Genomic DNA, 115343 nt, shown 5'->3' on the forward strand with positions numbered 1-115343 from the left:
TATAAGTGAACTAATCTCCATAAATTAAGGATTACAATAATTACAATACATTGGGTCTTCATGTTCTTTAGAATACGGATACATTTTTGCTTCAGAAAAAGTACATTTTTTACAAGTATATAAATGGGATAATGTACTTTTAGTTGGTAAATTACATTGCGAACACCTTAATCCGGAAACAACTTCAACTACGTCAAAACCAGGAAAATTACAACTTGGACAGAATGATTTTAATTTCTGAATTACTTTTTCAGTTGTTTCTTGTATTACTTTCATACGAGTAGGATTAAACATAGCTCGCATATCAGTACTAACGAAAACAACAGGGTGCTTTTTCCTAATTATTTTAAAAAAAGAAACAAGTTCATTTTCATTTGAAATTCCTTTAAATAAAAATTCCGAATTCTTCAATGAAGATTGTAAAATAAGTCCGTGACTAGGAAATTCTGCCTGTTTTGAAAATGTTAACAGCTCTAATTCTGTAGTAATTTCAGCAGTATTAAAGTTCGTTTCCAAACTTAAAGTACGTGCAATAACCTCGATGTTATTCCCTTTATCCAACAGCATAACTAATTCATCATTAGCAGCTGCAAAAAAAAGAGAAGGATGCGCTCCAAAAGAACCTTCGCTTGCTATAACAACTTTAAAATCATTTTCCTTCATAGCAAAATTGCATTTTTTACGAAGGGTTTCTAGCGCATCATCTTCTCGTTCTATTTCTCCAGAAAAAGTTCCTAATGTATCTGTATCAAAAGATTGATTAACAAAACATTCAAAACCAAATTCTTGCTCCAATAAAGGTTGCATTACTTGTTCTTTGCCATGCTGAGTTGCAATTAAGATTTTTCTGTTTGAAAACATTTCAATTATTCTAAAATTTCAATTTCAATAGTTCCATTTAATCTAATTCTTTTCATCTTTGAAATAGCTTCGTTGATTTTTGAATCTATTACTATTTTTGAATTTTCTAATTCAGTAATTCTCTTTTCAGAGTAATCAATATCGCCAATGTTTCGCTCTCCATTACTAAAAACTTCTAGTTGATGGAAACGAATTTTACTCATTACTAATGAAAATAAGACTTCTTTAGCCTCATCTGGAGTAAACTCTCCTTTAACTAACTTAATTTCTGTTACATTTTCCATTTTTGTTGTGTATTTGATTTTTTAGAAATAAATGTTATTAATAATAAAATAAGTAATCCTATTACTGAGTGTTCTATAAAAACAGAAGGTTTCCCAATCAATAATAATTTTAGAATAATACCTAATAAACCTATAATGATTAAATTATGTTTCATGTGTTATTTTTTATTGTCCTTGACCCATTGAAAAAGCTTTTACTCCTTCAAACTCATAAAGGTTTTCTGTTTTAATAACTTCAACCTCATTTAAAATGGCATTGTTTAATAGACCTATAATCTCAGATGGAAGAATGCTTATATTTTGTTTGTTTGTGAATCTACATCTCCAATGATCTGTACAAAATGTTTCATCAAATCCATTAGGCCAAACCTTAATTCCCCTATTAGTTATCATTGAAAGTTGCAATTCATCCGTTTCAATACTTTTTAACTTATTACCTATCTCGTTAGCATCAAATCCGTTCCAGTGAACAAAAACATCTACACCTAAAAGTTTTTTCTCTTTTCGTGGCTTTCTATTGTAAACTGGCAATGTAATTATTGCATTTTTTGGAGGCAAAACGGCTTGTAATTGTCCTGGAAGTTGGCCTAAATTTTCAATAATTTTCTCCGCAAACTCTTTTGTACCTAACAACTCTTTACTGAATTCTTTGGAATAAATATCTGCAGTATGGTAACCATCTTCTATCGTTTTTAACCATGCATTTTGTATTTGAGTTGCTTTATCATTAATTCCCATATGATATAACATAGAAACCGCAGCTTGCAATAACCCTGAAGGATTTGCTTTATTTTGACCTGCAATATCAGGAGCAGAACCGTGAATTGCTTCAAACATTGAGCATTCTAAACCAATATTAACTGAACCAGCTAATCCTACAGAACCGGCTATTTGAGCAGCAACATCTGAAATTATATCTCCATACAAGTTTAAAGTTACAATTACATCAAATTGATCAGGATTATCTGCTAAAAAAGCAGTACCTATATCAATAATCATATGGTTAGATTCAATTTCAGGATATTCTTTTGCAATCTCTTTAAATACTTCATGAAACAAACCATCAGTTTGCTTCATAATATTGTCTTTAGAAAAGCAAGTGACTTTTTTTCGGCCATAATTTTTAGCATATTCAAAAGCATATCTAACAATTTTTTCACAGCCCGGTCTACTAATTAATTTTAAACATTGAACAACTTCATCTGTTTGTTGATGTTCGATTCCAGCATATAAATCTTCTTCATTTTCCCTAACAATAACAACATTCATATTTGGGAACTTAGTTGCTACATAAGGTGCATAAGAAACGCATGGTCTAATATTTGCAAATAAACCAAGAGCTTTTCTAGTTGTTACATTTAAACTTTTATAACCACCACCTTGAGGTGTAGTAATTGGAGCTTTAAGAAAAATTTTATTCTTTCGAATACTCTCCCATGAGGAAGCTTCAATTCCAGAAGTATTTCCAGATAAATAAACTTTTTCACCAATTTGAATTTCATCATACTCTAAAGGAACATTAGCTGAATTAAAAATTTCTAAAACAGCATCCATAATTTCCGGACCTATTCCATCTCCTTTTGCAATCGTGATTTTTTTCATATTACTAGTCTTTTTTATTAACGGGACAAAGTTTAGTTTTTTTTTATATAAATTTTTATTTATATTTGTAATGATTTACATAAAATATATTTATGAATTACACATTACATCAACTTCAGATATTTCTAAAAATAACTGAAACGAATAGTATTACGAAAGCAGCAGAAGAGCTACATCTTACTCAGCCTGCTGTATCAATTCAATTAAAAAATTTTCAAGATCAATTTGAAATTCCATTAACTGAAGTGGTAGGAAGACAATTGTATGTAACAGATTTTGGTCATGAAATTGCTGAAATAGCTCATAAAATAAACAATGAGGTTAAAGAAATTCAAAATAAGACATTGTCATTTAAAGGTCAATTAACAGGGAAACTAACCCTTTCTGTAGTATCTACAGGAAAATATATAATTCCTTATTTTTTGTCCGATTTTTTAAAACTACATCAAGGTGTTAAACTAAACTTAGACGTAACCAATAAATCAAAGGTTTTGAAAAGTTTAGAAAAAAATGAAGTTGATTTTTCTATGGTCTCTATTTTACCTGAAAAATTTTCAATTCATAATGAGGAATTAATGGATAACAAACTTTTTTTAATAGCAAATAAAGATTTTAAAATTACCCGAAAAATATACCAACCCAGTTTTTTAAATGAACTTACCATTATATACAGGGAAAATGGTTCGGGAACACGATGGAAAATGGAGCGATTTTTTGAAAAACACAATCTAAAAATTACAAATAAATTAGAACTAACTTCAAATGAAGCTGTAAAACAAGCAGTTCTAGCTGGCTTAGGCGTTTCGATAATGCCCTTAATAGGTTTAAAAAATGAACTTCTAAATAATGAACTTCAAATTATTCCATTGAAAGGTTTACCGCTAAAAACAAATTGGAACTTAATATGGCATAAACAAAAATCATTATCACCTGTTGCAAAAGCCTATTTAAACTTTATTAAAGAAAATAAAAACCAAATTATTGACACTAAATTTAAATGGTTTGAAAAATATTAATTTAAAAACACATCTTAGTAAAGAATAAATTTAATATTATAAAGAAAGGTTTGCTTATATTTGCGCCCCCTAAAAAATGAGGCATGTCGAAAAATATAATAGTAAAAGGAGTTTTTTTAGTCGCTTTAGGAGCAACGAGTTATGGGATGCTGGCTACGTTTGTAAAATTAGCTTACTTAGATGCTGAACAATTTACAACTGCAGAAGTTACTACTTCACAATTTGTGTATGGAATTCTAGGAATCCTTTTAATTAATTTATTCCAAAAATTTAAAAACAAAACAGAAGTTGTAAAAGCAACTCCAAAAAACATTTTCAATTTAATGTTGGCAGGAACTTCATTAGGCGCAACTAGTGTTTTTTACTATTTATGTGTAAAGTACATTGATGTTTCTATTGCAATTGTTCTATTAATGCAAACCGTCTGGATGGGAGTTTTACTAGAATGGATATTAGACAAAAAAGCACCGTCAAAACAAAAAACAATTGCCGTGATAATCGTTTTAACTGGAACTTTACTTGCTACTAATATTTTATTTAATACCGTAGAATTGAACCTTTTAGGTGTGCTTTGGGGAATGTTAGCGGCAGCATCATTTACAACTACTATGTTCACTGCAAACAAAGTAGCACTTGGAATTTCTTCGGCACAGCGAAGTTTATTCATGCTATTAGGTGGTGCAATTATTGTTTTAGTATTTAGTTTATATACACAAAACAGACCTTTTAATTTTGCTATTTTTGGTAAATACGGAATATTCTTAGCTCTTTTTGGAACTATTATTCCTCCTATGCTTTTAAATGCAGGTTTTCCAAAAACTGGAATTGGACTTGGTAGTATTGTATCATCTTTAGAATTACCTGTTTCAGTATTAATGGCCTACTTTTTATTAAACGAAACCGTTGTGTTTTCTCAATGGATCGGGATACTTTTAATTATTATGGCAATTGCGATAATGAATATTAATTTTAATAAAAAATAGTTCCTTATTTATATTTTAGATAAATTCGTTGCAAATCTTTTTGTATGACTTTACCTTGGCATCAATATCTAATGGGAATAATTTATGTTTTAGCGGGTCTAAATCATTTTAGACAACCTCGTTTATACCTAAAAATTATCCCTAATTATTTACCAAATCCTATTTTATTAAATAAATTAAGTGGGTTTGCCGAAATACTATTAGGTATTTTAGTTTGCTTGTCATTTACATCTAATTATGCAGCTTGGGGAATTATTGCATTATTAATAGCAGTTTTTCCGGCCAATATCTACAAGTTTCAAAATGATAAAGCAGCATTAGGTTTGCCAAAATGGTTACGCTTATTAAGACTTCCGTTACAACTAGCACTAATTTATTGGGCATTTTTATACACTTGTTAAAATGTTAGATTTATTTCCAAATGAAAAAACAGTCATAGATCTTCCAGATGCTGTTTTCGAATATTACCCAAATTTCTTCAACACAGAAAAAGCAGATGAATTATTCAAAATTCTTTTAGAGGAAACCCCTTGGCAGCAAGATGAAATCACTGTTTTTGGAAAAACGCATTTACAACCACGACTAACTGCATTATATGGAAATGAAGGTAAACCTTATTCCTATTCAAATATTACAATGCATCCAAATCATTGGAATTCGTTATTGACTTTTATTAAAGAAAAAGTGGAAGAAACCTGTAATTATTCTTTTACAACTGTTTTACTCAACCGATACAGAAGTGAAAAAGACTCAAACGGTTGGCATGCCGATAATGAAAAAGAATTAGGGAGTAATCCTATTATTGCTTCCTTAAGTTTAGGAGAAGAACGGATTTTTCATTTAAAACACAATACTAACAAGGAAGCAAAATTATCATTAACTTTAAAACATGGTAGCTTATTAGTAATGAAAAAGGGAAGCCAAGTTCATTACAAACATCAAGTTCCAAAAGCATCAAAGCCGAAAAAAGAAAGAATAAACTTAACCTTTAGAGCAATTTTGTAAAAAAATTATTTATACTCTTTTATTATTTTATTTTTTTTTATAATATTGAACTTTAAACTAAAAAAATAATTTTTTCATCTGATGGAAAAGAAAGCAAAAATAGAATTAGACAAGGAATCATTAGAAAGAGTTGTCATTTTAGCTCAAGAGGACAAAAAGCCTTTTGAAGCAATTAAAAAAGAATTTGGAATTTCTGAAAACGAAGTTGCTGAATTAATGCGAATGCGTTTAAGCAAAGATAATTTTGAACTTTGGAAAAAAAAGGTAGCTGCTAGTAAGCCAAAACCAAAACCTTTAAAATTCAATCCCATTGAAGATGATGATTTAGACAGTAAATATTATTTTAAAAATAAATTTGATTAAAAAAATGCTCTTGAGTTTCAAGAGCATTTTTTTTATTTTTTATGTAACAAATTTCCAAATTATTCTACTTATCATTAATCAATAGTTAAAAAATGAAAAAAATAATTTTAAGTCTTGCTGTTGCAACCTTCTTCTGGAGTTGTAAAACAGTACAAACTACTCCAAAAATGGATGTAGTAGATGTGTCAATCGATTTAGTAAATGTAAAAGATGACAAAGTAATGGTGTCTATTGCTACACCAAGTTTTACTTCTGAAACAACAACTTTTTATATTCCAAAAACAGTTCCTGGAACTTATTCTGAAGATGACTATGGTCGTTTTATAGAAGGTTTCAAAGCATTTGATGCGAAAGGAAATGGACTACGCGTTACGAAAATTGACGAAAACTCTTATACAATTTCAGATGCAAGCAAATTAACAAAAGTTACTTATTTAGTAAATGACACTTTTGATACTGAAGGTGGTGGTGGATTTGGAAACAGTGAAGATGTATTTTCTCCTGCAGGAACAAACATTAAAGCCGGTGAAAACTTCATGTTAAATACTCATGGGTTTGTTGGATATTTCTCTGGAAAAACTGAAACTCCATATAAAATGACAGTTTCTCACCCTGCAAACTTATTAGGTGTATCTGCAATGACAGATATGGATAATTCAGAAACTAACGACATTTTCAACAGTTCAAAATACGCAACTTTAGTTGAAATGCCATTAATGTATTCTAAGCCAGACTTTACTTCATTCATGGTTGACGATATGGAAATTATCATTAGTGTTTATTCTCCAACAGGAAAGTACACTGCTAAAGATATTACCGCTAATATGGAAACAATGATGAGAGCTCAAAAGAAATTCTTAGGAGCATTCGATTCAACTAAAAAATACGCCATCTTGTTATATCTTTCTGATATGCAAGCAAAAGACGCTAAAGGTTTTGGAGCTTTAGAGCACCCAACTTCAACTACAGTAGTAATGCCAGAGATGATGGGATTAGAAATGCTACAAGAACAATTAAAAGATGTTGTTTCTCATGAATTTTTCCACATTGTAACACCATTAACAGTTCATTCTAACGAAATTCAATATTTTGATTTCAACAATCCTCAAATGTCTGAACATTTATGGATGTATGAAGGTGTAACGGAATATTTCGCTAACTTATTCCAAGTAAACCAAGGTTTAATTGATGAAACTGAGTTCTTTGAAAGAATGGCTCAAAAGATTTCTCAAGCTAATCAAATGAATGATAAAATGAGTTTTACTAAAATGAGTAAAAACGTTTTAAACGCACCATATAAAGACCAATACGTTAATGTTTACCAAAAAGGTGCATTAATTGCAATGTGTATGGACATCATCATTAGAGAAGAAAGCAAAGGACAAAAAGGTATTTTAACTTTAATGCAAGATTTATCTAATGAATACGGAAGTAAAAAAGCATTTAAAGATGAAGAATTATTTGGTAAAATTACTGAGTTAACTTACCCAGCTGTTGGTGAATTCTTAAAAACATACGTTGCTGGAGAAACTCCAATTCCATATGCTGAGTATTTCGTAAAAATGGGTGTAACTGAAGCTAAAATTGAAGTTGCAGGAAATCCATTCTTAAAAGGTCAAACTCCATATATTACAGTTGATCCTACTACAAAAGAAATTATGATCTTACCAAACATTGAATTGAATGAATTCATGACATCAATGAAATTAAAAAACGGAGATAAAATTCTTGCTGTTAACGGAACTAACTATAATTTAGACAATATTTACGATTTAGTTTTAGGTTCTGCAAATTGGAAAGATGGTGAAGAAATGACTGTTAAAATTAAACGTGACGGCAAAGAACAAGAATTAAAAGGTAAAATAAAAATGCCTAAAGAAATTCGTGAAGGTTACCAATCTACAAATGAAGCAAAAAAAGCAATTAAAGATGCTTGGCTAAAAGGCTAATTAATTATAATTTATAAAGATTAAATCCTCAAGACTCATAGCAGTTTTGAGGATTTTTTCATTATTTTGCACCCAAATAAAAACACATGAGCAACGCACCATTTTTTACTGACGATACTATTGTATTTGGTCTTTTAATGTTACTATTAGGTTTTGTATTTCACACCTCTTCAAAAGAAGAAGGCTTTTGGAAAAAATTCTACGGAGTTGTTCCTGCTTTATTAATGTGCTATTTATTACCAGCTATTTTTAGTTCTTTAAATATTATTTCTCCAGAATGGGTTGAAACAGGTGCAAATGGAGAAGAAATCGCAAAAGAATCATCTGTATATTTTATTGCTAGTAGATATCTATTGCCAGCTGCATTAGTATTAATGACTATAAGTATCGACCTGAAAGCATTGTTTAATTTAGGACCAAAAGCATTAATTGTATTTTTGGCCGGAACAGTAGGAATTATTCTTGGTGGACCAATAGCCATTTTAATTGTTTCTATATTTTCTCCTGAAACAGTTGGTGGAAATGGTTTTGATGCGGTTTGGAGAGGACTTTCTACACTTGCCGGAAGTTGGATTGGTGGAGGAGCAAATCAGGCTGCTATGCTGGAAATATTCAAGTACAATCAAGAAAAATACGGCGCAATGGTATTAGTAGATATTGTTGTAGCTAACATAGGAATGGCTTTCTTATTATTTGGTATTGGTAAAAAAGAAGCCATCAACAAATGGCTAAAAGCAGACAATTCATCTGTACAAAAATTACAAGATAGAGTTTCAGATTATCAAGAAAGCGTAAAAAGAACACCTTCATTAAACGATTACATTATCATTGCAGCCATTGCATTTGGTTCGGTAGGATTATCGCATTGGGGTTCACAATTATGCGCTTCATTCTTTTCAAATACTTTCGAAGCTGTAAATGATCCTAAAAGTTTTGCTTCTACCTTTGGAGGAACCTTCTTTTGGATGGTAACTATTGCGACATTTTTAGGAATTGCTTTATCTTTTTCACCATTAAAAAAATACGAAGGCGCTGGAGCAAGTAAAATAGGAAGTGTTTTTATTTACATATTAGTTGCTTCAATAGGTATGAAAATGGATTTAGGATCTGTATTAGAAAATCCAGGCTTAATTGCAGTGGGAATAATTTGGATGCTTATTCATTTTATTATTATTTTTGGCGTTGCAAAATTAATAAGAGCTCCTTACTTTTTTATAGCCGTAGGAAGTCAGGCAAATGTTGGCGGAGCAGCTTCTGCACCTGTTGTAGCTTCAGCTTTTCATTCTTCATTAGCCAGTGTTGGAGTTTTATTGGCTATATTTGGTTATGTAGCTGGTACATATGGAGCAATTTTATGTACCTATTTAATGGAAACAGTATCACCTAAATAAATATATTTAAAATAAATAATGAAAAAGATATTAATCGCAGGAATAAGTTTAATTACATTAATTGCTTGTAATAAAAACGATGAAGGAAGTAATTTACACCTTACTGGAAACATAGAAGGTTTAAGTCAAGGAAAATTATACATTCAAAAAATACAAGACAATGCATTTGTTGTATTAGATAGTATTGAAATAAAAGGAGATTCAAATTTTGAATCTTTCATAACCCTTGAAGAGCCAGAAATGCTGTTTTTAACCCTAGATAGAGGTCAAAGCAACTCAATAGACAATAGTTTGCAGTTTTTTGCTGAGAGAGGAAAAATGAACATTACTTCAAAACTGAAAGCATTTTATAATGCTGCAAAAATAACAGGTTCTAAAAATCAAGAATTATTTGAAGAGTTTAATTCGTTTAATTCAAAATTTAATGATGAAAACTTAATCTTAACTGAAAAAAGAATTAAAAACCAAATTACCAAAAACATTACATCTGCTGACAGTATTAACACAGCATTTGATAGATTGAAAATTAGAAAATACAGGTATACCGCAAACTTTGCCTCAACACATGGTGAATATGAAATTGCACCTTATTTAGCTGTTTCTGAAATCGCTGATATTAATATTGCTTATTTAGATACTATTCAAAAGCATTTATCTCCTACAGTTGTAAAATCAAAGTATGGAAAAATGTTAGATGAACATATAAAGACAAGAAAAGCATCAGAATAGAAAAACATCAGAATAAAAAAAAGCGGTTAATTAAAATTAACCGCTTTTTTTATTCTCATACTTTGTAAAACGAAAAAACCATCACTGTTAAGTGATGGTTTTAATTTGAGCCGGCGGAGGGACTCGAACCCACGACCTGCTGATTACAAATCAGCTGCTCTAGCCAGCTGAGCTACGCTGGCAACTCAAATTTCGATTGCAAATATAAGGGTGAATTTTTAATTTCCAAATATTTTTTGCAATTTTTTTATTGATTTTTTTATTTTAATTCGTTTATTTTCGCAACTATTTGATTAGCAACAGTTTCATATTCTGCACGAATTTGCTTGTAATGAGCTTTTTTGTTTTCAACCTTTCTATCTCTAATTCTAGAAACAAAATTATCGTAGTTGTCATAGATTTCGTCAACTAATACATCAGTACCTTCAGTTGGTTTTCCTCCATTAGTCATTTCCCAGATGTAAACGATGTTTACTAAATCACCTAAAACGTAGTTGATTTCTTTTTTCAAGTTTTTAACGCTTGCCATTTTGTTCTTGTTTTAAAATTTATGCAAAATTACATAATATTTTGATAGTACAATTTTTTTAGATAGAAATTTCTAATATAGTAGCTTTTCCTTGTAGTTCAAAAGCATCTATTTCTGCAGGAATTAAAACAGTATCTCCTTTTTTATAACGATATACATCATTATCTAAATGAATTGAAAAATCGTCTTCGGTACACATTAAAACAGTAAAAGATGATTTTTTCCTCTTCCATTTAAAATGAGATACTAAAGAAATAATATTGGTAGTAAAATAAGTGTTATTTACACATGTATTTCTTTCATTCTCCTTTAAACTGTAATTAATTTTGGTGTCAACTACTTTATAGTTTATTGCTTCCAAAGCTAATTCTGTATGCAACTCTCTACTTTTTCCTTCTGCATCTACTCTATCCCAATCATAAATCCTATAAGTAATATCGCTAGTCTGTTGAATTTCAGCAATAACCACTCCGCTTCCAATTGCGTGAATAGCTCCAGTTTCTAGTAAAAAAACATCCCCTATTTTAACCGGAATTTCATTTAACAAAGAAACAACCGATTTATTCGCTAAATGAGATAAATATTCTTCTTGACTTGAATTTTCTTTGAAGCCCACAATAATCCTTGACCCTTTATCAGCTTGCATAACATACCACATTTCGGTTTTACCAAATGAATTATGTCTTGCCTTTGCCAATTCATCATTAGGATGCAATTGCACCGACAAATCTTTATTTGCGTCTAAAAACTTAAAAAGTAAAGGGAATTCAGTTCCGAATTTCTCAACAACTTCTTTTCCCAAAAGTGCTTCAGGGTTTATAGCAATGATTTCATTTAAGTTTTTACCACTTAATTCTCCATTATTCACGACACTAACATCATTAGGAACTGAAGACAATTCCCAACTTTCGCCAGCATTTTCTATTGAGACCTCTTTATTTAAAAAAGTATTTAATTTGGAACCGCCCCAAATTCTTTCTTTAATAATAGGTGTAAATGTTAATGGATATAATTTCATGCTTAATATTAGTGCTGCAAAGATGCAAAAAGTTTATCAAATATCTTTTAAAGAATTATTCTCCTTTATAAGTAACAAAATTTCGAGGCGTTTCGTATAAAGTGATCTCTAATTCATTTTCGTTTGAAATATGTTTTCTTAGTTTATTCCAAATGACTACGGATATGTTTTCAGCTGTTGGATTTAGATTTTTAAAATCAGGAACATCTAAATTTAAATTTTTATGATCAAAAGCATCTTCAATATGTAATTTTATTAAATCTGCTAAAATTTTAACATCAATAACAAAACCAGTTTCCTTATCTATTTTACCAGTTACGCTAACTATCAAATCATAATTATGACCATGGAAGTTTGGATTGTTGCATTTTCCAAAAACTAAGTCGTTTTTTTCATTTGTCCAATCTTTGCGGTACAATCTATGAGCAGAATTAAAATGCGCTTTTCTAGAAACTGTTACTTTCATTTTGATTTTTTTTAAACTTTATGGTCTTCTAAATAATGGTAAAACTTGTCGAAAATAATTTTGAACCAAACTGTATAAATTTCCGGATGGTTTTCAATGTCATTTTTCACCTCTTCAATCTTCATCCATTTCCAACTTTCAACTTCTTCAGAATTGATTTTTGGCTCGTCATTCGAATAACCAATCATTACATGATCTAACTCATGCTCAGTTAAACCATTATCAAATGGTGCTTTATAAATAAAAGAAAAAAGCTCTTTAAGCGAAACAACAAAACCCATTTCTTCTTCTAAACGCCTTGTGCCGGCTTGAAGATTTGTTTCACCTGCACGTTGATGACTACAACAAGTATTAGTCCACAATAAAGGTGAATGATATTTATGTGAAGCTCTTTGTTGCAACATTATTTCGTTATTGCTATTTAATACAAAAACTGAAAAGGCTCTATGAAGCAACGCTTTTTCATGCGCTTCCATTTTATTCATTAAACCAATTGGCTTATCATTTATATCAACTAAAATTACTTTTTCTTCTTCCATTATTTTTTATTCACTTCAAAAGTACAAAAAAAGTAGATTTAAAACTATTTGATTTATATAAGTAAAAGATATGTTTACATAACAAACTATACTATTTCTTAAAAGACATGTCTCAAAAACAAAATTAATTCACTTTCAATACATTACAAATATTTAATTGCTATTCAATTTTGTTGTATCTTTGTCAAAATGCTACAGGATTAACTAATTTTTAATTATTATTTCTTTAATTGATTTTAGTTTGACTCAACATTTTATCACTTTATTATTTTTAACTTAAATTATTATATTATTTAATGGCTAGACCTCAAGAAACTTTTAACAAAAAAGAAAAAGAAAAACTTAAATTAAAGAAAAAGCAAGAGAAGCAACTTAAAAAAGATGCTCGTAAAGCTAGTGGAAAAACTAGTGAAGAAGACATGTATGTATATGTTGACGAAAACGGACACTTAACAAGTACTCCTCCAGATCCTTCAAAGAAAATTGTTATTGAGGCTGAAGACATTGAAATAGGAATTCCTAAGAAAGAAGATATTGATGAAGTTCCAACAGATAGAAAAGGAACAATTGATTATTATGACACTTCAAAAGGTTTTGGTTTCATTAAAGAAGTAGATTCAAATGATAAATTCTTTTTCCACGTTAGTAGTTTAATTGACGAAGTAAAAGAAGGTAATTTAGTTACTTATGAACTTGAAAAAGGAACAAAAGGAATGAATGCTGTAAGAGTAAAGAAAATATAATTACACTATTATATATAAAAAAAGCCGCTATTAATAGCGGCTTTTTTATTTTATAAACTTTCTTTAATTTTCAAAGCACATTTCTCACCATCTATTGCGGCTGAAATAATTCCTCCCGCATAACCTGCACCCTCACCACAAGGATATAGTCCTTTTATTTGAACATGTTCTAATGTTTTATTGTCTCTTGGAATACGAACAGGAGAAGAAGTTCTACTTTCTGGAGCATGTAAGATGGCTTCATTGGTAAAATAACCTTTCATTGATTTTCCAAACTGCACAAAACCTTCACGCATAGTTTGTGTTAAAAAGCTAGGAAAAACTTCACCTAATTCTACCGAAGTTGTTCCTGGAACATAAGATGTTTTAGGAATTGAATCTGATATTTTTTTCTCCGTAAAATCGATCATTCTTTGGGCAGGAACTTTTTGACTTTGCTTCGCCTGTTCGCTGAAGCTCGAGCCACCTGCAACTTGCCATGCTTTTTGTTCAATTGATTTTTGAAATTCCATTCCTGCCAAAGCACCAAATTTTTCAAAAGGTTTAAAATCTTCTAATCGTAACTCCACCACAATCCCTGAATTTGCTGTTGCTTGATCTCGTTTTGAGGGAGACCAACCGTTTGTAACCACTTCACCTGGAGCAGTTGCACATGGTGCAATAACTCCACCCGGACACATACAAAAAGAGTACATCCCTCTACCTCCAACTTGTTTTACAATTGAATAAGGCGCAGGCGGTAAATGTTCGCCTCTAAAATCGCATGAATATTGAATACTATCAATTAAATCTTGCGGATGTTCTGCACGAACTCCTAAAGCAAATGGTTTTGCTTCTATAAAAACTTGTTTTTTATCTAATAATTCAAAAATATCACGAGCAGAATGACCTGTTGCTAAAATTAGTTTATTGGCATGTATAGTAGAGCCATCTTGTAACACAACACCATCAACTTCATTGTTTTTAATTAAAATATCTACAACTCTTTTTTCGAATAAAACTTCACCACCACATTCTATAATTTTTTCGCGTATATCCTGAATAATTTGTGGTAATTTATTGGTTCCAATATGCGGATGCGCTTCTACTAATATTTCCGCTGAAGCACCAAAACCAACTAAAAGCTCTAAAATTCTATCTACATCTCCACGTTTTTTTGAACGCGTATACAACTTCCCATCAGAATAGGTTCCCGCACCACCTTCTCCAAAACAATAATTAGAATCTTCGTTTACAATATGATCTACATTAATTGCTTTTAAGTCTCGTCTACGTCCTCTTACATCTTTTCCGCGCTCTAAAACTATAGGTTTTAACCCTAACTCAATTAGTTGAAGTGCAGCAAATAACCCTGCAGGTCCAGCACCTACAACAATTACTTCTTTTGCATGAGTAACATTAGGGTAATCAGGCAACTCCATTTTTGTTTCAACAAAATCTTCACCTACTAAAAAAACATTCGCTTTTATATTGATTTTAATTGCTTTTTGCCTTGCATCAATAGAGCGCTTAACAACAACTGTTTTTTGAATCTCTTTTGGAGAAACATTAAAAAGCTTTGCAACATACTGATTGAGCAATACTTCATTAGCTGCTACTTCTGGTGAGACTTGAAATTGAAATTCGCGTGGCATTTAAATAGATATTTAGAGTATTCGATTTCTAGATTATTAGAATTCTAAGTTGTTTAATTTTGTACAAAAGTAGTAATTTGACAACTGACTTTGTAACTTTGCTACTTTGAAACGTAAAAATATGAGAAAAATTAAATTGATTTGGGATTTTAGAGGTCAAGCGGCTGCAAAAACAGCAGAACATCATGAAATACATTTGAAGGAATTTTTAGAAACAGAAAAATACGCTTTGAAAATAACCGGTTTTGAAATTTTAAACGAAATGTATGCTATTGCCTTTTTAGTTGTGGAAGAAAAAGATATGATTACGTTTAGAGATGCTTTGAAACCGCATCGTGGAGAAGTTTATGAGTAAATTTAATTACCCATAAAAAAATCCCCAACTTACATTGAGGATTCATTTTTATTTAAAACTTTTTCAATAAATTAATTCGCAACTTCGCTGATGAATTTAATTCGCATTAAACGTAATTCTTCTGTATCATAGTCGCCATCAAATTCTAAAAGTGCATCTTTTATATTATCGGATTGTGATTCCATGAAATAATCGAAAATTTCTTCTTGTTGGTCTTCGTCTAAAATATCATCAACCCAATACTTAATGTTTAGTTTTGTTCCAGAATAAACAATTTGTTCCATTTCTTTAATAAAATCGTCCATAGACAATCCTTTTGCAGAAGCAATATCGTTTAAATCAAGTTTTCTATCCACATTTTGAATAATATATAGTTTTAAACCTGAATTTGCACCTGTAGATTTTACGACTAAATCATCTGGACGAGTAATATCATTTTCATCTACATAACGATTGATTAAATCTATAAAATCTTTTCCGTATTTTTTAGCTTTCCCTTCACTTATACCGTGTACATTTCCAAGTTCATCAATAGAGATAGGGTATTTAAGTGCCATGTCTTCTAACGATGGGTCTTGAAAAACCACAAAAGGAGGAACTGCTAGTTTTTTAGCTACTTTTTTTCTTAAATCTTTTAGCATTGACATTAAAACTTCGTCAGCTACTCCAGAAGATTTAGAAGATGTAACAATGCTATCATCATTAGAATCACTGTATTCATGATCTAAAGACATCATAAAAGACTCGGGAGATTTAATAAAATCATGTCCTTTACTAGAAAGCCTAATTACCCCATAACTTTCAATGTCTTTTTCAATAAATCCATTAACTAATACTTGACGAATTAATGCCATCCAATATTTATCGTCAAACTTATTTCCTTTTCCAAAGAATGCTTGTTGATCAATTTTATGTGCTTTTATAACAGCATTAACTTTTCCAACTAACGCTAATATAATTTCTTTTGCTTTGAATTGTTGTTTCGTTTCACGTATTACTTCAAGTAACAATTTCACTTGGTCTTTTGCTTCTTCTTTCTGCTTTGGATTGCGCATATTATCATCCATGTCAGCTCCATCACCAGTTTCTGAAGAAAATTCTTCACCAAAATAATGCAATAAGTATTTTCGTCTTGAAATTGAAGTTTCTGCATAAGCAACAACTTCTTGTAATAAAGCAAAACCAACTTCTTGTTCGGCAATTGGTTTACCCGACATGAATTTTTCTAGCTTTTCAATATCTTTATAAGCATAGTATGCTAAGCAATGACCTTCGCCACCATCTCTACCAGCACGACCTGTTTCTTGATAATAACTTTCTAATGATTTAGGAATATCATGATGAATTACAAAACGAACATCGGGCTTGTCAATTCCCATTCCAAATGCAATGGTTGCAACCACAACATCTACATCTTCCATTAGAAAATTGTCTTGATGCCTTGCTCGAGTTTTAGCATCTAAACCTGCATGATACGGAACAGCACTAATGCCATTTACTTGTAACAATTGTGCAATTTCTTCCACTTTTTTTCTACTCAAACAATAAATAATACCTGATTTGCCTTTATTTTGCTTGATAAACCGAATAATATCCGATTCTATATTTTTAGTTTTTGGTCTAATTTCATAATACAAATTAGCTCTATTAAAAGAAGCTTTAAATGTATTAGCACCAGGAATATCTAAATTCTTTAAGATATCTTCTTGAACTTTTGGTGTTGCCGTTGCAGTTAAACCAATAATAGGAATATCACCTAATTGTTTTATAATATTTCTTAAGTTTCTGTATTCTGGTCTAAAATCGTGTCCCCATTCAGAAATACAATGCGCCTCATCAATTGCTACAAATGACAACTCAACACCTTGTAAAAACTGAATATATTCGGCTTTTGTTAATGATTCTGGAGCAACATATAGCAATTTAGTAACACCCGAAGTAATATCGGCCTTTACTTGATTAATTTCTGTTTTTGTAAGTGAAGAATTCAAAACATGAGCAATTCCATATTCTGTACTTAAGCTTCTAAGTGCATCAACTTGATTCTTCATTAAAGCAATAAGCGGCGAAACAACAATCGCAGTTCCTCCTAATACCAAAGCTGGCAATTGGTAACATAATGATTTACCTCCACCCGTTGGCATAATAACAAATGTATTATTGCCGTATATGATACTATTAACTACTTGTTCCTGAAGTCCTTTGAATTGGTTAAAGCCAAAATATTTTTTTAACTCTTTGTGTAAATCAATTTCGTTTAGTTTCATTCTCTATTAATATGATTTTACCTAAATTTGCATTTATAAAGATACAATAATCTTTAAAAGCACAAAACAATTAAAACAACTACTTTGAATACTACAGCTACAATTTTAGAATCTGCCAAAAAAACCATTTTATCCGAAAGTGAAAGCATTGCAAATTTGGTTCATTATTTAACCGAAGATTTTGCAAAAAGTGTAGACGTCATTTTTAAATCTAAAGGAAGGCTAGTTATAACAGGGATTGGAAAAAGTGCAATTATTGCTCAAAAGATAGTGGCTACTTTAAACTCAACAGGAACACCTTCTATTTTCCTTCATGCATCTGAAGCAGTTCATGGAGATCTAGGAATGGTTCTTCCAGAAGATGTAATTATTTGTATTTCAAAAAGCGGTAATAGTCCGGAAATTAAAGTTCTAGTCCCTCTTTTAAAAAGATTTGGAAACACTTTAATAGGAATGACATCTGATTTGAATTCGTTTTTAGGAAAAGAATCACATTTTATTTTACATGCACATGTAGATAGAGAAGCATGCCCAAATAATTTAGCTCCTACAAATAGTACAACAGCTCAATTGGTTTTAGGAGATGCTTTAGCAGTTGCCTTAATGGAAGTTAGAAATTTTAAAAATGAAGACTTTGCCATATATCATCCTGGTGGAGCATTAGGGAAAAAATTATTATTGAAAGTAAAAGACATGTTGGACACAACTCATGCTCCACAAGTTTCTCCAAATGACAGCATTAAGAAAGTCATCATGGAAATTTCTGAAAAAAGACTAGGAGTTACTGCAGTTGTAGAAAACAATACAGTTATAGGTATCATTACTGATGGTGATATTAGAAGAATGCTTAATACTCGTGATACTTTTATAGATTTAGTAGCTCAAGATATTATGACAAAAAATCCTAAAAACATCGATTCTGCCATATTGGTTTCTGAAGCGTTAAATATTTTAGAGAATAATTCAATTACACAATTAGTTGTATTAGACGGCAACAAATATCTAGGTGTTTTACATTTACACGATATCTTAAAAGAAGGAATTGTATAATGGCAAAGAAAAATTTAAGCGAAATGTCGTTTTTAGATCATCTTGAAGAATTAAGATGGTTGTTGATAAGAAGTACAATTGCCATTCTTGCTTGTGCAACAATTGCTTTCTTTTTTAGCGACTTTATATTTGATGAAATTTTATTTGGACCAAAAAATATAGACTTTATAACGTATCGCTTTTTTTGTGATATTTCACAAGAGTTTGGTTTAGACAAAAGTCTTTGTGTTACCGAAATTCCAATGAGAATTCAAAGTAGAGAAATGGGAGGGCAATTTTCTGCTCACATGTGGACATCAATAACTGCAGGATTTATTTTAGGATTTCCTTTTATTCTTTGGGAATTTTGGAAATTCATAAGACCTGCTCTTTACGATACTGAAAAAAAATATGCAGTACTATTTATTGTAACTGCGTCGGTTTTATTTTTCGCAGGTGTATTATTTGGTTACTTCTTAATCGCTCCTTTATCTGTTAACTTTTTGGCAAATTACAATGTAAGTAAGGAAATTTTCAACGACATTGATCTAGATTCTTATATTAGTTTGCTTAGATCATCGACAGTTGCCTGCGGATTACTGTTTGAATTACCAATTGTCATTTATTTTTTAACCAAATTAGGATTAGTAACTCCAAATTCACTTAGAACTTATCGTAAATACACACTTGTAATTGTATTGATTCTTTCTGCTATTATAACACCGCCAGATATAATTAGCCAAATTATAGTAGCAATTCCTATTATGATTTTATATGAATTAAGTATTCTAATAAGTGTTATCGTTTATAAAAAACAACAAAACCTCCAATAATATGTCAAATATAGTACAAGAATTTAATGACTATCGTTCTAAGATGAATGATAAGCTTTTGGCTGATAATAACAAAATTGTAAAGAGAATCTTCAATTTAGACACTAATGCTTATGCTGAAGGTGCTTTAGACGTTAAGACTAAAGAACTTTTAGGATTAGTTGCTTCTGCTGTTTTAAGATGTGACGATTGTATTAAATACCATTTAGAAACTGCTTTTAAGAATGGTATAACTAAAGAAGAAATGATGGAAGCAATGGGAATAGCAACTTTAGTTGGCGGAACTATTGTAGTTCCTCACTTAAGAAGAGCTTATGAATTTTGGGAAGCTTTAGAAGAAAGTGTTCAGTAAACAGAATAAAATATTGTTAAATCGCTTAACTGTTAAATTGTTTATTCGTTTATTTGTGACTAAATGTTCCCTTTTAAACCCATAAACTTTTAAACTCATAACCATAATATGAAACTAAGAGCAGAAAATTTAGTTAAAACGTATAAAAAAAGAAGTGTTGTAAAAGGTATTTCTGTTGAAGTAAATCAAGGAGAAATCGTTGGTCTTTTGGGTCCAAATGGTGCCGGAAAAACTACTTCATTTTATATGATTGTTGGCCTAGTTCAACCAAATAGCGGTAACATTTATTTAGATGACATGGACATTACCAATTTCCCAATGTACAAACGTGCACAAAATGGAATTGGCTATCTAGCTCAAGAAGCTTCTGTTTTTAGAAAATTAAGTATTGAAGACAATATTTTAAGCGTGCTTCAGCTTACCAATAAAACAAAGGAAGAACAAGAAGCTAAAATGGAAGAATTAATTTCAGAATTTTCGCTTGAACACATTAGAACAAACAGAGGAGATTTACTATCTGGAGGAGAGCGAAGAAGAACAGAAATTGCACGTTGTTTAGCAACTGACCCAAAGTTTATTCTATTAGACGAACCTTTTGCGGGAGTTGACCCAGTTGCAGTAGAAGATATTCAAAGAATTGTAGCTCAACTGAAAAACAAAAACATTGGTATTTTAATTACCGATCATAATGTTCAAGAAACACTTGCTATTACTGACAAAACGTACTTAATGTTTGAAGGTGGAATTTTAAAAGCCGGTAAACCTGAAGAATTAGTTGAAGATGAAATGGTAAGAAGAGTCTATCTAGGTCAGAATTTCGAATTGAGAAAAAAGAAAATAGAATTTTAAATTATATAAAGCTTTACATTTTGTAAAGCTTTTATTTTATACACTTATTTTGAAGCGATAAAACAGAACCATTATATACGTTCAAGTCTAGTCTGCCTTTTACCCCTTCCACTTCTCCGTTTTCAGTAAATTGCCAAAAATCCCATTCATCTTTAATTTCTTTAGTCCAAAAATTATAATTCGCAATCCAAAAAGGATAATCTGAAAACTCTTTTTTTAAAAAATCATTATAATAACTTTCTCCAGAATAAATAATTGGCTTCACTTTATAATGCTTTTCTACAGTTTCCAACCATCTTCTTAAACCTAATTTCAGGTTGGCTATTGATTGTGTCTTAGGTAGTTTTTCAATATCTAAAACAGGCGGTAAATCTCCTTTTCTTAGCTTTACTGTTTTAATAAAGTTATTAGCTTGTTCAATAGAATTTTCATTTGGACGATAATAATGATAAGCACCGCAAATTAAATTTCTACGTTTAGCATTTTTCCAATTTTCTTTAAACCTACTATCAACTTTATTATTTCCAGCAGTTGCTCGAATGAAAACAAAAGACAATTCAAAAGATTCATCAATATTATATGTTTTTTCCCAATCGATTACACTTTGGTATTCAGAAACATCGAAACCTAACGCTTTTTCATCATGATGCAATAAAACTTTTTCAATATGTTCATTAGAAAGTTTCCTTTCTTCTTTCGACAGTTCACTGTATGGCTTTTCAGGTATAAAACCTAAATAGGAAAGAAATCTGGTTTTATAAGCAAATCCAATAATGATAACCATCAGCAATAAAATTCCTGATGCTATTATTTTATATTTATAATTAGTAGTTTTCTTTTTTGTAGTTTTTTTCAAAACCACCCTTTTTCTAGTAGCCAAATTTGGTTATTTTTTAGATAACGAATTTAACACCAACGAAAGTATTATGTATGAAATAATAATTAGAGGAATTGCTACAAACTTTAATAAAATAAGCATAATTAGAGCAAAAATTGCGAAACAAATTTGAAGTTTTGCTTCAGCCCAATTTAGTTTTTTAAATTTTAAAGAAAATAAAGGAATTTCAGCATTTAATAAAAAAGCACTTACTAAAGTAATCACTAATAATATATAAGGATTGTCTAAAGCAACATTAATCCACTCGTATCTACCAAAATACTGAATCATTGGGATACTTATAATCAACATAGCGTTTGCTGGTGTTGGTAGCCCAATAAAAGAATTGGTTTGTCGGGTATCAATATTAAAATTTGCCAATCGATAACATGATGCTAAAGTTATTAAAAAACCGAAATAAGGAATAACACCCATGTAAAAAGTGTCTTCTGTAAGCATGTATTCTGGTTGGTTTTGCTGAATTGTATCAAATAATTTATACATTAATAAACCAGGAACAACACCACTAGTAACCATATCTGCCAATGAATCCAACTGAACTCCTAATGGTCCAGCAACTCCAAACTTACGTGCCAAGAAGCCGTCCCAAAAATCAAAAAATATTCCTAATGACACAAAAATAAAAGCATGATCGTAGAAACCATTAAAAATTGCTATTAACGCTAATAAACCAGACAGTAAGTTTAATAAAGTAAGTGCGTTTGGAATGTGTTTTTTAATATTCATAGGAAGTGTTTAAAAAAAGCTTAAAAGTGTTTTAATAACCCTGACAAAAGCGACATATTCTTGCTTTGCAAGAAATATAACGAATAGCAGGAATTACAAATATAAGAAACCAAATGTGATGCTTCAAATTATTTAAAGCAAATGTAATACAATAAGTTAATAGAAATTGAGTTTAGTAATTAAGAATTTTATTGGATATTTGTAAAAATTAAAACGGCTTTGAAAAAGACCTTTATATTAATTATTTTTTTACAATCATTATTATCTTTTAGTCAATCAGTTAGAAAGTATTCTAATGAGTTTTTGAGCATAGGTGTTGATGCAGCTGCTTTAGGAATGAGTAATGCTGTTACTGCTCAAACTGGCGATGTTAACTCAGGATATTGGAATCCTGCAGGATTAATAAAATTAGAAGATAATCAGATTGCCTTAATGCATGCCAACTATTTTGCTAACATTGCTCAATATGACTATGTAGGCTTTGCTATGCCATTAGATTCTGAAAGTGCAGTAGGAATTTCGTTAATTCGTTTTGGCGTAGATGATATTTTAAACACTACACAATTAATAGACAGCCAAGGAAACATTGATTACAATAGAATTTCCCTTTTTTCTACAGCAGATTATGCTTTAACCGTTTCCTACGCAAGAAGTTTACCAATAGATGGATTAAACATAGGGGTTAACGGAAAAGTAATCCATAGAGTAATTGGAGATTTTGCAAGCTCATGGGGATTTGGATTTGATTTAGGCTTACAATACATCAGCGATGAAGAAGATTGGAAATTTGGCTTAATGCTAAGAGACATTACAACTACTTATAATACTTGGATTATAGACGAAGACAAGTACAATGAAATTAAAGATGCCGTTCCCGGGGAAAATCAAGAATTGCCTGAAACTTCTGAAATCACACTTCCTAAAGCACAACTGGGAATTTCAAAAAAATACATTATTCGATACGACTATAGTCTAACTGCAGCTGCAAACTTAAACATGCAGTTTACTCAAACTAACGATATTATCTCTACAAGTCTAGTAAGCATTGATCCTGCTGTAGGGTTTGAATTTGGCTATGTAGATTTAGTTTTCTTAAGAGGTGGAGTTGGAAATTTCCAACAAATTACACAAATAGACAATTCAAATAAATTAAGTTTTCAACCCAATATTGGTCTAGGATTTAAATACAAAGGCATTCAGGTTGACTATGCACTAACTGATTTAGGCGATCAAAGTGCTGCACTATATTCAAACATTTTCTCTTTAAAAATTGATTTCGATATTTTTAGACGTTAAAATTTCTTCATGAAAAAACTTTTCACATTCTTCTTTATCCTTTTTTCTATAAACAGTTATTGTCAAAGCAACACTTTGTCTGAAGCTTCAAAGGTGAGCATAATTACATGTGGCACTGGTAATGAATCTTATTCGCTTTATGGACACACAGGAATAAGAATTAAAGATTCTTTAAGAGGAATTGACATTGTTTACAATTATGGCGCATTTGACTTTGAGACACCTAATTTTATATTGAGATTTGTAAAAGGTGATTTGCAATATTTCGTTACTACTAATAGTTTTCAAGATTTTGAATACAGTTATAGATATGAAAATCGCTCTATTTATGAGCAAGAACTAAACCTTTCGTTAACGCAAAAACAACAATTATTTCAAAACTTAAACAGTTCATTATTTAGTGACGAACGATTTTATACGTACAAATTCATTGACCGTAATTGCACCACAATGGTTATTGACAAAATCAATGGAATTTTAGGTGAAAAAATTATCACAACTATTAAACCTGTGAATATTTCATACAGAGATATTCTTTACCCTTATGCAAAAAATCATTATTTTGAGAGACTAGGCATTAATCTCATATTTGGAGAAAAAGTAGATAGAGCTGCTGAAACACTTTTTTTACCTCTAGAACTGTATACTGTTTTAAAAACTTCCCAATATAAAGAAAAGCCTTTGGTTGTAAACAATAAAACTATTTTTGAAGCTGAAGAAGTAACATTTGAATCTTCTTTATTGAATTCGCCTTATCTTATTATTTTACTTTTAGCTTTAATTGTGTTCATCAATAATAAAAAGGTAATTTCTATTTATTTTTCAATTGTAGCCTTATTAGGTGTTTTTCTTTGTTTAGTAGGCTTCTACTCTTTTCACGAAGAAGTCCTTTGGAACTATAATGCACTACTATTTAACCCATTATTACTTGTGTTTGTATATACCATACACAAGCGAAATGCAAAAACTATAATTACTTGGGGAAAAATAAATTTGATTTGTATTATTACTCACTTGCTTTTAATTATTGACAAAGTAGACTTAATGCTGTTATTACCTTTTACAGTAGCACATTTTATCATTATCAGTAGAATTATTATGAGCTGCAAAAAGGAAACTAAATTTTCAAACACTATTGTCCTTTAAAGAAAAGAACAGTATTTAATGTCTTAACTACAATATTTAAATCCAAGAACAAACTACGGTGTTTGATGTAGTACAAATCATATCTTAGCTTCATAAGACTATCTTCTATACTTTCCCCATAAGAATAGTTCACCTGAGCCCAACCTGTTAATCCTGGCTTAATGACATGTCTTGTTTGATATAAAGGTATTCTTTTAGCAATTTCATCGACAAAAACTGGACGTTCTGGCCTAGGGCCAATAAGAGCCATTTTTCCTAATAATACATTTATGAATTGAGGAATTTCGTCTAAACGAGATTTTCTTATAAACCTTCCAAAAGTTGTGATTCTTGTGTCATTTGTTGTTGCAAAAACAGCCCCTTCTTTTTCAGCATTTACAATCATGCTTCTCAGCTTATAAATTTTAAAAGGGATTCCATTTTGCCCTACTCTTTCTTGAGCATAAAACATTGGACCTCTATTCCAAACTAAATTAAAAATAAAAAGAATCGGCAAAATAAACAACAAAAACAAAAGGCCAATTAGCGCAAATACAATGTCAAAAAAACGACTAAAAAACAAGTATAATTTATTTTGATTACTTCTGCTAAAAGGGAAAAATTTAAACAATTCTTTATCGTCAGACTGTAGTGGAAGTCTATTTGTAATTTGCTCATAGACATCAGAATATTGCCTAATTATGATTCCGCTTTCCAAAATTTGAAGCAATATTTCGTATTGTTCAAAATTAATAGATTTATTAGTTTCATCTGCCACAATAATTTCCGAAACATAATTAAGCCTAACTGCATCTTTTAAATCTGCTAAATTTATTTGCGGCACTTTAGTATCAATTTCCTTATTATCAGTGGCTACGAATCCTATAACTTGAAAATGCGGATTTACTTCAGACAACTTATTAATTAGCTTTTCTATTTTCTTTGCACTTCCAATAAAAACAACTCTTTTTACAAATCGATTTGTAGCTAAAAATGTAATGTATAGATTTCTCCAAATCAATAAAGACATTAAAATTGCTAAATAAAACAATATAATTTGCAATCTATTTGATGGTAAAACTGGCGTAAAAAAAGGTGTTAAGAGGTAAAGTAACGTTGTAACTGAAGTTGTTAAAATAATACTCTTTAAAATTTGATATTTATTACTTGCGGTTTGAAGGTTATACATATCAAAAACAGTCCCAATTATTGTAATGTAAGCAGCTAAAAGTATGGTCCAATAATAGCTGTCTTCTTTAATTGAAAAATAATCAAATTTAAAGTAATGACTGATTAAATGCAAAGAGCCTAAAACAAAAAAAACATCAAAAACTCTTAAAAGAATTTTTCTTTCAGAGATTTCAAAATGTATTTTATTATTTTTAGACATATTGTTTTTATATTATATCGCAAAGTAACAAAAATCAATTTATAAAAAAATTATAAATGTATTAAATCAACTCAGTAACACTCTCCACTTTTTCTTTATATTATCCCAATCCATTTGCTCCACAAATGCCCTTGCATTTTCAGACATTAAAACTGTTTTCTTCTCATTTTTAATTAAGTCAACTATAGCATTTGTCATTGCTTCGCTATCATTATCATTTACTAAAACAGCATTTTCATCATGCGTTAATAAAAATGGAATTCCTCCAACATTTGTTGAAACGACAGGCAAACCTAATGCCATTGCTTCCATCACACTAATTGGAGTATTATCAAAATGAGTGGTATTGATGAAAAAGTCGCATTCTTGAGATAGATTTATCCACTCTTCTTTACTCAAACGATTTGTAAAACACACTTCAATTCCTAACTCTTTAGCGTATTGTTTGGTAACCTCCATGCTTCCATCTTTATCAGGACCAACCATTGTAAGTGTTGCATTTGGATAATGAGCTTGTAATTTATTTAAAACAGCCACAGCCATTTTAGGATTGTAAATTGTTGCAAATGCCCTTACCCACAATAACTTAGGTTCAAATACATTTCGCCTTTTAAATGCATAATTCTTTATTTCAATCGTATTTGGAATATACACTACATTTTGATAACCTTTATTAGCAAACTCAGACAACAAGTAACTTGAAGGAGCTACATTCTTAAATGCATTATTGAACAGCATTCTAGACAATTTAGAGTTTGCATCTAAACGCTTTGGCAAATCACCACCATGTAAAATGGGAATGTATTTTGTTTTAAAAACTCTTGCAATTTGACTACAAAAAAAAGCATACCAAAAACTTGAAGTACTATACGTATCTATAAGAATAAAATCTACCTTTTTTGCATTCCAAAAAGTGGTGAAAATCATATCAAACAATCTTACTATTTGATTCTTTTTTGAAGAAGAATAAGAAACAACATATCCTTCATTCTCAAATGAGCTCCCTAAAGTTTCAATAGTAGTTTTATTAAAACCGTGTTTAGACAATTGATTACCAATATAGAGTATTCTTTTACTCATCGGTAATTGAAATTTTCAAAAGAGATAATGCATAAATAAATGCTGGAGCTGCTATGCGCATGGCTGCATGATTTATAGTTAAAAGCCAAAAAACAATAAAGCAGAAAACAAAAATGTTTTGTTTATTATTTATATATAATAATACCGGAGTAATTAAAAGAATAATTAAAGCGATTAAACCTAATGAACCGTGTTCAGCTAACATTCTTGAAATTTCATTATGTGACGCTGCTTCAATTCCTGATTCTGCTTCCCTATACTCTTTATTCTTACCAACCCCTATGCCGAATATTGGATTATCTAAAAACATATCTAGTTCTGACTCAATCAACGTCTCTCTACCTGTTAATTTACTTTCTTTTTCTCTACCTCTTGCATCTTGATTAGCATATCTCTTTTCAATTAATCCTCCAGTTTGAATTGAGCTGTATAGCCAAACTCCACTTAAAGAGAGGGAACCAACTAACAATAACATATAAATCTTGCCTTTTGATGTTGATTTTGTATGCATTTGCAAAAAAGCTATTAAAATTAATATCATTAAAAAACCTGTTATGATACCACCTCTTGAAAATGTAACTAACCCTCGAAATGTCACAAACAAAAATAAAATTACATTTATAATTAATATTTTTTTGTTTTTAGAGTTGAGAATTATTTTAGTAAAAAACAAAAAAATACCTAAGCCCAGAATAGTAGAAACCTGATTTGGCCCAAAACCTCCAGATGTTTGAAAATTTGATTGCGTATTTGTTACAACATCTTTAATACTAGGTGCGTAAAAATACATATAGATTATTGTTGGAATTAATGGATAAGCTAATAAGTCTATTATATTTTTTATCTGTCTAAAAGAAATTTTTCTTTGATAACAATAAACTGAAGACACTAATAAAGTTACTGGCCCTACAATGTTAAAAGTAATAGCTTTTCGAATATCAGTATCAAAATTCAAACTAAAAAAAGACATAACAACCCCTGGAAAAAGCAACAAACCGTATATTATGTATGGGAAAGAATTTTTAGAAAAACTTTTATAAAACATCCCTATAAACAAAACACCCATTACTCCATACTTAGCATATTGCTCAAAAAAGTTACCTTGAGTCATTCTCAAAAAAACTTCAGCCCCCACAATATAAGATGCTACATAAAGCGCTTCATTGTCTTCATTTTTATTTAAAACAACATACCTAACTCCAACAACAATTATAAGTATTGCATATAACTTCGAAACTATTGGAAGTACAAAAATTAATCCACCAAGAACTATGTGGAATAGAATATACTTAATATAAAGGTTTGTATTGTGTTTTTCTAAATCCATTTTTGGTAATATACTATTAATTGGCGCAATATTATTTTGGCTGTATAGTTCTCTGTTACAAATGTATTGAAATTATCTCCTAATCTTTTATTTTCCAAATCTGAATTTGGTAAAGAATTAAAAAGAATGAGTAAAGAAGATGGTTCATTTGTATCGAATAAAAAACCTGTTGACCCGGAAGTAATAATTTTTGAACAATAACCCACATCAGTTGATAAAACAATTAAGTTAGACATTCCATATTCTAACAAAGTAACTGGAAACCCTTCGTAAGTTGAGGCTAAAACGCCATATCTTGCTTGAGATAAAATATGATTTGTATCTAAACAACTGCCGTATAAATAAACTGTGTTTTCAAGCTTATTCACAAGAATAAACTCATGTAAGGCTTTTGAATAGTCATCATTAAAGTCTTTACCTACAAAATGCAATGTCCAACCCAATTTAGGCAATTCACTTAAAGTAAAACTTTTTAACAAAAACAAATGATTTTTAGGTGATTTTAAATTTGCTAAACAAACAATTCTCTTTTCAACATCGCCTTTTAAATATGTTGTTTTTTTCTCAATATTTTTAAGTTCGCAAAAGTTAGGAATAAAAGCAATGTTAGTTGTAAAAAGATTTTTATTTGCCCATAATTTCAACTCTTCATTTACAGCAAAAACACCAGAAAAAAAAATAGAAAAAAAACGCAATAAAAAATCAAAACTATTTTGATTTGCTCTATTTCCGAAATGGTCATGCCAAATAATTTTAACTTTTGGATAAACTAATTTTAATAAAACAGCAAAAAAATAGGAGCTACCATGAGCATGTATAATTTTAATTTTATTGAGTTTTATGAAATTTTTAAATTTCATAAGCGCCTTGAAATCAATACTTTTTTTCTTATTTAAAAAATCATACTTAACCTCAGGGTTTATACTCTTTTTTAAACCTCCTTCTTGCCTAGTAACAACAAGACATGACAATTCAATTTCACCAACCAAACTATTTGCTAAAGTGACTGCCATTCGTTCAGCACCTCCAGGTTCAAGACTGTCAATTAGCTGAACAACTTTAATGTTTTCTTTATTTTTTATTTGATTATTCAAAATAAGTAATGCTATAGTGTTTTGAAATTATTTTAAAAGAAGTTTTTGTATTTCATTTTCAAATTTATCCATTGTAAATTTTCTTGACCAATTCATACCCAATGTTGCCATTTCAAAATATTGATCTTCATTTGAAATAAGAGCATTTAATTTATCAATATCTTTCTCTAAATCTTCAGTTAACAAGACGCCTCTTTCATTGTCCTTCAACATATACGACACACATGAAACACTTGAAACAAGTGGTACACAACCCCAAAACATAGCTTCAGCAACAACTTTTGGCCAACCTTCGCTTTTAGACGGTAAAACTAAAAAATGACTTTCTTGATAGGCTTTTTCTACTACTTCCTTTGGTTGATTTCCTTCTAAAAAAATAAAACTTTGCAGTTTATTCTTATTAACAAAGCGTAAAATATCATCCTTTAAAACTCCCTCTCCAAAATACCTCAATCTAACATTAATTTTCTTTGAGATTAATACTTTTATTAATTCCGCTACATATAACGGTTGTTTACCTACTGAAAGCATTCCTACAAATACAAACTCAATTCTTTCATTAAAACTCCTCAAAGGAATGGGCTTCATATCATTAGAAGTATAGGTAGCTGTAAAAAAAGGTTTTATGTTTTTTGAACTATTTTTCCATTTACCGTATACTAAAACTTTTGTGTTTTTAGTAAAAAAAGTATTGGATAAAATCCATTTTTGAATACGATAACTTAACGGTTGTTTAGATTTCGGATCCCAATTACCCGCATATTTTACTGTTTTCTTTTTATTTGGAAAAAATATTTGAACAAAACACGCCAATAAGCCAATATTACCAGGGCAACGTATATGAATATGATCGGCTTGCTGCATTGCACTATATATAACAAATAGATTGTTTAAAATTTTTGAAATTGCTGAGAATGCATTTTTTAAAGAAAGTACATCAAACTCTTTTAGTTCAATTATAGGAAGTATTGGAAAAGACACTTTAGTGATTAATAGTTTTTTATCATCTTTCCATACTGGGCAACAAAACTGAGATTCGTTTGCATATTTCACCCATAACTGCATTTCTTTTTCATAAGGTGCATAAAGAAATTTCTCGTTTTCTTGAATGACTACAGGCGCGGAGGAAATAACAACTAATCTCATATTAAATATATCCTTCAGAACTTTTATCCGAAATTTTTATTGCAGGTACACCCATCATTACACTGTTAGACTCAACATTTGTATTTACTAAACTACATGCACCAATTAATACCTTATCCCCTATATGGATTTTACCTGCCAAAACTGAGTTTGCTCCTATATACACATCGTTACCAATTATGGGAACTCCTCTTTTTTCTTTTAAACCTGAAACTCCTATGGTAACACCTTGAGCAATATTACAATTGGTTCCAATGCGCGTATTACCATTTAAAATAATTCCTCCAAAATGACCAATGTAAAAAGAATGTCCAATTTGTGCCGAAGCTGGTATAGAAATTCCCGTTGTTATTTCTACCCCCTTTTGCCATAGCATACAAAAGAGTTGTAGTACTTGCTTCACTATGGGTATTTTCATCTTATATACGCTATTGGCCACACGATATTGAAAAACGGCCCAAAACCCTTGTGTAAAGAACAAAATGGTTATGAAGTTTCCACCGTATTTTTTATACTTTTTATAATCGGACGAAATGAAATGGAATATTGACATACTCTAAATTAAATTTTTATAAAACTGTATATTCTTTTCCACTAAAATAGCACTTTCAAAACTATTTAAGACAGCAATTCTTGCTTTTTTACCCAATTGATTTGCAAAATCAGGGTCGCTCAAAATTCGATTAATTTTACAAGCAATATCTATAGGATCATGTGGATTACATAATAAGCCCGTTATTCCGTCTTCAATTACTTCTGGTCCTGGCCCTAATTGTGTAAAAACAACTGCTTTTTCCATAGCCATAGCTTCTGGAGCTACAAGTCCTAATGTTTCCATGTGAGATGGGAATACACAAACGGCTGCCTTTGCATAAGCTTCTGGAATTTGATCATAATCTATACTTCCGTGGAAAACAACATCCTTATCAAAAGGACTTATTTTAGGCAACTCTACTTCTTGTAGCATTCTCATATAAGAACTGCCATCCGAAAAAAACCAATCTCTTCCGTAAAGATTCAAAATAACATTTGGAAATTTTTCTTTTACCAATGGAAAAGCTTGAATCAAATCACGAACACCTTTCTTCTCGCAAATAGTTCCGGCAAAGGTGATATTGTTTATTTCAATTGCTATGTCTTGAGGTTGAAATAATTGGCTGTTAATTGGATTAAAAATTACTTCTATAACCTTATCATTATAGCTTAAATATTTTGCTGTATGCTCTTTTACATAATTGGATACTGCTATAAAAGCATCTGCTTTTTTAAACGAGCGTTTTTCTTGAAATCCTTTCCACCAATTAATACCTCTATTTTCACCCTCTGCAAAAAAATGATGTCCACCATGTAATCTTATGATATATTTTATGCCTTTAATTTTAGGTAAAAAAGCAAAACTTAATTCGGCTCCTTCTACTATATTAATTGGGTTTTTTTTATGAATTTCAGCAATGGTTTTTCCTATGTTTTTTGAATTAAAAAACCAAGCCAATCCTTTTACTTTACTCTTTTTTAAACGAATAATGGTAATTCCATTTTCTATTACTCTTTCTGAATGCTTTGTGTAATTTAATCCAATAACCGTTACTTGAATTTCTTTTTCTACCAAGGCCTGAGCAATAGTCTTGACAAAACTACCAAGGCCTCCGTGCGGAAACCCTTCTTTAGGATATTCATTGGTTAGGAAACAAATGTGCATTATTTCTTATTTATACTATTTATAATTCTTTTAGATGCATTCTCATAATCTCCTAAAATTGTATTCGTCCAGTCTGACATGGATTTATTAAAATTGGATTTTTCTAAAAGCTCTATTATTTCTTCTTTCTGAGACCACCAATATACCGCTGCAGTATTTGGCATACTCCTAAAATGTTGTAATTGATAGATTTTTTCCACAGACCAATTTGGATCAACTTGATTCTCTTGATCGTAATTTATAAACACACAAGGTTTATTGAACATGCCAAAATCAAAAGCCATAGTAGAACCTACATTAACCACTATATCACAATAAAAGGCTGTAGAGACAAGTAATTTCACATCTTCTCTAAGTGGATATATAGTAGTCCAGTTATTACTTTTATTGAAGTTCCATAAGGGTGGTGCCATTTTTATTAAATCAGAATATTTATTCACTACACTATCATAACGACCCGAAAGATCAACTGGACACCTGCGCAATAATATTTGATATTTATCTTGTAAATTGGCCTTGGCAATCTCAAAAGCTAAGTCGTCTAAATATTTTGGATCATCGGGAGAGGTAAGGGCATCATCACCTGAAAAACAGATGATTTTCTTATTGACATCCATATTGTATTTTTCAAAAAAAACAGCTTTAGGAATAATATTTTTTTGATTTTGATAACATTCAAACTGGGGTGTTCCCGATACCACTAAAGAGTTTTTGTCTATTTCTGGATAATACAACTCCATTTCGTTTTTCATATAAGTAGACCACACTAAATACTGGTCCGCCCTTAAGGCTAAACGAGCTTTTGGCAAATTATCCCATGAATAAATAACCGTAGTTGTTTTAATGCCTAAATCTTTAGCCGCTGCAAAAACAGTAGCGCATTGCACTCCACGTTGGTGTGAACAAAACAAAACATCTGGCTCAACATTTTTCAAAATAGCCTTTACTTCTTTATAAAAGGAAGTATTTCTTATTGTTTCTTGGTATTTATTTTCTAATGCTACTATGTGAGCGTACTTAGAACTGAATTTGGCACAAAATTCAATTGTCTTATAAAATATTTTATTTTTGAAGCTACTATGGTTTTTTTTCCAGTTCGAAAGAATAGTTGGATTTTGGGTTTTAGTCGCATTGTTTTTCAATCTAAGCAAACAAATAAGTTCTCTTAAAAATTTTTCCATTATAGATTCACTATACCTTGGGATTTTTAAGAGTGTTTTAATGTTTGTGATTTTAGAAATTTCTTTTTCTGTATTAGCATCAAAATTATGAAACAGTACTAATTCCTCTTTTGAAGTATCAAAAACATCTGTATAGAGATAATTTTTAATTCCTACTCCGTCTGGAAATAATAAAAGTATTTTGTTTCTAGTATTCATTCTTTAAATGCTTTTCAAAAATTAAATGGGTAAAAATCTTAGCTCCGTTATTATTTAAGTGACTACAATTACTAAAATCAGTATCCTTTATACTTGTTGAATAATCATTTAGCAACGGGAATTTTATTTTTAATTTATGAATATAAGTAAAATCTTTAGTGTACGAGCAAAATGGTGCACAAAATAGAATTAATTTAATCTTCCTTTCCATACACAAATCGATTATTTCCTCCACAAAAACATTTTTTTCTGTTACAGTATTAGGAAACCTTTCATAGACAGTTAGGTCACTTTTTTCAAATTTTGGAATGTAGCCATAATTCATGTCAATTCTTGGCTTTTTATTAATCGCAGACATAAAAAATTCTCTAAACCCAATTTTAAAGTCTGCCGATTGGTATCTATAAAAAGGGTAGTAATAATATGCATTAAATTGCGTATCGTATTTTTTAAAATGTTCTTTTACAATAGTATTCCGAATAAAAGGCAATGCATCTGAATTTGCAATAGCCGCCATTTCATTTTGTTCGTAAAAATGATCTAATTGCAAAAAAATACGATCCATTTTGTTTCCATTTTCAATAAACAATTTCAACATTAAAAGGTTATCGCCGTAAGTAGCACCCTCTACTCCTAAATTTAAATTTTTCCCTCCCGAAATAGAATCTAAATATTTAACATCAATATGATTTGCAACTCTAGATGATCCTACAAATACATTTGTATACTTTTTGTTGTTTGTTTTTAGAGTAAATTGCAATTTATTTCTTGGGATGCAATTTTCAAATGCAAAAGTGTATACAATATCTAAAACAGCTAGCATTAAAATACAAACAAGTATGATTTTTATTATATATGTAAAAAAATTCTTCATTAAAATTGAAAATAAATAAAATCTGTTGCTTGTGAATACACCCCAAATACAAATAATGCTAATAAAACTATTCCTAATTTAAAAATTTTATGCTTTCCAAAAAAAGGATGTGTATTTCGTCTAGACAACCACTCTAAAACAACAAACCCAAATATAAGTAGCCCGTTTTCTATTGCATATCGTTCAATTGAAAGGTAATTTACACCTCCTTTAAAATTAAAACTAAAAATATTAACGAGATAATCTATTGCTATAGCAACAGACTTTGCTCTAAAAAAAATCCAAGCAAGTGTTACGATGCTAAAAGTATAGACCATTTTAAACAAGTCTAGTCCACTTGGCCATTTACTCTTTTCAGCCACTATATCTATATTGGCTCTATTCTTTTTTGTTATTAGCAATGGAATAAAAAACAGTGCATTAATTGCTCCCCAAATTATAAAAGTCCAGTTTGCACCATGCCAAAAACCACTTACTAAGAAAATGATGAATACATTTTTAATTTGCTTCCACTTACTTCCTTTTGACCCTCCTAAAGGTATATAAACATAGTCTCTAAACCAAGTAGACAAAGATATGTGCCAACGGCGCCAAAATTCTGCAATGTCTCTTGAAAAATATGGGAAGTTAAAGTTTTGCATTAAGTTAAAACCAAAAAATTTAGACAATCCAATTGCCATATCTGAATACCCTGAAAAATCGCAATAAATTTGGAATGCAAAATAAAAAGCGCCAAGCAATAAACTCAATGAATTTAATGATTCATAATTTTCAAAAATTGTATTTACATACATTGCACAACTATCTGCAATAACTACTTTTTTAAACAAACCCCATAAAAAAAGATGTATCCCATCTATTGCTTGGTTATTATCAAACTTTCTTTTTTTATAAAACTGAGGTAATAGGTTTGTTGCTCTTTCTATAGGCCCTGCAACTAGTTGTGGAAAAAAACATACAAATGCTGAAAATGCAATAAAATCTTTAGTTGGTTCTAATTTCTTCTTATAAACGTCAATAGAATAACTTAAAGTTTGAAAAGTGTAAAAACTTATGCCTACTGGCAATACAATATTTAAGCTACTGCTTGAAATGGATTGTCCGAAAAATGAAAACGCAGTTATAAAATTATCTAAGAAAAAATTATAGTATTTAAAGAAGCCTAAAAAACCAAGATTTACGACGATGCTTATTCCTAAATAGAGTTTTCTTTTTGTGAGGTTTTCTTCTTTTGAAAGCAATACTCCAATAACATAATCTACTAAGGTACTAAATATGATTAGTGATAAAAAACGCCAATCCCACCAACCGTAAAACACATAACTTGCTATTACAATTAATGCATTTTGTAGTTTTAAACTCTTTTGGGTTACAAACCAATAGAGTACAAAAACTAGGGGTAAAAATATAGCGAAATCAATAGAATTAAATAGCATTATACATCTCTAAATTATAAAATAGTATTATCATTTTTTCGAAAATAAAATAATTACTTAAGGTTTACATTTTTTAATTGAATAAATTGTTTCGCAAAAATTTCTGAGCAATATACTCTTCCCTTTTTATTTACATGCAAATTATCATAAAATAGCGTATTGTCTTTTATTAAATTTGAGTGATTTATAATCGTATAGTTTCCTGAAGTTAAAATATTTTTTTTATATAATGGCGATTGATATAAAATTAATTTAATATTCTTTTTTTTGCAAAAATCTACAATTTTAAAAAAATATGGGTTTTGAAAATCTAAATGTATTGCATCTTCATTTTCCTTTGAAGGGGCACCTAAATTAGGGTAGCTATAATTCCCTTTATCATCGAAACGATTTCTTTTTTCTGGCTTCACAAAAGTAAAAAAAGAAGGATAAAACAGTTCATTATTATAATAACTCACACCTAAAATTGGTAAAAATTTAGAATACTGTAAAATTGGAAAATCAGCTGACTCTATTTCCGAATAGTAATCAAAAACGACATTCTGCTGAATTTCACTTAAGAATCGGTAATCATTATTATTTAATTTGGGTGCTTTATTTGTTACATCCCATGGAGTTATAGCTAAAACTAAAGTTTCAGTTTTTTTTCCTAATGCATAAAAGTATTGCAGCATTAAATAATGGGAATTTAATGATGAATCGTCCATGCTTATATTTAAACCCGTTGTATTAAGTGTTGAGTCAATTAATTTTGAGTTTAAAGTTGTTAATCCCGTACTAGAACCCAGAATCACATAATCAAAATATTTTTCCTTTACCCCATTTTTCAAAAACTGCGGTTTATACAAATTAGACTTACCTAAAGAGTATAGTGAGACCCAAGCTATTCCATTTCCTAAAATTAAAATAAGGAAAAAATAAAAAAATATTTTTTGTATAAATTTTTTCATTAAAATTGAAAATAAATAAAATCCATTTGATTTTTAAAACTGCCCATGAAGAAAATAAGAATGATTAAAGTTACTGCTTCAAATGTAGAAATATTTGGGGTTTCTTTTCTTTTAAAATTCCAATAAAACTCCCTTACTGTTAAAATAAAAACGGAAAAAATACTAATTGCAAAAATTAAAACGTGAGCATTTGATTTATAAAAAAATTGAAAACCAAACGTCTTAAATGACAACATATTATACAAATACAACAATGCTTCTGCAATTGAATTTGCTCTAAAAAAAACCCAACCAATACTTACTAATAGAAAAGTATAGATCATTTTTAATACATCTGAAAAATTTATTTTTTTTGTTGCAAGATTTGTTCTATTTCTACTAAGGAGTAACAAAGGCAAAAACAATAAAGCATGAAACAATCCCCAAACTAAAAATGTCCAATTCGCTCCATGCCAAAAACCGCTTACCAAAAAGATTATCAAAACATTTCTAATTTGTATTCGTTTACTCCCCTTAGACCCTCCAAGAGGGATATATAAGTAATCTCGGAACCACGTAGATAAAGAAATATGCCATTTTCGCCAAAATTCCGCAATATCCCTTGAAAAATAGGGAAATTTAAAATTTATCATTAAATCAAAACCAAATAATTTAGATATTCCAATTGCAATATCTGAATAACCTGAGAAATCCCCATATATTTGAAAAGAGAAAAAGATCATTCCTATGAAAAGTTCTCCTGAAGAAAATAATTCGGGATTATCAAATATTTTATTTGCAAAAAAGGCACAATTATCTGCAACGACTATTTTTTTAAAAAGCCCCCAAACTATTAACTTAACTCCTTCAACCGCATTTAAATAATTAAAAGTTCTTTTTTTATAAAATTGAGGCAATAAATGGGATGCTCTTTCAATTGGCCCTGCAACTAATTGTGGAAAAAAAGCAACAAAGGCTGCGAAATCAATAAAATTTTTAGTTGATTTTAATTCTTTTCGATACACATCTATAGAATAACTAAGCGTTTGAAAGGTATAAAAACTTATTCCTACGGGTAATATAATATTTAAACTGCTGCTTGAAATGGATTGCCCGAAAAAAGAAAACGCTGACACAAAATTATCTAAGAAAAAATTATAGTATTTGAAAAAGCCTAAAAAACCAAGATTTACTACAATACTTATTCCTAGATAAAATTTCCTTTTTGCTGCATTTTCTTCTTCTGAAAGTAATATACCAATAATATAATCTAATATAGTACTGAAGATGATTAAGAATAAAAAACGCCAATCCCACCAACCGTAAAATAGATAACTAGCAATAAGAATTAAAAGATTTTGCCTTTTTAAATTATTATTTGTTACAAACCAATACAGTATAAAAATGATTGGTAAAAATATTGCAAAGTCTATTGAATTGAATAACATTAAATATCTCTAAATTATTTTTGATGGTTTAGCTTCCAAATATCGGGAATTTCTTTGAAATGAGAAATTATTTAAGAAATTAGCACACCTCTATTTAATTGCATTATGTTTTAAAATTTCATCTTGTACCATTTGTTCCGGATTCGAATTTTCAATTAACCCTTTCTTAAGTAAAGAATCAAAAAACAATGAAAATTTTCCAGCACCTTTATAATTTAAATGCTCTAAATCTGCGAAATCATTATTTGATAAATAAAAACTATTAAAATCAAGAAATGGAATTGAAGAATATCTAGTAGCAATTATTTTTTTTAATTCATTTTCATTTCCATAAAATGGATATTTTATATGTTGAGGACATCTGGTTAAATACAATTTAACCTCATTTTTTTTACATAACTTAATTATTTTATCAATAAAAACAAGGTTTATGTCATCTGTTTGAACCGTAAATGAGGGCTTTTTTTCTTTATCATTTTCAATGCTTTTAATTATAGAATCTGCTTTTTCTCTAGGATTTGCATAGAAACTACCCCAATCTCTCTGTTTAAAAATATCTTTTTTTTCTAAAAAAGTAAAATTTAAATTCTTTTTTATTACAATTTCTTGTGCCTTAATATAAGCTAACGGGTTTTTTTGAAATACAAATAAATGATCCTTAAAATCCATTACTGGTGAGTAATTAGGAATATTAACAACATTCTTTTGAAAATCCTCAATCCATACACGCATCTCTGGAGATAGCTGATTATTAGTCAATTCTAAAAACACAACTTTTATGTTAGGATTTGATTCTATTAACTTTTTAGCCTTTAAATAAGTGTAAAAATATTGCTCCCCTCCTCTAGCAAAATTTTGTGCCTTTTGAATTAATGAGTCATTAAATGCTTCTTCAGGGTGAGAATGGCCTAAGATAATATTTTCAACACCCTGATTTATAATGAAATTAGATTCGTTACTAATTAACAAATTAGACGAAAAAATAATAGCACCGAAAAACATCAGTGTTAAAGTCAAGAAAAAAAATGTTTTTATTATAAATTGTTTCATTCTTTAAAATTGAAAATAGATAAAACTCTGTTCTTTCGCACCAAAATAAACCAACATTAAAATTATCATTAAGTAGAATAACCAGCGTAAATATCCATTGCAGTTTGGAATAATTGATTCTAAAGCATGTTTTCCTTTTCTACCCAACCATTCCATTGTCATTAAAAAAAGCAACAATATTAGAAGCCATTTTATAGTAATATAATTAGAATTAATTATTGGTTTTTGAAATAACGATGCGCTAAATATTTTTGACAAATAATAAAAAGCCTCCGTTAGGTTTTTAGCTCTAAAAAACACCCAAATTAGTGCGGTAATAACAAAAGTTGTTATTATTTGTAGTACTTCATACCATTTTGGTAAAATAGAGTTTTGTGCTACAATTTCTAAATTATTTCTGTTTGTTTTGAATATTACAGAAGGGATAATAAACAAGACATTTACAAATCCCCAAACAATGAACGTCCAATTTGCTCCATGCCAAAAACCACTTACTAAAAATATGATAAACACGTTAATAACCGTTTTAAAAACAGTACCTCTTGAACCTCCTAATGGAAAATATAAATAGTCTCTAAACCAAGTAGACAAAGAGATATGCCAACGTCGCCAAAACTCAGCAATGTCTCTAGAAAAATAGGGAAATGCGAAATTTTGCATTAAATTAAATCCGAATAATCTTGACGTACCAATTGCAATATCAGAATAGCCTGAAAAGTCCCCATAAATTTGAAAAGAAAATAAAAAAGCTCCTATTAACAAAGAACTTCCAGAATAGCTCTCTTGGTTTTCAAAAATTGTATTAACCAATATTGCACAATTATCTGCAATTACCACTTTTTTAAATAAACCCCATAGAATTTGTCGCATGCCATCTACAGCTTTTTCATATTCAAATTGCCTTTTTTTATAAAATTGAGGCAATAGATTTGTAGCTCGTTCTATAGGCCCTGCTACCAATTGTGGAAAAAAACACACAAACGCAGAAAAGGCAATAAAATCTTTAGTGGGTTCTAATTTTTTTCGATACACATCAATTGAATAACTTAGTGTTTGAAAGGTATAAAAACTAATACCAACAGGTAATATAATATTTAAGCCACTCCTTGAAATGGATTGTCCGAAAAAAGAAAATGCTGTTATAAAATTATCTAAGAAAAAATTATAGTATTTGAAAAAACCAAGAAAACCAAGATTTACTACAATACTTATACCTAAATACATCTTCCTTTTGGAGAAGCTTTTTTCTTTTGAAAGAAGTACACCAATAATATAATCTACAAGTGTACTAAATATAATTAAGGATAAAAAACGCCAATCCCACCAACCGTAAAAGACATAACTTGCTATTACAATCAATAGGTTTTGTAGTTTTAAATTCTTTTGCGTAACAAACCAATACAATACAAATACTATTGGTAAAAAAATAGCGAAATCAATAGAATTAAACAGCATTATATATCTCTAAATTGTTTTTGATGGTTTAAATTCCAAATATCTTGATTTGAAAGTGATTTTAAAAATAATTGGGCACTATTTCCTTTTCCAAAATCATTACTCGTTTTTTGAACTTTATGAGAATCCATAATTTTAAGCGCATCAGTTATACTTTTTGCGGTATAATCTACATTTATAATATCCGTATGGACTGCCCTATTTTGTTGTCTTGTACCAATATTAATAATTGGTAAACCGTAATAAGGTGCCTCCCGAATACCAGCACTACTATTTCCTATTATAAATTGCGCCTTTTTTAATAAGGTTAGGAAATATTCAAAACGAAGCGATGGAAAAATTCTAAATCTGGAATTGTTTTTTAATTGCTCATACGCCTTTAAAACAGCCCGACTTCCTAAATCGTTATTAGGAAAAACAACCACATAATTATGGGTATCTTCTAAAAGGGCTTCCACAAAATTATTGGCATATTCTTGCATATATGTAGCTTCCGTTGTTACCGGATGAAACATGACAACTGCATATTTTTCAAAGGTAATTTCGTAATATTTTTTTGCCGTTTCTAAATCGGGTAAATCAGACGAGAACATAATATCTACATCGGGCGAACCAATTGTAAAAATAGACTCTTTTAGCTCTCCCATTTGAACCAATCGTTTCTTTGCTTGTGTGTTAGAAACAAAATGCACATGGCTCATTTTACTGGTAGAATGGCGAATTAACTCGTCTATTGTTCCGGAAACTTCTCCGCCTTCAATATGGGCAACTAATATATTGTTTAATGAACCTACAATAGCTCCTGCCAAAGCTTCTACTCTATCGCCATGAATTACAATCATATCGGGAGTACATTCTTTTACATAAGCAGATAATCCTTCAATGGTTTTAGCTAAAGTCAAATCCATTGTCGCTTCATGCGTATGGTTTTCAAAAGTATGAATGTTAGTAAAACCACAACGTTCTACTTCTAACAAAGTATACCCATATTCTTTTTGCAAATGCATACCCGTTACAAATACAAAAGGTTCAAAGTTTGGGTGTTCTTCCAAAATTTGTAATAATGATTTTATTTTACCAAAATCGGCACGGGTACCTGTAAGAAATAGTATTTTTTTAGGCATTTTATACTTTAGTGTGTGTTGCAAATATAAGATTTTTTGATTGCGCTTCGACAGGCTCAGCGTGACAAGTTTTACGTGACAAACTCAACTATCAGATTGAACTTATCGTAGTCCTTTGTATTGCTGTTCATCCTAAAAAAAACGCTTCGACAGGCTCAGCGTGACAAAAAATATTACTCAAAATCCGAGAAATCTAATTGCTCGTCGTTTTCTATATTTCTAGTAGCTTTTTTTCCTAATAAACTTTCAAAATGTTCTGCTAATATTTTTCCTGTACCTGGTCTTTTTACCCAAATATTTTCTTTTGAAAAAACTTCCCCTTCTTTTATATCTGCAATTGCACAAACAGTTGCAAAAGCAAAATCAATAGTCACTTGTTCTTCGTCTGCTGGTTTTTTTGTACCACCACGCATTTGTGCCATTTCCGCACTATTGACTATTAATTCTTTCGTAGCTTGCTCGTCCATACTACAAACAATATCCGGACCTGTACGATTCATATGGTCTGTAAAATGACGCTCTAAGATAGAACCTCCTAAAGCCACCGCTCCTAAACACGCATTATTATTCAACGTATGATCCGATAATCCAAAAACTTTATCAGGAAAAGCTTCATGCATTTCCATCATAGCACCAAAACGCACCAAATGTATAGGTGTTGGGTATAAATTGGTTGTATGCAACAATGCTAAAGGAATATTGTGTTTATCGAAAATAGCTACTGCCTTTGTTATACTTTCAATCGTATTCATTCCAGTACTTAAAATTACTGGTTTTCCAAAAGAAGCAATGTGTTCTAATAAAGGATAGTTATTACATTCCCCAGAACCTATCTTATAAGCAGGTATATCAAATTTCTTCAAACGTTCTGCAGCTGCACGCGAAAAAGGAGTAGAAATGAAAATCATTCCTTTGCTTTCCACATAGTTTTTTAATTCTAATTCATCTGCCTCATTTAAGGAACAGCGCTCCATAATTTCATAAATAGATACATCTGCATTGCCTGGAATCACTTTTTTTGCAGCGCCACTCATTTCGTCAGCAACAATATGGGTTTGGTGTTTTACCACCTCAACGCCTGCTCTACATGCAGCATCTACCATTTCTTTAGCTACTTTTAAAGAACCTTCATGGTTAATTCCTATTTCGGCAATGACTAAGGGCGGAAAATCTGCCCCTATTTTTCTTCCTGCAATTTCTATATACGGATTCATAAAATGAGTTATGAGTTATGAGTTTTATTATATAAATATTCTGCGTAATTAAAATCTTCTTGTGTGTCAATATCAATATTTGCAAAAATATGATTTACTTCTAAAGGGTATGCTTTTTTACTCATAATTATATCATTTAAAATTAAATCTACCTTCGATATGTATAACAATCCATTTTCAAAATACAAGGGTTCTAAGTCTTGACTGCGTTGTCCAATTTTATAATTGAAAGGAATGAAGGTACTCTCTTGAATTTTACCCAACTTATGTTCGTCTCTTGAAACTGTAAATAAGCTGTCGCATTTTCTTTCTTGGAATATTGAAAAAGCCTCATCAAGTAAATTTTGTGGACGTAATGGATTAGTTACTTGCAGTAAAACAACATTTTCAAAATCCTCTTCAATGTTTTGTAAAACATGTTTTAAAGCACTTACTGTTGGCTCAAAATCACCAGAAAGGGAAGTTGGTCTATCCATCACTTTTGCGCCATATTCTAAAGCAACTTTTTTTATTACAGCATCGTCTGTGGAAACATAAACCTCATCTATAAAAGCATGTTTTTGAGCGTACAAAATGCTATGAGCAAGCAAAGGAATACCTCCAAATAATTTAATGTTTTTACCGGGTAAACGTTTAGAATTTCCTCTTGCTGGAATAATGGCGATGGTTTTACTCATGACTAAATCAATTTTATAGATTCTGGATCCATTTTTAAATGAAAAACCCTCAACCATATTTCAAAAACTAAAATACTATATAAAATTTTTCCTGTTTTAAAAGTTGGAGAAATTTTATAACCATTAATTAGATGAAGTACAGAGTCTGTATGAATTAAATTCATTTCATCTGAAATTCCTTCTTTCATAAAGCGAATCAAAACATCTCCCCAAGACGTTTTTAAATACTCATAATAAGGTATTGAGAAACCCTTCTTTGGTAATTTAAAAAAATCAGCAGGTATATATTCTGAACCAATACTTTTTAAAAGTTCTTTGTCAATTCCATTTGGCATTAGTTGATCAGTAGTCATTTTAGAAGTATACTCTATAATTCGATGATCTAAAAAAGGACATCTGGATTCTACAGAATGAAACATATTGGCCGTGTCCATTTTTAATAAAAAATCATCTGTTAAACTAGACTTAACACCTACATACAACATTTTATCTTGCTCTGAATTTGCAAAAAAAGAGGCTTCTTTATATTTTTTTACAAGTACATTTTCAAAAGTTTGTGGCGTTTTAAAAAGTCTTTGTGTTTGTTTATGGGGCAATGATTTTAAATGATAAAGTGTTTCTACACCCGCCCATTTAAATATTCTAGCATCGGTAATCTTATTATGTACGAATTGAAAAGGCTGAATGTCCGATTTCTTAATAATCAGTTGTACTAAATTTCGAGTTAAAAAATTTCCGAAAAATGGATTTTCCTCATATTGTAATGGACGCTTATAACCTCCAAAAATCTCATCCCCACCGTCTCCAGACAACATTACTGTAAACTCCTTTCGTGCTTCTTTTGCAATGGCTAATGTGGGTAACAATGATGCATCGGCTAAAGGTTCTATGTTTTGCAACACAAAAGGTAAATCTGCTACACAATTTGTATCTAAAGAAACTATTTTATGTTTTAATTTTAATTTTTCAGCAACAAATGCTGCTGCTGCTGCTTCGTCTGAATCTTTATTTCCAGGAACTGACATGGTTAGAGCAGTAATATTTTCTTTTTGTTTTGAAGCTAATGCTGCAATTACAGCAGAATCTGTACCTCCACTTAAAAACAAGCCCACAGGTACATCGGCCTCTAATTGTTCTTCTACTGATGCACTTATTAATTGATGAAGTTGTTTTTTATTTTCCTCAAAGCTCAATTCTTTTTTTTCTTTATAATCAGGTGACCAATACGGTTTTATTTTAATTCCTGAAGCATTAATAGTCATTGCGCATCCAGCAGCTAATTTTTTAATCCCTTCATAAATACAAGATTCAACATCAATATATTGCTGGCTTAACAATTCATAAATTGCTTGTTGGCTAATTTGCAAATCGCCTTCTACTAAAGGAACAATACCTCCTAAGTTTGAAGCAAATGCAAAGGTTTCGTTTAAATTATAGTAATAAAAAGGTTTTTCTCCAAACCGATCGCGTGCAACAAAAGCTTCCTTTAACTCTTTGTCCCAAATTACTAGTGCAAACATACCTCTAAGCTGACAAACGATATCCTTGCCATATTCGATGAAGCCTTTTAAGATAACTTCGGTATCAGAAACACTATTGAATTGATACCCTTTTAGTATTAAGTCACTTTTAATTGTCTTATAGTTGTAAATCTCACCATTAAAAACAATGGTATATCTTCCACAATCTGAAAACATAGGTTGGTTTGATCTGGGATTTAAATCTAAAATAGCCAATCTATTATGGCCCAAAATACAATTAGAATCGGAATATAAGTTCGAAAAATCAGGACCTCGATATTCCATTTCTTTTAAAGAAGCGGCTACCTTATCTTGATCTTGATTGGTAATTCCATTCCATTTTATAATTCCATTTACAGCACACATAATTTTCTATTCTTTATGAAATCTATTTTCCCACTTTGTAAAAATACTGGCAAATTGTTGCGACCATTGTGTATAATCTAAAATTTGATTGCCTGGTTCTTGGCTTACCCAACCTTGTTCAATTACATTCAAAGCCTTTTCCATGTTTTGTGTCCAATGGGAAACAATGTTTGGCTGTTGTATTAAAACACCATCGTTAGTTGTAAAAAAATCGGCAACACCTCCATTATCAGCAGCAATACAATAGCAACCACAACATATAGCTTGAGCCAAACTCAATCCAAATCCTTCTTTCCACATTGTAGGAAATAAATAGACATGAGCCATATTGTAGTAATCTATTACTTTATTACTTTCAACTTGACCAATAAACAAAACTCCTTTCATGGATATATTTCGTTTTGCTCCTACTACTAAAAGTACTGCTTCGTTTTGTAAAATATCAGAATCTTTCCATGCGTTTAAAACAACACTCAATCCTTTTTTTGGTCGGTCGTGCGATAACCACAAAAATATATTTTTACCCGATAGTTGATGCAATTCTATTAAAGATTCTTTTTCAGACGCTTCAATGGGTTTATAAAGAGTTTTGTTGATAGGATTGTTGAGTACAGTCACTTCAGGAACGAATTCTTCGTATCGCGCTTTATTAAAAGTGTAGGCACTTTGTGTAAGAAATATGAATTCATCGCAATTTTTTAAAAATTTTTTATGCAAGTGGTCTTCTAAAAAATAAGAATGTCCGCAACAATAAAAAAGTAAGGTAATTTTTTGCTTGAGTTTCTTTTGTTCGATACATTCACTAATCGCCAACATCAATTTTACATTATCTACTACACAAATCACTGAATGACTATGTTGATTAACAATTTGTTCCAAACGATTTGTATAGTGCTGGTATCTTGTTTTTGGAAATAACTTTAACATCCATTTAGATTGCACTTGTTTTTCTCTAAAAAAAGTAGTGGTTGTGTCTAATGACTGGTTGGTTTTACCACAAATAAAATAGTCAATTACATTGTAATCACTTTTTAAAAAGTATTCCAAACGCTGTGACCATGACCCGTTCTTTTCATAAGGAATGGCCTGCTCTGTAATGATTATTTTAGCGATGCTCTTCATTATTTTTTTAACTGTTGAAACAAATTTAATTTATCTTCATGAACGGCAATAATATCAAAATGATTGGAAGTTTCATTCGGCTGTAAATCTTCTAAAGAAAAAGCATTTTTAATGACATATCCTTTGTTTACTAACCATGTTGACATCATTAGAAAAGAAGCGTTATTTTCGTTCAAATTGGCTTCATCAATTTCTATAAACAAAAAAGGTTTGTGATTTTCAATTACGGCTTCAGCTCCTAACAAAACATTCATTTCAAAACCTTCGACATCAATTTTCATAATATCTACTTTGTTGATGTTTTCTTGGTTTACAAAATCATCTAATCGTTGTACTTGAACCGTAAACGATCCAGAAGTAGATTCTGCAATTATTTTATTCATGCCCAAATTATCATTAATTTGTGCCATTTGAAAACTGCTTGCTACATGTCCTAATCCAATGTTATGCAACTTCACATGTTTAAACTGATTCAATTCGCAATTCTTTTTTGCAAATTCAAAAACGGTTGGATTGGGTTCAAATCCGTATACTTTACCTTGGTTTGCTTTTTTAGCAAAATTAAGCAAGTAAAATCCAATATTTACACCAATATCCAACACTACATCTTGAGGCTGAACAAAACGCAAAATATTATTTAAAAAAGTATCTTTAGCTGCAAACCAATAGGTAAGGTGATCATTATAATGACATAAATTCAACTCCATATTTATCCCATTACAAACAATTTTTCGGATTGTAACTTTTTTATGAAAATATGAAGGAGGAATCATCATCTTCAAAAAAATATTATTTGGATGATTTATATGACAATTCCTAAGTAACTTCTCCGTCCATTTATTCAAGAACAATGGTCTTAGCTTTCTGCTAATTCTTATACCTAAAGATTCTTTTTTCATTCCTTTTTAAATTAACCCAAAAACTAAATAAAACTTTTTTTTTATTTTACTTTAAACTCTAATCAATTTATATCTAAATTAATAATCGCTTGATTTTTTTAATCCAATTTTCCTCAACACGTTTCTCTTAATCTTTTTATTTGTCATTAATCTTCCAATTAATTTACCTACAAATAAACTTGCACTACTCATTGTATTGGAATTATTTATTTCACTTACAACTTTCGCTTCATTTTTAAGAGTCTTATTTAATGCTTTAAATTCTTCAAACATCCATGCTTCTGTAGTGTTTCCCATATGAAATGCATAATTATTTTTTGTAGCAAGTCTTAAATAGCCCAGCTCTTCGTTAGGCATGTCAATAAATTTAGACTCCACTCCATGTTGAATTTTTATAAACGCTGGTTGATTTGTACCTTTATCAAAAACTTCTCTACGCATTGATGCAACAAAGTGGCCACAACCCATTACCGCTTCACAGTTTTTAGCTTTATTTCTTAAAACCAAATATTTTTCCAAATGAATTGGTTTATAGAATTTTTCAACATTACCCAAACTTTCATCAAATCTTACTAAAGCCTCAGGATCAATTACATTGTCAAAAAACAATTTGCCTTTTAAGATAGCATATGACCAATTGTTTCCTGTATAATGATTATATGCAATACTTGACGGAACTGGGCTTACCATTCCGGCTTCTGGAAACCCACAAAAAACTTCTTCAACTGCATTTTGCCAACCTTGTTTAAACAAAACATCAGCATCTGTAATGGTAATAATGGGCTCCAAATTTCCTTTAGAAGCAGCAAGTATAGCATTAATTTTTCCTAAATTTTCTTTAGAATGAAAAACTTGGTCAATAACATATGATGTTGCAAATTTTTCATCAATGTAATTTTTAACTTTTTCATGACAATTATTATTGTAAATTGTAATTCTTGTTTTATCATGTACGGTTGCTAATAAAGAATCTATACACAATTGAAAGACTTCAAATGCTTCTTTAAAGTAACCTTCAAAATTTGGGATATAAACAGGAATTATAATTCTATGATATGCATTTATATCTATAAATTTTTTTTCTCCTTCTGGATTTTTTCCGATTCTCATAACTTCGTAGCAATTAACTTTAAAAAAAAGTTGTTTTTTTCTTTAAAAAGTGATTAACCAAACATTAAATATGTCCTTAAATTTTTTCCTAAATCACTAGCAAAATTAATTAGAATTAAAATATTCTTATTTACTAATCTAGAAAATTGAAATAAAACTATAATTTATAATTAGTATAATCTAAATATGTTTGGTATAAATTTAACTCTAATTTTGTTTTCAACTCTGGAAACTCATTGTTTAAAACAAGTTCTTTATATTTAAGCAGTAAAAAATAAACCTCATCCACTGATGTTTCGGTTAAAGGAATTTCAACTTCTTTAAACTTAGCAATAATTGTTACTACTTCATCAATATAACATAATGTTATTTTATTTTGGTTAAAAGATACTGGTAACTCATTATGAAGATTGTAACAAAAATTGGCCACAAAAGATGTTTTATATGGTGTCGCATATTTACCAAATACATTTGGCATTTTAAGGGATATAAACTCTGTATTATTAGATTGACAATACTCCTTAAACATAAGTTTTGCCTCTCTTTTTGATTGCCCATATGGTGTATCAATATCTTCATGAAAAGATGATAACAGAGTAATATTACAATGCAAATTATTTTTTCTTAAACACTCTAAAGTACTATTGGTAATTTCCCTATTAAGTAATAACACTTTTTCAGGCTCATTATGCCTATGAATACACGCCCCGTGTATTAACCAATCTAATTCGTCTAATAAAGATAGTTTTTCTAAATAGTCCCTACCTAATTCAATGACTTCATATTTCAGAATATTACGAAAGTAATGTGTTAGATGCTTTCCGATAAATCCTCTTTCTCCTGTTATTGCTATTTTCATTTATATCTAAAATTCTAAAACTACTAAATTATATTTCAATTAACTTTGGATTATGTAGTTTTAACCAATATTTTTTGAAATATTTTCATACAAGTCATTTACTTTTTGTTGATTGATCTCATAATCAAGTTTACTTTCGGCAATTTTTTGATTGTATTCAAAGGCTGAAAATAACATTTTTTTATCTAATACCCCTTGTAAAATTTGTCTTTTTATTTCTTCTAGATTTTCGGGATCTTGAATTAGAAAACCATTTACTCCATTTTCAATAATTTCTTCCGTAACTCCTCCCGGATTAGATTGAATAGGGAATGCACCCATTAAAATAGCTTCCAATAGTGTATTTGGCATACCGTCTGAAATACTATTTCCTATATAAATAGCAGATTTTCCCATGAATTGCATCAATTCATTATGTGTTAATCCATGACGTTCAAATACTTGAAAGGGCAATTGATTATTTACAATATAATTGATTACAACTTGATGAGCCCCAAAAACTACAACTTCAAAATTTGATTCTTGAAGTTCCTGCTGCAATTCATGTAAAGCTTTTACAATAATTAAACCCCTACCTACACTATGCTGATAACCTTTTACTAAAATAATTTTCCTTTTTTTGAATGGTTGCATGTAAGGCGTAAAAAAATCTAGTTTAAAGCCACCACCACCCGGAATTACTCCTGTATGTATTCCTTTAAAACCTAAATTTAGTGCAATTTTAAAATCTCGTTCACAATCGGTATGTAAATAATCGATTCGGCTTAAAACCTCTTTTATCTTTACTATATGATTGGGGTTGTTTTGGTAATAAAACAAATCGCTTCCCCAACATGAATACAACCATTTTACAGCTGAAAATTTCTGCATGGTTTTTAAAATAGGATAGCTACAACTTTGCATTTCAAAACTATGCACCAAATCGGGTTGAATTTCGTTTATAATTTGTGCTAATTTTTCGTTTGCAGTTACTTCTAAAAAAGGCTGAATGAAGTCATAAAAATTTGAAAAATTTTTCCTCAGAAAATGTTCGCCTTTGATATAAGGGATTTTTCTTTTCTTCCAATTTACAAATTGATGTAAAGTAATTTCTGTATGGAGTTCTCCTTTTCCTAATACATCAAACCAATACAATTCATGACCCGCTGCATTTAGATTTTCAATCCAACGAACCGCATGAATAGAAGGCATGGATATGAATAGAATTTTCATTTACGAGTATTTTTCAAATAATTCTTTTAATCTTAAACAGTAATTTTCTAAACTATACTTTTTAACCAATTCTACATGTTTTTCAGCTATTTGGTTTCTTAAATCAGGATTCTCATATAGTTTTACCATTTTATTTTCTAATGAATTCACATCATTTTTAGCAACTAAAAACTCGGATTCACCCATTAATAATTTACAACCAACATGATCGGTTGCAATAATAGGTTTTCCATACATCATGTACTCCATTAATACTGTTGGTGCTCCTTCAAACTCTGAAACCAATACTCCAACGTCAATTGCGCTTAAAACTTTTTCAACTGAAGCACCAGAAAGCAAAGAAACCTTATCTTGAATATTTAATTTTTTAGACAAATCAACTAATGAATTGTATTTCTTAAGGGTAGATGCATCATTATCTTTATTACCCAAAAAAACTAAATGAATTTCTTTTTCAAAAGCTATTTTACTAAAAGCCTCCATTAATAATTCAGGGTGTTTTTGATCTCTAAAATGTGCTATCATTCCATAAACCAACTTGTTTTTTGGGATTCCTAACTCTTCTTTTACCACATTTACATCAAAATCAATTTTTGCAAAAGAAACATATTGTGTTAATAAATTACAATCTCCCTCTTTTACCCCATAATAATTTTGAAACGTGTTAAAACCATCTTTTGCATTAGCACAAAAGAAAGGTATTTGTTTTACCGCTTTTTTTTCTAAAATATCATAATAGTAATTATCACTTTCTCCTAGTTCATGCCAAAATGTATACTTAGCACCTACATCTTTATAAATTAACGCAGAAAGCTTTGAAGCAAAATTCATATAAGGAATAATCACATCTGGTTTCATATTCTTTATACCTTTCTTCACTTTATTTAAATAAAAATAAGCTCTTAAAGTTTTTTTAAAATTTGCATAAGAGAATCCTTTCCTAACTGCTAAAGAAGGCGTTCCATAATACTCTATGTTTTGTACTCCACATTTTAACGCAAAATTTCTAAACTCATCCGTTTGCTCTGCAGAATGAGTAGCAACAAAGTGTATTTTACAATTATAATTCTCTTTTAAGTAAGATGCCAGCCCTAAAGCTTGTCGTTCAGCACCAGCTAAAGAACAAACCTTAATAATAAACACCACCGTTTTATTTTGAAAGCTAAATTCTGCCATATCTAGTTATATAGTTTTTTAATGATTCTTGAAACGCCACTTCCTTTTATGTTAGCAAAAGGCAACAAAACTCGGTCTACCAAAAAGAACTTGAAGAAATTTTTAGTATCTAAAAAGGAATGTGCGGCCAACAAATGTACTATTTTCTTATTATCTTCCTGAAAAGCACGGCTATTTTCTAAAATGGTAAAACGAAAAAAGGTTTTATACGATTGTACAAAATACGCTTTTAGATCCTTGTTTTGAAATCGCTTTTCGTCGTTGTTTTGCATTACATGAACCGAACTCAACAACAATTGTGAAAAACATTTGACCATTTTGGTTTTTACTTCTAAAGAATTGTACTTTTCTTTATAGTTGATATCGTTTCGATAATAACAATCAATCGAATTGTATATTTTAAAATCGGATGCTTGAATAATGGCTTTGATGGCTACTTCTAAGTCTTCAAAAACTACTAATTCCGAATTGAATCCAATGGTTTTAAAAAAAATCGTTTTGTAGATTGGCGCAGTAATAGGCCATTGACCGTGCAACTGAATAAAAGATTCTAAAATTTGGTTTTTATCTTGTTCTACTTCGATTTCTTTCTTTGAAAAATCAGGTTCCTCAACAAAACGTTCCATTTGAAACACCAAGAAATCACAATCTTGATTTTGTTGAAACTGTTCCACTCGATTTTCTAAACATGTAGTCGCTAATAAATCGTCGGCATCTAAAAAAATAAGGTAGTCGCCTTTGGCTTTCGATACTCCATAATTTCTTGCAGAAGAAGGTCCTTTAAGCATATCTTCTGGTCGCTGATACAATTGAAAGCGGTTGTCATTTTCTTGATAATTCACAGAAATGGTTTCCGTTAAATCAGCAGAACCATCATCTACTACAATACATTCCCAATTGGTATAGGTCTGAGAAAGCACACTGTTAAAAGTTGCCTTAATGTGTTTACTACTATTAAAAGTAGGAATTATTATAGAAACCAGTGGTTGCAAATTGTTTGTATTTATCGGAACAAAATTGGAAAAAGTTGCTTTCTTTTCCTAATTATTGGGCAGTATTTAATTGCTAAAGAAGAAGTAAGTAACTTTGGATTTGATTTTAGTAGGTAAAACCAATACTTCAACTCTGTTTGCAAGCTATAATTTTCTTTGTATCGGTAATAAAACAACCAGTTTAATAATAAATCGATTTTTGTTTTTGAAATATTATTTTTCAACGACCATTGAATGACCGATTCGTACATTTTTTGTCGGTGTGTTTCATATAAATTGGTTTGATTGAAAACATTTTCTTCATGAACACCACGCATAGCTACAGCTTTGCTAATATTTCCTGCTTCTAATTTAGAAGTTAGTGCCATTTTTAATAACCAGTCGGTATCTTCAGCTACTACTAACTGCTCTTGAAAGAAACCAATTTTATCTATTACTTCTTTTTTAATGGTAAGTCCGTCAATAGAGAAATACCCCTTTTTACCGTTTAGTAAGTATTCGAATAAATCATTATACAATATTGGTTCTGTAACGGTTGTTAGATTTAATTCGTTTTGTTCTTCTTTTGTTTTTTTTCTATAAAAACACACCCCTATTGCATTATATACACCATCAGCAAGTTTATTTGAGGCAAATATCCTCTTATCTACTTCAAAACGATTTTCTAAATAAAAATCATCGGCATCTAAAAAAGCGACAAAAGGTTGGGTAGTCTTTTGCAATGCTAAATTACGGCTAGCAGAACGCCCTTTGTTAGTTTTATTCTCGTGATGGAAAATTTGAATTCGATTGTCTGATTGCTGTAATTTTTGTAAAATTTGTAAAGAATTATCAGTACTACCATCGTTCACTACTACAACTTCTTTAACTTCCTTATGAAACAAAGCCGAAGTAACCGCTTTTTCAACATAAGCAGCTGCATTGTAAACGGGTATAATTACGGAAATGTTCATTCTTTTTTAAAATTTTATTTTAGCTAAAATTTTAAGTAAAATAAAACCAACTTTTCTTGAAATTTTATATTTTACAAGTTCATTTACAACTTTATTATATTCAAAAAAATAATTATTAGCACTTACAGTTTCAACTTTACTTCTTTTATAATTACTTTCTAAATAGTTTGCTTTCCAGGGGTGATTGCATTTAGTAATGTCTTCAAAAATTCTTTGATTTCTTTTGTAGCTTTCAAATCTTTTTTTATTGGCTTCTACTTCATTTTCCGGCTTTAGATAATGGTTTTGGTGTAACACAACATGATCATCTATAAATTTAATTTCCATTTTTTTTGCTTTTATACGCCAAATAAGATCATCATCATCATATCCTACTCCATTAGCATAACGCTCATCAAAACCACCTAAATCAAACAAATCCTTTGCTGTTAATGCTGCACAAAAGTGAAAGGCTTCCGGACGATGGCTTGAATGGTTATACCATCCTAAATCGCCATCTGTAACAAAAGAAAAATCATTCTCTTGGATAACTTTTTTAATATTTTTTCTATCATAAAACAAGTTATCCTTATCTGTATTTTGCTTATCTAATGAATAACACCCAAAACTTAAATAATCGTTTTCTTGTAGATTTTTATCTACATATTCTAAAATATTATCAAAATGAAAACACTCTGGATTTTGAATTATAACTTTATCTCCTTTAATTTCTGCAAAACCCATATTGAAAGGTATGCATGCGTTTTTATACCATTTGTTTTCTTTTTCTAAACGAATTATTCTTAAAAAAGGAAAATCTGTTTGCAAATCTTCTAACCTTTCTTCTTCATCACTACCATCATCCACCACAATAACTTCAAAATCTATTATACTAAAATGCGGCTTCATGCTTTCTAAAGTGCGTAGAAATAATTTTTTTCTATTGTAGTAAGCTGTTACAACTGATATCATAATTTAAAAAGAGTAATGGTTATATAGTGTACGGTTTAACTCCATCCAGTCTTTTAACTCTTTTGTCATTTCTAAATAATTAGGTGCTGAATAATTAAAATCTGAACGATTAGTTTGTAAACTTCTATCTACTTTAAAATCATTATCTTCAATTACCTGTAGCTCCTTATTCTTAAATACTTGATTAAAAAAAGATAAAAGATTAAACTTTGTTGTTTTTTCATTTGGAACAACATGAACCAATCCAACAATATTTTGATTTATAATTTGAACTATTGCTTTTGCTAATTCTAATGTCGTTAAACCAGTCCAAAAAGATTTTGCATGTCCTTTTAGAATGACATCATTAGGTTGGTTCAAAAACCAGTTAAGAAGCCCTATACCCTTATCGTTCAATTCTGGTCCAATTATAGATGTTCGAATTGTAACGTCTTTATTGTTTATTACTTCACCTAATCCTTTAGATTGCGCATAAAAACCACTACCGTCTTTTATATCATTTTCTAGATAATTCCCTTTTTGACCTGAAAAAACACAATCTGAACTAATAAAAACACATTTTGTATTTGTATTTTTAGTTATACGCTCTAAAAAATAGGGAAAGAAACTATTATACCATATTGCCTTTTCAGGATTATCTTCAGCATCTTTATTTAAAATTGCTACACAATTAATTATATAATCAAAATTATTATCTACTACAATTTGTTCTAATGTTTTTAAATCATTTACATCTAAGTTAAACAACGAACTTGTACTTTCTATATTTCTAGCGATACCAAATACATTAAATTTATTTATACTTTTAAAATAATTAAAAATTAAATGCCCTGCCATTCCATTACATCCTATAATTAAAACCTTTTTCATTTGTTTATGCTTTTAGTGGCTAAACTTCTTTTGTATAAATATAACTTAATTGAATAAATCTAAATTTAATAATAATTTTTTCACACCTTCAACATCTACCCTTTTAGTATTAAATGAGTTATAATCGTCTACTTCAGATTGAATATTTTTACCTTCTGAAAAATATTGTCCATAATTAAGGTTTCTGTTGTCTGCGGGAATTCTATAAAAATCACCCATATCTTCAGCTTTTGCCATTTCTTCCCTAGTACATAAAGTTTCAAACAGTTTTTCACCGTGACGAGTACCAATTACTTTAATTTCATTATTTGCATTTTTAAGCTCAATAATTGCCTTAGCTAAATTACCAATAGTTGATGCAGGAGCTTTATTTACAAATATATCTCCAGGAGCTGCATGTTTAAATGCAAATAAAACTAAATCAACCGCCTCCTCTAAAGACATTAAAAATCTTGTCATATTAGGATCAGTTATTGTAATAGCTTCTCCTTTTTCAATTTGATTCAAAAATAAAGGAATAACAGATCCTCTTGATGCCATTACATTCCCATATCTTGTTAAACATATTGTGGTTTCGGAAGAATTTCTAGATTCAGCAATTGCAACTTTTTCCATCATTGCTTTAGAAATCCCCATTGCATTTATAGGATAAGCTGCTTTATCCGTTGACAAACAAATTACTTTTTGAACTTTATACTTAATTGCTGCTCTTAAGACATTATGAGTACCTTCTACATTTGTTTTTACAGCTTGCATGGGGAAAAATTCACACGAAGGAACTTGTTTTAATGCTGCAGCATGAAAAACATAATCAACTCCTTGCATAGCTGGTTCTATAGAAACATAATCTCTAACATCTCCTATATAATATTGAATTTTATTATTTTTATAATGAATTCGCATATCATCTTGCTTCTTTTCATCTCGCGAAAAGATTCGAATTTCTTTAAAATGATCTGTATCTAAAAACTTATTCAAAACTGCAGTACCAAAGGAACCTGTACCGCCCGTTATTAATAACACTTTATCTTTAATAGAATTATTCATTGTTTACATTTATTACCTCCCAAGTGCTTGGCAATCCAATTTTTCCCGGGTAATTAATATTAAATTGACTTAAATATGATGTTTGGCTTTCTTCAATTTCAAAAGAAATTACTTTTGTAAATTCATTTTGCACAACTCCTCTAACTGGTGAAAACACAGCAAAACTAACATTGTAAGTACCACTAGTCAACAATCCTTTTGGAAGTTTGCATTCCATTTTTATTATTCCTTTAATATTGTTTTTGAATCTATCACTTGAATAATCACCTGACCAGTAAATTAACTCGTCGTTAATGTCTTTCAAATCTATTGTTATATACGCTCCTTCAATATTATCTCTACTTATAACATTGAACTCAAAAACTAAATCATCTAATGTTGTAAATAATTTATTTGCCTTATTATTTAGCAACTTTACTTTTGCTAATTGTAAAGGTAAGGATTCATTTATAGTATACTCAATTTCTAAAATTCTATCCGTTGCAATTAAATTATTTTCATAATAATCAACAGTATCATTTACATTTCCTTGAAAAACACTTGTTCCTTGATGTAACACAACACCTTTATTACAAAGCTTCTTAACACTTGCCATCGAATGACTCACAAACAACACCGTTCTTCCTTCTCCTTTGCTTACGTCGTTCATTTTACCCAAACATTTTTTTTGAAAATCAGCATCACCCACTGCTAACACTTCATCTACAATTAAAATCTCCGATTCTAAATGGGCTGCGACAGCAAAGGCTAAACGCACATACATTCCAGATGAATATCTTTTTACCGGCGTATCGATATAACGCTCTACCCCTGAGAAAGCGATGATTTCATCTAACTTGCGTGTGATTTCATGTTTGCGCATCCCTAAAATGGCACCGTTTAAATAAATGTTTTCTCTTCCTGTCATTTCGGGATGAAAACCAGTACCTACTTCCAATAAAGAAGCTATACGCCCTTTAGTGTATATTTTACCTGTTGTAGGCTGTGTTACTTGACTTAATATTTTTAATAAAGTAGATTTTCCCGCACCATTACGCCCAATAATCCCAACAGAATCTCCTTGATTGATTTCAAAATTGATATCGCGTAAACTCCATACATAATCACTCTCTCCTTTGGTTGCCCTATCATTTGATTCTCCAATTTTTAAAAACGGATCTTCTTTCCCTCTTACATTAGACCACCATCTTTTAAAATCGTCTTTTACCGTACCGGTACCTACCATGCCGAGGCGGTATTGTTTTGAGATGTTTTCTGCTTTTATAACTACTTTACTCATTTTATCTTTGTGAATGGTGAATGGTGAATGGTGAATGGTGAGTATTATACTATTCACCATTCACTCCTCACTATTCACTATTTTTTTTTAACAAATAATTTCTAAATCCAATCATCAACTTGTTTAATTTCACTAATACATCTTCTAAATCCTTATGATTCATATCTTTTATATTATATCCTAACTATTCACCAATCACTACTCACCATTCACTAAACAGTATCCATAAAGGTTTTTTGTACTTTATTAAACACAATTATTCCGAAAAATAAAATCACTATTGCGAAAGTAATTGGGTACCACAAATAAGAAGCATTGAATGACCCTACTCCTAAATAAGCATAACGCATGTAATCGAATAAACCCACTAATGGGTTTAAATTAATTACCCACTGATAATTTGCGGGAATTGATGAACTGGGATATATCACTGGAGTGGCATACATAAACAACTGAATACCAAAGCCAATCAGCATATTTAAATCTTTATATTTAGTGGTCATAGAAGATAATATCAATCCTATTCCCATTGCTATAACTGCCATAATCACGATGATTAAAGGGGTTAACAAAATATAAAAATTGGGATGAATATTCCCTTGAAAATAGAAATAACCGACAAATAGTAGAAACATTAAAAATTGCACGCCAAACTTCATTAGGTTAGAAATCACAATGGTTAATGGCATGATCAATCTTGGAAAATACACTTTACCAAATATTCCAGCATTGGTATTAAACACTCCTGAAACGGCTGTTAAACAAGTTGAAAAGTAATTCCAAAGCGTAATCCCTGCCATGTAAAAAACCAACTTCGGCGCACCATCTGTTGAAAGTTGTGCTACATTACCAAAAATAACCGTAAATGTAATGGTCGTTAAAATAGGCTGAATAAAAAACCAAAGCGGCCCTAAAATAGTTTGTTTGTAAACGGTAACAAAATCTCTTCGCACAAACAAAACTAACAAATCTCTATAGTGCCACAATTCTTTAAAATTAACAGCAAAAAGAGAATGTTTGGATTCAATAACAGCGTCCCATTGATCGTTCTCCGATGACTCTTGATGTGGTACTGTGAATTCGTTTTTATTCATGCAAATAAAGGCTTTCGTTTTGTATTTCCAAAAATAAGCTATTTTAAATAAGGTGCAAATTTATTTATCCTTTGTTTCTTTTAAAAAATTTGCTTAAAGGAGGGATTTGAAGATTTAAAGAAAGGGAGGCTTAGAGAGGGAGTTTTAGGAAAGTGGGACAAGTTTGCGTGTAAAAAAACCATTACCCAATCACTTACCACAAACCACATCCACAATATTGTCGTCCTGACGAAGGAAGGAACTCACTAGAAACTAAAAAACCAAGCGAGTGAGACCCTTACAGGGTGACAAGTTTATGGAGAGGGTGACTTGGGGACTTTGAGAGAAGGTGACAAGGAGAAAGGGAACAATATTGCGCATAAAAAAAGGCTGTCCCAAACAGGACAACCTTTTCTCATTTTAAAAAAATTTTCTTTTACAGTGTAGCCTTATGATCTGTTATTATTGTTATAAAAGCATTCACTTCATCTAACTCTCGCACTACTCTTGCTAAGTCCATTTGTTTTTCTAACAAGGCAACTGCTCCATAACTTTCCTTTCGATTTTCAAGCAGGAATTTTTTATATTCCAGCTTTACTTTCTTCTTAATTTCATCATCCTTTGTGGGACCATCTGGCAAAACACTAATAATAGTATCCACGGCAGACAACTCAACCAATACCCCTTGTAAAACGGCATCTACTTCTACCGAAGTGGTGGCGTACCTGTTGGTTAAACGCTCTTCTGAAAGCTTTTTAAATTCTAAATCTGCTTTCTCTTTTCCTGCACTTGTCAATAACACATCGCAATCTGCTGATAGTGTTATGTTGCTAACTGAATAACTCATAATGTAAAAATTTAAGGATTAATATTGTAAGAGATATCGCAAACTAAATGCCGAAGTATTTCAAAAAATAAAACTTTAAAACAACTTTAACAATCTTATATCTAAAAGCATAATTGTAAGTTAATTTTTATACTATTCAAAAAAAAATGCGTTAAACTAGCTTTTTCTTTCTTTTCAACAAAAGCATTTCTTCATGCTTCAATACTTCCAGTTTCATTTTATGTACTTCTTGAAGATGCAAACCGTTTGTATCCAATAGCTTATTTGCTTTAGTTTCTACTACTTGCAATACCGATTGATTTATAGTCTTCGTTTTATAACTCCCTACAAAACACAACGTATTCAAAGCTGCTTGAAACTTTTCTTCCATTTGCAATAGTTTCTTTTGAAGCCGCAACTGCTTTAATTTATTGTCTTGCAATAAGTCAACAATTACTTTTTGCCTTAAGTATTCTTGTGCTTTTTCTTGTATTAACTTTTCTTTTTGGGCTGAAGAAATGCTATTTACAGATGTCAACACTTGTTCTAATCTTCTTATACCTTGAACTGACAAACCTCTTTGTCCTATAATATACATAGTCCATTGGCTTCTAGTAACACCCAGTAACATTGCCATTTCTTCTTGTGAAATTAACAGAGGTTTCTTAAAAAATGACTTCCTATTCATAAATTTATTTTTTTTGTGGCAATCAAAACAGAAACAAAAATTTTGCCACAGTTTTGTGGCAATCAAAAAAATAAAAAAAAGTTACCACAATCATCACCTAAATAAAAAGAGGCTTTCATTGGCTGACAAATTTGTGTAGAAATGGTAGGTGCTAAAACTTCATCAATAATATTGTCATCCTGACCTAAGGAAAGTTTTCCTAAGAAAATTTACTTCATAAAGGGGAGACTTATAGATGTTTTTTGGGATAAAAACTTTATTTGTGTGGGCTCCTTGCTTATTCCTAAGTTTTGTTAGGAATAACACGTTTGCGCATAAAAAAAGAGATAAGCTTGTGATTGATATTCTAATGATTACTATGAAAAAACAAGGCCTCTTCAGCACAAAATAAAACCTATTTCACTATGCATTAAAAAACTAAAATCTACGCTCCAAAATACTAAATAAACTATCTTTGCATCAAATTGCTAGTAAATGTTTTCAATTTTCAAATCTAAACCTCAGCTTAAAGAACTTATTCCAAATAACTATGTGGATATACACTCGCATATTTTACCTGGAATAGATGATGGCGCAAAAAATAACGAAGACAGTCTTTTTATATTAACAGAAATGAAAAGGTTAGGGTTTAAAAAAGCCATTACAACACCGCATACGATTAAAAATATTTGGGACAATTCAAAATTAGATATTGAAAATACTTACGCTAAATTAAAATTTGATTTACCCGAAGAAACGGAAGATTTAAAACTTCGTATAGCTTCGGAATATTTTATGGATGAAAATTTTTTAGAACAATTTAAAGCAGAATCACTTTTGACACTAAAAGAAAATTATGTTTTAGTTGAGATGTCTTATTTAAATCCTCCAATGCAATTGTTTGAAATTTTGTTTGAATTACAACTGAAAGGATACCAACCTGTATTGGCTCATCCTGAACGCTATACTTTTTATCACAACAATTTTGCCATTTATGATCAATTAAAAAAAGCGGGTTGCTTATTTCAAATGAACTTACTTTCGTCTGTTGGTTACTATGGAAAAGAGGTTACTTTAGCAGTTGACAAACTTCTCTCAAGAGGTTTAATTGATTTTGTAGGAAGTGATATTCATCATGAAAACCACATCAAATCATTTGAAAACAAAATCATCATTAAAAACAAAGATGTTTTTGAAAAAGCAATAAGTAAAAATATTTTTTTTGAGTAAAGTATTATTTCTTAAAAATATTTTTCCAAGATTTTTTTCTTTCATTTTCAGCTTCATAACCGTAGCCATAACCGTAGCCGTAGCCATATTTTTTACTCGTTACAGAATCGTTTAATAAAATTGACATGTTAGGTAATTTCTTTTCTCTGTATAGTTTTTCCGGAAACTCTAACATCCTTTTATCTAAGAAATTAGCCCTTGCGACATAGACAAATGCATCTGCATTTTTAGCAATAATCAAAGTATCAGTAACTAAACTTACTGGGGCAGTATCGACAATTATATAATCGAATTTATCCTTTAAATAAGTGAACATTTCGTCTACTTTTTTATCCATAAGTAATTCGGCTGGATTTGGAGGAATTATTCCGGCTGGAAGCACATAAAAGGATTCAAAATTATCCATTTTAACAAAATAACTTTCAATATTAGAACCATCGTTGGAAGCTAAATAATTTGTAACACCTCTAGTTGGAACATCTATATATTCATCAAATTTTGGATTTCTAATGTCCATACCCATTAAAAGTACTTTTTTACCCGACAATGCAATTGTTGATGCTAAATTTACGGAAACAAAAGTTTTGCCTTCTTTCGGAAAAGTAGAAGTAAGAAAAATAGTTTTTGCCGTTCCTTGAACATTATTTGTCAATAAGAATTCAAGGTTCGTTCGAACAATTCTAATTGCTTCTGCTATATTGGTTCTACTGTTAGTAGAAACTACTTTTTCCCCTGATTTATTATTTGGAACATCTCCAATGAAGGGAATTGTAGTTGATTTTACGATATCATTTCTAGTCTTAATTTTAGTATCTAATAATGAAAGAACGTATAAAACCGCAAAAGGCAAAAACAAACCTGCAAATATCGCTATAATATAGATTAATGTTCTGTTTGGAAACACAGGGTTTCCAGATGAATGTGCGGCATCGATAACTTTTGCATTTGGTTCTGTAACCGCTAAAGAAATTGCTGTTTCTTCTCTTTTTTCTAAAAGGTATAAATACAAAGCTTCTTTAACTTGCTGTTGTCTTGCTATTATTCTAAATTCTTTTTCTTGAGTTGGAATTTGAGAAATTCTACCTTCTAGAATTGCGTTTTGCCTAGACAAATCATTCTTTTTGATTTGAAGACTCGTTTTCAATTGATTTAGACTCGCTTTCACATTTTCTTTTAATGAAGCTATCTTTTTATCAACAATCAAAACCATTGCGTTTTCAGGTCCGGCAGATTTCAACAACCTATTTCTTTCCAATACCAATAAGTTATACTGTTCAATTAAACCAATTGCATTTACATCTGAAGTTAAAATATTTGCAGGAATTAGATTTTCATTTGAGCTTTTACTCAAATAATCCATCATTGTATTCACTACTTTTAATTGTGTTTCTGTTTCGATTTCGCTTTTTTGAAATTGACTTGCGTTTTCTAAAAACAATCCTGCTTCTGAAGTAATATCGGTAACTTTATTTGCCTTCTTAAAAACTTCAGCATCTTTTTCTACACCTTCTAATTCTTCAGTGATAATTCTTAATCGTTGCTCAATAAACTTTGAAGTATTCTCAGCAATGAAATTTTTATCTTCAATTGCATCTGTATTATAATTTTGAATTAAGGCATTTAAAAAATCTTCCGCTCTATACAAAACTGGGTCAACAATTGACATTTCAACAATACTTGTATATTTACTTAAAGTCATTGCTTGTAAACGAGATTTGTAACTCTCAGCAACTTTAATAACTGGATAAACCTCAACTCGTATTGAATAATTTTCTTTTATCTTATCGGCTTCAAGTTTATTTTTAAGCACAGTGCATTGACCTTCTAAAAATGGAATTTCAGAACCGTATTTAAAATTGCCTATTAATGCTCCTTTATCATTAAATAAATCAAAAGTACTGCCTGAAGTTGAAGTAATTGTAAGTACTTGAGTTTCTTTATAGAACTTTTCAGATTGGTTTGTAAAGAAGAAAGTTACTGGCGAATCTTTATAAATTTCACCATCTTTAATTCTCCCTAAATTTACATATGAAACATTTAAACCCAGATCTTTTATGGTTTTAGCAATTAAAGTTCTCGATTTAATTACTTCTATTTCATTATCTACACTGCTTTTTACATTTTTAAGCATTCCTAAATCTGAAAAAGCAGAAAGTTCTGAAGCTAAACCTCCTTTTCTTTCATCTTTAACAAGTACCATTGCGGTTGCGTTATACATTGGAACAGCGTAACGCAAAAAAGTGTAAGCAATAATTAGGGCAATTGTAACAGAAACTAAAAACCACTTCCAATTGCCTAGATAATGTTCTAATTGCTCTCTTAAATTAACGTTTTTTTCAAAACTATTTTCTGAATTATTACTGTACTCTTGCATTGAATTATCGTATGGTTAAAGCTAATATGGTGACCAATAGTGACAAGGCTGATATACCAATTGCAACATTTGGACCTATAATAGATGAGTTAACTTTAGTCTTGTTGGGTTCAACATAAACCACATCATTTTGGTTTAAATAATAAAAATCGGAATTTATAAAATCTGAATTAGTTAAATCAACTTTATTAATCGTTTTCACACCTTTATCTTCTCTAATTACCAAAACCCCTGTTCTTTTACCGTAAATAGATAAATCGCCAGCTAATGAAATTGCTTCAAGCAATGTTATTCTTTCACTTTGTAAAGGATAAACACCTGGCTTGTTTACTTCACCAATAACGGAAATTTTATAATTTAAAATCCTTAAATTAACTATTGGGTCTTTTATATGAGTACTTAATTTTTGTTTTATCAATTCAACTCCTTCTGTACGAGTTGATCCTTCTAAATGTACTTTCCCAATTACTGGAAATTCAATATTTCCTTCTTGATCTATTAAATAAGTTTGAAGACGTTCTTGAGCCAAACTTACTTCACTATTCCCTTGAAGAATTATAGTTTTTAAATTATAAGGAGCTGCAACTTCAGGATTTACTGAAGAGATGACTATCATTAAAACATCGTCAGTCTGTAATACTGGTTCGTAATTCACCGCAGAAAAATTACCTTTCACATCTTGAAAATAGGCAATTTTCTTTTTTGAAGCACAAGAAGTTAGACTTATTATTATAGCAAAAATTACTACTTTAAAACAATTCATTTTTTTAAACATTTCTACAAATATATAGTTCTTTGCTTTTAATTGCTAAATTAATTATCGAGCTTTTCATATGAAGAATTTAAGCTTTTAAATTCAGGAACCATTATCTTCATTTTTTTAACAATTTCAAAAACATTAAAAGTTGAAATCAACTCTCTTAATGATTCGACTTCTGCATTAATAATTTCGTAATTAAACTCATCTACTTCTTTAGAAATCATTATTTTTTCATGGTGCGTTTTCAATGTCTTAGAGCTATCATTTAGTAACTCTTCATATAATTTTTCTCCAGGTCGCAAACCTACAATTTTCACTTCAATATCTTTATCTGGAACAAAACCTGCCAGCTTTATCATTTTGTGAGCTAAGTCAATTATTTTAACCGGTTTTCCCATGTCAAATATATATATTTCGCCTCCGTTCCCCATAGAACCAGCCTCAAGAACCAGCTGACAAGCTTCGGGAATTGTCATGAAATATCGAATTATATCTGGATGTGTGACTGTTAAAGGTCCGCCTTCTTCAATTTGCTTGGTAAATAACGGCACTACTGAACCGTTTGAGCCCAAAACATTTCCAAAACGAGTCGTTATTATTTTTGTTTTTAATGTTTCGTTTTTTCCAATTTTAAAAGCCAAAGACTGCACATATTGTTCTGCAATTCTTTTACTCGCACCCATTATATTACTTGGGTTAACCGCTTTATCAGTTGAAATCATTACAAATGATTCTACTGAATGCTTCACAGATAAATCAACTGTGTTTTTAGTGCCAATTATATTGGTATAAACCGCTTGATAAGGATTATCTTCCATTAATGGAACATGTTTATAAGCCGCAGCATGATAGACTACCTGAGGCTTGTATTCATTGAAAATAAAATCCATCATTTGCATGTCTTTTACATCAGCAACGTAAGGAATTATTTTAATGTGCTTCACATTCTTAACGATTCCCGTAACTAAATCATAAAGTGGTGTTTCCGCCTGGTCTATTAGTAGTATTGATTCAGGATTAAAATTAATTATCTGAGATACTATTTCACTACCTATAGAACCTGCAGCACCCGTAATTAAAACTTTCTTCCCTTTTAATTGATTTGATATTTGAATTGTATTTAATTGTATCGGTTTTCTCTCCAACAAATCATTAATATCAAAACTCTTTAAGTTTTTAGAAAGTTCTTTTTGGTCTTCCCAATCTTTTACTTTTTCAAGTGTTAGTACTTTAAAATTATTATCCAAGCAATCATCAACAATTTTTATTTGTTGCTTTTTACTCAACATTCTATCCGTTATAATTAAAGCTTGCGCATTAAAATTATCTAATATGGCAGATATATCTTGAACATTATTAACTATTGGCAAACCTAAAAGTTGCCTTACATCATTTGAATTACTATTGTCAACAAATGCAACAACTCTATATTTTCTAGGTTGCTCTAAATTTAAAGAATTAGCAACAGCAACAGCATTACTATCATTTCCAAAAATTACTACACGCTGTTCTTTACCTAAATTACCATATTCAATATACTTTTCATAGACAAACTTAACTCCAACCCTAAATAAGAAAAGCAGCAAAAATGAAATGATGAAATGAATCAATAGAACTGGAAAGAGAAATATTTTATTTCCAGTTATAAAAAAATGAGTGTAATTTAAAGTTATTAATGCTAAAAAAGAGGCGAAAGTTGCTGCCAATAACTTTAAAGCATCTATAAAACTCGAATGTCTAATAATACCCGCATAAGTTCTAAATGCAAAAAAGAAAAAAACATAGGTAAAAACAGTTATAAGATACCTTGAAAGAACCGAATAAGTATCGTAGTACTTAAATGTTAAATTAGCAACAATAAAATAGGTTACAATACTAGCAAAAAGCACAATAGAAACATCAATACAAAAAACAATCCATCGAGGTAAATAACCTAGATTAGAGAATCTGTTTTCTAATAAAAGTTTCGACACTTTTTTAAAAAAAGAACTTGTAGATGTATGTTCATTTTTTACCACTATAATTTAAATTTAAAAGAATTGGGGTAACAAAAATATTAAACTTATTTAGTTAAAAGCCTTATTTACATATTAATCTCAGAATTACTTTTTAAAAAAAAGCATCTAAAGCAACTTCTATTCTATTCCTTTCATCTAAAGACAAGTTAGAACCTGAAGGCAAACATAGCCCTCTTTCAAATAAATCTTCCGAAGTGCCGTTACCGAAAAAAGGATATTTTTCAAATATAGGCTGCAAATGCATTGGCTTCCACAAAGGTCTAGATTCAATATTCTCTATTTCAAGAGCCAACCTTAAAGCTTCTCTTTGATTATAAGATTTTAAAACAATTGCACTTAACCAATGATTAGAATAAAATTTACCAGAAGGTTCTTGTAAAACTAGTACATCATTTATTTTAGAAAAAAAGTTTACATAAAATTGATTCATTTTTCTGCGCAACTCAACATGAGCATCTAACACTTCCATTTGACCACGACCAATTCCCGCACAAATATTACTCATTCGATAATTATAACCTACTTCGCTATGTTGATAATGTGGTGCATTATCTCGTGATTGAGTGGCAAAAAATACTGTTTTATCTTTTACCGTTTTATTTTTAGTCACCAAAGCGCCTCCACCAGAAGTGGTAATGATTTTATTTCCATTGAATGATAAAACAGAAATATCCCCGAACGTCCCACATTTTTGATCATTGTATGAACTCCCTAATGCTTCAGCACTATCTTCTAAAATAGGAATTTGAAAGGCATCAGCTACAGCTCTTATTTCATCTATTTTATAAGGCATTCCATATAAATGAACAGCAATAATAGCTTTTGGTTTTTTACCTTTTGCAATACAGCTTTCAATTGCTTCTTTCAAAGCAGTTGGACACATATTCCAAGTATCCATTTCACTATCTATAAAAACAGGAATGGCATTTTGATATAAAATGGGATTTGCTGATGCCGAAAAAGTCATGCTTTGACAAATAACAAAATCATCTTTTTTAACATCTAAAAGCATTAACCCAAGATGTAAAGCTGCTGTTCCAGAACTTAAAGCTGCAACAAAAACATCTTCTTTTAAATACTTTTCTAAATCTCTTTCGAAACCATTTACATTTGGACCTAAAGGAGCAATCCAATTTTTATCAAATGCTTCATTTATATATTTCTGTTCATTGCCTCCCATGTGTGGAGAAGACAACCAAATTTTTGACTTTTCCATTATTCGTAAAATTTTAATGGTTTTGCAGGAATACCTATTGCTGTACAATTTGCAGGAATAGATTTAGACACAACTGCTCCAGCTCCTATAATAGTATTCTCACCTATTGAAACTTGATTGATTATTTTTGCTCCTGTACCAATATATACCGCTTTTTCAATTATAACTTCTCCTGAAATATTACATCCTGGCATAATTGAAACGAAATCTTTTAAAATACTATCGTGACCAATTGTACATGCTAAATTAACCGTAACAAAATTGTGAATAGCAATGTTACACGTGATAATTGAACCTGCACAAACAACAACTCCTTTACCAAATTGAACCTCATCTTCTCCAATTAATACTGAAGGATGAATTAATGATTCAAATATTAAATTAGTGTTATTTAATTCTTGAATTACTTTTTGCTTATAAACAGGATTACCTAATCCTAATCCAATATAAGTTGTTTCTTTTATAAGATTTAGATCTGAAATTGAACCTAAAACAGGAAAACCATTTATTAGGGTTCCTTTTTCTATTCCATCATCATAATAGCCCAAAAACACATATTGTTTTGTAGTAGTATTGATTTGATCAATGAGCATTTTAACTTCTCTTCCGAAGCCTCCTGCACCAATTATTATTATATTTTTCATTGTAGGTAGGTTAATATTGTCCGTTAAACGGTTCGATTGTGGCGGCATCTTTAGCATTTATTCCTTCGCTAATAACTATTTTTTTTAAGGTTAATAAAAGTATTTTAAAATCTAAAGTAAAAGAAACATGGTTTACATAAAACACATCTAATTCAAATTTTTTATCCCAATCAATTGCATTTCTTCCGTTTACTTGGGCCCAACCAGTAATTCCAGGTTTAATTTCGTGTCTTCTATTTTGAAAATCGGAATACAAATGTACATAATCAGTTAACAAAGGTCTTGGACCAATTAAACTCATGTCTCCTTTTATGACATTAAGCAATTGAGGCATTTCATCTAGTGATGTTTTACGAACAAATTTCCCAACAGTCGTTAATCGTTCAGAATCATGAAGCAATTTACCATCATTATCCTTTTTATCGTTCATTGTTTTGAACTTAATAATTTTAAAAACCTCACAGTTTTTACCAGGTCGCTTTTGTATAAAAAAAGGTTTCCCATTATTGGCAATAAATAGTAAAATAGTAATGATACTAAACAAGGGAAACAAAAGGACAAAGCCAATCGTTGCTGCTAAAAAATCAAATACTATTTTAAAGTAGTTTTTATACACTTATTACTCTTTTTATGGTAGAATACGTATGAAAAGGGGTAACGTTATCTACAAAATACTGATATCCTTTTTCTCCCATTTGATTACAAACAGTCTTATTTGCTCTAAGATAATCAATTTTTTGCTTAATTTCAATAGGTTCATTTGCAACTGCCCATACGCCAGCACCTATTTCATCCTGAATTATAGTTCCATAATCTGTATTTCTATCAACAGCAGCAATAATAGGTATTTTGGCATTAAAATAACTCAATGATTTAGAGGGTATATTGGGTATTGTAAAGTCTTCACTTAAAGAAATCAAACCGGCATTTGCAACGGCAATAATATTTTGATAATCTTCTCTTGGCAAAGAGTTCATAATGACAACGTTATTCAATTTCATTTGAATACATAATTGTTCTATCTTTTGTTTTTCTGTTCCATTACCAACAATGAAAAATAACACCTCATCATTTTCATTATATAATTTAGCAACTTCTAAGATGTTTTCTAATTTTTGAGGCAAACCAATATTTCCTCCAAAAATAATTACAAATTTATTGTCAAAATTATATTTTTTACGCAATGCTGCTTTGTCTCCATCGAACAAAGGCATTACTTTTTGCCAATTTTGTAAAAGATGTAATTTTTGCTTTTGAACATCCTTATTATGATTCAACACATAGTCAATATTTCCTCGTGACATACAACCAATAAAGTCTGACTCCTCGTAAAGTTTTTTCTCTTTTTTTCTGAAGAAATCATAAAGCAATCCACCTTTAGTTATCATTTTTAAATCGACTGCATTTTGTGGAAAAATATCTCTTAATATTAAATATAATTTAGAACTGTATTTTTTCTTTAACCATACTGCAACGTCTACTAAACTAATAGGTGGGGTTGGCATTAAAATTAAATCTAAATCTTCTTGTAGAAAATATTTTTTAATTGCTTTTTTATATTGAAAAGACAATAAAACATTTGCTATTCCTTTTCTAATAGGGTTGACATTTAAAAGAGGTAGTGTTTTTACACGAATAATATTTATTCCATCTTCATTTAGCAAACCTACTCTAACATCAACCATTGGGGCAATTACAAAAACATCATGACCTTGATCACGAAATTCCTCCATTAAATCTGTATACAGATTACTGGATTGTCCAATTTTAGGAAAAGTTAAAGCAAGGAATAAGATTTTCATATAGATAAAGAGCCAAGGGAAAAGTGTAAAGGAAAAAGTGTAAAGTGTAAAGGAAAAAACATCATAACTTTATATTATTTAGAAATTGATTTAGTAACTATTGCACCTAGAATATTTTTTATTTCTTTACTTTATTGGATTAAAATTTCAAGTGGTTCGTCATCTTTTTCGGATAATTATTTTAATATTCTCAACCAATAATTCGACTCTCTTGCTTCTCTTAATGAAATCTTTACTTTATTAGTAAAATCTGCTTTTGAAGATCCAGCTTGAGACTCTTCATAGTTCGCACCAACCGAAGTGCAAGATTTACCTAATTGAAATCGGATTAAGTTATTTTCTTGATTATGTTCTAGTTTTCTTAAATATTTTAAACAAGCAACCCCAATGTCAAAAGTCCTTTTTAATAAATCATTCTCTTTCATATTCCTTTTTACTTTTTACTTTTCACTTAAACATTCTTAGACCAAACTACTCGATTCACATAGTCGGTATAGCTTAAAATAATTCGAATTACTTTTTCAGAAACATTAGGCATACTATAATCTTCGACAAGTCTTAAATTTCTTTCAACTCCTCTTTTTTGAGACTTTAACTCTGTTAATCCTTGCATAATTCTCTCAGGAGAAAGTCCTACCATCATTACTGAAGCTTCTTCCATTGCTTCTGGTCTTTCATGAGCTTGTCTAATATTCAATGCAGGGAAATTTAAAATAGATGATTCTTCCGAAATAGTACCACTATCAGACAATACAGCTAAAGAATGCATTTGTAAAGCGTTGTAATCATGAAAGCCCATTGGTTTTAAAAATTGAATATTGGAATGCACTTTTACATTCTTACTCTCAATCATGTTTCGAGTTCGTGGATGTGTACTTACTATTATTGGGTAATTATACGTTTCTGCTATTAAATTTAAGCTCTCTATTAAACCGTTAAAGTTTGCAGGGTTGTTAATATTCTCTTCACGATGAGAAGATACTACAAAGTATTTTTGCGGGTCTAGTTTTAATTGTTCAAGGATTGAAGACTTTTTAATTTGAGGCAAATAATGATGTAACACTTCAAATATTGGAGAACCAGTTTTAATTATCCTATCTGCAGGAAAACCTTCTCTTAATAAATATTCTCTAGCAATGGAACTGTATGTTAAATTGATGTCTGATATATGGTCTACTATCTTTCTATTGGTTTCTTCAGGAACTCTTTGATCAAAACAACGATTCCCAGCTTCCATATGAAATATTGGAATTTGGCGTTTTTTAGCAGGAATAGCGCACAAACAACTGTTTGTATCTCCTAAAACTAAAAAAGCATCGGGTTTTATATCTTCTAGAATAGGGTCAATTTTAATTAATATTTGCCCTACAGTTTCAGTAGCTGAAGCACCTGCAGCATTCAAAAAATAATCGGGTTTACGAATGCCTAAATCTTCAAAAAATATTTGATTTAGCTCATAATCATAATTTTGCCCGGTATGAATTATAACATGCTCAATAGCTTCAGAATTATCTAAAACACTTATTGTTCGAGATAATCTAATAATCTCAGGTCTCGTACCTACAACTGTAACAACTTTTAATTTTTTCATTTAACTATTGTATTAATTTGTCTAAACTTCTTGGAAATAAGTATCTGCATTATCTGGATCATACGCTTCATTTATCCAAAAGTTAGTATATAAAACATCGCTTCCAATATTTTTAATATTATGTGTGTACCAAATAGGCATATCTACATAAGAAGGAATTTCTCCGTCTAATTCAAAATTCAAAACCTCATTTGTTCCAATTTTTCTTAACTGAATTAACGCTTTCCCTTTAATTACTGTAAAACGCTCAATTTTACGGGTATGGAAATGATTTCCTCTTGTAATTCCCGGAACTGTTGTTGAAAAAGAAAATTGACCACCAATTTCTGGGCGAATTATTTCTACAAAACTACCTCTATTGTCTGTATGTTGTGTTAATAATACAGGATAGTGGTTTTTTAGATCTATAAAACTTCTGAATGTATTAAACAATTGTAATTCAAACTTTGAATTTAAACTTGGCACATTACCATTGTCTAAATATTCGTTTTTAAAGATATTCAATAGTTGGAGAACTTCTGAAACTTTTAATTCGGTTGTATATGAAACCTTAAATTTACCCAAATTAGTATTTTCATCTATTTGGTCTAAAATAGTTTGGATCACTTCATCAACATAAACTAATCTTAAAACACCATCAACATTTATTTCAGGAACTCCATTATGCGTTAATTGATGACAAAATGTTGCAACAACTGAATTATAGAAAGGTTTTCCAAAAGGGCCGAAAACATTAGGAATTACAAGACCTGTAAAAATAGCACCGCTATTTTTAGACCATTTTGCTAATAATTCTCTTCCTGTTTTTTTGGACTTACCATAAAACTCATCTCTATCTTCATGAATTGTTGAAGAAAAAATTACATGTGGTTTAGATTTTGTTCTTTCTAAAGAATCAATTAAAGATTTGACAATGCCAATATTGGTTTGATACACTATATTTAAATCCTCTAATCTATTTAATCCTGCTAAATTGACAATCACATCACATTTACAAACAAACTCATCCATTAAATTTGAGTCAGCAAATAATTTTCTGTCTGATTCAATTTCAACAAATTTCTCAGGAAACAATTTTAAATGTCTTGAAAGCGCATCTCCTAAAAAACCATTCCTTCCTAATACCCCAACTTTCTTCACCTTAATTTGTAATTATCGTTATATATTTTTTTGCTCTTTGACTTGAATTATCATAAACATTCAATCGTTCTATTCCTTTATGTATTAATTCTTCTTGCTTATTAGTATCTGTTGCTAATTTATACATAACATCTGCTATATTTTCAGGATCCATTGGATTAAAATAAACCGCTGCATCTTTACATATTCTGGTTGCAAATGACAAATTAGAGGTTAAAATTGGCTTCTGCATAACCATTGCTTCGCAATATGAAGCAGAAAAACACTCTAACAATGTTGGTAAAAATAAGAAATCGCATTGAGAATATAAATTCGGGCATTGATTAATTGAAACTTTACCTATAAAAGTAATATATTGAGTGAGATTTATTGGTTTTAAACTAAATTCATCTTCGGAAATTGTAAGAAAAAAATTGAATTTAAATTGGGGATATTTATTTAAAAGAATTGGAATAACTTTTTTTAAAATTTCTAAATTCTTATGAGGGTAATTTGCACTAATAGTTAAGAATTTGAAACCATCCTTTTTTGAGATATCAATAGAAGTATCCCATTTTGAAGTATCTAAAAAAACCTGATTAAAATAATTAGTAACCGTATGAGTCGTTTTATTTATTTTTTTTCGCAAACGAATAGAAACATCTTCGTTTTCTGTAATTATTACATCGGTATGTTTTTGAAAAGAGTGCATGTGTAAAAATTCAAGTCCTTTTAGCTTTATTATCTCTTTTAAAGAAAGTGTTTTAAAAAAAGGGGACTCTTTGTAAATATAATCGGGTTTTGCAAAGCCACAAATATGTTTTGCTTTAGGCTTCCAATAAGTAGGTCCGAAAACTGAAAAAACACGATCTGCTTTAAAGTTTTTTTCAATTGCATTCAATTCAGCATCATTCCCAAATAAAGCCCTAATTACTGTGGGTTGAATGGAATATACTTGAAATGAAAAATTTGGCAAAAAAGCAGATTGATCTATTTGAACATTCAATGTTTCAGATAAAACCACATGAAATTCATGTTCAACATTATTACAAATTTCATTTAAAAACGAATGAGCAACTTGCAATCCGCCTCCAACTTTTAAGTTAGAACAATTTATAAGGATTCTCATTTTACAGGAATTGGTTTTTTAATAAAAAACAACAACATTAAGGGCAAGTAATTTAAAATTGGAAATAATATTAATGAAATTAATCCATCTCTCCAAACCTGAAACAATACCATATTAAAAAGAAGTAATAATAAGAAACCCTTATGTTTATAATTTACATTTGAAAAGGTATTATACAAATAAGAATACCACCTAGCCACTAAAAAAGAAATAATAAATACGCCAAAGTACCTGAAATTAGCATACGATTCTCCACTAATAATTGATATTTGCCCCATTTCACCAAACTCTCTTCCTGAAACCTCAATATCATATTGCCATTGATTTAATCTAGGCTTGCTTTTCCAAAAATCTTTGGGAATCCAAAAGAAAAATATAGGTTCATATGTTTTACCATAAAAAATAATATTCTTCATGTCTATTGCACCAATCATAGCGGCACTTTGCTCAATAAAAGATAAATCACCCGATTCACCTGAAGAAAACTCCTCGTAAGACTCATCCAACACATTTACAATATCTACACTTCCATTTTCTTGAAAAGATTTCCCTATTTCTTTTAATGGAAAACTAAGCAATATAACTACAAACCCAAGAACTATAAATTTTAATGGAGGTAATTTTAAATTTTTAGTTTTTAAATAATACATTAATAAAAAAACCAAAGGCAATATTACCCTATATCTATTTGCTCCTTGAACTGCATAGACCAAAACCATTGCGATAAAAAACACCATGTATTTTTTTTGAAAACCAAATTCATACAATAAGATAACAGATGATATAATACCTAAACTTGTTAAGATATTTGTATAGGTATTTCCTTCAAATTCTTCTGAATCAATTCCTGGCAAAAAAGCATACGTAAGCATTCCAATAAAACCAAGTACTACTACAATATTGAGATAAATTCTTAATGCGTTTTTCCTGCCTTCTTTTAGTTTTTTATATTTTTCAATTAGCTTTTTCCCATTTGCTTTAAATGATCTTGTAAACATATAAAAACCAGCAAAAAATGAAACCAAAGACAAATCAGCAAGGAAAATTGCTTTATCAATTTCTTCAAGAGTTACAAAGGTTGCATACCATCGATTTGATATGATAATGGAGTTAAGAAAAAATATTTGAACACTACGAAAAGTAACAAAGAAAAGATGAATTACTAAATAGAGAAATGTTGGGTTTAGAAAATTTAATTGCTTTTCCTTTACGAGGTAAATCGAAAGAAAAATTACAATTAAAATGTCTAAATATATACTCATTTCTAAATTTTATTCAATTGATCAACAAAGTTTTCAGCAACTAATTCTATATCAAAAAAACGGGTAGCATTTTCAAATGAATGAACTCCATTTCCCATTTCTGAAAGATTTTTTACTAAAATGAAAGCTTTTTCAAACTCTTCAAATGTAATTTCATTGACAACTACACCATTATTTTTAGTCACAATTTCATTACAATTACCTGCAAATTTAGTAGTTATAATTGGCAATTTAGCAAAACTTGCTTCAATGAGCGTTAAAGGATTTGGATCATTTTTAGTTAATAACAAAAAAATATCAGACGAAAACAACAAATCTCTTACTTGTTCTTTCTTTTGATTTCCTAAAAAGTGAATGCTTTGAACAGATTCCTCTTTGCCTTTTTGAATCATTTTTTCTTTTAATGATCCTTCACCTACAACCACTAAATGATAATTATCCTTTTGGATATCACTTAGTTTATTCCAAAAAGACACTAATTCAACAATTCCTTTTCTGTCTTCAATTTGAGAGACTTGAATGATTAGCTTAGAGTGAATAGGTATATTAAAATGTTCTTTTATTTTATTTGAATCACCAATTGACCAATTTTCAGGCTTGCTAAAAAAAGCTCCATCAACTGTATTGGGCAAGATAACTATTGGTTTTACATCTAAATTTAAACTTTCAAAAAGATATTTTTCACTTCTAGAATTTGGAACAGCAAAAACATCAAACTTATTTTGAATGTACTTTCTAATTTTTGGAACAAAACCTTTCTTGTGCAAGATACTTCCATCATGACCTTCGCTCCAAAATATTTTTTTATAAGTATTATTAAAATAAGTATTAAATAAAACACTCAACATTACAGTGGGCATGTTCCAAGAACCCGCATATAAAATATAATTTGGATCAAACGATTTAGTTTCTTTTAAAACGCCGTAATTAAAGTGCAAATACAATCCTTTAGCATTTAAATGCTGCCCATTTAAAATACTATACTCAAAATTTTGTTCCTTTAAATCAATTTCCCAATGCCTGTCAGGCTCATTTTTTGCACAATACAACACTTTTAATGCTCCTGATCCTTCTTTTAACTTATTGTTTAAAACATTAAAAAAAGCAATTCGATAAGGCGTTGGAATATTTGTTACAACAAGTATTTTCATGATGCTATTGAATTTAAATGTTGCACAAAAGCTGACCTGAATTTTTCCCAATTATACGCTTGAGCAGTTAAATGAGCTTGATGTCCAATAGAATTTACTAAAGTAAAATCAGACTGTAATTCTTTTATAATAGTTGTAATTTTATGAACATCTCTAATGGGAACTACATAACCATCTTCAGCATTAGTAATGATATCTAATCCTGCTGTATTCTCTGTTGTAATTACAGGAATTCCAGTTGCCATTGCTTCTAGTATAACTTGACCAAAACCTTCTAATACAGAAGGCAAAACAAAGCAATGTGCTTTTTGTAATTTTTCTATTAAAAAATCTTGGGAAACATTTTTAAAAACTTCAATTGGGAAATGATAACCTGCCAGTAAATTTTCATCAAAAATACCTCTACCTATTATGGTTAATGAAACATTTGACAATCCATTCATAGCCTCTAATAAGTAAGTAATTCCTTTTCGTTGATTTAAACTACCTATAAAAATGATATTGAATATTTCTTGTTGTTGTCTTTTAGCATATTGAAACTTAGAAACATCCACACCATAAGGAATTACACTAATTAATTTGTTCTTCACTCCTTCAAATTCCAACGTTTTTTTTGTAACAGAACTAGCACAAATATAATTTGTAGCTAAACTAATTTCGTTCTTTAATTTTTGAATTGCATCGTTTGGTAAAGAGTATTCATACTCTTGCATTAATGTGTTTTTAGACTTAGGATTTAACCCGATTTCTTGGTCAAAAAGAGTTTTAACATAACTTATATGAGGATGAAATTGAAAAAGAATTTTTGGATGTATAGGGTTATTAAAAAATGCATCATAAGCACATGTATTCACAGCTATTATGGGCACATTATTTTTTTGGCTTATTTTTTTGGCTTTTAAACCTAAAGCATATCCTTTTTTTCTATCAAAATTTACATTTTTTGTGAGTTGAAATAATAATTCAAAAAAAAGTGCTCTATAAGAAATTATTACTTTTTCACTTGGCAATCCTTCTTTAAAACGCAAGGCAAACTTTTTTTCAGTTCCGAAAAAACAAGCAACTTTCTTAAAAAAGAAATTATCCAATGGAAAATAAGCTTCAGTAACTAAAAAATACAATTGATTATGTTCTTGCAATGCAAGAGCTATTTGGTAATCATCTCTGCGACCAGCATGAACAACAATATATGGTTTTGCATCAGTCATTAAATTAGTTTAATTTTTTTAGCTACAACATTAGAGCCGTAAACTGCTAAAATATCAAAACCTAATGATTTGATTTTCTGTATCATTTCATCTACAGTAATTAACTCATTATTAATTTCAATAGGATGTAGTTCTATAATCATTAAATGACAATTTTTAAACAAATCACTTTCTTCAAAAAGGAAAAAGTATTCCGCTCCTTCAATATCAGAAACTAAAACAAAGTCAGTAATATTATGTACTTGTAAAATAGAAGAAAGTTTTTTTAAATTACTCAAACCGCTTTCTCCTTTTACAATTTTACCCATTGTATTATCAGTACCCACTGAAAAAACATAACCATCAGCACCAATTATTGTGTTATAACATTTTACATTTTGAATTTTATTCAATTGTAAATTATTTTCAATTACTGGAATAAACCTAATGTCTGCCTCAAAAGAAAAAATAACAGCATCTGGATTAGCCTTTGCAATTGTTGAAGTTACTACACCAATACTTGATCCTAATTCTACAATAGTTCCTTTATAATTTTGAAGGTATTGTGAAATAAAACGAACCTCAGCACTTTCATATGTTTTAAAAAATAAAGAGGCAGCAATTTTCTTTTTTATTACAACATTTGAGATGTCAATAATTAGATTATTGAATCTGATTTTATGTTTATATAAGATGGAAATAACACTTCCTGTTGTATTATTTACTAAAATCTTCGCTATGTATTTTTTAAGCAACAACATCATGTTATATGTTTTTAAATTTTGTTTTATACCAAAAAAGCAAAAATAACCAATAGCTAAAAGTATAAATTGGATAAGCCCATAATATTACTGATAAGCTCGTGTAGTTATTTATAAAATAATAGTTCAAAACGCAATATAAGGCTGAAAAAATAATTTCGGCAAAAATAAGTATAGAAGTTTTTCCTCTGCTTAATAAGACCATCAGTAAAAGCATTTTACTAATGGAAAAAACATCGCCAATTACTTGAATATACAACACCTCATTAATGGGTAAAAACTCATTTGACAAAGCTAAAGGTATAAGCCATTTCTTTAAAAGCAATAAAATAGCTCCTAAAAAAACAGTTCCTGAGATGAAAATTTTATTGGCAAAAATTAACTCATAAGAAATTTCTTCTTTGGTTTTTAACGAACTTAATTTAGGGAAAAAATACACTCCAATTGCACTTGATATCAACAACAAATACATACTAGAAACTCTATTTACACCTTCCCAAATTCCTGCAATAGTAATACTTAACGTTTCTGTTAATAAAGTTCTAACTAAAATTTGAATAAAAGGAAAGCAAAAAGCACTGATTATAACATATAGTGAGAAATGAGACAATTCTTTTAAAGTCACTTTATCAATAGATAGTAAAACATTTTGTTTCCATTTAATAACCTTGCTGTGAAACAAACTGACAAAAAAGATTGTTGATTGGGTTAAAACATAAGCTAATAACGCTCCCTCAATTTTATAAAAAACTACTAATAAAATAGTTAAGAACAAACTAATAATACTGGCCCAAATGTTTACATAAACATATTTTTTAAAAAATTGCAAACCATTTAATGCCGATAAAATAAAATTATTTATTGCTATTAAAGGAGTACAAAAAGCAATAAACACAACCAACCAGCCATACTTAGCGTCAATGAATATAAATTCAGAAATGATTGGATAAAAAAGTATTAGTAGAATTCCAATAAAGATTGAAAAAAACAAATTAATCGTAAAAGACGTTGACAAAACTCTTTTTAGTTGAGCTTCATCTTTTCGATATTCACCCGTTAGTTTAACAACACCTGTTCCTGTAGCTGCTGTAGAAACTTGAATAAGTATTGTAATGAAATTTGTTAACTGTCCTAACATCGCTATACCGGCAGGACCAGTAAAAACAGCTAAAAATTTTGCTGAAATAAATGATGAAATTATTTTTATTATTGTTGAAACAGAAGTAAAAGTAGACACCTTTACAAGTTGTGATTGAACAACGTTTTTAAAAACCGATTTCATAAATAATTAGATATTACAACTTCCCATCTACAGCATCAAGAAGAACACCTTTTACATCGTAAAGAACACTTTTTTCCTTTTTTAATAAAGACAAATCTAATGTTTCAAATTCTTTATGGGCAACTCCTAAAATAATGGTGTCAAATTTTTCACCTGGAGCATTGTTTGTAATTTCAAGCCCATACTCATGTGCGACTTCTTTTGGATTGGCCAAAGGATCAAAAATGGTAACACTTACTCCGTATTCTTTTAAAGACGAAATAACATCAACTATTTTTGTGTTTCGAACATCTGGACAATTTTCTTTAAAAGTAATTCCCAACATTAAAATCGAAGCACCATTTACAACAACTCCTTTCTTAATCATATGCTTTATCACTTGTGAAGCTACATACTCTCCCATACTATCGTTCAACCTTCTTCCAGCTAAAATAATTTCAGGATGATACCCTTTTTCTTGTGCTATTTGTGCTAAATAATAAGGATCAACACCTATACAATGTCCGCCAACTAAACCGGGCTTAAATGGAAGAAAATTCCATTTGGTTCCTGCTGCTTCTAAAACAGCTTTTGTATCAATTTCTAATAAATTGAAAATTTTTGCCAACTCATTTACAAATGCAATATTGATATCACGTTGCGAGTTTTCAATTACTTTTGCGGCTTCGGCCACTTTTATAGTTGGAGCAAGATGAGTTCCTGCTGTAATTACAGATTTATATAATTCATTTACTTTAATTCCAATTTCTGGAGTAGAACCAGCAGTAACTTTTAATATTTTTTCAACCGTATGCTCTTTATCTCCTGGATTAATACGCTCTGGCGAATAACCTGCAAAGAAATCTACATTAAATTTTAATCCAGATATTTTCTCTAAAACTGGCACACATTCATCTTCAGTAACTCCTGGATAAACAGTTGATTCATAAATAACTATATCTCCCTTTTTCAATACTTTTGCAACAGTTTCACTTGCTTTATACAAAGGGGTTAAATCGGGCTTGTTGTGTTTATCAACTGGAGTTGGTACAGTGACGATATAATAATTGCACAACTCAATTTCTTTTAAATCATTTGTACAAAACAATCCTATAGTATTAGAATTAGTATCTTTTAATACCGCTTTTAAAACTTCATTCTCAATTTCAAGTGTAGCATCAATACCTTTATTAAGTTCATTTATTCGATTTTGATTGATATCAAAACCAACAACATTAAACTTTGTAGCAAACAAACGAGCTAATGGTAAACCTACATATCCTAAACCAATAATTGCAATTTTTGTACTCATATTTTATTTTTTAAGAACCAATAGACTGGTAAACGAATCCAATTTTTTCTAATTTCTCTTTATTCAATAAGTTTCTTCCGTCAAAAATAAATGCTGGTTTAAGCATTGAATCATATATTTTTTGCCAATCGTATGTTTTAAACTCGTCCCATTCAGTCAGTACTGCTATAGCATGAGCGTTCTCACATACTTTATAAGGGTTTTCTAAAACCGAAACGCCACTTTTGTTATCACTTTCATTTCTTGATTCTAAGTAATCCAAATCAAAAAGTATTTGCTTTTCATTTACCTTAGGATCATAAACCGAAATTTTAGCTTGTTCGGAAAGCAAGTAATCAGCAACATAAATTGCAGCTGATTCTCTAGTGTCGTTAGTGTCTTTTTTAAAAGCCCAACCTAAAAAAGCAATTTTTTTACCAGAAACAGTATTATATAATGTTTTTATAATGTTTTTTGCGAACCTTCTTTTTTGATGATCATTCATAATAATCACTTGTTCCCAATAATCAGCCACTTCGTTTAACCCATATGATTGAGCTATATAAACTAAATTTAGAATGTCTTTTTGAAAACACGAACCCCCAAAACCAACAGATGATTTCAAGAATTTTGAACCAATTCTACTGTCCATTCCAATTGCTTTTGCGACTTCGTTTACATCAGCTCCTGTTTTTTCGCAAAGTTCCGACATAGCGTTTATAGAAGAAACTCTTTGTGCTAAAAAGGCATTGGCTGTTAATTTAGATAATTCAGAAGACCAAACATTTGTTGTAAGAATTTTATCTTTTGGAACCCAATTAGAATAAACATCTACTAATAACTGAACAGCTTGCTGTCCTTCATTAGAAGAGTCACCACCAATTAAAACCCTGTCTGGTGCTAACAAATCTTCAACAGCTGTTCCTTCTGCTAAAAATTCTGGATTAGATAAAATTTGAAATTTCACTCCATTACCCGTATGGTCTAAAATATCTTTAATTGCACTTGCTGTTCTTACAGGCAATGTTGATTTCTCAACAACTATTTTATTCGTTTTAGCAACTCTTGCAATTTGGCGAGCACATAATTCAATATATTTTAAATCTGCAGCCATCCCTTTACCAACTCCGTAGGTCTTGGTAGGTGTATTTACTGAAATAAAAATCATTTCAGCCTCATCAATTGCTTTATCTACTTCTGTAGAAAAAAATAAATTACGTCCTCTTGATTCGGCTACAATTTCACTTAAACCTGGTTCATATATAGGTATATTAGAAACATCTGCATCATTCCAAGCAGCAATTCGCTCTTCATTTAAATCTACAACAGTAACCTTAATATTAGGGCATTTTTGCGCTATAATTGCCATTGTTGGACCACCAACATAACCTGCGCCTATACAACATATATTTTTAATCATATCTTATTTTAAATTTTTCCAGTACCATTCAACAGCCTCTCTCAAACCTTCTTTTAATGAATACTTTGGATTATAATTTAATAATTTTTTTGCTTTTTCAATACTTGCTAAAGAATGAGGTATATCGCCATCTCTTATAGAGTCATACTTAACTTCAATATTTGAAATCTCAGGGTCAAATTCCGATAAATACTCTTTTAAATATTTGATCAATTCGTTTAGAGTTGTTCTATCTCCATAAGCAGTATTATAAACTGTATTTATTGCATTAATATCTTTAGTTTCTAATGCTTTTTCATTCATATGAACTACATTATCAATATAAGTAAAGTCTCTCGAAAAATTTCCGTCACCATTGATTACTGGGCTTTCGTGATTTATAAAACTTTTTACAAATTTAGGAATAACAGCCGCATAAGCTCCATTAGGGTCTTGGTTTCTTCCAAAAACATTAAAATACCTAAGTCCGATTACTTCTATTCCATACGTTTTACTAAAAACATCTGCATATAATTCATTAACATATTTAGTTACTGCATAAGGAGATAATGGGTTTCCAATTACATCTTCTAACTTTGGCAATGCTTCTGAATCACCATATGTAGATGAACTTGCAGCGTATACAAATCTTGCGACTCCTTCTTGAGTTGATGCTCTTAAAATATTTAAAAAACCAGAAACATTAACTTCGTTAGAAGTTATAGGGTCGTTAATTGACCTTGGCACAGAACCAAGAGCGGCTTGGTGCAACACGTAATCAATTCCTTTTACTGCCGCTTCACAAACTGTATAATCTCTAATGTCACCTTCAATTAATGTAAAGTTTTTGTTATCGATTAAATGAGCAATATTATGAAAATGACCTGTAGCAAAATTATCTAAACAAACTACTTCATTATTTTTAACAAAATAATTACATAGGTTAGAGCCTATAAATCCTGCACCTCCTGTAATAAGTATTTTTTTATTCTTTATTGCGTTTTCCAAACTTTAAGAATTTTTATTTCTAAACTTATTTAAGATTTTTTTCAAACCTTTTTCTTCTAACACTCCTTCATGATATGATTCTCCATAAGCACCGTAACCGTAGCCGTAGCCATAACCGTAACCATAACCGTACTTTGTTTTATTCTCAAACCCATTCAACAATATGCTAATATTATTTAACTCTCCTCTTTTGTGCTTTTCATTTACCACCGCAAGCATTCCTTTTTTGGTAAACCCTTGTCTAGTAACATATATTGTTGCATCCGAAAATTTCGATAATTCTAAAGCATCCGAAACTAAACCTACCGGAGGAGTATCTAAGATAATATAGTCGTATTTTAACTTTAGCTCTTCAATCAATTCATTCATTGACTCTCCCAATAACAATTCAGCGGGATTAGGTGGAATTGGCCCTGATGATATAACATCTAAAAATGGTATATGAGTTGATTGGGTTACTTCTTCTAATGTTTTTTGGCCTATTAAATAATTAACAACACCCGTAATGTTATCGATATTAAAATCTCCGAAAATTCTTGGTTTACGTAAATCTAATCCAACAATTACAGTTTTCTTATTACTTAATGCAAAAACAGTAGCTAGATTTATTGAACAGAATGTCTTTCCTTCTCCACTTACTGATGATGTTAGCATTAAAATTTTTGAGCCTCCAACATTTTGTTTTTTATACATAAACTGTAATGAAGAACGAATTGCTCTAAAAGATTCTGCCAAAGGGGATTTTGGTTTTTCAAAAACAGATAAATTATTCAAGGTATTTTTTTTACCAATAACTCCAATTAATGGAATTTTGGTAAGCTTCTGAATATCTTCTGTTGTGTTTATATTATTATCTAATAGCGTAATTAAAAAGATTATAGAAAACGGCGCTAAAAAACCAATTAATAAAGCTAAAATATAATTGATACTTGTCTTTGGTCCTCTTAAACCTCCTCCAACATCTTTTGCCGGATCAATAAAATCTACATCAGAAATATTAGCCGCTTTAACAATTTCTGCCTCACTTCTTTTTTGCAAAAAAGTACTGTATAAATTATCTTTTAAATCATACTTTCTTGTAATTTTTATTAATTCCTGCTGTTGTTCAGGAAGTGTATTTATTTCTCCCTCAATTGTTGCTATATTTCTGTTTACAATAGACATGTCTACATTCAAAGCTGCTCTAGCACTAATAATATTTTGCAACAAAACCCTCTTTAATGCCTCCATTTCTGAATCAAATTCGGTAAACATTTTATCACTCTTAACTGAATATCCCAACTCTGCTCGTTGTGTAGACAATTGAATTAATTTTGAAACGTTTGTTATAATATTTGGGTCGTCAATTCCTGCCACAGAGGGTGCGGGCAATTTTGAAAAGTCATTGTTTTTAAGCAAATAAGAGTTAAGTAAATTTAAATATCTGCTTTTACGTTCTAATTCATCTTTAGTTACATCAAAATCTGATACTTTTTGTGTTAATTTTTCACCACCCGCTTCTAATTGAAAAACATTTTTTCCTCTTCTAAAATCTTTTAACTCATTTTCCGCATCCTTAATTTGCCCTTCCATTTGCAATAATGTACTGTCAATAAAATTAATAGTATTGGTAGCAAATTGATTTTTACCGTCCAGCTGAATTTTTTTCAGCAAAGTCACAGTTGTGTTTAAATACTTAACCAATCTGTATTTATTTGCTCCGTGCAACTGAAGCGACACAACTGATGCAGCCTTTACATCAGCTGAGACATCAATCTCCTTGTATTGAGCAACTACACTATTAAAGTCGCTAAATCGTATGTAAAATTCTTTCCCTTTGAAATCAATTGCATCAGGATTTAAATGCAATTTAAGATTTAAGAAAGGCAAGCTGACTTCTTCGTCAACCCTATATTTTTTAACAAAGACATCATTTTGTTGACCTAAATCATTTCGTGAATCATCTACATAATGAATAAGTGATCCTGAAGGATATTCAGTAAAATCTACACTTAATTCATATTGATTTGAAGACAAAAATTTAATCTTAATTGGTGTGTTTAAAAGCTGCCCTTTGTTTTTATTAATCTTTACATAAAAAGGAACACTTCCATACACATCTTCAAAATAATATTTCCCTTTTACTTCATAATTAATATAGTATTCTAAATTTTCGACAACCAATTCATTATGCGAACGCGATTTTAAAGTAGTAATAACCGTTTGCACTTTGTCTGAAACGCCTCCCCAGTTAAAAACTAAACTTGTATTAGCTGAAAAAAATGGATTATTTTCATCTTTAACAACTATACTAGATTCCATCCCATAAACCTTTTCTTTTCTAACATTAACATTATAAGCAATGAGAAAAGTAATTACAAAACTCAACACAAACCACTTCCAATAGCTGATGATTTTCAAAAAGAATCCTTTGAAATCGAAATTTGATTGAGACTCAAAAAAAGCAAAATCTTTAGTATCTAACATCCTTACTTCTATTATAGATTTTTTGTTAAGAAAATAGTTGTCGCAATTAAAGACATAGCAGATACTATTGCTCCAATTGTCTCAACACCTGTTTTTCCAGTTCCCCAAGATTTTTGCCTCAAAGGTTTGATGTAAATATAATCGTTTGGCTGTATATAAAAAACAGGAGAATCAAATGCTTTTGAACTTGTTAAATCAATATAATGCGTTTCAAAGCCTTGAGGTAATTTTCTAATAACTTGCACTTCTTTTCTATTTCCAGTTATCGTAATGTCGCCTGAATTGGCAATTGCTTCCATTATATTTACCTTGTCCTGGAACAAGACGTTTGTTCCTGGAGAACCAATTTCCCCATTTACTGTATACCTTAAACCTGCTAATTTAACATTCACAAACAACCTTGCTTCATTTTTAAAATATTCATCTAGCAGTTTTTTTTCTACTTCATTTTTTACTTCTTCAACTGTATAACCCAAAACATTTAAATTTCCTAAAACAGGAATATTAATATTTCCATGATCATCAACAGTAAATCCACTAAAATAAAGCGCTTGTTGACTTTGTTGAACTTGACCTCCCGCAGTGGTAGGACTAAACATTTCCACCAACCTTTGATCTAAAGCTTTTATTGTGATTGATAATATATCATTAGTTTGAATACGATATGGACTTGAAGATTGATTCACTTCAATAAAACCCTCTTTTTCTTGTGTTTTTTGCAAGTAAACTAAATTTTTATTTGTTATGCATGAAGTAGCACAAGCCCACATCATTAATATGCATATATATCTATATAATTTCATTAGATTTTATTTAAGAAAACAAATATAGTTTTTAGAATTAAATTTGAGAAATTTAAACCCTTTAATATTAAAAAATTAATTATACTTTAATGAGTTTTCAAACGGAATTCTATGCAATAAACTTCTCCCTAATGTAACTTCATCTGCATATTCAAGTTCATCTCCAACAGCAACTCCTCTAGCTATTGTTGATGTTTTAACATCAAATTCTTTAATCTGTTTATAAATGTAGAAATTAGTTGTATCCCCTTCCATTGTTGAACTTAGTGCAAAAATAACTTCTTCAACATTTCCTGCTTTAATTTTATCTACTAAAGTTTTAATTTTCAACTGACTAGGACCTATACCCTCAATTGGATTAATCTTACCTCCTAAAACATGATAAGTCCCTTTATACAACCCCGTATTCTCAATTGCCATAACGTCTCTAACATCTTCAACCACACAGATTAAACCCTTTTCTCTTTTCACATTACTGCATATTTGGCAAATAGCATTATCTGAAATATTATGACATTCCTCGCAGTAAGAAATCTCACTTCTTAATTTAAACAATGAAGTGCTCAAATTTTGAGTTTGATCCAATGGCTGACGAAGTAAATGCAATGCTAATCGAAGTGCTGTTCTCTTACCAATTCCAGGCAATTGAGCAATTTCATTTACAGCGTTTTCTAGTAATTTTGAAGGTAATTCCATAGTTGCAAAAATACAAAACTATGTCATTTAATTATTAAGATATTCTTTTATCTTTGTTTGAAATTAATCAAAATTATGAATCCAATATCAATCCTTATATTAATACTATCTTATTTTAGTGTACTTATTTTGTTTTCTTACTTTACTGGGAAAAAAGAAGTTTCAAATAACGATTCTTTTTTTAAAGCAAATAAACAATCTCCATGGTATTTAGTAGCTTTTGGAATGATAGGCTCTTCCCTTTCTGGTGTAACATTTATTTCTGTTCCTGGTAAAGATGAAGGTGCTCAATTTGTTTATTTTCAAATTGTTTTAGGATATATTATTGGATATTTCATAATTGCAACAGTATTACTCCCACTCTATTATAAACTCAATTTAACTTCTATTTATACTTATTTAGAAGATCGATTTGGCAAATATGCTTATAAAACCGGAGCTTGGTTTTTTATCGTCTCTAGAACAGTGGGATCTAATTTAAGGTTACTTTTAGTTGCTAATGTTTTACAAACTTTAGTTTTTGAACCATTAGCAATCCCATATTGGATTACAGTTACAGTAACTATTTTATTGATTTGGGTTTATACATTTAAATCAGGAATAAAAACCATCATTTGGACCGACACACTTCAAACATTTTTCATGTTGGTTTCTGTAGGAATTTGTATCGTTGTAGTTTCTGAAGATTTAGGATTAAACATTTCAAATTTTTCAAATTTTATTGCCGATAGCTCATTTTCTAAAACTTTCTTTTTAGAGAATGCAAACGCACCTACCTATTTTTGGAAACAATTTTTATCAGGTATTTTTATTGCAATTGTTATGACTGGCTTAGACCAAGATATGATGCAAAAAAACCTGACTTGCAAAACATTAAAAGACGCTCAAAAAAACATGTTTTGGTTCACAATTGTACTCACGATTGTAAACTTCTTCTTTCTTGTTTTAGGCCTTTTATTTACTGAATATGCTTTAAAATACGGAATTGATGCTCACGGCGATGCTTTATTTCCAATTTTAGCCAATAAACATTTAGGAATTGTAGTAGCTTTTAGTTTCTTACTTGGATTAATTGCTGCGGCATATTCAAGTGCAGATAGCGCATTAACATCTCTAACAACCTCTTTTAGTATAGACATTCTTGACATTGAGAAAAAATACGACGAAGCAAAACAAGTTGCAATAAGAAAGAGGATTCACTTAATGTTTGTGGTCATCTCTATTTTTGTAATCTTATTTTTCAAATATGCTTTCAACGACTCCAGCATAATTGATAAAGTATTGAAATTTGCAGGATTTACTTACGGACCTTTATTAGGGCTTTACAGTTTTGGATTATTCACCAAATGGAAAGTAAAAGATGTCTTAGTGCCAATAGTAGCCATTTCAGCTGTGATTATTTCATTATTACTAAACAACTTCAGTTTTGATTGGTTTGGTTTTAATTTTGGTTTCGAAATATTAATTGTAAACGGATTACTAACTTTCTTAGGCCTAATATTGATTCGTAGCAAGCAAAACTAAAGTGCACGATTCTTCAAAAGCAATTTGATGTGCTTTTAGAATTTTATAGAATTCTTCGTTTTCAGTCCCAGGATTAAAGATCACTCTTCTTGGTTTTAATGAAAGGATATAGTCATAATATTCTTTTTGCCCTTTTGGATTTAAATAAAGTGTTACCGTATCAATTGCATGGAAATCTAATTTTTCAGTTTCAATTGGAATATCCAAAACCATTCCTTTTTTAGCCCCAATTGCTACTACTTGATGACTTTTTGCAATTAAATTATTAATTGCTTTATAAGAATATCGCTCTTTATTTGTGGAAGCTCCAATGACAAGTGTTTTCATATGCAGATTATTTTTATTGGTCATATGGTATCGCACCATCTTCATTAATTGTTTTTATTTTATAAAAACTTTTTATCAATGGCGATTCCATATATTAAGAATATTTACATAAAATTACTAAAATAATTATAACTTTGGGTTAACATTAGATTAAAAGCTATTTAAAAAAGTAGCTATATATTTGCAAAAAAAACTTATGGAGCTATTTATTTATGTATTCGCAGCATTATTTTCTGTAATTAACCCATTAGGATCAATCCCTATTTTTGTTGGACTTACACAAGACGACACTAAAAAAGAACGATCAAGAATTTCAATTTGGGCTGCTGTAAATGTTGGTATAATTCTTTTAATTTCTTTTTTTATTGGAGAATATGTGTTGAATTTTTTCGGAATCAGCATTGATGCTTTAAGAATTGCCGGAGGAATTATTATTGTAAACTCTGGATTTTCGTTATTATCTGGAAACATAAGCAAGCGTAAAGGTTTAAATAAAAGAGTAACTAATGATGCGATGCACAGAAACGACATTGCACTTACTCCATTAGCAATGCCTATGCTTGCCGGACCTGGATCAATGTCTTTGTTAATTGCAATGTATCAGGAACAACCTGCAATTTCTCAAAAAATAACAACTTGCGTTGCCATTTTATGTGTTGCCATTTCTATTTTTTTTATTCTAAAAAGCGCACATTATCTTTCTAAAATACTTGGTGCTTCTGGGCTTGTTGCTATTTCGAGAATAATAGGATTTATTGTCATTGCAATTGGAATTCAATACATAAGTAGTGCTGTAATAAACATATTGAAGGTCGCTTTATAAATCAAAAAAGACTTCATAAAAAAATCCCAAACAATGTTTGGGATTTTTTTTTATTTTATATCTATTAAATTATGCTTTAGGCAAGAAAACTTCAGCCATCATGCAACGTGCACTTCCACCACCACAAAGTTCAATAGTATCTAAACTCGCATAAATAATTTTACAATGCTTTTCAATTTTAGCTATTTGATCTTTCGTTAAACATTGATATGCTGCATTACTCATAATTAAAAATAATTCGTCATTTGCTCCACGAACCTGCAGCATATTCCCTGCAAAATTATTTACTTGTTCTTCAGTAATTAAAATTACTTCTTTACCACTGTTTTTTAAACGCTTTAAAACATTTTTTTGTTCTGCTTTATCATCAATACAATCAGCACAAACGACAGCAAATGTTTCTGTTAAACACATCATCACATTAGTATGATAAATATTTTTTCTTTCTCCATTTGACAATGTTTGAAAAGCTTCAAAAATTACTGGATCATAATGAAAATCTTCACAAAACTCAATAAAAAGCTCTTCATCTGCTCTTGGAGACAAAGCACAATATGCAATTTCGTTTTCTCTATCTAATAATATACTACCTGTGCCTTCTAGATACAAATTATCTTCTTCAGCAGAAGTGTAATCTACTATGTTTTCAATTTTAAATCCTTTATCTTCAAGTAAATCTAAAATTTCTTCACGTCTTTCTAATCTTCTATTTTCAGCAAACATAGGATATAGAGCAACATCTCCGTTTTCGTGGAAAGAAACCCAGTTATTTGGAAAAATACTATCTGGAGTATCTGGTTTAATAGTATCATCAACCACAATAACGTTAATTCCTACAGCTTTTAATCTTTCTACATAATTATCGAACTCTTCTTGAGCTTTCGCATTTACAGTAGCAGGTAAAAGACCGTCTAAAACTTTTTGATAGTAGTTATTTACTGCAGTTTGTTCGTTCATACGGAAAGCAACCGGACGAATCATTAATATTGTATTTGTTGTTTGTTTCATTTTGTATTTTTAATAAAATTATTCTCTAATTAATGGCAATGTTGAACAGCGAAGTAAACCTTCTTGTTTTGCTATTTCAGCATAAGGAATTTCTTCTACTGTAAATCCTTGTTCTTTGAACCAATTATTTAATCTTGTAAAGTTTTTTTCAGAAACAACAACATCTGGAGCAATTGAAAAAACATTAGAATTCATTCCATACATTTCTTCTCTTGTAATGTGAAATAAATTTTCCTTTCCAAAAAGATTTACTAAATACATGTAATCTGCTTCCTCACGAAAACCGCTTTTGTAAATAATCCCTTTATCTTTCCCTACAGGTTGAAAACAACAATCTAAATGCAATGCATTATCTTTTGCTTCAATTTTAGATTTCACTAAGTCAAATTCTTTAACAATTTTATGAGGAAATAAGTTTTTAATATAATTTACACCCTCCATATTGGTTCTTGCAGTAATATAATCTTTATAATCTGAACCTTTGTAAGTACCTATAAATACATGATCGTTCCATACCATAACATCTCCCCCTTCTATATGAACTTCATCTGGCGGACGAACCACTTTTTTAGGATCAATTTGATCAATTACATATTGTATAGCATCTAATTCACGTTCTCTTTCTGGCAGTATATTAGCTTTAACAAAGACATCATCAATTACAAAACCAATATCTCGTGTGAAGATTTGATTGTAATTTTCAATAATTTCTGGCCTATAAACTTTAACATCATATTTTTCAAAAACCTGATTAAGAGCTTCCATTTCTTTGACCATATCTTCTTCTACAGGATATGTTCCTGCAAGAATATGTTCTAATGACTTTGGATCATAAGCTTCTTCAACTGTTGGAGTTGGCCCATTGCTTATTGCAGTCCCTAAAACGACTGCTTTTAATCGTGATGATTCGTTTTTTACATTTAATTGTAACATAAATTAGCTTTTTGGCTTTGCACAAAGATAAAAAACTGAAAGTGCATTTTAATAAAAAAATATATAATTATTCACATATTTAAATAATAAACACAAAATAACTAATTCTTTATTTACATTTGATTACTAACAAATAATAAATAAATTATGGGGATTTCAAGTTTTTTTGGTTCGCTTTTTGGAAAAGCAAAAGGAACTGCAGGTAATGTAAGTGACAAAGTTGAAAATATGGCAGAAATTGCAATTGATAAAGCTACAGAAGCAGCTAGTGACTTAAAAGGAAAAGCCTCTGAATTAATTGATGATGCGTCTGACAAACTAGACGAAATGGGTGTTGGTGAAAAAGTATCAGATTTTGTTGATTCTGCAAAAGAAAAATTAGAAGATGCTGCTGAATGGGTTGAAGAAAAAACAGCTGACACTAAAGAAACGGTATCTGAATTAGCAAACAAAGTAGAAGACAAGATTGACGATTTAACTGGGAAGACAGAAAAAGAAGGAGAAGAAGAATAAACTATAGAAAACAAAAAAATCCCGATAAATCGGGATTTTTTTATGTTTAATAATCAATAAATTATCTTTTTTCAACTGGAACGAATGGTCTTAAATTAGCTCCCATGTAAACTTGTCTAGGACGACCTATAGGCTCTTTGTTTAATCTCATTTCTTTCCATTGTGCAATCCAACCTGGCAAACGCCCTATTGCGAATAAAACCGTATACATTTCAACAGGTATTCCCATCGCTCTATATATAATTCCAGAATAGAAATCTACGTTTGGATATAAACTTCTAGCTTTGAAATATTCATCTTCTAAAGCTACTTTTTCTAATTTCTTAGCAATAGCCAACAATGGATCATCAACTCCTAAAGCTCCTAAAACATCGTCAGCTGCTTTTTTAATAATTGTTGCTCTTGGATCGAAATTTTTATATACTCTATGTCCGAATCCCAATAAACGGAACGAATCTTCTTTATCTTTTGCTTTTAAAACGTATTTATCAACATCTCCACCGTTATCGTGAATTTCTTGTAACATTTCTAAAACTGCTTGATTAGCACCACCGTGTAATGGCCCCCATAAAGCAGAAACACCTGCAGAAATCGAAGCAAATAAACCAGCATGAGAAGAACCAACTATTCTTACTGTAGATGTAGAACAATTTTGTTCATGATCTGCATGAAGAATAAATAACTTATCTAAAGCAGCAACTACTTTTTTATCCATTTTATATGGCTCAGTAGGAATTTCAAACATTAAACGCATGAAGTTCTCTACATATCCTTTTGTATTATCGTAATAATTTAAAGGATAACCCATTCTTCTTCTATATGTCCATGTTGCAATAACCATGAATTTACCCATAGTTTTACAAACTGCATCATACAATTCTTTTTCATTATCAACATTTACCGGTGTAGGGTTAAATGCCGTTAAAGCACTTGTTAAAGAAGATAAAACACCCATTGGATGAGCTGTTTTAGGAAAACCTTCTAAAATGGTTTTCATTTCTTCATTAACTAAAGTGTATTTTTTTATATCACTTTCAAATTTTTCTAATTGTGAAGTTGTTGGTAATTCACCAAAAACCAATAAATAAGAAACCTCTATAAAGTTTGACTTATCCGCTAATTCTTCAATTGAATAACCTCTATAACGCAATATTCCTTCTTCACCATCTAAAAAAGTAATTTCACTATTACATGAACCTGTATTTTTATATCCTGGATCAATTGTAATTGCACCTGTTGCTCCACGCAACTTTTCTATATCGATAGCTACTTCATTTTCAGTCCCAATATAAACTGGGAACTCATACTTTTTGCCATCTAGCTCTAATATTGCAGTTTTTGACATATTTACTAAATGTATTTTATAATTTTATGAACATTGCGAATTTAACGAATAATAATTTAATTCTAAAGTAATTATTAATAATTTATCGTTAATTATTTAAATAAAAGAACCTGCTAATAACTTAATATTAGCAGGTTCTTTTATTAATTTATTAAAAAAAATTATTTTTTTATCTTAAAAGCATTTGCTCCAGGAAAATACGCAACTTCATTCAACTCTTCTTCAATTCTTAACAATTGATTATATTTTGACATTCTATCTGAACGAGAAGCCGAACCTGTTTTAATTTGTCCGCAGTTTAAAGCTACAGCTAAATCAGCAATTGTATAATCTTCTGTTTCACCAGAACGATGAGACATTACAGAAGTATAGCCCGCATTATGCGCCATATTAACAGCGGCAATCGTTTCAGTTAAAGTTCCTATTTGGTTTACTTTAATTAAAATAGAGTTTGCGATTCCGTTATCAATTCCTTTAGACAATCTTTCTACGTTAGTTACAAATAAATCATCGCCAACTAACTGAACTTTATCGCCAACTAAATCTGTTAGAATTTTCCAACCGTCCCAGTCATTTTCATCCATACCATCTTCTATAGAGATAATTGGATATTTTGTAGTTAATTCAGCTAAATATTCAGCTTGTTCTTGAGAATTTCTAATTTTTCCAGCTTCACCTTCAAATTTAGAATAATCATATTTACCGTTTACATAAAATTCTGCCGAAGCACAATCTAATGCAATCATTATATCATCACCAAAAGTATAGCCAGCATTTTCAACTGCTAATTTAATAGAATCTAATGCATCTTCTGTACCTCCTGATAAATTTGGCGCAAAACCACCTTCATCACCAACTGCCGTTGATAATTTTCTATCGTGTAAAACTTTCTTTAAATTATGGAAAACCTCAGTACCCATTTGCATTGCATGAGTAAAGCTCTTAGCCTTTACAGGCATAATCATAAACTCTTGAAAAGCAATAGGAGCATCTGAATGAGAACCTCCATTAATGATATTCATCATTGGTAAGGGTAATGTATTGGCAGAAACACCCCCTACATACCTATATAAAGGCATTCCTAATTCGTTTGCAGCCGCCTTAGCAACAGCTAAAGAAACTCCTAGAATTGCATTTGCACCTAATTTTGATTTATTTGGAGTACCATCTAAATCAATCATTATTTTATCAATAGCATTTTGCTCAAAGACTGAAGTGCCTAATAATTCATTAGCAATATCAACATTCACATTTTTAATAGCCTTGCGAACGCCTTTACCCATAAATTCTTTACCACCATCTCTTAACTCAACAGCTTCGTGCTCTCCAGTTGAAGCTCCACTTGGTACAGCAGCTCTCCCTAAAGTTCCATTTTCAGTAATTACATCCACTTCAACAGTTGGATTACCTCTAGAATCAAAAATTTGTCTTGCATGAACTTTAATAATGATACTCATTTTGTATGTTTTTAATTTTTTAATGAAATGATGTTTTCTATAAACTGATCAAATAAATAAGTTGAATCATGAGGTCCTGGGTTAGCCTCAGGGTGATATTGTACCGAGAAACAATTTTTAGATTTAGAATGCATTCCTGCAACAGTATTGTCATTTAAATGTAAATGGGTGATTTCTAAATCTGGATGCGCTTCTAACTCTTCTCTATTAACAGCAAAACCATGATTTTGAGAAGTAATCTCACCTTTACCAGTTATTAAATTTTTAACAGGATGATTAATCCCTCTATGTCCGTTAAACATTTTATAAGTTGAAACTCCATTTGCTAAAGCAATAACTTGATGCCCTAAACAAATACCAAATAAAGGCTGATTCTCATTCATGATATCTCGGGCAACTTGTTGCGCGCTTATTAATGGCTCTGGATCACCAGGTCCATTTGAAAGAAAATAACCATCAGGGGCAAAAGATTTCATGTCTTCATAAGAAGCATTGTAAGGAAAAACCTTAACATAACAATCTCTTGAAGCCAGGCTTCTTAGTATATTAGTCTTGATCCCTAAATCTAAAGCGGATATTTTATATTTTGAATTTTCGTTACCGTAATAATACGCTTCTTTAGTAGAAACTTTAGATGCCAACTCTAATCCTTTCATATCAGGAATAGCATCAAACTCTTTCATTAACACTTCAACTGGCGTACCGTCTGTACATATAACAGCATTCATTGCGCCATTATCTCTAATATAACTAACCAATGCTCTTGTATCAACATCAGAGATAACAATTATATTTTCTTTTTCTAAATAGTCATACAGACTTTGTTCAGCAGATTCTCTAGAGTAATTAAAACTAAAATTTTTACAAACTAAACCAGATATTTTTACTGAATCTGACTCAACTTCTTCATGATTTACACCATAATTTCCAATATGAGCATTGGTAGTAACCATGATTTGACCAAAATAAGATGGGTCAGTAAAAATTTCTTGATAACCAGTAGTACCCGTATTAAAGGCAACTTCTCCATAAGTTTTTCCTTCTATACCTATTGACTTTCCGTAAAAAATAGTACCGTCTTTTAACAGTAATAAAGCTTGAGGGCGATTAATGTATTTCATTGTGTGTATGTGTGTTGTTGATTTGCAAATTTAAATTAAAAAATGAAATTATTACATATAAAAAAAGGATAAACATTGTTTATCCTTTTTTTATATGTAATCAAATTATCATGATTATTCTGCAGTATCTGTGTTTTCAGAAGCATCGGCAGCAGGAGCATCAGCACCATCTGCTTTTTTCTTACCACGACGTGTAGTTTTCTTAGCTTCTTTTTTACCAGCTGTATAAATTGTGTTGAAATCTACTAATTCGATCATTGCCATATCAGCATTATCTCCTAAACGATTTCCTAATTTAATGATACGTGTGTATCCACCTGGACGGTCAGCTACTTTAGCAGCTACTTCTCTGAATAATTCAGTTACAGCATATTTATCTCTTAACTTAGAGAAAACAATACGTCTGTTGTGAGTAGTATCTTCTTTTGATTTTGTAACAAGAGGCTCAAAAAACATTTTTAAAGCTTTTGCTTTAGCAACAGTTGTATTGATACGCTTATGTTCTATTAACGAACAAGCCATATTAGCTAACATAGCTTTTCTGTGACTTGTTTGTCTACTTAAATGGTTGAATTTTTTTCCGTGTCTCATGACTAACTATTTAACCTTCATCTTGCTGCAATCCGCTTTGGAGAGCAAAATATGAAGTAATTTATTCTTTATCTAATTTATATTTGCTTAAATCCATTCCAAAAGAAAGATTTTTAGCTGCAACCAACTCATCAAGTTCTGTAAGAGACTTTTTACCAAAGTTTCTGAACTTCATTAAATCATTCTTATTGAAAGAAACTAAGTCTCCTAACGTATCTACTTCAGCCGCTTTTAAGCAATTTAAAGCTCTAACAGACAAGTCCATATCAACTAATTTAGTTTTCAATAATTGTCTCATATGTAAAGATTCTTCATCATATGATTCTGTTTGAGCAATTTCATCAGCCTCAAGTGTAATTCTTTCATCAGAAAACAACATAAAGTGATGAATCAACGTTTTAGCTGCTTCAGTTAAGGCATCTTTAGGATTGATAGAACCATCTGTTTGGATTTCAAAAACTAATTTTTCATAATCAGTTTTTTGCTCCACACGAAAATTCTCAATTGAATACTTAACATTCTTTACAGGAGTGTAAATAGAGTCAGTATATATTGTACCAATAGGTGCGTTTGCTTTTTTGTTTTCTTCAGCAGGAACATAACCTCTACCCTTTTCGATAGAAAGCTCCATGTTGATAGTTGTTTTACTGTCTAAATTACAAATAACTAAATCTGGGTTTAAAACTTGAAAACCAGAAATAAATTTTTGGAAATCACCAGCAGTAATTTGTTCTTTATTTGTTAAAGACATAGAAACAGATTCATTATCAACATCTTCAATTTGTCTTTTAAAACGAACTTGTTTAAGATTTAAGATAATTTCTGTAACATCTTCTACAACACCAGAAATAGTAGAGAATTCGTGTTCAACTCCTTCCATTCTAACAGATGTAATAGCGTATCCTTCTAAAGAAGAAAGTAAAACTCTTCTTAATGCATTACCAACAGTCAATCCATAACCAGGTTCTAAAGGTCTAAATTCGAATTTACCTTCAAAATCGGTTGAATCGATCATGATAACTTTATCGGGCTTTTGAAAATTAAATAATGCCATATAATTCGACTAATGTCAGATTTTATTTGTTATACAACTCAACGATTAGTTGCTCTTTAATGTTTTCTGGAATTTGTAATCTTTGAGGAACAGCAACATAAGTACCTTCCATAGTTTCGTTATTCCAAGTAATCCACTCATATACTTGAGAAGCATTTGCTAAAGAATTAGCAATTGTTTCAAGAGATTTAGATTTAGCTCTAACAGCTACTTTATCTCCAGCTTTTAAATGATATGAAGGAACGTTTACTAATTCACCATTAACAGTAATGTGTCTATGAGAAACAATTTGACGGGCAGCTCTACGAGAAGGAGCGACACCCATTCTGTATACTACGTTATCTAAACGAGATTCACATAATTGAAGTAAAATTTCACCTGTTACACCAGAAGCTGCAGCAGCTTTTTTGTATAAGTTTCTGAATTGCTTTTCTAAAATACCATAAGTATATTTAGCTTTTTGCTTCTCCATTAACTGAACTGCGTATTCAGATTTTTTACCTCTTCTTTTAGCCATACCATGTTGGCCAGGTGGGTAATTTCTTTTTTCGAAAGCTTTGTCTTCTCCGAATATTGCTTCGCCAAATTTACGAGCAATTTTTGTTTTTGGACCAGTATATCTTGCCATTTCTAATTGTTTAAGATAGAGATTATGAATTCAGGTCAAATCCTTCGATAATCGTAATTCTATCTAGTTTATACTAAATTATTATTTTTAAGAGTGCAAATATAGTAAATATATTTGACTAAACTCTTCTTCTCTTTGGAGGTCTACATCCATTATGAGGCATTGGAGTAACGTCAATGATTTCTGTTACTTCAATTCCACTATTGTGAATTGAACGAATAGCAGATTCTCTTCCGTTACCTGGACCTTTAACGTAAACTTTTACTTTTTTAAGTCCAGCTTCTAGAGCTACTTTTGAACAATCTTCAGATGCTAGCTGTGCTGCATATGGAGTGTTCTTTTTAGAACCTCTGAAACCCATTTTACCAGCTGAAGACCAAGAAATAACTTCACCTTTCTTATTTGTTAAAGAAATGATGATATTATTAAAAGTAGCACTAACATGAGCTTCTCCAGTTGACTCAACGATAACTTTACGTTTTTTTGCTGTTGCTTTAGCCATACTTACTTATTATTTAGTTGCTTTTTTCTTGTTAGCAACAGTTTTTCTTTTACCTTTTCTAGTTCTAGAATTATTCTTAGTTCTTTGACCTCTTAATGGAAGTCCTGATCTATGACGAATTCCTCTTTGACATCCAATATCCATTAAACGTTTGATGTTTAATTGAATCTCTGAACGCAATTCTCCTTCAATTTTGAAAAAAGAAACAGCTTCACGAATTCCGCTAATTTCATCATCATTCCAATCTTGAACTTTTGTATCTTCGCTTACATTAGCTTTAGCTAAAACTTCTTTAGCTCTAGTAGCACCTATTCCAAAGATATAGGTTAATGCGATTATTCCTCTTTTTTGTTTAGGTATATCTACCCCTGCAATTCTAGCCATAATTATCCTTGTCTTTGTTTAAATCTAGGATTTTTTTTGTTAATAACGTATAATCTCCCTTTTCTACGTACAATAATGCACTCGGCACTTCTTTTTTTAACTGATGCTCTTACTTTCATTTTAATAGCTTTAGTATCTATATGTAATTCTTGCTTTAGACAAATCGTAAGGGCTCATTTCAAGTTTAACCTTGTCTCCTGGTAATAATTTAATATAATGCATACGCATTTTTCCAGAAATATGAGCGATTACTATATGTCCATTCTCTAACTCAACACGAAACATTGCATTTGATAATGCTTCGATTATTGATCCGTCTTGTTCTATTGCTGATTGTTTTGCCATAAATATTAAGCTACTGCTTTTCTATTTTTACCACTCTTCATCAAACCATCATAATGTCTATTTAACAAATATGAATTAATTTGCTGAATTGTATCAATTGCAACTCCGACCATAATCAATAATGATGTTCCTCCATAAAAATAACCCCAAGCCCCTTGAACTCCTAATAAACTAACAACAACAGCAGGTAAAACCGCTATCAAAGCTAAGAATACAGAACCAGGAAATGTGATTAAAGACATGATCTTATCAAGGTAATCTCCGGTTTCAACACCAGGACGAAAACCAGGAATAAAACCACCTGATCTCTTTAAATCATCAGCCATTTTATTTGTTGGTACAGTAATTGCGGTGTAAAAATACGTAAAAATTATTATTAACAAAGCAAATACTATATTATATACTAATCCAAATGGATCATTGAACATTCCAGCTAATGATTGCGCGGTGTCTGATTCTTTTGCCAAACCAGAAACTGCAGCAGGTATAAACATTATCGCTTGTGCAAAAATAATTGGCATTACACCAGATGCATTAAGCTTTAAAGGAATGAATTGTCTTGATCCTCCCATTGAATCTTCTTCAAATTCACCAGAAACGGTTCTTCTTGCATATTGTACAGGAATTCTTCTAACTGCCATTACTAATAAAATACATGCAATAATTACTAAGAACCATAAAATAAGTTCTAAAACAATCATCATATAACTTCCATTAGCTTGTGTAGTTCTTGAAGTAAACTCTTGGATGAACGACTGAGGCATTCTAGCAATAATACCCACCATAATTAATAGTGAGATACCATTACCAATACCTTTATCAGTAATTTTTTCACCCAACCACATTGCAAATATCGTACCTGTAACTAAAATTAGTACAGAAATCGATAAGAAAAAGAATGAGAAAAACTCAGGAACAAACGCTTCGCTCGGTAAAGTTGAATTCAAGTTATAAATATAACCTGGCGCTTGAACAAGAGTAATAAGGATAGTTAACCATCTTGTAATTTGGTTGATTTTCTTTCTACCACTTTCACCATCTTTTTGAAGTTTTTGCAAATAAGGAACCGCAATTCCCATTAACTGTACAACAATAGATGCTGAAATATATGGCATAATACCCAATGCAAATACAGAAGCCTGCGAAAACGCGCCTCCTGTAAATACATTAATTAACCAACCAATACCTTCGTCAGTTTGATTTGTAAGGTTACCTAATTGAGTAGCATCAATACCCGGAAGAGTAACTTGTGCACCGAAACGGTAAGCAAGTAAGATAAGTAAAGTAAAACCAATTTTACTTCTTAACTCTTCTATTTTCCAAACATTGACTAATGAATCTATAAATTTCTTCATTTTACTAATTAGATTATAAACTTACTACTTCTCCACCAGCAGCTTCAATAGCCGCTTTTGCAGTTGCAGTAAATTTGTGAGCACTTACTTTTACTTTAGTTGTTAGCTCACCTCTTCCTAAAATCTTTACTAAGCTATTTTTTGTAGCCAAACGAGTTTCAACTAACACTGAAAAATCAAGTGTATCAGTTATTACCCCGTTATCTACTAACATTTGAATTGTATCAAGGTTTATACCTTGGTACTCTTTTCTGTTGATGTTTTTAAAACCAAACTTAGGTACACGTCTTTGAAGCGGCATTTGCCCACCTTCAAAACCAATTTTCTTTGAATAACCAGAACGAGATTTTGCTCCTTTGTGACCACGAGACGCAGTACCACCTTTTCCAGAACCTTCTCCTCTACCTAATCTTTTATTTTGATTATGTGTTGACCCTTCAGCCGGTTGTAAGTTACTTAAATTCATAACGAATATTATTATTTAGTTTCTTCTACAGAAACTAAGTGTTTAACTTTATTTACCATTCCAAGGATAGCAGGATTTGCATCATGCTCAACAACTTGTCCCATTTTACGAAGACCTAAAGCTTCCAATGTTCTCTTTTGATCAAGAGGACAATTGATTTTACTTCTTACTTGTTTTACTGTAATTTTTGTCATTTTTCCTTGAATTTTATCCTTTAAATACTTTATCTAGAGAAAGTCCTCTTTGTTTTGCAACTGTTGCAGCACTTCTCATTTGTAATAAAGCATCAAAAGTAGCTTTTACAACGTTATGAGGATTTGAAGAACCTTGAGATTTTGATAATACATCATGAATCCCAACCGACTCTAATACCGAACGAACAGCACCACCAGCAATTACACCAGTACCATGCGACGCAGGCATTAAATTAACTCTAGCTCCACCAAATTTTCCTTTTTGTTCATGCGGTACAGTATGTCCATATAAAGGAATTCTTACTAAGTTTTTCTTAGCATCTTCTACTGCCTTAGCAATAGCTTCAGCTACATCCTTAGATTTTCCTAAACCATGACCTACAACACCATGTTCGTCTCCAATTACTACAATTGCAGAAAAACCAAATGCTCTACCACCTTTAGTAACTTTAGTTACACGGTTTACATTAACCAAACGGTCTTTTAAATCAAGACCTCCTGGTTTAACTAGTTCAATGTTTTTATAATTTTGATACATAATTTCTTAGAATTTAAGTCCTGCTTCTCTAGCTCCTTCAGCTAATGATTTTACACGTCCATGATATAAATATCCTCCTCTATCAAAAGATATTGTGTTGACACCAGCTTTAAGCGCTCTTTCAGCAACTAATTTTCCTACTGCATTTGCAGTTTCAATGTTTGTACCTTTTACAACTTCATTTTCACGTGAAGATGCAGCAACTAGCGTTACACCGCTTACATCGTCTATGACTTGAGCATAGATTTCTTTATTAGATCTAAATACAGAAAGTCTTGGCTGAGTAGGAGTACCACTTACAGTCTTTCTAATTCTGAATTTTATTCTTTGTCTTCTTTCAGTTCTTGTTAATGACATAGTCTTAATTTTTAAGCTGATTTACCTGCTTTTCTTCTTAATACTTCACCTACAAACTTAACTCCTTTTCCTTTATAAGGCTCAGGTTTACGGAAAGCTCTGATTTTAGCAGCAACCTGTCCTAATAATTGTTTGTCAAATGATGATAATTTTACTATTGGATTCTTACCTTTTTCAGATATAGTTTCCACTTGAACTTCTGATACAATATTTAAAACTATATTGTGTGAATATCCTAAAGCTAAATCAAGTTTTTGTCCTTGATTAGAAGCTCTATAACCTACACCAACTAATTCTAGTGATTTTGTAAAACCTTCTGTTACCCCTATAACCATATTGTTTATAAGAGAACGATAAAGTCCATGTTTCGCTCGCTCATTTTTATGATCTGATGAACGCTCAACGATAACATTGTTATCTTCAATTTTAACCGTAACATCAGAAAATTCTTGAGAAAGCTCGCCTAATTTTCCTTTTACTGTAACAACAGCATCTTTCACTTCTACAGTTACTCCTGCTGGTATTGCAATTGGATTTTTACCTATTCTTGACATTCTTTCGTCTTTTTATTAATATACGTAACAAATAACTTCTCCACCAACATTAAGTTGCTTTGCTTGCTTACCCGTCATTACACCTCTAGATGTAGAAACGATAGCAATACCTAAACCATTTAAGATTCTAGGTAAAGTAGAAGAACCTGAATATTTACGTAAACCTGGTTTACTAATTCTTTGGATATCTTTGATAACAGACTCTTTAGTCACTTTATCATATTTAAGTGCAATTTTGATAGCTCCTTGAACAGAGTTGTCATCAAATTTGTAACTTAAGATATATCCTTGATCGAATAAAATCTTTGTGATTTCTTTTTTAAGATTAGAAGCAGGAATTTCAACCACTTTGTGGTTTGCAGCTGCTGCATTTCTAACTCTCGTAAGATAATCCGCAATTGGATCTGTATACATATGTATTAATTTGCGGTTTTGGTTTTCGTCGGATCTCTTCCTTCGAACCTTAAACCAATTTATAATTATTTTTTACCAACTTGCTTTTTTAACACCTGGTATTAGACCTTGATTAGCCATTTCACGGAAAGTTACACGAGAAAGTCCGAACTGACGCATATAACCTCTTGGTCTTCCTGTTAATTTACAACGATTGTGTAAACGTACTGGTGAAGCATTTTTAGGCAACCTTTGTAATGCATCATAGTCACCTGCTTTTTTCAAAGCTTCTCTCTTTACAGCATATTTATCTACAGTTGCTTGTCTTTTAACCTCACGGGCTTTCATTGATTCTTTAGCCATATCTTAGTTCTTTTTAAAAGGTAAACCTAGTTCAGTTAATAATGATTTAGCTTCTGTATCTGTACTAGCAGATGTTACAAAAGTAATATCAAAACCTGAGATTCTATTAATTTTATCGATATCAATTTCTGGGAAAATGATTTGTTCTAAAACTCCTAAGTTATAATTACCTCTACCATCAAAACCAGTAGCTTTAATTCCACCAAAGTCTCTTACTGATGGTAAAGAAGAAGTTATAAGTCTATCTAAAAACTCATACATTCTTTCACCACGTAAAGTTACTTTAGCACCAATTGGCATACCTTTTCTTAATTTAAAAGACGCAACGTCTTTCTTAGAAATAGTAGCTACTGCTAATTGACCAGTAATTTTAGTCATTTCTTCTACAGCGTAATCAACTAACTTTTTGTCAGACACAGCTGCACCAACTCCACGGCTTACAACAATTTTTTCAAGTTTAGGAACTTGCATAACATTCTTGTAACCGAACTCTTCTGTAAGAGCAGAGATTACTCTACTCTTATATTCTTCTTTTAATCTAGGTATATAAGCCATTACTATAATACTTGATTAGATTTCTTTGAAAATCTGATTTTCTTATCTCCTTCAACTTTAAATCCAACTTTAGTTGCCTCTTTTGACTTAGGGTCAATTAAAGACAAGTTAGAAATATGCATTGGAGCCTCTTTCTTAACGATACCTCCTTGAGGGCTTTTTGCACTTGGCTTCGTATGTTTTGAAACCATGTTTACACCTTCAACTATCGCTTTATTTTTATCACGGATAACGCGTAAAATTTTACCTTCAGAACCTTTATGGTCTCCTGCAATAACTTTAACTACGTCTCCAGATTTAATTTTTAGCTTTGTCATCATTTTAGATATTAAAGCACCTCTGGCGCTAATGATACAATTTTCATGAATTTATTATCACGAAGTTCTCTTGCTACTGGTCCAAAAACACGTGTTCCTCTCATTTCACCAGTTGCATTTAACAAAACACAAGCGTTATCATCAAAACGGATATAAGATCCGTCAGCTCTTCTCACTTCTTTTTTTGTACGTACAACTACTGCTGTAGAAACTGCTCCTTTTTTTACGTTACCGTTTGGAGTAGCATCTTTAACAGAAACTACAATTTTATCTCCAACAGAGGCATAACGACGTTTCGTTCCTCCTAAAACACGGATAGTCAAAACTTCTTTTGCTCCTGTGTTATCTGCTACTTTTAATCTTGATTCTTGTTGTACCATAATTACTTAGCTCTTTCAATGATTTCAACTAATCTCCAACATTTAGATTTACTTAAAGGACGCGTTTCGCTAATTCTTACAGTATCACCAATATTACAGTCGTTTGTTTCGTCGTGTGCAACATATTTCTTAGTTTTCAACACGAACTTACCATACATAGGGTGTTTTACTCTTTTTGTTTCTGAAACAACAATAGATTTCTCCATTTTGTTACTAGTAACAACACCAACTCTTTCTTTTCTTAAATTTCTTTTTTCCATCTTTCAGCAGAATACAATTATTGTAACTCTCTTTTAGTTAACTCTGTAGCAATTCTAGCTACAGCTCTTCTAATAGTTTTTATTTGAAGAGGATTCTCAATTGGAGAAATCGTGTGAGCTGCTTTTAAGTCAGCATACGTTTTCTTTAATTGACTAAGTTTCTCTTGCAATTCTACTGCAGATAGATCTTTTATTTCTGATTGTTTCATAATAAATTTAGATTATGCTTGAAAATCTCTAGCAACGACAAACTTAGTTTTTACAGGAAGTTTTTGAGCAGCAAGACGTAAAGCCTCTTTTGCAACAGAAAGTGGAACCCCACCAACTTCAAACATTATTTTTCCTGGTTTAACTACTGCAGCCCAGTATTCAACTGCACCTTTACCTTTACCCATACGTACTTCAAGAGGCTTTTTAGTAATAGGTTTGTCTGGGAATATTTTGATCCATAACTGTCCCTCTCTTTTCATAAAACGAGTTGCAGCAATACGCGCAGCTTCAATTTGACGAGAAGTTAAGAACATTCCATCTTCATGTACAGATTTAATTCCAAACATTCCATTTGAAAGTTCGTGCCCTCTTTGAGAGTTACCCTTCATTCTACCTTTTTGTACCTTACGGTATTTTGTTCTTTTAGGCTGTAACATTTTTCTTTAGTTTAAAAAATTACTTTCTTTTGCTTCTGTTTGGTCTACCTTTTCCAGATCCTCCTGATGATTTAGACTTTTGTTTGTCCATACCAACTAACGGAGAAAGATCTCTTTTTCCATAAACCTCACCTTTCATTATCCATACTTTGATTCCCATTCTACCATAAGTAGTATGCGCTTCAGCTAATGCATAATCAATATCAGCTCTGAAAGTTGACAAAGGAATTCTACCATCTTTAAAACCTTCTGAACGAGCCATTTCAGCTCCATTCAAACGACCAGAAATTAACACTTTAATCCCTTCAGAATTCATTCTCATTGCAGCAGATATAGCCATTTTGATAGCTCTTCTGTACGAGATTCTGTTTTCGATTTGACGTGCAATACTGTTAGCTACTAAAAAAGCATCTAACTCAGGCCTCTTGATTTCAAAAATATTGATTTGAACTTCTTTATCTGTAATTTTCTTAAGTTCTTCTTTTAACTTGTCTACCTCTTGCCCACCTTTTCCGATAATAATACCAGGTCTAGCAGTAGTGATAGTAACGGTTACAAGTTTTAAAGTTCTCTCGATAATTATTTTAGATACACTAGCTTTTGATAAACGTGCGTGGATATACTTTCTGATTTTATAGTCTTCAGCGATTTTATCACCATAGTCTTTTCCACCATACCAGTTTGAGTCCCACCCTCTGATGATACCAAGTCTATTTCCTATTGGATTTGTCTTTTGTCCCATACTGTTTATTAATTACTTTGTGTGTTATTATTAGATCCTAATACGATTGTAACGTGATTAGAACGCTTTCTTATTCTATGAGCGCGACCTTGAGGTGCTGGTCTAAGTCTTTTCAACATAGCACCACCATCTACTCTGATCTCTTTAACAATTAAGCCTGCATCCTCTAAACTTGCTTCTTCGTTTTTAGCTTGCCAATTAGCAATAGCTGATAACAAAAGTTTTTCAAGTCTATTAGAAGCTTCTTTACTATTAAATCTTAATATATTAAGAGCTAATTCTACCTTCTGACCTCTTACTAAATCTGCAACAATGCGCATTTTTCTAGGTGAAGTAGGGCAGTTATTCAATTTTGCGAAAGCGATAGACTTTTTAGCCTCTTTTCTCGCATCTGCTGTTTCTCTTTTACGAACTCCCATGCCTCTTATTTTTTACCTTTATTTTTCGCACCTGCATGACCTCTAAAAGATCTAGTTGGTGAAAATTCTCCTAATTTATGTCCTACCATGTTTTCAGTAACGTAAACAGGTACAAATTGACGACCGTTATGAACTGCGATAGTTTGCCCAACGAAATCTGGAGTAATCATAGATGCTCTTGACCAAGTTTTGATCACAGCTTTACTATCTTTCTCTACATTATCTTGAACTTTTTTATCCAATTTATAGTGAACATAAGGTCCTTTTTTTAATGAACGTGCCATATCTTACTTATTATTTCTTTCTACGTTCTACAATATACTTGTTACTCGGGTTAACTTTAGAACGAGTTCTATAACCTTTAGCTGGTAAACCTTTTCTTGAACGTGGGTGACCTCCTGAAGAGCGTCCTTCACCACCACCCATTGGGTGATCAACTGGGTTCATTGCTACCGGTCTTGTTCTCGGTCTTCTACCTAACCATCTAGATCTACCAGCTTTACCTGATACAACTAATTGATGATCAGAGTTAGAAACAGCTCCAATTGTAGCCGAACAAGTTAACAAGATTAATCTTGTTTCACCAGAAGGCATTTTAATTGTAGCATACTTTCCATCTCTTGCCATTAATTGAGCAAAAGTTCCTGCCGAACGTGCAATAACAGCACCTTGACCTGGACGTAATTCAATACATGAAATTACTGTTCCTAGAGGAATTTTACTTAAAGGCATTGTGTTTCCAATTTCTGGAGACGCATCTGGACCTGAAACTAAAGTTTGTCCAACTTTTAATCCATTTTGTGCAATAACATAAGTTTTTGCACCATCAGCATAAGCCAATAATGAAATAAAAGCAGAACGGTTCGGATCGTATTCGATAGTTTTAACTGTAGCAGGAATCCCTTCTTTAGTTCTTTTAAAATCGATAATACGATATTTTTGCTTGTGACCACCGCCTATATAACGCATGGTCATTTTTCCTTGACTATTTCTACCTCCAGAGTTATTTTTCGGTGCTAACAAAGAGCGTTCCGGCTTATCAGTTGTAATAGTGTCAAAGCTATTCACAACTCTAAATCGCTGACCTGGGGTAATAGGTTTTAATTTTCTAACTGACATGTTCTATTAGATATTATTATAAAAATCTATTGTTTCACCTTCTTTTACTTGTACAATTGCTTTCTTGTAAGCATTTGTTTTACCACTGATCAAACCACTTTTAGTGTATTTTACCGATCTGTTAGCTCTGTAATTCATAGTGTTAACTTCAACTACACTCACACCATAAGCAGCCTCAACTGCATTTTTGATTTGAATTTTGTTTGCTGTCTTTTCTACTACAAAACCGAAACGGTTAAAAACCTCACCAAGTTTGGTTATTTTTTCAGTTATAATAGGTTTAATAATGATACTCATAACCTTGATTATTTACTTAAATTTTCTTCAATTTCTCCAATCGCACCTTCTAAAACAACCAAACTATTTGTATTCAAAATAGTGTAAGTGCTTAATTCTGAAGAACTTACCACTGAAGAAGCCTTTAAATTACGTGACGACAAATATACATTTTTATTTGAATCGCCCAACACAAATAAAGATTTTTTATTTTCTAACCCTAAAGCTTTCAATACGTTAATGAAATTTTTAGTGTTTGCAGTTTCGAAGCTGAAGTCTTCTACAACAATCAAATTAGACTCTTTTGCCTTAATAGATAAAGCTGATTTACGAGCTAATCTTTTTAAGTTTTTGTTCAATTTGAATGAATAACTTCTTGGTCTTGGACCAAAAACAGTACCTCCTCCTTTAAACAAAGGATTTTTAATACTACCAGCACGAGCTGTACCTGTTCCTTTTTGCTTTTTAATCTTACGCGTACTTCCAGTAACTTCAGCTCTTTCTTTAGCTTTGTGAGTACCTTGTCTTTGATTTGCTAAATATTGTTTAACATCAAGATATACTGCGTGATTATTTGGCTCAATTGCGAATACTGAATCAGAAAGTTGAACTTTTCTTCCAGTATCTTTTCCGTTGAAATCTACTACTTTTACTTCCATTACTTCTGAATGATTACATAAGAGTTATTGTGTCCAGGAATAGCTCCTTTAACAACTAATAAATTCTTTTCGGCAACAACTTTCAAAACTTTTAAGTTTTGAACTGTAACATTATCACCACCCATTCTTCCAGCCATTCGCATTCCTTTGAATACTCTAGATGGATAAGATGAAGCTCCAATAGAACCCGGTGCTCTCAAACGGTTATGCTGACCATGAGTTGCTTGACCAACACCACCAAAACCGTGACGCTTAACAACCCCTTGAAAACCTTTACCTTTTGATACTCCTTGAACATCAACAAACTCACCTTCAGTGAATAATTCTACAGTGATTACATCACCTAATTTGTGCTCTTCTACAAACTCCTTAATTTCAACAACTTTTTTCTTCGCAACAGTTCCTGCTTTTTTAAAGTGAGATGCCTCAGCTTTAACAGTTTGTTTTTCAGATTTGTCATCGAAACCAAGCTGTAGAGCAACGTACCCGTCAACCTCTTTGGTTCTGACTTGGGTAACTACACATGGACCAGCTTCGATTACTGTACAAGGAATATTCTTCCCGTTTTCATCAAAGATGCTAGTCATGCCAATTTTTCTTCCGATTAACCCAGACATATTAAACTAATTATTAATTAAATTTTTACTTTTTGTGCACATATATCATAATACACACCTCTTTTTGAGGGTGCAAATATATAATTTTTTTTTAAATATCGCAAATATAATTAGCTAGACCAAAATCGTTTGATTTTGACCTAAAAAAGTTAGTTGAAATATTTAAAAAAACCGCAGTATATAAATACTTGCGGTTTTTGTTACTGATTAATCAGCTATATTGAAATTATACTTTAATTTCAACTTCAACTCCACTAGGCAACTCTAATTTCATTAAAGCGTCGATAGTTTTTGAAGAAGAACTATAAATATCTAATAATCTTTTATAAGAACTTAATTCAAATTGCTCTCTAGATTTTTTGTTTACGTGTGGTGAACGCAATACAGTGAAAATCTTTTTACTTGTTGGTAAAGGAATTGGCCCAGTAACTACAGCACCAGTACTCTTTACAGTTTTTACAATCTTTTCAGCAGACTTATCTACTAACATGTGATCGTAAGATTTTAATTTTATTCTGATTTTTTGACTCATTTTCTTAAAAATTAAGCGTTACCTTTTGCTTTTTTAATTACTTCTTCTGAAATATTAGAAGGTGTTTCTGCATAGTGTGAAAACTCCATTGTAGAAGTAGCTCTACCAGAAGACAATGTTCTTAATGTTGTTACATAACCGAACATTTCTGATAAAGGCACATCTGCTTTAATAGTTTTTGCACCAGATCTATCTCCCATATCGTTTACTTGACCTCTTCTTCTATTTAAATCACCAACGATATCACCCATGTTTTCTTCCGGAGTAATAACTTCAATTTTCATAATAGGCTCAAGGATAACAGCACCCGCAGCTTTAGCAACTTCTTTATAACCTAATTTCGCAGCTAATTCAAAAGAAAGAGCATCAGAATCCACAGGGTGGAAAGAACCATCAGATAAAGTCACTTTTAAACTATCCACAGCATAACCTGCTAATGGACCAGTTTTCATCGCTTCACGGAAACCTTTTTCTACAGAAGGAATATATTCTTTAGGAACGTTTCCTCCTTTTACAGCATTAACAAACTGCAACCCTACAGCTGGCTTACCATCAACATCATCAGCAGGCTCTAATGTAAATACGATATCACCGAATTTACCACGTCCACCAGATTGCTTCTTGTAAGTCTCTCTATGAGTAGCCGATCTTGTAAATGCTTCTTTATATTCAACTTGAGGCTCACCTTGGTCAACTTCAACTTTAAATTCACGTTTCATTCTATCAATTAAGATATCTAAGTGCAACTCACCCATACCAGAAATAATAGTTTGACCTGAAGCTTCATCAGTTCTAACAGTAAAAGTAGGATCTTCTTCAGCCAATTTAGCTAAAGCCATACCCATTTTATCAACGTCAGCTTTTGTTTTAGGCTCAATTGCAATACCAATTACTGGATCAGGAAATTTCATTGACTCAAGAATAATTGGGTGCTTTTCGTCACACATTGTATCTCCAGTCTTGATGTCCTTAAATCCAACAGCAGCTCCAATATCTCCAGCTTCGATATAATCAATTGGATTTTGTTTGTTAGCATGCATTTGGTAAATACGAGAGATACGCTCTTTATTTCCCGAACGAGTGTTCAAGATATAAGATCCCGCATCTAAACGACCTGAATAAGCACGAAAGAAAGCTAAACGACCAACATAAGGATCGGTAGCAATTTTAAATGCAAGAGCAGCAAAAGGCTCTTTTACATCTGGCTTACGTAATATTTTTGTTTGATCTTCTTCTAATAAATCAGCATCATCAGGATGAATTCCTTCGATACCTTCTTTATCCATTGGAGAAGGTAAATACTTACAAACAGCATCTAACATAAATTGAACTCCTTTGTTTTTAAACGCAGAACCAGCAATCATAGGAATGATAGCCATATCAATTGTAGCAGCTCTTAATGCAGCATTAATTTCCTCTTCAGTAATAGAATTTTCATCCTCCATGTATTTATCAAGAAGATTTTCATCATAATCCGCAACTGCCTCAATTAAAGCAGAACGATATTCTTTCACTTCTTCAACCATATCAGCTGGAATGTCAACAATATCAAAAGTAGCTCCTTGAGTCTCATCATGCCATACAATAGCTTGATTTTTTACTAAGTCAACCACACCTCTGAAGTCATTTTCTTCACCAATAGGCAAAGTAATAGCTACAGCATTTGATTTCAACATATCTCTTACCTGCTGACATACCATTAAAAAGTTAGATCCTTGACGGTCCATCTTGTTAACGAATCCCATACGAGGTACTCTATATTGATCAGCAAGTCTCCAGTTAGTTTCTGATTGCGGCTCAACACCATCAACAGCACTAAACAAGAAAACTAAACCATCTAATACACGCAACGAACGATTTACCTCTACAGTAAAATCAACGTGACCTGGAGTATCAATAATATTAAAGTGATATGGTATAGATTCCGGTAAAATTGCACCTTGTTTCGTTGGAAAACTCCACTCACAAGTAGTTGCAGCCGAAGTAATTGTAATACCTCTTTCTTGTTCTTGAGCCATCCAGTCCATTGTTGCAGCACCATCATGTACTTCACCAATTTTATGTGATTTTCCAGTATAGAATAATACACGCTCAGTTGTTGTTGTTTTACCAGCATCAATATGAGCAGCAATTCCTATATTCCTTGTATATCTTAAATCTCTTCCCATTTCTTCTAATTAAAATCTAAAGTGTGAGAATGCTTTATTTGCATCTGCCATTTTATGAGTATACATTCTTTTCTTAACAGCTGCTCCTTCTTCTTTAGCCGCAGCTAAAATCTCAGAAGACAATTTACCTGCCATAGATTTCTCATTTCTTTTTCTAGCATATAATATTAACCATTTCATTGCAGTAGAAATTTTTCTATCTGGACGAATTGGCGTAGGTATTTGGAACGTTGCTCCACCTACTCTACGGCTTCTAACATCTACGTGAGGCATAACATTTGTCAATGCATCTTTCCAAAGTTCTAAAGCTGATTTTTCTGTATCTCCTTTTTTAGCTTCTACAATGTCTAATGCATCATAAAATACTTTAAAAGCTGTTGATTTTTTACCATCCCACATCAAGTTATTCACAAAACGTGTTACTAACTGATCGTTAAATTTTGGATCTGGCAAAAGAGGTCTCTTTTTTGCTGCTCTTTTTCTCATGTCTTTTCTTTAAAAGTTTAAAATTACTTTTTAGCTTCTTTTGGTTTTTTTGCTCCGTACTTAGATCTTCTTTGAGTTCTACCACTAACTCCGGCAGTATCCAAAGCACCACGTACAATGTGGTATCTAACTCCTGGCAAATCTTTAACCCTTCCACCTCTAACTAATACTATCGAGTGCTCCTGTAAATTGTGTCCTTCTCCAGGGATGTAAGCATTTACTTCATTACCATTTGTCAAACGCACACGCGCAACTTTACGCATTGCTGAGTTTGGTTTTTTTGGTGTAGTAGTATATACACGTGTACAAACCCCTCTTCTTTGAGGACAAGAATCTAAAGCAGCCGATTTACTCTTCTTAGTTATTTTGGTTCTTCCTGTTCTTACTAATTGTTGAATTGTTGGCATAACTGTTAATAATTGTTACTAATAATTTAATATCCCCGCTTTTTAGGGGATGCAAATGTAGGGATTAATTTAAACAAAACAAACATAATCTGTTAATTTTCAATGAACTCAAACGAATTAATTATTAGCTTTTAAAAATTAGCATTTCTAACTATGATTTATCAAGCTATTTACAAGACATTATACTTATTTTATTTTTTTTACGTTTCTTTACAACGATGAAATTTTTTATTCTTTTTTTTACTTTGTCTCTATGTAATCTTTCTATTTCTCAAAACTTTTATTTGAAAATTGAAGGAGGAAACAACTTGGAAACCCAGCAAATTGATTCTTTGAACTACAAGAGTCAACACAAACTTGTTGCAGACATCTTAAAAGAGAAAGAAATTTTTGACTTGAGACTTCAAAATAATGGCTTTTTTGAAGCAGAATTAACTAAACAAACAAAAACCAACGATAGCACTTTCTTATTTCAATACAAACTTGGTTTACCGGTAAAAAACATACATATATATGTAGGTAAGGTTTCCGACGATATTTTAAATATTCTTCAAATAGAATCAGATTCTATACAACTGAAAATAAGTGAAACCGAAAGCTGGATGCAATCTAAAGTCAACCTGCTTGAAAAGAAAGGCTACTCTTTAGCCAAGCTCTCACTTACCAACCACAAAGAAAACAATCATACACTTACAGCAAATTTATTTGTAGAATTAAATCAAAAAAGGAC

127 protein-coding genes and 1 tRNA gene (2 of these 128 running past the window's edge) are annotated in these 115343 nt (G+C 30.7%); 21 read left to right on the forward strand and 107 right to left on the reverse strand.

Annotated features, from left to right (window positions below; all coding sequences use genetic code 11):
* The 5 genes in view from UXY25_RS02810 to UXY25_RS02830 are tightly spaced (at most 10 nt apart) and all read right to left on the reverse strand, a layout consistent with a single transcriptional unit that may run on beyond the window.
* On the reverse strand, positions 1 to 21 hold the start of the coding sequence (locus UXY25_RS02810) for an L-threonylcarbamoyladenylate synthase (RefSeq protein ID WP_320814482.1). Its footprint begins 942 nt before the window's first position; the window shows 21 of its 963 coding nt (coding positions 1–21); it begins with the start codon at positions 19 to 21; its stop codon lies beyond the left edge, outside the window.
* A gap of 3 nt (positions 22 to 24) precedes the next feature.
* Positions 25 to 861 carry a DUF6671 family protein gene (locus UXY25_RS02815; protein WP_320814483.1) on the reverse strand — a complete coding sequence of 279 codons (837 nt, stop codon included), beginning with the start codon at positions 859 to 861 and terminating at the stop codon, positions 25 to 27.
* Positions 862 to 866: 5 nt separating this feature from the next.
* Positions 867 to 1145 carry a hypothetical protein gene (locus tag UXY25_RS02820; protein WP_320814484.1) on the reverse strand — a complete coding sequence of 93 codons (279 nt, stop codon included), beginning with the start codon at positions 1143 to 1145 and terminating at the stop codon, positions 867 to 869.
* Positions 1133 to 1300 carry a hypothetical protein gene (locus UXY25_RS02825; protein WP_320814485.1) on the reverse strand — a complete coding sequence of 56 codons (168 nt, stop codon included), beginning with the start codon at positions 1298 to 1300 and terminating at the stop codon, positions 1133 to 1135. Before UXY25_RS02825 ends, UXY25_RS02820 begins: the two co-directional genes overlap by 13 nt.
* Positions 1301 to 1310: 10 nt before the next feature.
* Positions 1311 to 2747 (reverse strand): NADP-dependent isocitrate dehydrogenase, encoded by a 1437-nt coding sequence (locus tag UXY25_RS02830; protein ID WP_320814486.1) that lies wholly within the window; start codon positions 2745 to 2747, stop codon positions 1311 to 1313.
* A 92-nt stretch (positions 2748 to 2839) separates the two neighbouring features.
* Between UXY25_RS02830 and UXY25_RS02835 the strand changes: the two genes are divergently transcribed.
* The 8 genes from UXY25_RS02835 (at position 2840) to UXY25_RS02870 (ending at position 10183) form a co-directional block, all read left to right on the forward strand.
* Positions 2840 to 3763 (forward strand): LysR family transcriptional regulator, encoded by a 924-nt coding sequence (locus UXY25_RS02835; RefSeq protein WP_320814487.1) that lies wholly within the window; start codon positions 2840 to 2842, stop codon positions 3761 to 3763.
* An 83-nt stretch (positions 3764 to 3846) separates the two neighbouring features.
* Positions 3847 to 4746, forward strand: a complete 900-nt coding sequence (locus tag UXY25_RS02840) for a DMT family transporter (RefSeq protein WP_320814488.1) — start codon at positions 3847 to 3849, stop codon at positions 4744 to 4746.
* 44 nt (positions 4747 to 4790) lie between these two features.
* The gene (locus UXY25_RS02845; protein WP_320814489.1) at positions 4791 to 5147 is read left to right on the forward strand and encodes a DoxX family protein; all 357 of its coding nucleotides are present in this window, start codon (positions 4791 to 4793) and stop codon (positions 5145 to 5147) included.
* A 1-nt stretch (position 5148) separates the two neighbouring features.
* Positions 5149 to 5751, forward strand: a complete 603-nt coding sequence (locus UXY25_RS02850) for an alpha-ketoglutarate-dependent dioxygenase AlkB family protein (protein WP_320814490.1) — start codon at positions 5149 to 5151, stop codon at positions 5749 to 5751.
* A gap of 81 nt (positions 5752 to 5832) precedes the next feature.
* Positions 5833 to 6114, forward strand: a complete 282-nt coding sequence (locus tag UXY25_RS02855; RefSeq protein ID WP_320814491.1) for a TIGR03643 family protein — start codon at positions 5833 to 5835, stop codon at positions 6112 to 6114.
* A gap of 92 nt (positions 6115 to 6206) precedes the next feature.
* Complete coding sequence (locus tag UXY25_RS02860; RefSeq protein ID WP_320814492.1) at positions 6207 to 8063, forward strand: peptidase M61; 1857 nt, start codon at positions 6207 to 6209, stop codon at positions 8061 to 8063.
* 86 nt (positions 8064 to 8149) lie between these two features.
* Positions 8150 to 9454 (forward strand): DUF819 domain-containing protein, encoded by a 1305-nt coding sequence (locus UXY25_RS02865; protein WP_320814493.1) that lies wholly within the window; start codon positions 8150 to 8152, stop codon positions 9452 to 9454.
* An 18-nt stretch (positions 9455 to 9472) separates the two neighbouring features.
* Positions 9473 to 10183: a DUF4369 domain-containing protein gene (locus UXY25_RS02870; RefSeq protein ID WP_320814494.1), complete on the forward strand. Its 711-nt coding sequence runs from the start codon at positions 9473 to 9475 to the stop codon at positions 10181 to 10183.
* A gap of 108 nt (positions 10184 to 10291) precedes the next feature.
* On the opposite strand, the gene UXY25_RS02875 is transcribed toward UXY25_RS02870, so the two are convergent.
* The 5 genes from UXY25_RS02875 to idi all read right to left on the reverse strand — a co-directional run bounded on the left by UXY25_RS02875 (position 10292) and on the right by idi (position 12735).
* A tRNA-Thr gene (locus UXY25_RS02875) sits at positions 10292 to 10365 on the reverse strand.
* Between the two features lie 77 nt (positions 10366 to 10442).
* Positions 10443 to 10712 carry a hypothetical protein gene (locus tag UXY25_RS02880; protein WP_320814495.1) on the reverse strand — a complete coding sequence of 90 codons (270 nt, stop codon included), beginning with the start codon at positions 10710 to 10712 and terminating at the stop codon, positions 10443 to 10445.
* Positions 10713 to 10770: 58 nt separating this feature from the next.
* Positions 10771 to 11730: a type I phosphomannose isomerase catalytic subunit gene (locus tag UXY25_RS02885; RefSeq protein WP_320814496.1), complete on the reverse strand. Its 960-nt coding sequence runs from the start codon at positions 11728 to 11730 to the stop codon at positions 10771 to 10773.
* Positions 11731 to 11785: 55 nt separating this feature from the next.
* Complete coding sequence (locus tag UXY25_RS02890) at positions 11786 to 12196, reverse strand: 6-pyruvoyl trahydropterin synthase family protein (protein ID WP_320814497.1); 411 nt, start codon at positions 12194 to 12196, stop codon at positions 11786 to 11788.
* A gap of 11 nt (positions 12197 to 12207) precedes the next feature.
* Positions 12208 to 12735, reverse strand: coding sequence for an isopentenyl-diphosphate Delta-isomerase (gene idi, locus UXY25_RS02895; protein WP_320814498.1), 528 nt, complete (start codon positions 12733 to 12735; stop codon positions 12208 to 12210).
* A 296-nt stretch (positions 12736 to 13031) separates the two neighbouring features.
* On the opposite strand from idi, the gene UXY25_RS02900 reads away from it, so the two are divergent.
* On the forward strand, positions 13032 to 13478 hold the full coding sequence (locus tag UXY25_RS02900) for a cold shock domain-containing protein (protein ID WP_320814499.1): 447 nt from the start codon (positions 13032 to 13034) through the stop codon (positions 13476 to 13478).
* A 50-nt stretch (positions 13479 to 13528) separates the two neighbouring features.
* Here UXY25_RS02900 and UXY25_RS02905 read toward each other — a convergent pair whose 3' ends face one another.
* The gene (locus UXY25_RS02905; protein WP_320814500.1) at positions 13529 to 15112 is read right to left on the reverse strand and encodes an NAD(P)/FAD-dependent oxidoreductase; all 1584 of its coding nucleotides are present in this window, start codon (positions 15110 to 15112) and stop codon (positions 13529 to 13531) included.
* 121 nt (positions 15113 to 15233) lie between these two features.
* Here UXY25_RS02905 and UXY25_RS02910 point away from each other — a divergent pair, with 121 nt between their 5' ends.
* The gene (locus UXY25_RS02910) at positions 15234 to 15467 is read left to right on the forward strand and encodes a hypothetical protein (protein ID WP_320814501.1); all 234 of its coding nucleotides are present in this window, start codon (positions 15234 to 15236) and stop codon (positions 15465 to 15467) included.
* 71 nt (positions 15468 to 15538) lie between these two features.
* Here the strand turns inward: UXY25_RS02910 and UXY25_RS02915 are convergent, their stop codons facing one another.
* Positions 15539 to 17734: a RecQ family ATP-dependent DNA helicase gene (locus UXY25_RS02915; RefSeq protein ID WP_320814502.1), complete on the reverse strand. Its 2196-nt coding sequence runs from the start codon at positions 17732 to 17734 to the stop codon at positions 15539 to 15541.
* A gap of 84 nt (positions 17735 to 17818) precedes the next feature.
* Between UXY25_RS02915 and UXY25_RS02920 the strand changes: the two genes are divergently transcribed.
* From UXY25_RS02920 to lptB, 4 genes are all read left to right on the forward strand, one after another.
* Positions 17819 to 18784, forward strand: coding sequence for a KpsF/GutQ family sugar-phosphate isomerase (locus UXY25_RS02920; RefSeq protein ID WP_320814503.1), 966 nt, complete (start codon positions 17819 to 17821; stop codon positions 18782 to 18784).
* On the forward strand, positions 18784 to 19596 hold the full coding sequence (tatC, locus tag UXY25_RS02925; protein ID WP_320814504.1) for a twin-arginine translocase subunit TatC: 813 nt from the start codon (positions 18784 to 18786) through the stop codon (positions 19594 to 19596). Before UXY25_RS02920 ends, tatC begins: the two co-directional genes overlap by 1 nt.
* Before the next feature lies 1 nt (position 19597).
* Positions 19598 to 19948, forward strand: coding sequence for a carboxymuconolactone decarboxylase family protein (locus tag UXY25_RS02930; RefSeq protein ID WP_320814505.1), 351 nt, complete (start codon positions 19598 to 19600; stop codon positions 19946 to 19948).
* Positions 19949 to 20056: 108 nt separating this feature from the next.
* Positions 20057 to 20797 carry an LPS export ABC transporter ATP-binding protein gene (lptB, locus tag UXY25_RS02935; protein ID WP_320814506.1) on the forward strand — a complete coding sequence of 247 codons (741 nt, stop codon included), beginning with the start codon at positions 20057 to 20059 and terminating at the stop codon, positions 20795 to 20797.
* Between the two features lie 31 nt (positions 20798 to 20828).
* On the opposite strand, the gene UXY25_RS02940 is transcribed toward lptB, so the two are convergent.
* Positions 20829 to 21659, reverse strand: a complete 831-nt coding sequence (locus UXY25_RS02940) for a glycoside hydrolase family 25 protein (RefSeq protein WP_320814661.1) — start codon at positions 21657 to 21659, stop codon at positions 20829 to 20831.
* A 24-nt stretch (positions 21660 to 21683) separates the two neighbouring features.
* A complete protein-coding gene (locus tag UXY25_RS02945) occupies positions 21684 to 22421 on the reverse strand; it encodes a CDP-alcohol phosphatidyltransferase family protein (RefSeq protein ID WP_320814507.1) in 738 nt (245 codons plus the stop codon).
* Between the two features lie 219 nt (positions 22422 to 22640).
* On the opposite strand from UXY25_RS02945, the gene UXY25_RS02950 reads away from it, so the two are divergent.
* Both UXY25_RS02950 and UXY25_RS02955 read left to right on the forward strand, forming a co-directional pair.
* Positions 22641 to 23717, forward strand: a complete 1077-nt coding sequence (locus UXY25_RS02950) for a PorV/PorQ family protein (RefSeq protein ID WP_320814508.1) — start codon at positions 22641 to 22643, stop codon at positions 23715 to 23717.
* A 9-nt stretch (positions 23718 to 23726) separates the two neighbouring features.
* The gene (locus UXY25_RS02955) at positions 23727 to 24863 is read left to right on the forward strand and encodes a DUF4105 domain-containing protein (protein WP_320814509.1); all 1137 of its coding nucleotides are present in this window, start codon (positions 23727 to 23729) and stop codon (positions 24861 to 24863) included.
* On the opposite strand, the gene UXY25_RS02960 is transcribed toward UXY25_RS02955, so the two are convergent.
* From UXY25_RS02960 to UXY25_RS03120, 33 genes are all read right to left on the reverse strand, one after another.
* A complete protein-coding gene (locus UXY25_RS02960; protein WP_320814510.1) occupies positions 24850 to 26232 on the reverse strand; it encodes a sugar transferase in 1383 nt (460 codons plus the stop codon). The two genes, UXY25_RS02955 and UXY25_RS02960, sit on opposite strands and share 14 nt — an antisense overlap.
* Before the next feature lie 66 nt (positions 26233 to 26298).
* The gene (locus tag UXY25_RS02965; RefSeq protein WP_320814511.1) at positions 26299 to 27312 is read right to left on the reverse strand and encodes a glycosyltransferase family 4 protein; all 1014 of its coding nucleotides are present in this window, start codon (positions 27310 to 27312) and stop codon (positions 26299 to 26301) included.
* A complete protein-coding gene (locus UXY25_RS02970) occupies positions 27305 to 28639 on the reverse strand; it encodes an O-antigen ligase family protein (RefSeq protein WP_320814512.1) in 1335 nt (444 codons plus the stop codon). The genes UXY25_RS02965 and UXY25_RS02970 overlap by 8 nt, the downstream gene beginning before the upstream one ends.
* The gene (locus UXY25_RS02975; RefSeq protein ID WP_320814513.1) at positions 28630 to 29733 is read right to left on the reverse strand and encodes a glycosyltransferase; all 1104 of its coding nucleotides are present in this window, start codon (positions 29731 to 29733) and stop codon (positions 28630 to 28632) included. The genes UXY25_RS02970 and UXY25_RS02975 overlap by 10 nt, the downstream gene beginning before the upstream one ends.
* Before the next feature lie 27 nt (positions 29734 to 29760).
* Positions 29761 to 30879: a glycosyltransferase gene (locus tag UXY25_RS02980; protein WP_320814514.1), complete on the reverse strand. Its 1119-nt coding sequence runs from the start codon at positions 30877 to 30879 to the stop codon at positions 29761 to 29763.
* Between the two features lies 1 nt (position 30880).
* Positions 30881 to 31255, reverse strand: a complete 375-nt coding sequence (locus UXY25_RS02985; RefSeq protein ID WP_320814515.1) for a serine acetyltransferase — start codon at positions 31253 to 31255, stop codon at positions 30881 to 30883.
* A gap of 180 nt (positions 31256 to 31435) precedes the next feature.
* A complete protein-coding gene (locus UXY25_RS02990; RefSeq protein WP_320814516.1) occupies positions 31436 to 32578 on the reverse strand; it encodes a glycosyltransferase family 4 protein in 1143 nt (380 codons plus the stop codon).
* On the reverse strand, positions 32578 to 33957 hold the full coding sequence (locus tag UXY25_RS02995) for a hypothetical protein (protein ID WP_320814517.1): 1380 nt from the start codon (positions 33955 to 33957) through the stop codon (positions 32578 to 32580). Before UXY25_RS02995 ends, UXY25_RS02990 begins: the two co-directional genes overlap by 1 nt.
* Complete coding sequence (locus UXY25_RS03000) at positions 33947 to 34831, reverse strand: hypothetical protein (protein ID WP_320814518.1); 885 nt, start codon at positions 34829 to 34831, stop codon at positions 33947 to 33949. The genes UXY25_RS02995 and UXY25_RS03000 overlap by 11 nt, the downstream gene beginning before the upstream one ends.
* Positions 34831 to 36267 (reverse strand): MBOAT family O-acyltransferase, encoded by a 1437-nt coding sequence (locus tag UXY25_RS03005; RefSeq protein WP_320814519.1) that lies wholly within the window; start codon positions 36265 to 36267, stop codon positions 34831 to 34833. The genes UXY25_RS03000 and UXY25_RS03005 overlap by 1 nt, the downstream gene beginning before the upstream one ends.
* A 53-nt stretch (positions 36268 to 36320) precedes the next feature.
* Complete coding sequence (locus UXY25_RS03010) at positions 36321 to 37097, reverse strand: hypothetical protein (RefSeq protein WP_320814520.1); 777 nt, start codon at positions 37095 to 37097, stop codon at positions 36321 to 36323.
* A gap of 119 nt (positions 37098 to 37216) precedes the next feature.
* Positions 37217 to 38644, reverse strand: coding sequence for an MBOAT family O-acyltransferase (locus tag UXY25_RS03015; RefSeq protein WP_320814521.1), 1428 nt, complete (start codon positions 38642 to 38644; stop codon positions 37217 to 37219).
* A gap of 90 nt (positions 38645 to 38734) precedes the next feature.
* Positions 38735 to 39661, reverse strand: coding sequence for a hypothetical protein (locus UXY25_RS03020; protein WP_320814522.1), 927 nt, complete (start codon positions 39659 to 39661; stop codon positions 38735 to 38737).
* Between the two features lie 36 nt (positions 39662 to 39697).
* The gene (locus UXY25_RS03025; RefSeq protein ID WP_320814523.1) at positions 39698 to 41149 is read right to left on the reverse strand and encodes an MBOAT family O-acyltransferase; all 1452 of its coding nucleotides are present in this window, start codon (positions 41147 to 41149) and stop codon (positions 39698 to 39700) included.
* On the reverse strand, positions 41149 to 42273 hold the full coding sequence (gene neuC, locus UXY25_RS03030; RefSeq protein ID WP_320814524.1) for a UDP-N-acetylglucosamine 2-epimerase: 1125 nt from the start codon (positions 42271 to 42273) through the stop codon (positions 41149 to 41151). The genes UXY25_RS03025 and neuC overlap by 1 nt, the downstream gene beginning before the upstream one ends.
* Positions 42274 to 42446: 173 nt before the next feature.
* Positions 42447 to 43487, reverse strand: coding sequence for an N-acetylneuraminate synthase (neuB, locus tag UXY25_RS03035; protein ID WP_320814525.1), 1041 nt, complete (start codon positions 43485 to 43487; stop codon positions 42447 to 42449).
* An 8-nt stretch (positions 43488 to 43495) separates the two neighbouring features.
* Positions 43496 to 44164 (reverse strand): acylneuraminate cytidylyltransferase family protein, encoded by a 669-nt coding sequence (locus UXY25_RS03040; RefSeq protein ID WP_320814526.1) that lies wholly within the window; start codon positions 44162 to 44164, stop codon positions 43496 to 43498.
* A gap of 2 nt (positions 44165 to 44166) precedes the next feature.
* On the reverse strand, positions 44167 to 46050 hold the full coding sequence (asnB, locus tag UXY25_RS03045; RefSeq protein ID WP_320814527.1) for an asparagine synthase (glutamine-hydrolyzing): 1884 nt from the start codon (positions 46048 to 46050) through the stop codon (positions 44167 to 44169).
* A gap of 6 nt (positions 46051 to 46056) precedes the next feature.
* Positions 46057 to 47172, reverse strand: a complete 1116-nt coding sequence (locus UXY25_RS03050; RefSeq protein ID WP_320814528.1) for a glycosyltransferase — start codon at positions 47170 to 47172, stop codon at positions 46057 to 46059.
* The gene (locus UXY25_RS03055; protein ID WP_320814529.1) at positions 47172 to 48071 is read right to left on the reverse strand and encodes an FkbM family methyltransferase; all 900 of its coding nucleotides are present in this window, start codon (positions 48069 to 48071) and stop codon (positions 47172 to 47174) included. Before UXY25_RS03055 ends, UXY25_RS03050 begins: the two co-directional genes overlap by 1 nt.
* Before the next feature lie 78 nt (positions 48072 to 48149).
* Complete coding sequence (locus tag UXY25_RS03060; protein ID WP_320814530.1) at positions 48150 to 49181, reverse strand: hypothetical protein; 1032 nt, start codon at positions 49179 to 49181, stop codon at positions 48150 to 48152.
* A 157-nt stretch (positions 49182 to 49338) separates the two neighbouring features.
* On the reverse strand, positions 49339 to 50040 hold the full coding sequence (locus UXY25_RS03065) for an NAD-dependent epimerase/dehydratase family protein (RefSeq protein ID WP_320814531.1): 702 nt from the start codon (positions 50038 to 50040) through the stop codon (positions 49339 to 49341).
* 60 nt (positions 50041 to 50100) lie between these two features.
* Positions 50101 to 51252 carry a glycosyltransferase gene (locus tag UXY25_RS03070; protein ID WP_320814532.1) on the reverse strand — a complete coding sequence of 384 codons (1152 nt, stop codon included), beginning with the start codon at positions 51250 to 51252 and terminating at the stop codon, positions 50101 to 50103.
* A complete protein-coding gene (locus tag UXY25_RS03075; protein WP_320814533.1) occupies positions 51253 to 52428 on the reverse strand; it encodes a glycosyltransferase family 4 protein in 1176 nt (391 codons plus the stop codon).
* A gap of 2 nt (positions 52429 to 52430) precedes the next feature.
* The gene (locus tag UXY25_RS03080; RefSeq protein WP_320814534.1) at positions 52431 to 53420 is read right to left on the reverse strand and encodes a glycosyltransferase family A protein; all 990 of its coding nucleotides are present in this window, start codon (positions 53418 to 53420) and stop codon (positions 52431 to 52433) included.
* Positions 53421 to 53431: 11 nt separating this feature from the next.
* Positions 53432 to 54373 carry a glycosyltransferase family A protein gene (locus UXY25_RS03085; RefSeq protein ID WP_320814535.1) on the reverse strand — a complete coding sequence of 314 codons (942 nt, stop codon included), beginning with the start codon at positions 54371 to 54373 and terminating at the stop codon, positions 53432 to 53434.
* 6 nt (positions 54374 to 54379) lie between these two features.
* Positions 54380 to 55324, reverse strand: coding sequence for a glycosyltransferase family 2 protein (locus tag UXY25_RS03090; RefSeq protein WP_320814536.1), 945 nt, complete (start codon positions 55322 to 55324; stop codon positions 54380 to 54382).
* 3 nt (positions 55325 to 55327) lie between these two features.
* The gene (locus UXY25_RS03095) at positions 55328 to 56194 is read right to left on the reverse strand and encodes a sugar nucleotide-binding protein (protein WP_320814537.1); all 867 of its coding nucleotides are present in this window, start codon (positions 56192 to 56194) and stop codon (positions 55328 to 55330) included.
* Positions 56195 to 56239: 45 nt separating this feature from the next.
* A complete protein-coding gene (locus tag UXY25_RS03100) occupies positions 56240 to 57241 on the reverse strand; it encodes a polysaccharide biosynthesis protein (RefSeq protein WP_320814538.1) in 1002 nt (333 codons plus the stop codon).
* Complete coding sequence (locus tag UXY25_RS03105; RefSeq protein WP_320814662.1) at positions 57234 to 58520, reverse strand: polysaccharide ABC transporter ATP-binding protein; 1287 nt, start codon at positions 58518 to 58520, stop codon at positions 57234 to 57236. Before UXY25_RS03105 ends, UXY25_RS03100 begins: the two co-directional genes overlap by 8 nt.
* 212 nt (positions 58521 to 58732) lie before the next feature.
* The gene (locus tag UXY25_RS03110; RefSeq protein WP_320814539.1) at positions 58733 to 59506 is read right to left on the reverse strand and encodes an ABC transporter permease; all 774 of its coding nucleotides are present in this window, start codon (positions 59504 to 59506) and stop codon (positions 58733 to 58735) included.
* A gap of 523 nt (positions 59507 to 60029) precedes the next feature.
* Positions 60030 to 60440, reverse strand: coding sequence for a hypothetical protein (locus tag UXY25_RS03115; RefSeq protein ID WP_320814540.1), 411 nt, complete (start codon positions 60438 to 60440; stop codon positions 60030 to 60032).
* 151 nt (positions 60441 to 60591) lie between these two features.
* Positions 60592 to 61107, reverse strand: a complete 516-nt coding sequence (locus UXY25_RS03120) for a helix-turn-helix transcriptional regulator (protein WP_320814541.1) — start codon at positions 61105 to 61107, stop codon at positions 60592 to 60594.
* Between the two features lie 474 nt (positions 61108 to 61581).
* Here UXY25_RS03120 and UXY25_RS03125 point away from each other — a divergent pair, with 474 nt between their 5' ends.
* Positions 61582 to 62316: a tyrosine-protein phosphatase gene (locus UXY25_RS03125; RefSeq protein WP_320814542.1), complete on the forward strand. Its 735-nt coding sequence runs from the start codon at positions 61582 to 61584 to the stop codon at positions 62314 to 62316.
* A gap of 4 nt (positions 62317 to 62320) precedes the next feature.
* Here UXY25_RS03125 and UXY25_RS03130 read toward each other — a convergent pair whose 3' ends face one another.
* From UXY25_RS03130 to recR, 22 genes are all read right to left on the reverse strand, one after another.
* Entirely contained in the window at positions 62321 to 64690 is a 2370-nt protein-coding gene (locus tag UXY25_RS03130; RefSeq protein ID WP_320814543.1) for a polysaccharide biosynthesis tyrosine autokinase, read from the reverse strand.
* Between the two features lie 4 nt (positions 64691 to 64694).
* On the reverse strand, positions 64695 to 65453 hold the full coding sequence (locus tag UXY25_RS03135; protein ID WP_320814544.1) for a polysaccharide biosynthesis/export family protein: 759 nt from the start codon (positions 65451 to 65453) through the stop codon (positions 64695 to 64697).
* A 50-nt stretch (positions 65454 to 65503) separates the two neighbouring features.
* Positions 65504 to 67423, reverse strand: coding sequence for a nucleoside-diphosphate sugar epimerase/dehydratase (locus UXY25_RS03140; protein ID WP_320814545.1), 1920 nt, complete (start codon positions 67421 to 67423; stop codon positions 65504 to 65506).
* 136 nt (positions 67424 to 67559) lie between these two features.
* Complete coding sequence (locus UXY25_RS03145; protein WP_320814546.1) at positions 67560 to 68684, reverse strand: DegT/DnrJ/EryC1/StrS family aminotransferase; 1125 nt, start codon at positions 68682 to 68684, stop codon at positions 67560 to 67562.
* Positions 68684 to 69328, reverse strand: coding sequence for a NeuD/PglB/VioB family sugar acetyltransferase (locus UXY25_RS03150; protein WP_320814547.1), 645 nt, complete (start codon positions 69326 to 69328; stop codon positions 68684 to 68686). Before UXY25_RS03150 ends, UXY25_RS03145 begins: the two co-directional genes overlap by 1 nt.
* A 10-nt stretch (positions 69329 to 69338) precedes the next feature.
* Entirely contained in the window at positions 69339 to 69944 is a 606-nt protein-coding gene (locus tag UXY25_RS03155) for a sugar transferase (protein WP_320814548.1), read from the reverse strand.
* The gene (locus UXY25_RS03160) at positions 69937 to 71130 is read right to left on the reverse strand and encodes a glycosyltransferase family 4 protein (RefSeq protein WP_320814549.1); all 1194 of its coding nucleotides are present in this window, start codon (positions 71128 to 71130) and stop codon (positions 69937 to 69939) included. Before UXY25_RS03160 ends, UXY25_RS03155 begins: the two co-directional genes overlap by 8 nt.
* A gap of 176 nt (positions 71131 to 71306) precedes the next feature.
* Complete coding sequence (locus UXY25_RS03165) at positions 71307 to 71555, reverse strand: four helix bundle protein (protein ID WP_320814550.1); 249 nt, start codon at positions 71553 to 71555, stop codon at positions 71307 to 71309.
* A 26-nt stretch (positions 71556 to 71581) separates the two neighbouring features.
* The gene (gene wecB, locus UXY25_RS03170) at positions 71582 to 72721 is read right to left on the reverse strand and encodes a non-hydrolyzing UDP-N-acetylglucosamine 2-epimerase (RefSeq protein ID WP_320814551.1); all 1140 of its coding nucleotides are present in this window, start codon (positions 72719 to 72721) and stop codon (positions 71582 to 71584) included.
* Positions 72722 to 72742: 21 nt separating this feature from the next.
* Positions 72743 to 73861 (reverse strand): NAD-dependent epimerase/dehydratase family protein, encoded by a 1119-nt coding sequence (locus UXY25_RS03175; RefSeq protein WP_320814552.1) that lies wholly within the window; start codon positions 73859 to 73861, stop codon positions 72743 to 72745.
* 1 nt (position 73862) lies between these two features.
* Positions 73863 to 74969 carry a glycosyltransferase gene (locus UXY25_RS03180; RefSeq protein ID WP_320814553.1) on the reverse strand — a complete coding sequence of 369 codons (1107 nt, stop codon included), beginning with the start codon at positions 74967 to 74969 and terminating at the stop codon, positions 73863 to 73865.
* Positions 74966 to 76231 carry a hypothetical protein gene (locus UXY25_RS03185; protein WP_320814554.1) on the reverse strand — a complete coding sequence of 422 codons (1266 nt, stop codon included), beginning with the start codon at positions 76229 to 76231 and terminating at the stop codon, positions 74966 to 74968. The genes UXY25_RS03180 and UXY25_RS03185 overlap by 4 nt, the downstream gene beginning before the upstream one ends.
* A gap of 2 nt (positions 76232 to 76233) precedes the next feature.
* Positions 76234 to 77382, reverse strand: a complete 1149-nt coding sequence (locus tag UXY25_RS03190) for a glycosyltransferase family 4 protein (protein ID WP_320814555.1) — start codon at positions 77380 to 77382, stop codon at positions 76234 to 76236.
* Positions 77379 to 78590: a glycosyltransferase family 4 protein gene (locus UXY25_RS03195; RefSeq protein ID WP_320814556.1), complete on the reverse strand. Its 1212-nt coding sequence runs from the start codon at positions 78588 to 78590 to the stop codon at positions 77379 to 77381. The genes UXY25_RS03190 and UXY25_RS03195 overlap by 4 nt, the downstream gene beginning before the upstream one ends.
* On the reverse strand, positions 78590 to 79333 hold the full coding sequence (locus UXY25_RS03200; RefSeq protein ID WP_320814557.1) for an FkbM family methyltransferase: 744 nt from the start codon (positions 79331 to 79333) through the stop codon (positions 78590 to 78592). The genes UXY25_RS03195 and UXY25_RS03200 overlap by 1 nt, the downstream gene beginning before the upstream one ends.
* 1 nt (position 79334) lies before the next feature.
* A complete protein-coding gene (locus UXY25_RS03205; protein ID WP_320814558.1) occupies positions 79335 to 80612 on the reverse strand; it encodes an O-antigen translocase in 1278 nt (425 codons plus the stop codon).
* A 13-nt stretch (positions 80613 to 80625) separates the two neighbouring features.
* Complete coding sequence (locus tag UXY25_RS03210; RefSeq protein ID WP_320814559.1) at positions 80626 to 81903, reverse strand: nucleotide sugar dehydrogenase; 1278 nt, start codon at positions 81901 to 81903, stop codon at positions 80626 to 80628.
* 10 nt (positions 81904 to 81913) lie between these two features.
* Complete coding sequence (locus UXY25_RS03215) at positions 81914 to 83302, reverse strand: UDP-glucose 6-dehydrogenase (protein WP_320814560.1); 1389 nt, start codon at positions 83300 to 83302, stop codon at positions 81914 to 81916.
* A 3-nt stretch (positions 83303 to 83305) separates the two neighbouring features.
* Positions 83306 to 84289, reverse strand: coding sequence for an SDR family oxidoreductase (locus UXY25_RS03220; RefSeq protein ID WP_320814561.1), 984 nt, complete (start codon positions 84287 to 84289; stop codon positions 83306 to 83308).
* A gap of 3 nt (positions 84290 to 84292) precedes the next feature.
* The gene (locus UXY25_RS03225) at positions 84293 to 86755 is read right to left on the reverse strand and encodes a polysaccharide biosynthesis tyrosine autokinase (RefSeq protein WP_320814562.1); all 2463 of its coding nucleotides are present in this window, start codon (positions 86753 to 86755) and stop codon (positions 84293 to 84295) included.
* Between the two features lie 11 nt (positions 86756 to 86766).
* Positions 86767 to 87558 carry a polysaccharide biosynthesis/export family protein gene (locus UXY25_RS03230; protein WP_320814563.1) on the reverse strand — a complete coding sequence of 264 codons (792 nt, stop codon included), beginning with the start codon at positions 87556 to 87558 and terminating at the stop codon, positions 86767 to 86769.
* Positions 87559 to 87633: 75 nt separating this feature from the next.
* Complete coding sequence (gene recR / locus UXY25_RS03235; RefSeq protein ID WP_320814564.1) at positions 87634 to 88254, reverse strand: recombination mediator RecR; 621 nt, start codon at positions 88252 to 88254, stop codon at positions 87634 to 87636.
* Positions 88255 to 88329: 75 nt separating this feature from the next.
* Between recR and UXY25_RS03240 the strand changes: the two genes are divergently transcribed.
* Positions 88330 to 89778 carry a sodium:solute symporter gene (locus tag UXY25_RS03240; RefSeq protein ID WP_320814565.1) on the forward strand — a complete coding sequence of 483 codons (1449 nt, stop codon included), beginning with the start codon at positions 88330 to 88332 and terminating at the stop codon, positions 89776 to 89778.
* On the opposite strand, the gene UXY25_RS03245 is transcribed toward UXY25_RS03240, so the two are convergent.
* A complete protein-coding gene (locus UXY25_RS03245) occupies positions 89749 to 90105 on the reverse strand; it encodes a CoA-binding protein (protein ID WP_320814566.1) in 357 nt (118 codons plus the stop codon). The genes UXY25_RS03240 and UXY25_RS03245 overlap by 30 nt on opposite strands.
* A 196-nt stretch (positions 90106 to 90301) precedes the next feature.
* Here UXY25_RS03245 and UXY25_RS03250 point away from each other — a divergent pair, with 196 nt between their 5' ends.
* Positions 90302 to 90928, forward strand: coding sequence for a MarC family protein (locus UXY25_RS03250; RefSeq protein WP_320814567.1), 627 nt, complete (start codon positions 90302 to 90304; stop codon positions 90926 to 90928).
* A 69-nt stretch (positions 90929 to 90997) separates the two neighbouring features.
* Here UXY25_RS03250 and ctlX read toward each other — a convergent pair whose 3' ends face one another.
* Both ctlX and UXY25_RS03260 read right to left on the reverse strand, forming a co-directional pair.
* Positions 90998 to 91936 (reverse strand): citrulline utilization hydrolase CtlX, encoded by a 939-nt coding sequence (gene ctlX / locus UXY25_RS03255; RefSeq protein WP_320814568.1) that lies wholly within the window; start codon positions 91934 to 91936, stop codon positions 90998 to 91000.
* An 18-nt stretch (positions 91937 to 91954) separates the two neighbouring features.
* Positions 91955 to 92869 (reverse strand): dimethylarginine dimethylaminohydrolase family protein, encoded by a 915-nt coding sequence (locus UXY25_RS03260; protein ID WP_320814569.1) that lies wholly within the window; start codon positions 92867 to 92869, stop codon positions 91955 to 91957.
* 147 nt (positions 92870 to 93016) lie between these two features.
* On the opposite strand from UXY25_RS03260, the gene UXY25_RS03265 reads away from it, so the two are divergent.
* On the forward strand, positions 93017 to 93382 hold the full coding sequence (locus UXY25_RS03265) for a hypothetical protein (protein WP_320814570.1): 366 nt from the start codon (positions 93017 to 93019) through the stop codon (positions 93380 to 93382).
* A gap of 61 nt (positions 93383 to 93443) precedes the next feature.
* On the opposite strand, the gene UXY25_RS03270 is transcribed toward UXY25_RS03265, so the two are convergent.
* The 35 genes from UXY25_RS03270 to rpsL all read right to left on the reverse strand — a co-directional run bounded on the left by UXY25_RS03270 (position 93444) and on the right by rpsL (position 114613).
* Complete coding sequence (locus tag UXY25_RS03270; RefSeq protein ID WP_320814571.1) at positions 93444 to 94727, reverse strand: citrate synthase; 1284 nt, start codon at positions 94725 to 94727, stop codon at positions 93444 to 93446.
* 161 nt (positions 94728 to 94888) lie between these two features.
* Positions 94889 to 96184: a phosphopyruvate hydratase gene (gene eno, locus UXY25_RS03275; protein ID WP_320814572.1), complete on the reverse strand. Its 1296-nt coding sequence runs from the start codon at positions 96182 to 96184 to the stop codon at positions 94889 to 94891.
* Positions 96185 to 96195: 11 nt separating this feature from the next.
* Positions 96196 to 97305: a glutamine-hydrolyzing carbamoyl-phosphate synthase small subunit gene (gene carA, locus UXY25_RS03280; RefSeq protein WP_320814573.1), complete on the reverse strand. Its 1110-nt coding sequence runs from the start codon at positions 97303 to 97305 to the stop codon at positions 96196 to 96198.
* 114 nt (positions 97306 to 97419) lie between these two features.
* Positions 97420 to 97896, reverse strand: coding sequence for a 50S ribosomal protein L17 (gene rplQ / locus UXY25_RS03285; protein ID WP_320814574.1), 477 nt, complete (start codon positions 97894 to 97896; stop codon positions 97420 to 97422).
* 61 nt (positions 97897 to 97957) lie between these two features.
* A complete protein-coding gene (locus UXY25_RS03290; protein WP_320814575.1) occupies positions 97958 to 98950 on the reverse strand; it encodes a DNA-directed RNA polymerase subunit alpha in 993 nt (330 codons plus the stop codon).
* 22 nt (positions 98951 to 98972) lie between these two features.
* Positions 98973 to 99578, reverse strand: coding sequence for a 30S ribosomal protein S4 (rpsD, locus tag UXY25_RS03295; RefSeq protein ID WP_320814576.1), 606 nt, complete (start codon positions 99576 to 99578; stop codon positions 98973 to 98975).
* A 118-nt stretch (positions 99579 to 99696) separates the two neighbouring features.
* The gene (rpsK, locus tag UXY25_RS03300) at positions 99697 to 100080 is read right to left on the reverse strand and encodes a 30S ribosomal protein S11 (protein ID WP_264559571.1); all 384 of its coding nucleotides are present in this window, start codon (positions 100078 to 100080) and stop codon (positions 99697 to 99699) included.
* Positions 100081 to 100089: 9 nt separating this feature from the next.
* The gene (gene rpsM / locus UXY25_RS03305) at positions 100090 to 100464 is read right to left on the reverse strand and encodes a 30S ribosomal protein S13 (protein ID WP_320814577.1); all 375 of its coding nucleotides are present in this window, start codon (positions 100462 to 100464) and stop codon (positions 100090 to 100092) included.
* 2 nt (positions 100465 to 100466) lie between these two features.
* Positions 100467 to 100583 carry a type B 50S ribosomal protein L36 gene (ykgO, locus tag UXY25_RS03310; RefSeq protein ID WP_002987490.1) on the reverse strand — a complete coding sequence of 39 codons (117 nt, stop codon included), beginning with the start codon at positions 100581 to 100583 and terminating at the stop codon, positions 100467 to 100469.
* 10 nt (positions 100584 to 100593) lie between these two features.
* A complete protein-coding gene (infA, locus tag UXY25_RS03315; protein ID WP_007136545.1) occupies positions 100594 to 100809 on the reverse strand; it encodes a translation initiation factor IF-1 in 216 nt (71 codons plus the stop codon).
* A gap of 5 nt (positions 100810 to 100814) precedes the next feature.
* Positions 100815 to 102164 (reverse strand): preprotein translocase subunit SecY, encoded by a 1350-nt coding sequence (gene secY / locus UXY25_RS03320; protein ID WP_320814578.1) that lies wholly within the window; start codon positions 102162 to 102164, stop codon positions 100815 to 100817.
* Between the two features lie 13 nt (positions 102165 to 102177).
* Entirely contained in the window at positions 102178 to 102630 is a 453-nt protein-coding gene (rplO, locus tag UXY25_RS03325) for a 50S ribosomal protein L15 (RefSeq protein WP_320814579.1), read from the reverse strand.
* 11 nt (positions 102631 to 102641) lie between these two features.
* Positions 102642 to 102824, reverse strand: a complete 183-nt coding sequence (gene rpmD / locus UXY25_RS03330; protein ID WP_320814580.1) for a 50S ribosomal protein L30 — start codon at positions 102822 to 102824, stop codon at positions 102642 to 102644.
* 13 nt (positions 102825 to 102837) lie between these two features.
* A complete protein-coding gene (rpsE, locus tag UXY25_RS03335) occupies positions 102838 to 103362 on the reverse strand; it encodes a 30S ribosomal protein S5 (protein WP_320814581.1) in 525 nt (174 codons plus the stop codon).
* A gap of 6 nt (positions 103363 to 103368) precedes the next feature.
* Entirely contained in the window at positions 103369 to 103719 is a 351-nt protein-coding gene (rplR, locus tag UXY25_RS03340) for a 50S ribosomal protein L18 (RefSeq protein ID WP_320814582.1), read from the reverse strand.
* Between the two features lie 11 nt (positions 103720 to 103730).
* The gene (rplF, locus tag UXY25_RS03345; protein ID WP_320814583.1) at positions 103731 to 104273 is read right to left on the reverse strand and encodes a 50S ribosomal protein L6; all 543 of its coding nucleotides are present in this window, start codon (positions 104271 to 104273) and stop codon (positions 103731 to 103733) included.
* 15 nt (positions 104274 to 104288) lie between these two features.
* Complete coding sequence (gene rpsH, locus UXY25_RS03350; protein WP_320814584.1) at positions 104289 to 104687, reverse strand: 30S ribosomal protein S8; 399 nt, start codon at positions 104685 to 104687, stop codon at positions 104289 to 104291.
* 72 nt (positions 104688 to 104759) lie between these two features.
* Positions 104760 to 105029 (reverse strand): 30S ribosomal protein S14, encoded by a 270-nt coding sequence (gene rpsN / locus UXY25_RS03355; RefSeq protein ID WP_320814585.1) that lies wholly within the window; start codon positions 105027 to 105029, stop codon positions 104760 to 104762.
* 3 nt (positions 105030 to 105032) lie between these two features.
* Positions 105033 to 105584, reverse strand: coding sequence for a 50S ribosomal protein L5 (rplE, locus tag UXY25_RS03360; protein ID WP_320814586.1), 552 nt, complete (start codon positions 105582 to 105584; stop codon positions 105033 to 105035).
* 2 nt (positions 105585 to 105586) lie between these two features.
* Positions 105587 to 105901, reverse strand: coding sequence for a 50S ribosomal protein L24 (gene rplX, locus UXY25_RS03365; RefSeq protein WP_320814587.1), 315 nt, complete (start codon positions 105899 to 105901; stop codon positions 105587 to 105589).
* A gap of 11 nt (positions 105902 to 105912) precedes the next feature.
* Positions 105913 to 106281: a 50S ribosomal protein L14 gene (rplN, locus tag UXY25_RS03370; RefSeq protein WP_264559581.1), complete on the reverse strand. Its 369-nt coding sequence runs from the start codon at positions 106279 to 106281 to the stop codon at positions 105913 to 105915.
* A 2-nt stretch (positions 106282 to 106283) separates the two neighbouring features.
* Positions 106284 to 106541, reverse strand: coding sequence for a 30S ribosomal protein S17 (gene rpsQ, locus UXY25_RS03375; protein ID WP_264559582.1), 258 nt, complete (start codon positions 106539 to 106541; stop codon positions 106284 to 106286).
* A gap of 17 nt (positions 106542 to 106558) precedes the next feature.
* A complete protein-coding gene (rpmC, locus tag UXY25_RS03380) occupies positions 106559 to 106750 on the reverse strand; it encodes a 50S ribosomal protein L29 (RefSeq protein ID WP_320814588.1) in 192 nt (63 codons plus the stop codon).
* A gap of 12 nt (positions 106751 to 106762) precedes the next feature.
* Positions 106763 to 107188: a 50S ribosomal protein L16 gene (gene rplP / locus UXY25_RS03385; RefSeq protein WP_320814589.1), complete on the reverse strand. Its 426-nt coding sequence runs from the start codon at positions 107186 to 107188 to the stop codon at positions 106763 to 106765.
* A gap of 19 nt (positions 107189 to 107207) precedes the next feature.
* A complete protein-coding gene (rpsC, locus tag UXY25_RS03390; RefSeq protein WP_320814590.1) occupies positions 107208 to 107930 on the reverse strand; it encodes a 30S ribosomal protein S3 in 723 nt (240 codons plus the stop codon).
* 8 nt (positions 107931 to 107938) lie between these two features.
* Positions 107939 to 108349: a 50S ribosomal protein L22 gene (gene rplV, locus UXY25_RS03395; protein ID WP_320814591.1), complete on the reverse strand. Its 411-nt coding sequence runs from the start codon at positions 108347 to 108349 to the stop codon at positions 107939 to 107941.
* 5 nt (positions 108350 to 108354) lie between these two features.
* On the reverse strand, positions 108355 to 108633 hold the full coding sequence (rpsS, locus tag UXY25_RS03400; protein ID WP_264559587.1) for a 30S ribosomal protein S19: 279 nt from the start codon (positions 108631 to 108633) through the stop codon (positions 108355 to 108357).
* Between the two features lie 10 nt (positions 108634 to 108643).
* Complete coding sequence (rplB, locus tag UXY25_RS03405; protein WP_320814592.1) at positions 108644 to 109468, reverse strand: 50S ribosomal protein L2; 825 nt, start codon at positions 109466 to 109468, stop codon at positions 108644 to 108646.
* Positions 109469 to 109474: 6 nt separating this feature from the next.
* On the reverse strand, positions 109475 to 109765 hold the full coding sequence (gene rplW, locus UXY25_RS03410; protein ID WP_320814593.1) for a 50S ribosomal protein L23: 291 nt from the start codon (positions 109763 to 109765) through the stop codon (positions 109475 to 109477).
* 8 nt (positions 109766 to 109773) lie between these two features.
* Positions 109774 to 110403, reverse strand: coding sequence for a 50S ribosomal protein L4 (rplD, locus tag UXY25_RS03415; RefSeq protein ID WP_320814594.1), 630 nt, complete (start codon positions 110401 to 110403; stop codon positions 109774 to 109776).
* Complete coding sequence (gene rplC, locus UXY25_RS03420) at positions 110403 to 111020, reverse strand: 50S ribosomal protein L3 (protein WP_320814595.1); 618 nt, start codon at positions 111018 to 111020, stop codon at positions 110403 to 110405. The genes rplD and rplC overlap by 1 nt, the downstream gene beginning before the upstream one ends.
* A 226-nt stretch (positions 111021 to 111246) precedes the next feature.
* Complete coding sequence (gene rpsJ / locus UXY25_RS03425; protein WP_320814596.1) at positions 111247 to 111552, reverse strand: 30S ribosomal protein S10; 306 nt, start codon at positions 111550 to 111552, stop codon at positions 111247 to 111249.
* A gap of 11 nt (positions 111553 to 111563) precedes the next feature.
* Positions 111564 to 113720, reverse strand: coding sequence for an elongation factor G (fusA, locus tag UXY25_RS03430; protein ID WP_320814597.1), 2157 nt, complete (start codon positions 113718 to 113720; stop codon positions 111564 to 111566).
* Positions 113721 to 113729: 9 nt separating this feature from the next.
* Positions 113730 to 114206 carry a 30S ribosomal protein S7 gene (rpsG, locus tag UXY25_RS03435; protein WP_320814598.1) on the reverse strand — a complete coding sequence of 159 codons (477 nt, stop codon included), beginning with the start codon at positions 114204 to 114206 and terminating at the stop codon, positions 113730 to 113732.
* A 23-nt stretch (positions 114207 to 114229) separates the two neighbouring features.
* Positions 114230 to 114613, reverse strand: a complete 384-nt coding sequence (gene rpsL / locus UXY25_RS03440; RefSeq protein ID WP_320814599.1) for a 30S ribosomal protein S12 — start codon at positions 114611 to 114613, stop codon at positions 114230 to 114232.
* 284 nt (positions 114614 to 114897) lie between these two features.
* Between rpsL and UXY25_RS03445 the strand changes: the two genes are divergently transcribed.
* Positions 114898 to 115343: the beginning of a hypothetical protein gene (locus UXY25_RS03445; RefSeq protein ID WP_320814600.1), read on the forward strand. Its footprint extends 1150 nt past the window's final position; only the first 446 of its 1596 coding nucleotides appear in the window; its start codon is at positions 114898 to 114900; its stop codon lies off the right edge, out of view.

Origin of the sequence: Flavobacterium sp., assembly GCF_034111225.1 — a bacterium.
GTDB lineage: Bacteria > Bacteroidota > Bacteroidia > Flavobacteriales > Flavobacteriaceae > Flavobacterium.

Coding starts and splice junctions, on each gene's coding strand:
- UXY25_RS02890 (WP_320814497.1), bottom strand. CDS start 12,196: ATGAAAGTAACAGTTTCTAGAAAAGCGCATTTTAATTCTGCTCATAGA.
- UXY25_RS02955 (WP_320814509.1), top strand. CDS start 23,727: ATGAAAAAACTTTTCACATTCTTCTTTATCCTTTTTTCTATAAACAGT.
- rpsQ (WP_264559582.1), bottom strand. CDS start 106,541: ATGGAAAAAAGAAATTTAAGAAAAGAAAGAGTTGGTGTTGTTACTAGT.
- UXY25_RS03115 (WP_320814540.1), bottom strand. CDS start 60,440: ATGAGTTATTCAGTTAGCAACATAACACTATCAGCAGATTGCGATGTG.
- rplE (WP_320814586.1), bottom strand. CDS start 105,584: ATGGCTTATATACCTAGATTAAAAGAAGAATATAAGAGTAGAGTAATC.
- UXY25_RS03270 (WP_320814571.1), bottom strand. CDS start 94,727: ATGTCAAAAACTGCAATATTAGAGCTAGATGGCAAAAAGTATGAGTTC.
- UXY25_RS02995 (WP_320814517.1), bottom strand. CDS start 33,957: ATGAATACTAGAAACAAAATACTTTTATTATTTCCAGACGGAGTAGGA.
- UXY25_RS03265 (WP_320814570.1), top strand. CDS start 93,017: ATGGGGATTTCAAGTTTTTTTGGTTCGCTTTTTGGAAAAGCAAAAGGA.
- UXY25_RS03180 (WP_320814553.1), bottom strand. CDS start 74,969: ATGAGAATCCTTATAAATTGTTCTAACTTAAAAGTTGGAGGCGGATTG.
- UXY25_RS02845 (WP_320814489.1), top strand. CDS start 4,791: ATGACTTTACCTTGGCATCAATATCTAATGGGAATAATTTATGTTTTA.
- lptB (WP_320814506.1), top strand. CDS start 20,057: ATGAAACTAAGAGCAGAAAATTTAGTTAAAACGTATAAAAAAAGAAGT.
- rplC (WP_320814595.1), bottom strand. CDS start 111,020: ATGTCTGGGTTAATCGGAAGAAAAATTGGCATGACTAGCATCTTTGAT.
- UXY25_RS03130 (WP_320814543.1), bottom strand. CDS start 64,690: ATGCAAGAGTACAGTAATAATTCAGAAAATAGTTTTGAAAAAAACGTT.
- rpmC (WP_320814588.1), bottom strand. CDS start 106,750: ATGAAACAATCAGAAATAAAAGATCTATCTGCAGTAGAATTGCAAGAG.
- UXY25_RS03195 (WP_320814556.1), bottom strand. CDS start 78,590: ATGACTGATGCAAAACCATATATTGTTGTTCATGCTGGTCGCAGAGAT.
- rplP (WP_320814589.1), bottom strand. CDS start 107,188: ATGTTACAGCCTAAAAGAACAAAATACCGTAAGGTACAAAAAGGTAGA.
- UXY25_RS02830 (WP_320814486.1), bottom strand. CDS start 2,747: ATGAAAAAAATCACGATTGCAAAAGGAGATGGAATAGGTCCGGAAATT.
- rplB (WP_320814592.1), bottom strand. CDS start 109,468: ATGTCAGTTAGAAAATTAAAACCTATTACCCCAGGTCAGCGATTTAGA.
- UXY25_RS03210 (WP_320814559.1), bottom strand. CDS start 81,903: ATGAGTACAAAAATTGCAATTATTGGTTTAGGATATGTAGGTTTACCA.
- UXY25_RS02840 (WP_320814488.1), top strand. CDS start 3,847: ATGTCGAAAAATATAATAGTAAAAGGAGTTTTTTTAGTCGCTTTAGGA.
- UXY25_RS03145 (WP_320814546.1), bottom strand. CDS start 68,684: ATGGAAAAGTCAAAAATTTGGTTGTCTTCTCCACACATGGGAGGCAAT.
- UXY25_RS03005 (WP_320814519.1), bottom strand. CDS start 36,267: ATGCTATTTAATTCTATTGATTTCGCTATATTTTTACCCCTAGTTTTT.
- rpmD (WP_320814580.1), bottom strand. CDS start 102,824: ATGACAAAAATTACAGTAAAACAAGTAAGAAGTAAAATCAATTGTCCT.
- UXY25_RS02905 (WP_320814500.1), bottom strand. CDS start 15,112: ATGCCACGCGAATTTCAATTTCAAGTCTCACCAGAAGTAGCAGCTAAT.
- UXY25_RS02910 (WP_320814501.1), top strand. CDS start 15,234: ATGAGAAAAATTAAATTGATTTGGGATTTTAGAGGTCAAGCGGCTGCA.
- infA (WP_007136545.1), bottom strand. CDS start 100,809: ATGGCAAAACAATCAGCAATAGAACAAGACGGATCAATAATCGAAGCA.
- UXY25_RS03050 (WP_320814528.1), bottom strand. CDS start 47,172: ATGAAGAGCATCGCTAAAATAATCATTACAGAGCAGGCCATTCCTTAT.
- rpsL (WP_320814599.1), bottom strand. CDS start 114,613: ATGCCAACAATTCAACAATTAGTAAGAACAGGAAGAACCAAAATAACT.
- UXY25_RS02885 (WP_320814496.1), bottom strand. CDS start 11,730: ATGAAATTATATCCATTAACATTTACACCTATTATTAAAGAAAGAATT.
- UXY25_RS03090 (WP_320814536.1), bottom strand. CDS start 55,324: ATGATATCAGTTGTAACAGCTTACTACAATAGAAAAAAATTATTTCTA.
- UXY25_RS02855 (WP_320814491.1), top strand. CDS start 5,833: ATGGAAAAGAAAGCAAAAATAGAATTAGACAAGGAATCATTAGAAAGA.
- UXY25_RS03060 (WP_320814530.1), bottom strand. CDS start 49,181: ATGAGAATCGGAAAAAATCCAGAAGGAGAAAAAAAATTTATAGATATA.
- UXY25_RS03075 (WP_320814533.1), bottom strand. CDS start 52,428: ATGGCAGAATTTAGCTTTCAAAATAAAACGGTGGTGTTTATTATTAAG.
- UXY25_RS03160 (WP_320814549.1), bottom strand. CDS start 71,130: ATGAAAATCTTATTCCTTGCTTTAACTTTTCCTAAAATTGGACAATCC.
- rpsH (WP_320814584.1), bottom strand. CDS start 104,687: ATGTATACAGATCCAATTGCGGATTATCTTACGAGAGTTAGAAATGCA.
- rpsG (WP_320814598.1), bottom strand. CDS start 114,206: ATGAGAAAAAGAGCAGCAAAAAAGAGACCTCTTTTGCCAGATCCAAAA.
- UXY25_RS03250 (WP_320814567.1), top strand. CDS start 90,302: ATGGAGCTATTTATTTATGTATTCGCAGCATTATTTTCTGTAATTAAC.
- UXY25_RS02980 (WP_320814514.1), bottom strand. CDS start 30,879: ATGAGATTAGTTGTTATTTCCTCCGCGCCTGTAGTCATTCAAGAAAAC.
- UXY25_RS02860 (WP_320814492.1), top strand. CDS start 6,207: ATGAAAAAAATAATTTTAAGTCTTGCTGTTGCAACCTTCTTCTGGAGT.
- UXY25_RS03105 (WP_320814662.1), bottom strand. CDS start 58,520: ATGAGTAAAGTAGTTATAAAAGCAGAAAACATCTCAAAACAATACCGC.
- UXY25_RS02960 (WP_320814510.1), bottom strand. CDS start 26,232: ATGTCTAAAAATAATAAAATACATTTTGAAATCTCTGAAAGAAAAATT.
- UXY25_RS02820 (WP_320814484.1), bottom strand. CDS start 1,145: ATGGAAAATGTAACAGAAATTAAGTTAGTTAAAGGAGAGTTTACTCCA.
- UXY25_RS02815 (WP_320814483.1), bottom strand. CDS start 861: ATGTTTTCAAACAGAAAAATCTTAATTGCAACTCAGCATGGCAAAGAA.
- rpsN (WP_320814585.1), bottom strand. CDS start 105,029: ATGGCTAAAGAATCAATGAAAGCCCGTGAGGTTAAAAGACAAGCAACT.
- UXY25_RS03065 (WP_320814531.1), bottom strand. CDS start 50,040: ATGAAAATAGCAATAACAGGAGAAAGAGGATTTATCGGAAAGCATCTA.
- UXY25_RS03190 (WP_320814555.1), bottom strand. CDS start 77,382: ATGAAAATACTTGTTGTAACAAATATTCCAACGCCTTATCGAATTGCT.
- UXY25_RS03260 (WP_320814569.1), bottom strand. CDS start 92,869: ATGTTACAATTAAATGTAAAAAACGAATCATCACGATTAAAAGCAGTC.
- UXY25_RS03125 (WP_320814542.1), top strand. CDS start 61,582: ATGTTTTCAATTTTCAAATCTAAACCTCAGCTTAAAGAACTTATTCCA.
- UXY25_RS03185 (WP_320814554.1), bottom strand. CDS start 76,231: ATGAGTATATATTTAGACATTTTAATTGTAATTTTTCTTTCGATTTAC.
- UXY25_RS03025 (WP_320814523.1), bottom strand. CDS start 41,149: ATGCTGTTTAATTCTATTGATTTCGCTATTTTTTTACCAATAGTATTT.
- rplF (WP_320814583.1), bottom strand. CDS start 104,273: ATGTCAAGAATAGGTAAAAATCCAATTGCAATACCAGCAGGAGTAACT.
- tatC (WP_320814504.1), top strand. CDS start 18,784: ATGGCAAAGAAAAATTTAAGCGAAATGTCGTTTTTAGATCATCTTGAA.
- rpsM (WP_320814577.1), bottom strand. CDS start 100,464: ATGGCTAGAATTGCAGGGGTAGATATACCTAAACAAAAAAGAGGAATA.
- UXY25_RS03245 (WP_320814566.1), bottom strand. CDS start 90,105: ATGAAAACACTTGTCATTGGAGCTTCCACAAATAAAGAGCGATATTCT.
- rpsS (WP_264559587.1), bottom strand. CDS start 108,633: ATGGCACGTTCATTAAAAAAAGGACCTTATGTTCACTATAAATTGGAT.
- UXY25_RS02880 (WP_320814495.1), bottom strand. CDS start 10,712: ATGGCAAGCGTTAAAAACTTGAAAAAAGAAATCAACTACGTTTTAGGT.
- UXY25_RS02965 (WP_320814511.1), bottom strand. CDS start 27,312: ATGAGTAAAAGAATACTCTATATTGGTAATCAATTGTCTAAACACGGT.
- rplD (WP_320814594.1), bottom strand. CDS start 110,403: ATGGAAGTAAAAGTAGTAGATTTCAACGGAAAAGATACTGGAAGAAAA.
- UXY25_RS03240 (WP_320814565.1), top strand. CDS start 88,330: ATGAATCCAATATCAATCCTTATATTAATACTATCTTATTTTAGTGTA.
- rplR (WP_320814582.1), bottom strand. CDS start 103,719: ATGTCATTAACAAGAACTGAAAGAAGACAAAGAATAAAATTCAGAATT.
- UXY25_RS02835 (WP_320814487.1), top strand. CDS start 2,840: ATGAATTACACATTACATCAACTTCAGATATTTCTAAAAATAACTGAA.
- secY (WP_320814578.1), bottom strand. CDS start 102,164: ATGAAGAAATTTATAGATTCATTAGTCAATGTTTGGAAAATAGAAGAG.
- UXY25_RS03070 (WP_320814532.1), bottom strand. CDS start 51,252: ATGAAAATTCTATTCATATCCATGCCTTCTATTCATGCGGTTCGTTGG.
- UXY25_RS02865 (WP_320814493.1), top strand. CDS start 8,150: ATGAGCAACGCACCATTTTTTACTGACGATACTATTGTATTTGGTCTT.
- UXY25_RS03290 (WP_320814575.1), bottom strand. CDS start 98,950: ATGGCATTATTTAATTTTCAAAAGCCCGATAAAGTTATCATGATCGAT.
- UXY25_RS03095 (WP_320814537.1), bottom strand. CDS start 56,194: ATGAAAAAGGTTTTAATTATAGGATGTAATGGAATGGCAGGGCATTTA.
- UXY25_RS03200 (WP_320814557.1), bottom strand. CDS start 79,333: ATGATGTTGTTGCTTAAAAAATACATAGCGAAGATTTTAGTAAATAAT.
- rpsK (WP_264559571.1), bottom strand. CDS start 100,080: ATGGCTAAAGCAACAGCAAAAAAACGTAAAGTTATCGTTGAGTCAACT.
- UXY25_RS03225 (WP_320814562.1), bottom strand. CDS start 86,755: ATGTTAGATACTAAAGATTTTGCTTTTTTTGAGTCTCAATCAAATTTC.
- UXY25_RS03100 (WP_320814538.1), bottom strand. CDS start 57,241: ATGAATAATTCTATTAAAGATAAAGTGTTATTAATAACGGGCGGTACA.
- UXY25_RS02930 (WP_320814505.1), top strand. CDS start 19,598: ATGTCAAATATAGTACAAGAATTTAATGACTATCGTTCTAAGATGAAT.
- rpsE (WP_320814581.1), bottom strand. CDS start 103,362: ATGTATCAAAATTATAAAAACATTGAACTAGTTAAACCAGGAGGTCTT.
- recR (WP_320814564.1), bottom strand. CDS start 88,254: ATGGAATTACCTTCAAAATTACTAGAAAACGCTGTAAATGAAATTGCT.
- UXY25_RS03215 (WP_320814560.1), bottom strand. CDS start 83,302: ATGATTAAAAATATATGTTGTATAGGCGCAGGTTATGTTGGTGGTCCA.
- rplQ (WP_320814574.1), bottom strand. CDS start 97,896: ATGAGACACGGAAAAAAATTCAACCATTTAAGTAGACAAACAAGTCAC.
- UXY25_RS02850 (WP_320814490.1), top strand. CDS start 5,149: ATGTTAGATTTATTTCCAAATGAAAAAACAGTCATAGATCTTCCAGAT.
- rplO (WP_320814579.1), bottom strand. CDS start 102,630: ATGAATTTAAGTAACTTACAACCGGCTGAAGGGTCAACACATAATCAA.
- rplV (WP_320814591.1), bottom strand. CDS start 108,349: ATGGGAGTTCGTAAAAGAGAAACAGCAGATGCGAGAAAAGAGGCTAAA.
- UXY25_RS03230 (WP_320814563.1), bottom strand. CDS start 87,558: ATGAAATTATATAGATATATATGCATATTAATGATGTGGGCTTGTGCT.
- UXY25_RS02970 (WP_320814512.1), bottom strand. CDS start 28,639: ATGGATTTAGAAAAACACAATACAAACCTTTATATTAAGTATATTCTA.
- rpsC (WP_320814590.1), bottom strand. CDS start 107,930: ATGGGACAAAAGACAAATCCAATAGGAAATAGACTTGGTATCATCAGA.
- rplW (WP_320814593.1), bottom strand. CDS start 109,765: ATGAGTATCATTATTAAACCTATTATAACTGAAAAAATAACCAAACTT.
- UXY25_RS02915 (WP_320814502.1), bottom strand. CDS start 17,734: ATGAAACTAAACGAAATTGATTTACACAAAGAGTTAAAAAAATATTTT.
- asnB (WP_320814527.1), bottom strand. CDS start 46,050: ATGTGTGCTGTAAATGGAATTATAAAATGGAATGGAATTACCAATCAA.
- neuB (WP_320814525.1), bottom strand. CDS start 43,487: ATGAATCCGTATATAGAAATTGCAGGAAGAAAAATAGGGGCAGATTTT.
- UXY25_RS03135 (WP_320814544.1), bottom strand. CDS start 65,453: ATGAATTGTTTTAAAGTAGTAATTTTTGCTATAATAATAAGTCTAACT.
- UXY25_RS03120 (WP_320814541.1), bottom strand. CDS start 61,107: ATGAATAGGAAGTCATTTTTTAAGAAACCTCTGTTAATTTCACAAGAA.
- rpsD (WP_320814576.1), bottom strand. CDS start 99,578: ATGGCAAGATATACTGGTCCAAAAACAAAAATTGCTCGTAAATTTGGC.
- UXY25_RS02900 (WP_320814499.1), top strand. CDS start 13,032: ATGGCTAGACCTCAAGAAACTTTTAACAAAAAAGAAAAAGAAAAACTT.
- rpsJ (WP_320814596.1), bottom strand. CDS start 111,552: ATGAGTCAAAAAATCAGAATAAAATTAAAATCTTACGATCACATGTTA.
- UXY25_RS02870 (WP_320814494.1), top strand. CDS start 9,473: ATGAAAAAGATATTAATCGCAGGAATAAGTTTAATTACATTAATTGCT.
- rplN (WP_264559581.1), bottom strand. CDS start 106,281: ATGGTACAACAAGAATCAAGATTAAAAGTAGCAGATAACACAGGAGCA.
- UXY25_RS02825 (WP_320814485.1), bottom strand. CDS start 1,300: ATGAAACATAATTTAATCATTATAGGTTTATTAGGTATTATTCTAAAA.
- UXY25_RS03205 (WP_320814558.1), bottom strand. CDS start 80,612: ATGAAATCGGTTTTTAAAAACGTTGTTCAATCACAACTTGTAAAGGTG.
- ykgO (WP_002987490.1), bottom strand. CDS start 100,583: ATGAAAGTAAGAGCATCAGTTAAAAAAAGAAGTGCCGAGTGCATTATT.
- UXY25_RS03000 (WP_320814518.1), bottom strand. CDS start 34,831: ATGAAGAATTTTTTTACATATATAATAAAAATCATACTTGTTTGTATT.
- carA (WP_320814573.1), bottom strand. CDS start 97,305: ATGAAATACATTAATCGCCCTCAAGCTTTATTACTGTTAAAAGACGGT.
- UXY25_RS03150 (WP_320814547.1), bottom strand. CDS start 69,328: ATGAAAAATATAATAATAATTGGTGCAGGAGGCTTCGGAAGAGAAGTT.
- UXY25_RS03015 (WP_320814521.1), bottom strand. CDS start 38,644: ATGTTATTCAATTCAATAGACTTTGCAATATTTTTACCAATCATTTTT.
- eno (WP_320814572.1), bottom strand. CDS start 96,184: ATGAGTATCATTATTAAAGTTCATGCAAGACAAATTTTTGATTCTAGA.
- neuC (WP_320814524.1), bottom strand. CDS start 42,273: ATGCCTAAAAAAATACTATTTCTTACAGGTACCCGTGCCGATTTTGGT.
- UXY25_RS02945 (WP_320814507.1), bottom strand. CDS start 22,421: ATGAATATTAAAAAACACATTCCAAACGCACTTACTTTATTAAACTTA.
- idi (WP_320814498.1), bottom strand. CDS start 12,735: ATGGAAGAAGAAAAAGTAATTTTAGTTGATATAAATGATAAGCCAATT.
- UXY25_RS03040 (WP_320814526.1), bottom strand. CDS start 44,164: ATGAGTAAAACCATCGCCATTATTCCAGCAAGAGGAAATTCTAAACGT.
- wecB (WP_320814551.1), bottom strand. CDS start 72,721: ATGAAAAAATTAAAAGTTGTTACAGTTGTAGGTACGAGACCTGAGATT.
- UXY25_RS03165 (WP_320814550.1), bottom strand. CDS start 71,555: ATGAAAGAGAATGATTTATTAAAAAGGACTTTTGACATTGGGGTTGCT.
- UXY25_RS03055 (WP_320814529.1), bottom strand. CDS start 48,071: ATGAAAAAAGAATCTTTAGGTATAAGAATTAGCAGAAAGCTAAGACCA.
- ctlX (WP_320814568.1), bottom strand. CDS start 91,936: ATGAAACAAACAACAAATACAATATTAATGATTCGTCCGGTTGCTTTC.
- UXY25_RS02985 (WP_320814515.1), bottom strand. CDS start 31,255: ATGCTATGGCAAAAGGGGGTAGAAATAACAACGGGAATTTCTATACCA.
- rplX (WP_320814587.1), bottom strand. CDS start 105,901: ATGACAAAGCTAAAAATTAAATCTGGAGACGTAGTTAAAGTTATTGCA.
- fusA (WP_320814597.1), bottom strand. CDS start 113,720: ATGGGAAGAGATTTAAGATATACAAGGAATATAGGAATTGCTGCTCAT.
- UXY25_RS02990 (WP_320814516.1), bottom strand. CDS start 32,578: ATGCACATTTGTTTCCTAACCAATGAATATCCTAAAGAAGGGTTTCCG.
- UXY25_RS03085 (WP_320814535.1), bottom strand. CDS start 54,373: ATGAACATTTCCGTAATTATACCCGTTTACAATGCAGCTGCTTATGTT.